Annotated in this window: 108 protein-coding genes, 4 tRNA genes and 2 pseudogenes (1 of these 114 running past the window's edge); 47 read left to right on the top strand and 67 right to left on the bottom strand. The window is 68.4% G+C overall.

The features are described from left to right. Positions 1-1,515, bottom strand: the 5' portion of a protein-coding gene (locus L942_RS14675; RefSeq protein ID WP_235079130.1) for a selenium-binding family protein. 348 nt of this gene lie to the left of the window's left edge; the window shows 1,515 of its 1,863 coding nt (coding positions 1-1,515); the start codon lies at positions 1,513-1,515; the stop codon falls past the left edge of the window. 571 nt (positions 1,516-2,086) lie between these two features. On the opposite strand from L942_RS14675, the gene L942_RS14670 reads away from it, so the two are divergent. The 5 genes from L942_RS14670 to L942_RS14650 all read left to right on the top strand — a co-directional run bounded on the left by L942_RS14670 (position 2,087) and on the right by L942_RS14650 (position 7,252). Next, entirely contained in the window at positions 2,087-3,553 is a 1,467-nt protein-coding gene (locus L942_RS14670) for a hypothetical protein (RefSeq protein ID WP_051165965.1), read from the top strand. A gap of 120 nt (positions 3,554-3,673) precedes the next feature. After that, positions 3,674-4,255 carry a YbaB/EbfC family nucleoid-associated protein gene (locus L942_RS14665; protein ID WP_037360400.1) on the top strand — a complete coding sequence of 194 codons (582 nt, stop codon included), beginning with the start codon at positions 3,674-3,676 and terminating at the stop codon, positions 4,253-4,255. Next, positions 4,252-4,572 carry a hypothetical protein gene (locus L942_RS14660; RefSeq protein ID WP_037360214.1) on the top strand — a complete coding sequence of 107 codons (321 nt, stop codon included), beginning with the start codon at positions 4,252-4,254 and terminating at the stop codon, positions 4,570-4,572. Before L942_RS14665 ends, L942_RS14660 begins: the two co-directional genes overlap by 4 nt. A 13-nt stretch (positions 4,573-4,585) precedes the next feature. After that, the gene (locus L942_RS14655; RefSeq protein ID WP_037360212.1) at positions 4,586-5,740 is read left to right on the top strand and encodes a hypothetical protein; all 1,155 of its coding nucleotides are present in this window, start codon (positions 4,586-4,588) and stop codon (positions 5,738-5,740) included. A 9-nt stretch (positions 5,741-5,749) separates the two neighbouring features. Next, on the top strand, positions 5,750-7,252 hold the full coding sequence (locus L942_RS14650) for a hypothetical protein (protein WP_051165964.1): 1,503 nt from the start codon (positions 5,750-5,752) through the stop codon (positions 7,250-7,252). Between the two features lie 4 nt (positions 7,253-7,256). Here the strand turns inward: L942_RS14650 and L942_RS14645 are convergent, their stop codons facing one another. Beyond that, entirely contained in the window at positions 7,257-7,778 is a 522-nt protein-coding gene (locus L942_RS14645; RefSeq protein ID WP_235079127.1) for a zinc ribbon domain-containing protein, read from the bottom strand. Positions 7,779-7,957: 179 nt separating this feature from the next. Here L942_RS14645 and L942_RS14640 point away from each other — a divergent pair, with 179 nt between their 5' ends. The 4 genes from L942_RS14640 to L942_RS14625 are packed head-to-tail and all read left to right on the top strand — an operon-like array spanning position 7,958 to position 10,749. Then, complete coding sequence (locus tag L942_RS14640) at positions 7,958-8,530, top strand: YbaB/EbfC family nucleoid-associated protein (protein ID WP_037360209.1); 573 nt, start codon at positions 7,958-7,960, stop codon at positions 8,528-8,530. Continuing rightward, positions 8,530-8,865 carry a hypothetical protein gene (locus tag L942_RS14635; RefSeq protein ID WP_037360207.1) on the top strand — a complete coding sequence of 112 codons (336 nt, stop codon included), beginning with the start codon at positions 8,530-8,532 and terminating at the stop codon, positions 8,863-8,865. The genes L942_RS14640 and L942_RS14635 overlap by 1 nt, the downstream gene beginning before the upstream one ends. Before the next feature lie 8 nt (positions 8,866-8,873). Next, entirely contained in the window at positions 8,874-10,247 is a 1,374-nt protein-coding gene (locus tag L942_RS14630) for a hypothetical protein (protein WP_235079125.1), read from the top strand. Next, positions 10,204-10,749, top strand: coding sequence for a hypothetical protein (locus tag L942_RS14625; protein ID WP_235079122.1), 546 nt, complete (start codon positions 10,204-10,206; stop codon positions 10,747-10,749). The genes L942_RS14630 and L942_RS14625 overlap by 44 nt, the downstream gene beginning before the upstream one ends. A 58-nt stretch (positions 10,750-10,807) precedes the next feature. Here the strand turns inward: L942_RS14625 and L942_RS14620 are convergent, their stop codons facing one another. Together L942_RS14620 and rpoB are read right to left on the bottom strand one after the other, a co-directional pair. Next, entirely contained in the window at positions 10,808-14,719 is a 3,912-nt protein-coding gene (locus L942_RS14620; protein WP_037360203.1) for a DNA-directed RNA polymerase subunit beta', read from the bottom strand. Positions 14,720-14,809: 90 nt separating this feature from the next. Next, positions 14,810-18,313: a DNA-directed RNA polymerase subunit beta gene (rpoB, locus tag L942_RS14615; protein WP_037360201.1), complete on the bottom strand. Its 3,504-nt coding sequence runs from the start codon at positions 18,311-18,313 to the stop codon at positions 14,810-14,812. 700 nt (positions 18,314-19,013) lie between these two features. On the opposite strand from rpoB, the gene aroQ reads away from it, so the two are divergent. After that, positions 19,014-19,460, top strand: a complete 447-nt coding sequence (gene aroQ / locus L942_RS14610) for a gamma subclass chorismate mutase AroQ (protein WP_051165962.1) — start codon at positions 19,014-19,016, stop codon at positions 19,458-19,460. A gap of 65 nt (positions 19,461-19,525) precedes the next feature. Here aroQ and L942_RS14605 read toward each other — a convergent pair whose 3' ends face one another. From L942_RS14605 to rplJ, 13 genes are all read right to left on the bottom strand, one after another. Further along, the gene (locus tag L942_RS14605) at positions 19,526-20,590 is read right to left on the bottom strand and encodes a hypothetical protein (protein ID WP_235079120.1); all 1,065 of its coding nucleotides are present in this window, start codon (positions 20,588-20,590) and stop codon (positions 19,526-19,528) included. 26 nt (positions 20,591-20,616) lie between these two features. Continuing rightward, positions 20,617-21,225, bottom strand: a complete 609-nt coding sequence (locus tag L942_RS14600; RefSeq protein ID WP_037360197.1) for a hypothetical protein — start codon at positions 21,223-21,225, stop codon at positions 20,617-20,619. Positions 21,226-21,261: 36 nt separating this feature from the next. Continuing rightward, on the bottom strand, positions 21,262-22,524 hold the full coding sequence (locus L942_RS14595; RefSeq protein WP_037360195.1) for an MCE family protein: 1,263 nt from the start codon (positions 22,522-22,524) through the stop codon (positions 21,262-21,264). Continuing rightward, a complete protein-coding gene (locus tag L942_RS14590) occupies positions 22,524-23,744 on the bottom strand; it encodes an MCE family protein (RefSeq protein WP_037360389.1) in 1,221 nt (406 codons plus the stop codon). The genes L942_RS14595 and L942_RS14590 overlap by 1 nt, the downstream gene beginning before the upstream one ends. Positions 23,745-23,754: 10 nt before the next feature. Then, positions 23,755-24,936, bottom strand: a complete 1,182-nt coding sequence (locus L942_RS14585; protein ID WP_037360193.1) for an MCE family protein — start codon at positions 24,934-24,936, stop codon at positions 23,755-23,757. Next, positions 24,933-25,919, bottom strand: a complete 987-nt coding sequence (locus tag L942_RS14580) for an MCE family protein (RefSeq protein ID WP_037360191.1) — start codon at positions 25,917-25,919, stop codon at positions 24,933-24,935. The genes L942_RS14585 and L942_RS14580 overlap by 4 nt, the downstream gene beginning before the upstream one ends. Next, on the bottom strand, positions 25,916-26,944 hold the full coding sequence (locus L942_RS14575; RefSeq protein WP_037360189.1) for an MCE family protein: 1,029 nt from the start codon (positions 26,942-26,944) through the stop codon (positions 25,916-25,918). Before L942_RS14575 ends, L942_RS14580 begins: the two co-directional genes overlap by 4 nt. Continuing rightward, the gene (locus L942_RS14570; RefSeq protein WP_037360188.1) at positions 26,941-28,272 is read right to left on the bottom strand and encodes an MCE family protein; all 1,332 of its coding nucleotides are present in this window, start codon (positions 28,270-28,272) and stop codon (positions 26,941-26,943) included. The genes L942_RS14575 and L942_RS14570 overlap by 4 nt, the downstream gene beginning before the upstream one ends. Continuing rightward, complete coding sequence (locus L942_RS14565; protein ID WP_037360186.1) at positions 28,269-29,105, bottom strand: MlaE family ABC transporter permease; 837 nt, start codon at positions 29,103-29,105, stop codon at positions 28,269-28,271. Before L942_RS14565 ends, L942_RS14570 begins: the two co-directional genes overlap by 4 nt. A 2-nt stretch (positions 29,106-29,107) precedes the next feature. Next, on the bottom strand, positions 29,108-29,860 hold the full coding sequence (locus tag L942_RS14560; protein ID WP_051165981.1) for an MlaE family ABC transporter permease: 753 nt from the start codon (positions 29,858-29,860) through the stop codon (positions 29,108-29,110). Between the two features lie 32 nt (positions 29,861-29,892). Next, positions 29,893-31,071: an ABC transporter ATP-binding protein gene (locus L942_RS14555; RefSeq protein WP_037360182.1), complete on the bottom strand. Its 1,179-nt coding sequence runs from the start codon at positions 31,069-31,071 to the stop codon at positions 29,893-29,895. Between the two features lie 458 nt (positions 31,072-31,529). Then, complete coding sequence (gene rplL / locus L942_RS14550; protein WP_009072216.1) at positions 31,530-31,922, bottom strand: 50S ribosomal protein L7/L12; 393 nt, start codon at positions 31,920-31,922, stop codon at positions 31,530-31,532. 49 nt (positions 31,923-31,971) lie between these two features. Beyond that, a complete protein-coding gene (rplJ, locus tag L942_RS14545; protein WP_037360180.1) occupies positions 31,972-32,526 on the bottom strand; it encodes a 50S ribosomal protein L10 in 555 nt (184 codons plus the stop codon). Between the two features lie 319 nt (positions 32,527-32,845). Between rplJ and L942_RS14540 the strand changes: the two genes are divergently transcribed. Next, entirely contained in the window at positions 32,846-33,832 is a 987-nt protein-coding gene (locus tag L942_RS14540; RefSeq protein ID WP_037360178.1) for a hypothetical protein, read from the top strand. Positions 33,833-33,836: 4 nt separating this feature from the next. Here L942_RS14540 and L942_RS14535 read toward each other — a convergent pair whose 3' ends face one another. The 6 genes from L942_RS14535 to L942_RS14510 form a co-directional block, all read right to left on the bottom strand. Beyond that, positions 33,837-34,646, bottom strand: coding sequence for an alpha/beta fold hydrolase (locus L942_RS14535; protein WP_037360175.1), 810 nt, complete (start codon positions 34,644-34,646; stop codon positions 33,837-33,839). Between the two features lie 69 nt (positions 34,647-34,715). Beyond that, positions 34,716-35,435, bottom strand: a complete 720-nt coding sequence (rplA, locus tag L942_RS14530) for a 50S ribosomal protein L1 (protein ID WP_037360173.1) — start codon at positions 35,433-35,435, stop codon at positions 34,716-34,718. A gap of 108 nt (positions 35,436-35,543) precedes the next feature. Continuing rightward, a complete protein-coding gene (gene rplK, locus L942_RS14525) occupies positions 35,544-35,975 on the bottom strand; it encodes a 50S ribosomal protein L11 (protein ID WP_037360170.1) in 432 nt (143 codons plus the stop codon). Between the two features lie 82 nt (positions 35,976-36,057). Further along, entirely contained in the window at positions 36,058-36,882 is an 825-nt protein-coding gene (gene nusG, locus L942_RS14520) for a transcription termination/antitermination protein NusG (protein WP_037360168.1), read from the bottom strand. A gap of 74 nt (positions 36,883-36,956) precedes the next feature. Continuing rightward, entirely contained in the window at positions 36,957-37,391 is a 435-nt protein-coding gene (gene secE / locus L942_RS14515) for a preprotein translocase subunit SecE (RefSeq protein WP_158684464.1), read from the bottom strand. 32 nt (positions 37,392-37,423) lie between these two features. Further along, positions 37,424-37,496: transfer RNA gene (locus L942_RS14510), tRNA-Trp, on the bottom strand. Positions 37,497-37,920: 424 nt separating this feature from the next. Between L942_RS14510 and L942_RS14505 the strand changes: the two genes are divergently transcribed. Both L942_RS14505 and L942_RS14500 read left to right on the top strand, forming a co-directional pair. Further along, positions 37,921-38,823 carry a TIGR03619 family F420-dependent LLM class oxidoreductase gene (locus tag L942_RS14505; protein WP_037360164.1) on the top strand — a complete coding sequence of 301 codons (903 nt, stop codon included), beginning with the start codon at positions 37,921-37,923 and terminating at the stop codon, positions 38,821-38,823. A gap of 50 nt (positions 38,824-38,873) precedes the next feature. After that, complete coding sequence (locus L942_RS14500; protein WP_037360162.1) at positions 38,874-39,782, top strand: SGNH/GDSL hydrolase family protein; 909 nt, start codon at positions 38,874-38,876, stop codon at positions 39,780-39,782. 134 nt (positions 39,783-39,916) lie between these two features. On the opposite strand, the gene L942_RS14495 is transcribed toward L942_RS14500, so the two are convergent. From L942_RS14495 to L942_RS14470, 6 genes and pseudogenes are all read right to left on the bottom strand, one after another. Then, positions 39,917-40,315: a MaoC family dehydratase gene (locus L942_RS14495; RefSeq protein ID WP_037360160.1), complete on the bottom strand. Its 399-nt coding sequence runs from the start codon at positions 40,313-40,315 to the stop codon at positions 39,917-39,919. Next, entirely contained in the window at positions 40,312-40,761 is a 450-nt protein-coding gene (locus L942_RS14490) for a MaoC family dehydratase N-terminal domain-containing protein (protein WP_037360158.1), read from the bottom strand. Before L942_RS14490 ends, L942_RS14495 begins: the two co-directional genes overlap by 4 nt. 124 nt (positions 40,762-40,885) lie before the next feature. Beyond that, positions 40,886-41,050, bottom strand: a complete 165-nt coding sequence (gene rpmG / locus L942_RS14485) for a 50S ribosomal protein L33 (RefSeq protein WP_005152047.1) — start codon at positions 41,048-41,050, stop codon at positions 40,886-40,888. 49 nt (positions 41,051-41,099) lie between these two features. Continuing rightward, positions 41,100-41,172: transfer RNA gene (locus L942_RS14480), tRNA-Met, on the bottom strand. A gap of 167 nt (positions 41,173-41,339) precedes the next feature. After that, positions 41,340-41,412: transfer RNA gene (locus tag L942_RS14475), tRNA-Thr, on the bottom strand. Positions 41,413-41,492: 80 nt separating this feature from the next. Next, a pseudogene (locus tag L942_RS14470) lies at positions 41,493-44,113 on the bottom strand (putative bifunctional diguanylate cyclase/phosphodiesterase). A gap of 249 nt (positions 44,114-44,362) precedes the next feature. Here L942_RS14470 and L942_RS14465 point away from each other — a divergent pair. Genes L942_RS14465 through lon form a run of 4 tightly spaced genes read left to right on the top strand, consistent with a single transcriptional unit; the run spans position 44,363 to position 49,498 of the window. Further along, positions 44,363-45,304: a GNAT family N-acetyltransferase gene (locus tag L942_RS14465; protein ID WP_037360156.1), complete on the top strand. Its 942-nt coding sequence runs from the start codon at positions 44,363-44,365 to the stop codon at positions 45,302-45,304. Positions 45,305-45,339: 35 nt separating this feature from the next. Beyond that, positions 45,340-46,188 carry an SAM-dependent methyltransferase gene (locus L942_RS14460; protein WP_037360154.1) on the top strand — a complete coding sequence of 283 codons (849 nt, stop codon included), beginning with the start codon at positions 45,340-45,342 and terminating at the stop codon, positions 46,186-46,188. After that, positions 46,185-47,063, top strand: a complete 879-nt coding sequence (locus L942_RS14455; RefSeq protein WP_051165960.1) for an SAM-dependent methyltransferase — start codon at positions 46,185-46,187, stop codon at positions 47,061-47,063. The genes L942_RS14460 and L942_RS14455 overlap by 4 nt, the downstream gene beginning before the upstream one ends. A 32-nt stretch (positions 47,064-47,095) precedes the next feature. Continuing rightward, positions 47,096-49,498 (top strand): endopeptidase La, encoded by a 2,403-nt coding sequence (gene lon, locus L942_RS14450; RefSeq protein ID WP_037360152.1) that lies wholly within the window; start codon positions 47,096-47,098, stop codon positions 49,496-49,498. Positions 49,499-49,581: 83 nt separating this feature from the next. Here the strand turns inward: lon and rfbA are convergent, their stop codons facing one another. Further along, on the bottom strand, positions 49,582-50,463 hold the full coding sequence (gene rfbA, locus L942_RS14445) for a glucose-1-phosphate thymidylyltransferase RfbA (protein WP_037360150.1): 882 nt from the start codon (positions 50,461-50,463) through the stop codon (positions 49,582-49,584). Between the two features lie 75 nt (positions 50,464-50,538). Continuing rightward, positions 50,539-51,687 carry a hypothetical protein gene (locus L942_RS14440; RefSeq protein WP_037360148.1) on the bottom strand — a complete coding sequence of 383 codons (1,149 nt, stop codon included), beginning with the start codon at positions 51,685-51,687 and terminating at the stop codon, positions 50,539-50,541. A 198-nt stretch (positions 51,688-51,885) separates the two neighbouring features. Here L942_RS14440 and L942_RS14435 point away from each other — a divergent pair, with 198 nt between their 5' ends. Beyond that, positions 51,886-52,581, top strand: a complete 696-nt coding sequence (locus L942_RS14435; protein WP_037360146.1) for a hypothetical protein — start codon at positions 51,886-51,888, stop codon at positions 52,579-52,581. 37 nt (positions 52,582-52,618) lie between these two features. Here the strand turns inward: L942_RS14435 and L942_RS14430 are convergent, their stop codons facing one another. Further along, positions 52,619-53,110: a YajQ family cyclic di-GMP-binding protein gene (locus tag L942_RS14430; RefSeq protein WP_037360144.1), complete on the bottom strand. Its 492-nt coding sequence runs from the start codon at positions 53,108-53,110 to the stop codon at positions 52,619-52,621. 118 nt (positions 53,111-53,228) lie between these two features. Between L942_RS14430 and L942_RS14425 the strand changes: the two genes are divergently transcribed. Next, positions 53,229-53,310: transfer RNA gene (locus tag L942_RS14425), tRNA-Tyr, on the top strand. Between the two features lie 133 nt (positions 53,311-53,443). Here L942_RS14425 and L942_RS14420 read toward each other — a convergent pair. The 15 genes from L942_RS14420 to L942_RS14360 all read right to left on the bottom strand — a co-directional run bounded on the left by L942_RS14420 (position 53,444) and on the right by L942_RS14360 (position 64,077). Then, on the bottom strand, positions 53,444-54,790 hold the full coding sequence (locus tag L942_RS14420) for a site-specific integrase (RefSeq protein WP_051165959.1): 1,347 nt from the start codon (positions 54,788-54,790) through the stop codon (positions 53,444-53,446). Next, positions 54,790-54,981 carry a helix-turn-helix transcriptional regulator gene (locus L942_RS42910; RefSeq protein WP_081655068.1) on the bottom strand — a complete coding sequence of 64 codons (192 nt, stop codon included), beginning with the start codon at positions 54,979-54,981 and terminating at the stop codon, positions 54,790-54,792. Before L942_RS42910 ends, L942_RS14420 begins: the two co-directional genes overlap by 1 nt. Before the next feature lie 391 nt (positions 54,982-55,372). Further along, the gene (locus L942_RS14415; protein ID WP_037360142.1) at positions 55,373-56,755 is read right to left on the bottom strand and encodes a DUF3631 domain-containing protein; all 1,383 of its coding nucleotides are present in this window, start codon (positions 56,753-56,755) and stop codon (positions 55,373-55,375) included. Continuing rightward, on the bottom strand, positions 56,755-57,627 hold the full coding sequence (locus L942_RS14410; RefSeq protein ID WP_037360140.1) for a bifunctional DNA primase/polymerase: 873 nt from the start codon (positions 57,625-57,627) through the stop codon (positions 56,755-56,757). The genes L942_RS14415 and L942_RS14410 overlap by 1 nt, the downstream gene beginning before the upstream one ends. Next, on the bottom strand, positions 57,624-58,058 hold the full coding sequence (locus L942_RS14405) for a hypothetical protein (RefSeq protein ID WP_037360138.1): 435 nt from the start codon (positions 58,056-58,058) through the stop codon (positions 57,624-57,626). The genes L942_RS14410 and L942_RS14405 overlap by 4 nt, the downstream gene beginning before the upstream one ends. Positions 58,059-58,060: 2 nt before the next feature. Further along, complete coding sequence (locus tag L942_RS44900; protein ID WP_200862813.1) at positions 58,061-58,237, bottom strand: hypothetical protein; 177 nt, start codon at positions 58,235-58,237, stop codon at positions 58,061-58,063. Positions 58,238-58,470: 233 nt separating this feature from the next. Further along, on the bottom strand, positions 58,471-60,654 hold the full coding sequence (locus L942_RS14400) for a hypothetical protein (RefSeq protein ID WP_081655075.1): 2,184 nt from the start codon (positions 60,652-60,654) through the stop codon (positions 58,471-58,473). 17 nt (positions 60,655-60,671) lie between these two features. Continuing rightward, positions 60,672-61,808 (bottom strand): hypothetical protein, encoded by a 1,137-nt coding sequence (locus L942_RS14395; protein WP_037360136.1) that lies wholly within the window; start codon positions 61,806-61,808, stop codon positions 60,672-60,674. After that, entirely contained in the window at positions 61,808-62,095 is a 288-nt protein-coding gene (locus L942_RS14390; RefSeq protein WP_051165957.1) for a hypothetical protein, read from the bottom strand. The genes L942_RS14395 and L942_RS14390 overlap by 1 nt, the downstream gene beginning before the upstream one ends. A 15-nt stretch (positions 62,096-62,110) precedes the next feature. Next, entirely contained in the window at positions 62,111-62,371 is a 261-nt protein-coding gene (locus tag L942_RS14385) for a hypothetical protein (RefSeq protein WP_158684463.1), read from the bottom strand. Continuing rightward, positions 62,364-62,606 (bottom strand): hypothetical protein, encoded by a 243-nt coding sequence (locus L942_RS14380; protein ID WP_037360132.1) that lies wholly within the window; start codon positions 62,604-62,606, stop codon positions 62,364-62,366. The genes L942_RS14385 and L942_RS14380 overlap by 8 nt, the downstream gene beginning before the upstream one ends. Then, positions 62,603-62,860 carry a hypothetical protein gene (locus L942_RS14375; protein ID WP_037360130.1) on the bottom strand — a complete coding sequence of 86 codons (258 nt, stop codon included), beginning with the start codon at positions 62,858-62,860 and terminating at the stop codon, positions 62,603-62,605. Before L942_RS14375 ends, L942_RS14380 begins: the two co-directional genes overlap by 4 nt. Before the next feature lie 94 nt (positions 62,861-62,954). Further along, positions 62,955-63,383 (bottom strand): RRQRL motif-containing zinc-binding protein, encoded by a 429-nt coding sequence (locus L942_RS14370; protein WP_037360128.1) that lies wholly within the window; start codon positions 63,381-63,383, stop codon positions 62,955-62,957. Then, positions 63,380-63,670 carry a hypothetical protein gene (locus tag L942_RS14365; protein WP_235079118.1) on the bottom strand — a complete coding sequence of 97 codons (291 nt, stop codon included), beginning with the start codon at positions 63,668-63,670 and terminating at the stop codon, positions 63,380-63,382. The genes L942_RS14370 and L942_RS14365 overlap by 4 nt, the downstream gene beginning before the upstream one ends. Positions 63,671-63,780: 110 nt before the next feature. After that, positions 63,781-64,077, bottom strand: coding sequence for a hypothetical protein (locus L942_RS14360; protein ID WP_037360124.1), 297 nt, complete (start codon positions 64,075-64,077; stop codon positions 63,781-63,783). A gap of 152 nt (positions 64,078-64,229) precedes the next feature. Here L942_RS14360 and L942_RS14355 point away from each other — a divergent pair, with 152 nt between their 5' ends. Continuing rightward, positions 64,230-64,547, top strand: a complete 318-nt coding sequence (locus L942_RS14355) for a helix-turn-helix domain-containing protein (protein WP_037360122.1) — start codon at positions 64,230-64,232, stop codon at positions 64,545-64,547. Here the strand turns inward: L942_RS14355 and L942_RS14350 are convergent. Then, entirely contained in the window at positions 64,544-64,750 is a 207-nt protein-coding gene (locus tag L942_RS14350; RefSeq protein WP_037360120.1) for a hypothetical protein, read from the bottom strand. The two genes, L942_RS14355 and L942_RS14350, sit on opposite strands and share 4 nt — an antisense overlap. A gap of 158 nt (positions 64,751-64,908) precedes the next feature. Here L942_RS14350 and L942_RS14345 point away from each other — a divergent pair, with 158 nt between their 5' ends. Next, positions 64,909-66,051 (top strand): hypothetical protein, encoded by a 1,143-nt coding sequence (locus L942_RS14345; protein WP_235079116.1) that lies wholly within the window; start codon positions 64,909-64,911, stop codon positions 66,049-66,051. Here the strand turns inward: L942_RS14345 and L942_RS14340 are convergent. Next, positions 66,037-66,627, bottom strand: a complete 591-nt coding sequence (locus tag L942_RS14340; RefSeq protein WP_235079114.1) for an NUDIX hydrolase — start codon at positions 66,625-66,627, stop codon at positions 66,037-66,039. The genes L942_RS14345 and L942_RS14340 overlap by 15 nt on opposite strands. Before the next feature lie 466 nt (positions 66,628-67,093). On the opposite strand from L942_RS14340, the gene L942_RS14335 reads away from it, so the two are divergent. From L942_RS14335 to L942_RS14310, 6 genes are read left to right on the top strand one after another with little or no spacing between them, the layout of a single operon-like run. Further along, positions 67,094-67,555 (top strand): hypothetical protein, encoded by a 462-nt coding sequence (locus L942_RS14335; RefSeq protein WP_051165956.1) that lies wholly within the window; start codon positions 67,094-67,096, stop codon positions 67,553-67,555. Continuing rightward, the gene (locus L942_RS14330) at positions 67,555-68,187 is read left to right on the top strand and encodes a DUF3558 domain-containing protein (RefSeq protein WP_037360367.1); all 633 of its coding nucleotides are present in this window, start codon (positions 67,555-67,557) and stop codon (positions 68,185-68,187) included. The genes L942_RS14335 and L942_RS14330 overlap by 1 nt, the downstream gene beginning before the upstream one ends. After that, entirely contained in the window at positions 68,187-69,596 is a 1,410-nt protein-coding gene (locus L942_RS14325) for a PPE domain-containing protein (RefSeq protein ID WP_037360118.1), read from the top strand. The genes L942_RS14330 and L942_RS14325 overlap by 1 nt, the downstream gene beginning before the upstream one ends. A gap of 9 nt (positions 69,597-69,605) precedes the next feature. Further along, positions 69,606-70,358, top strand: coding sequence for an ESX secretion-associated protein EspG (locus L942_RS14320; protein WP_037360116.1), 753 nt, complete (start codon positions 69,606-69,608; stop codon positions 70,356-70,358). A gap of 57 nt (positions 70,359-70,415) precedes the next feature. Then, complete coding sequence (locus L942_RS14315; protein ID WP_037360114.1) at positions 70,416-70,904, top strand: glycosyl transferase; 489 nt, start codon at positions 70,416-70,418, stop codon at positions 70,902-70,904. A 17-nt stretch (positions 70,905-70,921) separates the two neighbouring features. After that, positions 70,922-71,716: a MerR family transcriptional regulator gene (locus L942_RS14310; protein ID WP_106964903.1), complete on the top strand. Its 795-nt coding sequence runs from the start codon at positions 70,922-70,924 to the stop codon at positions 71,714-71,716. A 6-nt stretch (positions 71,717-71,722) separates the two neighbouring features. Here L942_RS14310 and htpX read toward each other — a convergent pair whose 3' ends face one another. Next, entirely contained in the window at positions 71,723-72,571 is an 849-nt protein-coding gene (htpX, locus tag L942_RS14305; RefSeq protein ID WP_037360110.1) for a zinc metalloprotease HtpX, read from the bottom strand. Between the two features lie 147 nt (positions 72,572-72,718). Here htpX and L942_RS14300 point away from each other — a divergent pair, with 147 nt between their 5' ends. The 13 genes from L942_RS14300 (at position 72,719) to L942_RS14240 (ending at position 85,930) form a co-directional block, all read left to right on the top strand. Next, positions 72,719-73,681 (top strand): YncE family protein, encoded by a 963-nt coding sequence (locus L942_RS14300; RefSeq protein ID WP_037360108.1) that lies wholly within the window; start codon positions 72,719-72,721, stop codon positions 73,679-73,681. A gap of 39 nt (positions 73,682-73,720) precedes the next feature. Then, positions 73,721-74,590 carry an LLM class F420-dependent oxidoreductase gene (locus L942_RS14295; RefSeq protein ID WP_037360106.1) on the top strand — a complete coding sequence of 290 codons (870 nt, stop codon included), beginning with the start codon at positions 73,721-73,723 and terminating at the stop codon, positions 74,588-74,590. Beyond that, positions 74,587-75,459 (top strand): LLM class F420-dependent oxidoreductase, encoded by an 873-nt coding sequence (locus L942_RS14290; protein ID WP_037360104.1) that lies wholly within the window; start codon positions 74,587-74,589, stop codon positions 75,457-75,459. The genes L942_RS14295 and L942_RS14290 overlap by 4 nt, the downstream gene beginning before the upstream one ends. Before the next feature lie 201 nt (positions 75,460-75,660). Then, complete coding sequence (locus L942_RS14285) at positions 75,661-76,893, top strand: class I SAM-dependent methyltransferase (RefSeq protein WP_037360102.1); 1,233 nt, start codon at positions 75,661-75,663, stop codon at positions 76,891-76,893. A gap of 1 nt (position 76,894) precedes the next feature. After that, the gene (locus tag L942_RS14280; protein WP_037360100.1) at positions 76,895-77,683 is read left to right on the top strand and encodes a glucose-1-phosphate cytidylyltransferase; all 789 of its coding nucleotides are present in this window, start codon (positions 76,895-76,897) and stop codon (positions 77,681-77,683) included. Then, the gene (locus tag L942_RS14275; protein ID WP_037360098.1) at positions 77,680-78,324 is read left to right on the top strand and encodes a PIG-L deacetylase family protein; all 645 of its coding nucleotides are present in this window, start codon (positions 77,680-77,682) and stop codon (positions 78,322-78,324) included. The genes L942_RS14280 and L942_RS14275 overlap by 4 nt, the downstream gene beginning before the upstream one ends. A 4-nt stretch (positions 78,325-78,328) precedes the next feature. Then, positions 78,329-79,351, top strand: coding sequence for an NAD-dependent epimerase/dehydratase family protein (locus tag L942_RS14270; protein WP_037360096.1), 1,023 nt, complete (start codon positions 78,329-78,331; stop codon positions 79,349-79,351). Further along, positions 79,351-80,616: a DUF4910 domain-containing protein gene (locus L942_RS14265; protein ID WP_037360094.1), complete on the top strand. Its 1,266-nt coding sequence runs from the start codon at positions 79,351-79,353 to the stop codon at positions 80,614-80,616. Before L942_RS14270 ends, L942_RS14265 begins: the two co-directional genes overlap by 1 nt. Before the next feature lie 40 nt (positions 80,617-80,656). Continuing rightward, a complete protein-coding gene (locus tag L942_RS14260; RefSeq protein WP_051165978.1) occupies positions 80,657-81,949 on the top strand; it encodes a hypothetical protein in 1,293 nt (430 codons plus the stop codon). After that, the gene (locus L942_RS14255) at positions 81,946-82,899 is read left to right on the top strand and encodes a glycosyltransferase family 2 protein (RefSeq protein ID WP_037360092.1); all 954 of its coding nucleotides are present in this window, start codon (positions 81,946-81,948) and stop codon (positions 82,897-82,899) included. The genes L942_RS14260 and L942_RS14255 overlap by 4 nt, the downstream gene beginning before the upstream one ends. Next, entirely contained in the window at positions 82,896-84,077 is a 1,182-nt protein-coding gene (locus tag L942_RS14250; RefSeq protein ID WP_037360090.1) for a polysaccharide pyruvyl transferase family protein, read from the top strand. Before L942_RS14255 ends, L942_RS14250 begins: the two co-directional genes overlap by 4 nt. Beyond that, positions 84,074-84,613: a dTDP-4-dehydrorhamnose 3,5-epimerase gene (gene rfbC / locus L942_RS14245; protein WP_037360087.1), complete on the top strand. Its 540-nt coding sequence runs from the start codon at positions 84,074-84,076 to the stop codon at positions 84,611-84,613. Before L942_RS14250 ends, rfbC begins: the two co-directional genes overlap by 4 nt. A gap of 6 nt (positions 84,614-84,619) precedes the next feature. Continuing rightward, the gene (locus L942_RS14240; RefSeq protein WP_037360086.1) at positions 84,620-85,930 is read left to right on the top strand and encodes a glutamate-1-semialdehyde 2,1-aminomutase; all 1,311 of its coding nucleotides are present in this window, start codon (positions 84,620-84,622) and stop codon (positions 85,928-85,930) included. Here the strand turns inward: L942_RS14240 and L942_RS14235 are convergent. From L942_RS14235 to L942_RS14170, 14 genes are all read right to left on the bottom strand, one after another. Then, on the bottom strand, positions 85,927-86,565 hold the full coding sequence (locus L942_RS14235) for a phosphatase PAP2 family protein (RefSeq protein WP_037360362.1): 639 nt from the start codon (positions 86,563-86,565) through the stop codon (positions 85,927-85,929). The two genes, L942_RS14240 and L942_RS14235, sit on opposite strands and share 4 nt — an antisense overlap. Positions 86,566-86,573: 8 nt before the next feature. Further along, positions 86,574-87,743: a glycosyltransferase family 4 protein gene (locus tag L942_RS14230; protein ID WP_037360083.1), complete on the bottom strand. Its 1,170-nt coding sequence runs from the start codon at positions 87,741-87,743 to the stop codon at positions 86,574-86,576. Continuing rightward, on the bottom strand, positions 87,740-88,939 hold the full coding sequence (locus tag L942_RS14225; RefSeq protein ID WP_200862820.1) for an O-antigen ligase family protein: 1,200 nt from the start codon (positions 88,937-88,939) through the stop codon (positions 87,740-87,742). The genes L942_RS14230 and L942_RS14225 overlap by 4 nt, the downstream gene beginning before the upstream one ends. A gap of 10 nt (positions 88,940-88,949) precedes the next feature. Next, on the bottom strand, positions 88,950-90,479 hold the full coding sequence (locus L942_RS14220) for a right-handed parallel beta-helix repeat-containing protein (RefSeq protein WP_037360355.1): 1,530 nt from the start codon (positions 90,477-90,479) through the stop codon (positions 88,950-88,952). Beyond that, positions 90,476-92,356 carry a heparinase II/III family protein gene (locus L942_RS14215; protein ID WP_037360081.1) on the bottom strand — a complete coding sequence of 627 codons (1,881 nt, stop codon included), beginning with the start codon at positions 92,354-92,356 and terminating at the stop codon, positions 90,476-90,478. Before L942_RS14215 ends, L942_RS14220 begins: the two co-directional genes overlap by 4 nt. Further along, complete coding sequence (locus tag L942_RS14210; protein ID WP_037360079.1) at positions 92,356-94,521, bottom strand: bi-domain-containing oxidoreductase; 2,166 nt, start codon at positions 94,519-94,521, stop codon at positions 92,356-92,358. The genes L942_RS14215 and L942_RS14210 overlap by 1 nt, the downstream gene beginning before the upstream one ends. Then, the gene (asnB, locus tag L942_RS14205; protein ID WP_037360076.1) at positions 94,518-96,422 is read right to left on the bottom strand and encodes an asparagine synthase (glutamine-hydrolyzing); all 1,905 of its coding nucleotides are present in this window, start codon (positions 96,420-96,422) and stop codon (positions 94,518-94,520) included. Before asnB ends, L942_RS14210 begins: the two co-directional genes overlap by 4 nt. Positions 96,423-96,436: 14 nt before the next feature. Then, entirely contained in the window at positions 96,437-98,023 is a 1,587-nt protein-coding gene (locus L942_RS14200) for a Wzz/FepE/Etk N-terminal domain-containing protein (RefSeq protein ID WP_037360074.1), read from the bottom strand. Continuing rightward, positions 98,020-99,333 (bottom strand): exopolysaccharide biosynthesis protein, encoded by a 1,314-nt coding sequence (locus L942_RS14195; protein ID WP_200862812.1) that lies wholly within the window; start codon positions 99,331-99,333, stop codon positions 98,020-98,022. Before L942_RS14195 ends, L942_RS14200 begins: the two co-directional genes overlap by 4 nt. 137 nt (positions 99,334-99,470) lie before the next feature. Beyond that, the gene (locus tag L942_RS14190; RefSeq protein ID WP_440201319.1) at positions 99,471-100,544 is read right to left on the bottom strand and encodes a glycosyltransferase family 4 protein; all 1,074 of its coding nucleotides are present in this window, start codon (positions 100,542-100,544) and stop codon (positions 99,471-99,473) included. Positions 100,545-100,674: 130 nt separating this feature from the next. Further along, positions 100,675-102,009 (bottom strand): nucleotide sugar dehydrogenase, encoded by a 1,335-nt coding sequence (locus tag L942_RS14185; RefSeq protein WP_037360349.1) that lies wholly within the window; start codon positions 102,007-102,009, stop codon positions 100,675-100,677. A 219-nt stretch (positions 102,010-102,228) separates the two neighbouring features. Further along, positions 102,229-102,915, bottom strand: coding sequence for a glycoside hydrolase family 75 protein (locus L942_RS14180; protein WP_037360070.1), 687 nt, complete (start codon positions 102,913-102,915; stop codon positions 102,229-102,231). A gap of 142 nt (positions 102,916-103,057) precedes the next feature. Continuing rightward, positions 103,058-103,687, bottom strand: a complete 630-nt coding sequence (locus L942_RS14175; protein ID WP_037360068.1) for a polysaccharide deacetylase family protein — start codon at positions 103,685-103,687, stop codon at positions 103,058-103,060. A 178-nt stretch (positions 103,688-103,865) separates the two neighbouring features. Beyond that, positions 103,866-104,327 carry a CGNR zinc finger domain-containing protein gene (locus L942_RS14170; protein ID WP_037360066.1) on the bottom strand — a complete coding sequence of 154 codons (462 nt, stop codon included), beginning with the start codon at positions 104,325-104,327 and terminating at the stop codon, positions 103,866-103,868. Positions 104,328-104,423: 96 nt separating this feature from the next. On the opposite strand from L942_RS14170, the pseudogene L942_RS14165 reads away from it, so the two are divergent. Next, positions 104,424-105,283, top strand: a pseudogene (locus tag L942_RS14165) (alpha/beta fold hydrolase). A gap of 47 nt (positions 105,284-105,330) precedes the next feature. Next, positions 105,331-106,287: a hypothetical protein gene (locus L942_RS14160; RefSeq protein ID WP_037360064.1), complete on the top strand. Its 957-nt coding sequence runs from the start codon at positions 105,331-105,333 to the stop codon at positions 106,285-106,287. A gap of 1 nt (position 106,288) precedes the next feature. On the opposite strand, the gene ddaH is transcribed toward L942_RS14160, so the two are convergent. Next, positions 106,289-107,134: a dimethylargininase gene (gene ddaH / locus L942_RS14155; protein ID WP_106964897.1), complete on the bottom strand. Its 846-nt coding sequence runs from the start codon at positions 107,132-107,134 to the stop codon at positions 106,289-106,291. A gap of 74 nt (positions 107,135-107,208) precedes the next feature. On the opposite strand from ddaH, the gene L942_RS14150 reads away from it, so the two are divergent. The 4 genes from L942_RS14150 (at position 107,209) to L942_RS14135 (ending at position 111,740) form a co-directional block, all read left to right on the top strand. After that, on the top strand, positions 107,209-107,652 hold the full coding sequence (locus L942_RS14150) for an Lrp/AsnC family transcriptional regulator (protein ID WP_037360062.1): 444 nt from the start codon (positions 107,209-107,211) through the stop codon (positions 107,650-107,652). A gap of 50 nt (positions 107,653-107,702) precedes the next feature. Continuing rightward, entirely contained in the window at positions 107,703-108,464 is a 762-nt protein-coding gene (locus L942_RS14145; protein WP_037360060.1) for an enoyl-CoA hydratase, read from the top strand. A gap of 286 nt (positions 108,465-108,750) precedes the next feature. Further along, positions 108,751-110,679 carry a 2-oxoacid:acceptor oxidoreductase subunit alpha gene (locus L942_RS14140; protein ID WP_037360058.1) on the top strand — a complete coding sequence of 643 codons (1,929 nt, stop codon included), beginning with the start codon at positions 108,751-108,753 and terminating at the stop codon, positions 110,677-110,679. After that, positions 110,676-111,740, top strand: coding sequence for a 2-oxoacid:ferredoxin oxidoreductase subunit beta (locus tag L942_RS14135; RefSeq protein ID WP_037360057.1), 1,065 nt, complete (start codon positions 110,676-110,678; stop codon positions 111,738-111,740). Before L942_RS14140 ends, L942_RS14135 begins: the two co-directional genes overlap by 4 nt. Positions 111,741-111,803: 63 nt before the next feature. Here the strand turns inward: L942_RS14135 and L942_RS14130 are convergent, their stop codons facing one another. Together L942_RS14130 and L942_RS14125 are read right to left on the bottom strand one after the other, a co-directional pair. Then, positions 111,804-113,192: a LapA family protein gene (locus L942_RS14130; protein WP_037360055.1), complete on the bottom strand. Its 1,389-nt coding sequence runs from the start codon at positions 113,190-113,192 to the stop codon at positions 111,804-111,806. Positions 113,193-113,204: 12 nt separating this feature from the next. Beyond that, positions 113,205-114,242 (bottom strand): polyprenyl synthetase family protein, encoded by a 1,038-nt coding sequence (locus L942_RS14125; protein WP_037360053.1) that lies wholly within the window; start codon positions 114,240-114,242, stop codon positions 113,205-113,207. Between the two features lie 260 nt (positions 114,243-114,502). On the opposite strand from L942_RS14125, the gene L942_RS14120 reads away from it, so the two are divergent. Next, complete coding sequence (locus L942_RS14120; RefSeq protein WP_037360051.1) at positions 114,503-115,153, top strand: hypothetical protein; 651 nt, start codon at positions 114,503-114,505, stop codon at positions 115,151-115,153. The last annotated feature ends 190 nt before the right edge of the window (positions 115,154-115,343 follow it).

Genomic DNA, 115,343 nt, shown 5'->3' with positions numbered 1-115,343 from the left:
GACGGTCGGCAGGTCTCCCCCGCCGCCCTGCTGTGCCTTCTCCTTGGTGTCGATGCGGCCCTTGATGTCCTCGACCTTGTCGCCCGCCGCGACCAGCTTCTGAATGTCGAGCACGTACACGCCGCCGGTGGTGCCGGGGTCGTCCGGGCCGAGCGCGCCCTTCTGCCTGCCCTGCACCGCGTGGTACAGGAACCGGTCGTCCGGGCTGGTCTGCAGCCAGCCGCCGTTGGAGCTGGCCCCGTTGGAGTCGTTCTGCGAGTAGATCGACTTGCCCGCGGTGCCGTCGTCGAACACCTCGATCCAGTGCGGATCCTTCGCCGTGATGTCCGGCGTGTAGAAGATCGCGCCGCCCTGCATCGTCTCGGCGAACGCGCCCTTGTGGCCGGGCAGGTTCGTCACCGTGGTCTCCATGACCGCGCGGCTTTCCGAGTGCAGCGGGTCCGCCGGGTTCGCCCGCGGGCCGTCCTGCAGGTAGGACACCGCCTTCAGCTTCGGGTGGTTGCGGTCGGAGATGTCCCAGGTGCGGATCGTCGGACGGCGCAGATACGGCGACGGCTGCTTCACCGGGTCGAGAATGATGTTGCGCGGTTCGGCGTAGTCACTGGTGACGAGGGTGTTGAGATCCTCGCGCGCCTGCACGCCGTGCGGGTTCGCGCAGGACGGTTTGCCCAACTGCGGCAGGTTGTCGCACAGCTTCGCGTTGTCGCCCTGCGGGGTCGCCGCCGGGTTCTGCGACAGCACCTGCGCGTTCTGGTCGAAGTGCACGACCTCGCCCGGGCTGCCCGCGAAACCGTTGCCGATCTGCGTGGAACCGTCCTGGTACGCGTACGGGCCGGGCACGACCGGACCGCCCATGTACGTGCCGTACGCGGTGCCGTCCTTCAGCACCCAGTACGCGTCCGGCACGGAACCACCGAGCGTCTGCGTCGGCAGGCTGATGCCCTTGAGTTTCAACTGAGGCAACGCACTGACGTCGAACGCATACGTCGCCGCGGCGAACAACGCACCGGCGTAAATCGTGTCGCCCTTGTGCCACACGTATTGCATGTGGTGCGGCTCGTTTTCGACGAGCGGCCCGACCGTCGCGGTGTTCACCACCTTTCCGTACGTCGGCGAACCCTGCGTCGCGTCGATCACCGCGAGGAAATCGGGGCCGGGCAAGGCATTCTTGACTTTGCCGAGCCCGCCGCCGAGCGAACCCGGCAGGTTTTTGACGTCCTTCACCGCGGTGTCGGCGATGTTCTCGTCGCCGGCCCAGACCAGCAACCACTTCTTCGGCGTGCCGTCCGCCGAACGCGCTTGCGCGGCGAGGTCTTTGCTCACCAGGTGGTTCTGCACCCAGTACTGCTTGCCGTCGGACGCGGTCTTGGCGTCGGTGACCACCTGGACGTCGGCGTAGGCGCTGGTGCTGGACCCGGTGTAGGTCACCGCACCGATCGCGAGCGCGGCCGCACCGGCGACGGTCAGCGCTTTCCGCCATCGGGGCGGGGCGCCCGAGGAGGAGCTGAATCGCATTGTGTCTCCCTGTTTGTGTTCCCGTGAAGCGCCCGCGAAGGCACTTCTTTCCCCGTTCCGCGGGCAGCGCGAAACGCACCCCGAAACAGAGAAAGCATTAATCCCCTCGGGTCAGCGAACCCGTTGCGGGGCAAGAAAAATCAGCCAGCCGGACGCGGCCGGGAGAAAAGGTCAGGAATCCCTACACAGCGCACTGGCCTGCTGGCGCAGATCCACGTGCAGACGCCACACCAGGGCAACCGGAAAGGACATGCGCGAAATACTCTGGCGAACCGCACGCACTGTCAATGCGGTGATCAATCGTGGGAACATCGACCGAAGGGGTGAATATCCCACGAACTGGGCCGACTTGCCCGCTCCTCGCGCCCCGTCCGGCCCAAGCGGCGGCGCTGACCTGCGATGCTCCGTTCGGCCCAAGCTATGTTCGGCACTTCGGCCTCCGGAGGGCCGCTGTTCGCCCGTTATGTTCGTTACCGTTTCGTGATCAAATCCCGGGAACTCTCGGCCCGTCGCCGCCGACCGAGCGGCGATCTGAGGACGCGAACCGGGCCGAAGCGGCATAATCCGCCCAATGGCAGACCCGTTCCCCTGGTACATCGCCGTCGGCTATCTGGCCGGATTCGCCCTGCTGTGGACAGCGGGCCGGGTCGAGGGCGGCGGCACCGCGACCTCGGCGCTCAGCAACATCGCGACCGGGCTGGTCTTCTTCGGCACGACGATGGTCTGGTTCGCGGTGAGCATGAACGTCCACGCGCCGCTGGCGGTGTGGATCGCGTTGCCGGCGGCGTTCGTGGTCCTCGTGGCCTGGCAGAGCTGGCGGCAACGAGATTCGCTTCGCCGCCTGGGCGTCACGAACGACACAACGTTCGGGGTGCTGCCGAAGCGAGGCCGCACTGTGCCGTTCGAGCAGCAGGACAGCCTGTCGCTGCGGCGAGTCCTCGAGCTCGAGCACCACGGCCACCGGCTGCTCGGCGTCGAATACCCGCTCTCAGAGCCGAATTCGGCCGCCGACCGCATCGGCGGCATCTACTCGATGATCGAACTGCGGATCCCGGCGAGCCCGGTGCTCGTGATCACCCCGCGCGTCGGAGCGTTCGAGCCGGACTACGCCACCCCGTTCGAGGACGCCCGCATCACCCGGATCCAGGTCGGCACTCCGAAGCCGCGAGCAGAGCTGGAAAAGGTCCCAGCAGATCCGGAGTTCGATCGGCGCTTCGAGGTCACCACCGAGGATCCGGAGTTCGCCGCCAAGGTGCTCACCCCAGAAGTCCGCGAACTGATCCTGAACGACCTCTGGTTCCGGGCGCACGAGGTCGTGTTTGACGGTGACGCCCTGTGGACCGCCGAAGCGGACGGTCTGAACGAAGACCGGCTGCTCGGCAACGCCCGTCACTTGGCCATTTTCGCCGCAGCCGTGGCACCGAACCTCTGGCCCAGCACTGAGTTCAGCCGTGCTGGAACCGCCTACGACCAGTGGTTCGGCGAGAAGCGTGGTTTCGTGCGGAACCGCGTGAACCGGTACCGCGAAGCGATGGACCGGCAGCCGCTCTCGCCCACGACAGTGGTGACGCGCTGCCTGCTCGCCGGGGCCATGGTGGTGCTGGGGCTGCTGCCGATCGCCAACGGCATCGCCGCGGCCGCCGGTCTAGCCAGCGAAGTCCAGCTCACGGTCCTCGATTCCACTGAGGGCGATCCCGGCCGTTCCTGCGGGCCCAACGGCACCCAGATCTGCGACAGCCAGCCACCCGCGGTCCGCGGCACCTATCAGGACGGCGACCAGACCCACGAGGTCGCCACCACCTGGCATCTCGGCCAGCTGCCCGAACGCGGCGACGTCGTCGCGGTGCGGATCGGCCCGATCTGGTGGAACACGATTTTCCAGAACGATGACGCCGTCGCGGCGACCATTCTCGTCGCGCTGATCCCGGTCGCGCTGGGTCTGTCGCTCTTCAAGATGATCTTCCGGCCGAACACCTCGCGGCGGGTCCGCATCCTGCGCCGGCTCCAGGAATCCCGCCAGGTCGACACCCGGTCCTAACCAGCCGGTTTGCTGACCTGCGGTGATCACCCAGTACGGATTCCGCGCTCTTGAAGCACGAAGCCGACAGAAGCGGCATAATCCCGCACATCAGCGAGGTGCAGGGAAGGTGTGACCGCCGTGTCCGAAGAGATGGACCGACTCGTCGCGGAGTTCGAAAAGTTCCAGACGAAGCTCAAGCAGGCCGAAGCACAGTTCGCCAAGGTCGGCGACATGCAGGAGGAACTGAACGCGCTCGAAGCGCACGTGATGTCGCCGGACCGGTCGGTCACCGTCGTCGCGGGCCCCAGCGGTTCGGTCAAGGACCTCCGGCTCTCCCCGGACGCGCTGCGCCAGCAGCCGGACCAGCTGGCGTCCACGATCCTGGCGACACTGCACCAGGCCGTCGCCGAATCCGCACGCAAGCAGGCGAACATCGTCGACGAGCACGTGGGCACGGCCTTCGGGCTCAACGTGTCCGAGCAGGTGCTCGAAGCGCAGGCCGCGGGCTTGGGAACCACCGTGGAGGAATTGGAGTCCAACCTCCCGGAGGCGCAGCCGCGACAAGCAGAACCGGTACAGGACGACGAGGACTTCGCCAACAATGACCTGCTTCGCGATGACCGCCGGGCACCTCAGGCACCTCCGCCGGCACCGCCCTCGGCGTCGGCGGGCGATCAGTTCCTGAAGAACTTGTTCAACGACGAGGAGGACCACCGGTGACCCACAGCGTCGTAACGACCGCGATCACGAAGTACTCGACCGAACTCGACCACTACAAGAGCGAAGCGGGCAAGTTCGGGAACCTCGTGAGCCAGGCTGACGTGGGCGACAAGTCGTGGGGCCTGATCGGGTTGGTCGCCAAGCAGACCTATACCAGCAAACTCGACGAGCTGAAGCAGCTGCTCGACGCGATGAAGAACGGGCTCGAAGGGCTGCAGGGCAAGCTCGACAAAGCCGCCGAGATCTACGACGGACATGAGAAAGACACCGTCATGACCTTCGGCAAGTTCAACGCCAAGATCGACGGACCGCTCTGAGCAGGGGGAACTCATGGGACAGGACAGCGTCGCCGACGGCGTGAAGATCAAGCACGAAGACGGCTTCGGGCACAACGTCCAAGAGACGATCAAGAAGACGCCGTTCGTAGGCAAGGGCTACAGCACGGTCTCGGGTGCCGTCGAGAACTTCGGTGATGCCAAGGACGTCGGGGATGTCGCAGCCGCCAGCGGGCAGCTGCTCCAGGACGGCGCGGGTTTCGTCGCCGGCGCGGCGGCGGACGCGGTGAGTTTCGCGCTCGACCCGGTCGGCTGGCTGGTCAGCAACGGCCTCAACATGCTGATCGAACTGATCCAGCCACTACAGGACGCCCTGCATTTCGTGACCGGCGACGGTCCTGCTCTCAAGGAAGCTTCGGGAAACTTCGTCGAGATCGGCAAGGGCTTCGTCACTCTGGCTGACGACTTCGTCAAGAAGGGCGACGAATCGCTCAAGGACTGGCAGGGAGAAGGTGGCGAGGCCGCGAAGAAGGCGCTGGCCCAGTTCTCCGAAGGCATCAAGGGCATTGGCTCCAGTGCCGGCGCGGTCGCCGAGACCTTGCAGATGTGGTCGATGGTGATGACCGTCATCGAAGAGGTCATCAAGGCCATCATCTCCGAACTGGTCAGCTGGCTGATCTACCTGTGGCTGCCCGCGCTCGCCGCTTCCGTCGTCAGCCTCGGCTCGTCGGTCGCCGCGGCGATGTCGGCGTCGGTGGCCAAGGTCGCCAGCGTGATCGGCAAGGTCACCAAGCATCTCGGCAAGCTCGGAAAGCTGCTCGACAAATTCATCGCGTTCCTTGGCAAGTGGACCGACGATATGATCAAGCAGGGTTCGAAGCTGACCTCGGGCGGCACGATGATCAAGCCGGGCGAGCAGAAGGCGATCGACGGCATCCTCGGCAAGTCCGAGAGCATCGGCACCAGGCTGAAGGCGACCGGCGAGGAAGCTCTCAACACGCTCAAGAACGTGCCGGGTGAGGCGTTCAAGCAGACGTTCGGGGTGAACCCGGCCGATATGAAGAAGGGCTCCGCCTACGTGGGGAAGGGCCTGTACGACATCGCGGACAAGACGATCAGCAACTCCCGCGACCTTCACAAGTCGGGCCAAGCCACGGACAAGGCAGGCCCCCATTCCGAAGAAGAGACCCGCGAAAATCTCGACATGTAAGGTCGCCGCGTGACGGACGAGATGATTGTCCCCGGCTATTTATTCGGCGGCTACGCACTGGCTTTCGTACTGCTGTGGATCGCCGCCTGGGCCGAGCGGCGCAGCTCGGTTCTGGCGGCGATCTTCCATCTCCTGTGCGGGATAACGGTTTCCCTCACGACGCTGTACTGGTTCTCCGCCAGCATGTCCGTGCCGCAGTGGGGTTGGTACGGCGTGCCGCTGGTCGTCGCCGCGCTGCTCACCTGGCGTGGCTGGCGTCAGCGGCATTGGGCCGGCCGCGTCGACTCGAGCAGCGAACCCAGCTTCGGTTTCCTTCCCCGGCACGGGCTTGCCGTCCCGCGCGACCATCCGGATCCCTGGCCGAGCCGGGTCACGGTCGAGTTCGCCCACCAGGGGCACCGGCTGCTCGGCATCGAATACTCGACCGAATCTCCGTACCGGGACGAGAACTTCCGCCGGAAGTCGAAGCTTGCCGAAGCACTCGGCTCGATCTGCTCGGTCGTGGAGCTGCGCGTCCCGAAGGTACCCGCGCTGACCATCTCCCCGAAGCTCAAAGCCTTCGCCCCGGAGCACTTCACTCCGCTGGAAGACATGCGAATCACCCGCAACCAGTTCAGCTGGCTGCGCCCGGATACCACCCTGCACGAATTCGAGATCGATCCCGAATTCGACCGCCGGTTCTCCGTCTACACCTCGGATCCGGATTTCGCTCGGGAAATGCTGACCGGCGAGGTCCGCGAACTGCTTCTGAACGACCGGTTTTTCCGCGTGCACCAGGTCGCCTTCCGCGAGGACGCGCTCTGGACCACCGACACTGGCGGGCTCACTGAAGACCGGATGTTCGACAACTCCCGCAAGCTCGCGATGCTTGCCGCCGCGGTTCCCTCGCGGATCTGGGAGAAGTGGGCGAACGACCGGCACTTCCGCGCCATCACCACCAGCGCGGACACCCGCTACGACGCGTGGATCGGCAAGCGCGGCGGCTTCCTCCGCACTCCGGTGAACCGCAGGCGCGATGCCCGCGACCGGCAGCCGGTCACCTCGATTTCGCTGACCGCACGCACACTCATCGCACTAGCCCTGCTCGCCATCGGAGTCGGACCCGCGGCCAACTCGATCGCGGTGCTGACCAGGCTCGCCCCGCAGGTGCAGGCGACGGTCACCCGGGTCAGCGAAGGCGGCACCCGGCATTGCGTGACCACATCCGGCGGCTTGTCGTGCACCACCGACCGAGCCGAGATCGACGCGACCTACGTGCAAGACGGCGGCATCCGCGAAATCACCGCCGACTGGTCCCGTTCCGAGCTTCCCGCTCGCGGCACCGTCGTGGAAGTCGCGGTCGGCCCGCTCTGGGGACACCCGGCTTACCAGGTCGGCTCGATGTACTCGGCCTTCGACCTCCTGGGCGCACTGATCTGGGTGCTTCCGGGGCTCCTCCTGCTCAAGCGCACTTACTTCCCCAGCATGCCCCGCCGGGCACGGAAGAGGCGCGAAGCTCTCGCCCGGGCCTGACCGGTCAGAGCCGGTGCCCGCAATCCGAGCAGAACACCGCCCCCGCTTTGGCTTCCTTGCCGCACTCTCCACAGTGGACAGTCGGAGCCAGTGAGCTTCCGCAGCCAGTGCAGAACTTCCCGCCCTCGGCCTTCAGCCCGCAGCCCGGGCAGGTGAGCTTCGCCCGGGTGTCCAGGTCCAGGTCCGCGGTCCAGTTCTTCTCCCGGGCCTGGTCCCAGATCTGGTCGCGCTGCGCCGCCGCCTGCGCCCGCGAGACTTCTTCCGCCGCGGTCAGGGCGCGGTCCTTTGCCGCCGAGTTCGTCGCTCGGTCGTACTTCCACTGGTCCGCGGAACTGCTCAACTGCTGCAGCGTCCCGCCGAAAAACGAGCCCACCGCGCGCAACATGCTGCGCCCGGTCTCCATCGCGTCCCGCTGGAACGCCGACCGGTATCCGTTTCCGCAGCGCTCGCAGCGGAACTCGAACTGGTAGCCCTGGGCGTTGGAGAGATCCGAGAAGTTGTCCGTGAAGGGCACGACATCAGCCACGCGCGCGAAGGTATGCCAGCCGGAAACCGCCCGCGACCGTACAAGTACCGTCTCCGGACCCGCTACGCACCGCAACCATTTCGCGGGGTTTCCGGCTGTTTGCCGGTTTCCGACGGATACCAGCCGTAAAATCCGGATTGGCAATGACGGCAGGCAACCGAGCTCAGGGGGGAGACGGCATGTCCGACGAGTTCGACCGGCTGGTCGCGGAGTTCGATCGGTTCCAATCGAGGATGCGGCGGGTGGACGAACAGTTCTCCGGCATCGCCCAAATGCAGGAGGAACTCAGCGCGCTCGAAGCGACTGCGACGTCGCCGGACCGGTCGGTCACCGTGGTCGCCGGTCCGGGCGGAGCGATCAAGGACATCCAGGTCACTGATACCGCGCTGCGCCGCGGCGGGGCCGAGTTGTCCGGGATGTTGATGGCGACCCTGCAGCAGGCGGTCGCCGAGTCCGCGCGGCAGCAGGCCGTGCTGGTGGACCAGCACACGGGCAACTCGATGCGGCTCACCGAGCAGGTGCTGGAAACCCAGGCCGAACTGCTGGGCACCGACGTGGAGGAATTGCGCGCCGCGATGGAGCGGGGCGCGCCCGCGCCGCAGCGCAGCGTCGAGGAAGAACAGCACGAGGACTATTCCGAGCGCGAGTTGCTGGCCGACCCCGCGGAGAGGACCCCGCCTCCGCCGCCGTCGACCGGATCTGCCGGGGACGACTTCCTGAAAAACCTGTTCGACGACGAGGACCACCGTTGATGGCCGGCTACCAAGTGCAGACGGCGAAGCTCTACGACTACTCCCGCCAGCTCGCGGGCAACAAGACCGCAGTCGCCGGGGTCAAGGGCAAGGTGGCGCAGGCCGACGTCGGCGACGAGTCCTGGGGCATCGTCGGCATCTTCGTCAAGAGCAAGTACACGGACATGGTCAACGACCTGAAAGACCTGCTGACCGCGATGGAAACCGGCCTGCAGTCCGCGTCCGACAAGATCAACCGCGCCGGCCAGTTCTACGACCAGACCGAAGAGGACCACTGCCGCAACTGGAAAGACGTCATGGGCAAGATCGACAACCTCGGCAGCGGACGGAAGTAGGGGGCGAGATGTCTGATCCGTCGAGCAAGATCGAGATCAAGCCGGAGGACGGCACCGGCAAGAAGATCGTCAACGCGCTGCCGGTGGTGGGCGGCGCGGTGAAGATCTACGACGCGGGCACCAGCGACGCGATCAAGGCAGGCGACACCGCGACCGGGCTGAGCGGGGTGGTTTCCGAGACGACCACCTTCGTCCAGTCGTACGCGGAAACCGCGATGAGCATCAACAGCGACCCGATCGGCTGGCTGGTCGGCCAGGGACTGAACTTCCTGCTGGCCGTCTGCGACCCGCTCCAGGACGCGATCCACTTCGTCAGCGGCGACGGCCCGGCACTGTCCAAAGCGGCCGAGAACTTCACGGCGATCGGGCGCGGGCTGGAGCAGTTCGCGCACCAGTTCAGCGAGCAGGCGAAGAGTTCGCTCTCGCAGTGGGAAGGCGGCGCGGCCGAAATCGCGGCGGAGAAGCTGGCCAAGTTCTCGACCGGGATCAGCGGCACCGCCGACCAAGCCGGAGACATCGCGACGATGCTGCAGGTGTGCAGCATGGCGATGACCGTCATCGAGGACTTCATCAAGGCGTTGCTGACCGAGCTGATCACCTGGCTGATCATGATCTGGATCCCGGCATTGGCCGCCGCGGTCCCGTCGTTCGGAGCATCCACCGCGGCGGCGGGCACGGCGACCGGGGTGCGCGCGGCGTCCACCGCGGGCAAGGCGACGAAGCAGGTCAGCAAGCTGCAGAAGCTGCTCGACCTGATCAAGGACTTGATCGCCCGGTTCAAGACGTTCTTCAAGGCGGCCAAGGACGAGGTGGCCAAGATGGCCGTCGAAGGCGGCAAGACCACCGCCAAGCGGGCCAAGGACGGTTTCGGGAAAACCGTCCGCGGGAAGCTGCTGGACGAGGCACGGTCGCAGGTCGGGCTCCGAAGCCACGACAAGAACGATCCCGACCTGCCAGTCAAGCCAGGGAAACCGTTGGGACACCTGGAGAACGCGCGCAAGGCCGTCGAGTACGCGGCGACCGGGGACGGAACTTCGAAAGACGAGACCCAAAAAAGATCTGGAGTTCTGAGCTGTGGCTCGCGCACTGCACGACACTTGGGTGTGGCTCGGACCGATCGTCGGATTCCTGGTCATGGTCGTGCTGCCGAGTTATCTCGGCTTCCGCTGGCATCTGAAGAAGAAACGAGCGAAGCGAGCCTGGCTGGCCGCGTTGCACGCGGTGCCCGAGGAACTGGGCGGATCCATGGTCGCCGATCTGAAATACGGGCGGCCCCGGTCCGCGGGGCGCCGGAAGCCTCTTGGCGAGCTGTACCGGCCGAAGACCATCTCGGAGGGCATGAGCTTCCCCAGCAGTCCGCCGACCGTCGAGTTCACGGCTGACCTGCCGCGGCGGGACCGGCAGTTCCGGGTCAGCGCGTACTGGTGCACGCTCCGGGTCGGGGCCAACAGCACCAGAAGGATCTACGAGTACACCATCGAAACCAAGGTCGGGCCCACGCCGAGCATGAAGATCGCCAAGGCGTACCCGACCGATCCGGTGCGGATGTTCGGGCGGACCATGGCGTATTTCAACTACCAGCAAAGGCTGTTCGAAGCGGAGGCGCGAACTTCGCCCTCAGCCGCCCGCTGGGAGCAATTTACGTCGCCCGAGAACGAGTTCACCGGATACGCCAGCGATCAGGACCTCTCGGCTCAGGTCACCGCCCCGGAGACCATGGACTGGCTGCGCGGCAACCATGAACTGCTTCCGGACCTCATCGGCCTCGAGCACGGGTGGTGCTACGCGGTGTACCGGGACGAGATCGACCCGGCGACCCTGGTCGCCAGAATCGACCTGATCGCCGACTTCCTCGACCGGATCGACGTGCCCGCCGCGGTCTGAGCACCCAAACGAAAACGCCCCCGGCCGAAGCCGGGGGCGTTTCGTCAAGCGGAGCGGATCAGCGGAAGTCGCGACCGAAGTCGTAGTCGTCCAGCGGAACCGCGGCGCCGGTGCCAGAACCGAACACGTCCGGGGTGTAGTAACCGTCGTCGTAGGACGGGATCGCGTACGCCGCGACCCGCGCCTCCTCGGTCGGCTGCACCTGGATGTTCCGGTACTTGTTGATGCCCGTACCGGCCGGGATGAGCTTACCGATGATGACGTTCTCCTTGAGGCCCACGAGCTTGTCGCTGCGGCCGTTGATGGCCGCGTCGGTCAGGACTCGCGTGGTCTCCTGGAACGAGGCCGCCGACAGCCACGAATCCGTGGTCAGCGACGCCTTCGTGATGCCCATCAGCACCGGGCGACCCGAAGCCGGCTCGCCGCCCTCGGCGACCGCGGCCCGGTTCGTCGCCTCGAACTTCGTCCGCTCGGGCAGTTCGCCCGGCAGGAAGTCCGTGGCACCGGAGTCGATGATCGTCACGCGGCGCAGCATCTGCCGCACGATGACCTCGATGTGCTTGTCGTGGATCGACACACCCTGCGCCCGGTACACCTTCTGAACCTCGTCCGTGAGGTGCATCTGCGCTTCGCGCGGGCCCATGACGCGCAGGACCTCGTGCGGGTCCGGGGTGCCCTCGAGCAGCTGCTGGCCGACGTGCACGTGGTCGCCGTCGCCCAGCGGGCCGTTCGGGGTGTTCGCGAGCCGCTGCCGCTTGGACAGCTTGTCGAAGACGATCTCCTCCGACCCGTCGTCCGGGATCAGGGTGATCTTCCAGAACCGCTCGCTCTCCTCGATCCGCACGCGGCCGTCGACGTCCGCGATCGGAGCCTTGCCCTTCGGCACGCGAGCCTCGAAAAGCTCGGTGACACGCGGCAGACCGGTCGTGATGTCGTCACCGGCGACACCACCCTGGTGGAACGTACGCATCGTCAGCTGCGTACCCGGCTCACCGATCGACTGGGCGGCGACGATGCCGACCGCCTCGCCGACGTCGACGAGCTGGCCCGTCGCCATCGAACGGCCGTAGCAGGTCGCGCAGACCCCGACCGCCGACTCGCAGGTCAGCACCGAGCGGACCTTGACCTTCGTGATGCCGCTGGAGAGCAGCTTCTCGATGGCCGGGTCGCCGATGTCGTCGCCGGCGTTCAGCACGACGTTGCCCTTGGGGTCGACCGCGTCGGTCGCGAGGTTCCGCGCGTACACGGAGGTCTCGACGTGCTGGTCGCGCACGATCTTGCCGTCGCCGAGGTCCTCGCCGATCGGCATCATGATGCCGCGCGTGGTGCCGCAGTCGATCTCGCGGACGATGACGTCCTGCGAAACGTCCACCAGACGACGGGTCAGGTAACCCGAGTCCGCGGTACGGAGCGCCGTGTCCGCCAGACCCTTCCGGGCACCGTGCGTGGCGATGAAGTACTCCGCCACCGACAGGCCTTCGCGGAAGTTCGCTTTGATCGGACGCGGGATGTACTCGCCCTTCGGGTTCGACACCAGACCGCGCATCCCGGCCAGCGAACGGACCTGCGTCATGTTACCGGCGGCACCCGACTTCACGATCATGGCGATCGGGTTGTCGTCCGGCAGCGCCGTCTCCATGATCTTGTGGACCTCTTCGGTCGCCTGCGTCCACACCTTGACGAGCTCGTTGTTGCGCTCGGCGTGGGACAGCTGACCGCGCTGGTACCGCTTCTCGACCTGGTCGGCCTTGCCCTCGTACTCGTCGAGAATGGCCTTCTTGCCGACCGGGGTCAGCACGTCCGAGATCGCGACCGTGACGCCCGAGCGGGTCGCCCAGTAGAAACCGGCGTCCTTGAGCTTGTCCAGCGTCTGCGCGACCTGCGTCATCGAGTACCGCTCGGCGAGGTCGTTCACGATGGCCGCCTGCCGCTTCTTCGGCATCGGCTCGTTGATGAACGGGTAGTCCGCCGGCAGCAGGTCGTTGAACAGAACGCGGCCCAGGGTCGTCTCGGCCAGCCACGGCTTGCCCGGCTCCCAGCCCTTTTCCGCGAGCGCCGCCTCGTCCGCCTTCGCCGGCTGCCGGTCGGTGATCCGGATCTTGACCGGGGCGTGCAGGCTCAGCGCCTTGCGGTCGAACGCCATGATCGCCTCGGCGGGCGAGGAGTACGCGTTGCCCGCGCCCTCGGCGTTCTCGTTCAGCCGGGTCAGGTGGAACAGGCCGGTGACCATGTCCAGCCGCGGCATGGCGAGCGGACGGCCCGACGCCGGCGACAGGATGTTGTTCGCCGACAGCATTAGGATCCGGGCCTCGGCCTGCGCCTCGGCCGACAGCGGCAGGTGCACCGCCATCTGGTCGCCGTCGAAGTCCGCGTTGAACGCTTCGCAGACCAGCGGGTGCAGCTGGATGGCCTTGCCCTCGACCAGCTGCGGCTCGAAGGCCTGGATGCCCAGCCGGTGCAGGGTCGGCGCGCGGTTCAGCATCACCGGGTGGCCGGTGATGACCTCTTCGAGCACGTCCCACACCTGCGGCCGCGACCGCTCCACCATCCGCTTGGCGGACTTGATGTTCTGCGCGTGGTTCAGGTCGACCAGCCGCTTCATGACGAACGGCTTGAACAGCTCGAGCGCCATGTCCTTCGGCAGACCGCACTGGTGCAGCTTCAGCTGCGGACCGACGATGATGACCGAACGGCCCGAGTAGTCGACGCGCTTGCCCAGCAGGTTCTGGCGGAACCGGCCCTGCTTGCCCTTCAGCAGGTCGGACAGCGACTTCAGCGGCCGGTTGCCCGGGCCGGTGACCGGACGGCCGCGGCGGCCGTTGTCGAACAGCGCGTCGACGGCCTCCTGCAGCATCCGCTTCTCGTTGTTGACGATGATCTCGGGCGCGCCGAGGTCGATCAGCCGCTTGAGCCGGTTGTTCCGGTTGATCACGCGGCGGTACAGGTCGTTCAGGTCCGACGTGGCGAAGCGGCCACCGTCGAGCTGCACCATCGGGCGCAGGTCCGGCGGGATGACCGGGACGGCGTCGAGCACCATGCCGCGCGGGTCGTTGCCGGTCGCCTGGAACGCGGCGACGACCTTGAGCCGCTTCAGCGCGCGGAGCTTCTTCTGCCCCTTGCCGTTGCGGATGGTGTCGCGCAGGCTGTCGGCCTCGGCGGCGACGTCGAACTCGGTCGCCAGCTTCTGGATCGCCTCCGCGCCCATGCCGCCGGTGAAGTACTCGCCGTACCGGTCGACCAGCTCGCGGTAGAGCAGCTCGTCGGCGATCAGCTGACGCGGCTCGAGCTTCGTGAAGGTCGTCCAGACCTCCTCGAGACGGTCCAGCTCGCGACCGGCGCGGTCGCGGATCTGGCGCATCTCGCGCTCGCCGCCCTCCTTGACCTTGCGGCGCACGTCGGACTTCGCGCCCTCCGCCTCCAGCTCGGCCAGGTCGGCTTCCAGCTTCTGCGCGCGGGCCTCGATGTCGGCGTCGCGCTTCGTCTCGAGGTTCTTGCGCTCGACGCCGATCTCGTTCTCCAGCGTCGGCAGGTCGTTGTGCCGCAGCTCGGTGTTCACGCCGGTGATCACGTAGGCCGCGAAGTAGATGATCTTCTCGAGGTCCTTGGGCGCCAGGTCCAGCAGGTAGCCAAGGCGCGACGGAACGCCCTTGAAGTACCAGATGTGGGTGACCGGCGCGGCCAGCTCGATGTGTCCCATCCGCTCCCGGCGCACCTTGGCGCGAGTGACCTCGACGCCGCAGCGCTCGCAGATGATGCCCTTGAACCGGACGCGCTTGTACTTGCCGCAGTAGCACTCCCAGTCCCGGGTCGGACCGAAGATCTTCTCGCAGAAGAGCCCGTCCTTCTCCGGCTTGAGGGTCCGGTAGTTGATGGTCTCCGGCTTCTTGACCTCGCCGAAGGACCACTGACGGATGTCGTCAGCAGTGGCCAGGCCAATGCGGAGCTCATCGAAGAAGTTGACGTCCAGCACGTCTAGATCCCCTTGGGGTTGTTTCGGCTAGAGGAGGGGTCGGCGGTGGAGCCGGGATCCGCGGGAGGCAGATCCCGGCTCGACACCGAATCAGTGCACGACGTCGTCCACCGAGGGCGACTCGTTGCGGGACAGGTTGATGCCGAGGTTCGCCGCTGCGCGCTCGAGGTCCTCGTCGTCGGAGTCGCGCATCTCGATCGCCGCGCCGTCGCTGGAGAGCACCTCGACGTTGAGGCACAGCGACTGGAGCTCCTTGAGGAGCACCTTGAACGACTCCGGGATGCCCGGCTCGGGGATGTTCTCCCCCTTCACGATCGCCTCGTACACCTTGACGCGGCCGACCACGTCGTCCGACTTGATCGTGAGCAGTTCCTGCAGCGTGTACGCCGCGCCGTAGGCCTGCATCGCCCAGCACTCCATCTCGCCGAAGCGCTGGCCGCCGAACTGCGCCTTACCGCCCAGCGGCTGCTGGGTGATCATCGAGTACGGGCCGGTGGAACGGGCGTGGATCTTGTCGTCGACCAGGTGGTGCAGCTTCAGGATGTACATGTAGCCGACCGACACCGGGTACGGGTACGGCTCGCCGGAGCGGCCGTCGAACAGCGTGGCCTTGCCGTTCTCCTTGACCATGCGCTCGCCGTCGCGGTTCGGCTTGGTCGCCCCGAGGAGGCCGGTGAGCTCCTCTTCCTTCGCGCCGTCGAACACCGGGGTCGCGGTGTTCGTGCCGGGCGCGACGTCGTAGAGCTCCGGCGACAGGTTCTTCGCCCAGTCCGGGTTGCCCTCGATCGTCCAGCCTTGGGAGGCCAGCCAGCCGAGGTGCAGTTCGAGGATCTGGCCGATGTTCATCCGTCGCGGCACACCGTGGGTGTTCAGGATGATGTCGACCGGGGTGCCGTCCTCCATGAACGGCATGTCCTCGACCGGCAGGATCTTGCCGATGACACCCTTGTTGCCGTGCCGGCCGGCGAGCTTGTCGCCCGGCTGGATCTTGCGCTTCTGGGCCACGTAGACGCGGACCAGCTCGTTGACGCCCGGGGGCAGCTCGTCGTCGTCCTCGCGGGAGAACACCCGGATGCCGATGACCTTGCCGGTCTCGCCGTGCGGCACCTTCAGCGAGGTGTCGCGGACCTCGCGCGCCTTCTCGCCGAAGATCGCGCGGAGCAGGCGCTCCTCCGGGGTCAGCTCGGTCTCGCCCTTCGGCGTGACCTTGCCGACCAGGATGTCGCCGTCGCGGACCTCGGCGCCGATCCGGATGATGCCGCGCTCGTCGAGGTCGGCCAGCACCTCCTCGGAGACGTTCGGGATGTCCCGGGTGATCTCCTCGGCGCCCAGCTTGGTGTCGCGGGCGTCGATCTCGTGCTCCTCGATGTGGATCGACGTCAGCACGTCGTCCTGCACCAGGCGCTCGGAGAGGATGATCGCGTCCTCGTAGTTGTGGCCCTCCCACGGCATGACCGCGACGAGGAGGTTCTTGCCGAGCGCCATCTCACCGTTCTCGGTGGACGGGCCGTCGGCGATGACCTGGCCCTTTTCGACCCGGTCCCCCTCGTTGACGATCGGCCGGTGGTTGAAGCACGTGCCGTGGTTGGAGCGGCGGAACTTGTACAGTCCGTAGCTCTTCCGCGTGCCGTCGTCGTGCATGATCGTGATGATGTCCGCGGACAGCTCCTCGACCACGCCGGCCTGCTCGGCGACCAGGACGTCCCCGGCGTCGACCGCGGCGCGCAGCTCCACGCCGGTGCCCACGTACGGAGCCTGGTTGCGCAGCAGCGGAACAGCCTGGCGCTGCATGTTCGCGCCCATCAGCGCGCGGTTCGCGTCGTCGTGCTCCAGGAACGGGATCATCGCGGTGGCGACGGAGACCATCTGCCGCGGCGACACGTCCATGTAGTCGATCTCGAGCGGGTCGATCAGCTCGACCTCGCCGCCCTTGCGCCGGCCGAGGACCTTCTCCTCGACGAAGTGGCCGTCGTCGGTCAGCGGCGCGTTGGCCTGCGCCTTGACGTAACGGTCCTCCTCGTCCGCGGTCAGGTAGTCGACCTGGTCGGTGACCCGGCCCTCGACGACCTTGCGGTACGGCGTCTCGATGAAGCCGAACGGGTTGACCCGCGCGTACGAGCACAGCGAGCCGATCAGGCCGATGTTCGGGCCTTCCGGCGTCTCGATCGGGCACATCCGGCCGTAGTGCGACGGGTGGACGTCGCGGACCTCCATGCCGGCGCGCTCACGGGACAGACCGCCCGGGCCGAGCGCCGACAGACGCCGCTTGTGGGTCAGCCCCGACAGCGGGTTGTTCTGGTCCATGAACTGCGACAGCTGCGAGGTGCCGAAGAACTCCTTGATCGCCGCGCCGATCGGGCGGATGTTGATCAGGGTCTGCGGCGTGATCGCCTCGACGTCCTGCGTGGTCATGCGCTCGCGCACGACGCGCTCGGTGCGGGAGAGGCCGACCCGGATCTGGTTCTGGATCAGCTCGCCGACGGTGCGCAGGCGGCGGTTGCCGAAGTGGTCGATGTCGTCGGTCTCGACCGGCACCTCGACGCCGGCGGAGCTGGTCATCTTGTCCTCGCCGGCGTGCAGCCGGACCAGGTACTCGATGGCCGAGACGATGTCCTCTTCGGTCAGCGTGCCGGTCTCGTACGGGGTGTCGAGGCCCAGCTTCTTGTTGACCTTGTAGCGGCCGACCTTGGCCAGGTCGTAGCGCTTCGGCTTGAAGAACAGGTTCTCCAGCAGCGTCTGCGCGCTCTCCTTCGTGGGCGGCTCGCCCGGGCGCAGCTTGCGGTAGATGTCGAGCAGCGCCTCGTCGGTGCCCGCGGTGTGGTCCTTCTCGAGGGTGGCCAGCAGCGTCTCGGAGAACGAGAAGCGCTCGCGGATCGCCTCGGTGGTCCAGCCCAGCGCCTTCAGCAGCACGGTGACCGGCTGGCGGCGCTTGCGGTCGATGCGGACGCCGACGGTGTCGCGCTTGTCCACGTCGAACTCGAGCCACGCGCCGCGGCTCGGGATCACGCGCACGCTGAAGACGTCCTTGTCGGTCGTCTTGTCGACACTGCTGTCGAAGTACACGCCCGGAGAACGCACCAGCTGGGACACGACGACCCGCTCGGTGCCGTTGATGATGAAGGTGCCCTTGTCGGTCATCACCGGGAAGTCGCCCAGGAAGACCGTCTGGCTCTTGATCTCGCCGGTGTTGTTGTTGACGAACTCGGCGGTGACGAACAGCGGGGCCGCGTACGTCATGTCCTTGTCCTTGCACTCCTCGATCGAGGCCTTGACCTCGTCGAAGCGCGGAGCGGAGAAGGACAGGGACATCGAGCCCGAGAAGTCCTCGATCGGCGAGATCTCGTTGAGGACCTCTTCCAGACCGCCGACCGGGTTCTCTTCGCCTTCGTTGACGCGGCGCTCGAACCACGCCTCGTCGCCGGTGAACCACTGGAACGACTGGATCTGGACGTCAAGCAGGTTCGGGGTGGAAAGTGGCTCGCGGATCTTCGCGAAGGAGACCCGCTTGGGCGCTCCGGGGATTCCCGTGGCCTGCGCGCGGGATTCAGCCGAGGTGGTCGCAGCAGTGGCCTGGTTCGCGGGAGAGACTGCCAAGATGCGTCCTTCCGGGGACAATGAGCGGTGAGCAGCCGCGATGGCAACAGCTGTCGCGGACTGTCAGGGGTGCCGTGTGCCCACTATCCTAACTACCGGCTCCGGGCAGCCTGAAAGAGGGCAGCGCAAAGAGGCAGTCTAGCCCGGATGGCGCGGTCTGTCCAGGGGGCACTCCAGACGGGGCCCAGCCTGCATCGCGTCACCTTCGGGCAGTGCGTCTCCCTGAGCCTCACTGCGTCCTTCGGCTCCCCGGTTCGCCCCGGGTTTTCGCGCCCCTCCCGCAAGGTTCGCGTTCCCCGGCCGTGACCGTTGGCAGTAAGCGTGAACCCACGCGGCTTTGGAGTCAAGATGCCGCGCGGCTCTCCCGCCGGTTGGCGCAGCGTTGAACCCGGACAGCGCAGGGTGACCGCCCCGGCGGGGCTGGCGGTTACCGCCGGGTACTCGCGGACGGCCGCGCAGGTCGGCCGGGCAGCGGTGCAGGTGGAGGGCCCGCGGGCGGTTTCGGAGGCCGTTTTCGGGTCGGCGTGGCGGGCGCGGGATGGATCACATTCCGCGAGCGGTCGCGTGCCGATTGTCAGGCCGGATTCAGGGGTCTTCGGGCAGCTCGGCCCCCGGATTCCGGGCGTGCCGGGGCGGCGGTTGGCGGCGGCCGGGTCCCGGTGATCAACTGGACGGGGCCGAACTCCCGGAGGTGTGCCCGATGCCGGAACCCGACGCGTCGCTTCCGGAACTCGTGCTGCGCAGGCTGGCGATCAGCGAGCAGGTCGCCGCCGCGAAGTTCGGGGCCGGGCGGCCGGTCGACGATCCCGTCCGAGAGCAGCGGGAGCTGGCCCGGGTCCGTGCGCTGGCCCGCGAGATCGGCCTCGACCCGGATCTCGCCGCCGGGTTTCTCAACGACCAGATCGCGGCGAGCAAGCAGGTACAGCACCGGCTCTTCGCACAGTGGACCGCGCGTCCTGGCGACCGGCCTGCCGGCGGCCCCGATCTGTCGGTGCTGCGCGCCGAATTGGACGGTCTCACGGTCGCTCTGCTGGATCGGCTGGCCGCGGCCGGGCCCGACCCCCTGGAGCCGCCGGAAATCGCGGACGAGCGGAAGCAGGAGCCGCTCCGCACCGCCTTCCGCACTCTGACCCAGCGGCGCTCGTGAGTGGCTACGCCGGTTAGAACCGGCGTAGCCACTCACGAGACACGACAACGTCGGCTCGGGACCGCTTACTTCGACGGCGGGGCCGAGGCGGGCGCGGACGGCGCGGGGGCTCCCGCGGCCGGTGCGGCGGCCTTGTAGGTGTCCATGTCGGTGATCTTCCACGTGTTGCCCTGCAGCTGGGCGTCCACGTGCATCTGCGCGGTGCCGGCGGCGGTCTGCTTGGTGTCCGCGCGCGTCGACGTCTGGTCGATGAACAGCATCACCCTGGCGAGGTCGCCGTTCAGCCGGATCACCGCACTGCGGGTGACCTTGCAGGTCACGACCACCTTCTGCTCCGGAGCCAGCTTCTTGACCTGGCCCATCAGCGCGTTGTAGCTCGTCTTGACCTGGTCGGTGGCGAGCAGCTGGTTGGCCGCGTCCTCGGTCTTCTTGATGTTGTTGAAGTCGTAGGAGAACAGCGTCTCGACGGCCTTCGAGACCTGGTCCTTGACCTGCGCGGTCTTCGCCACGTCGAGCACCGCGCGGTTGCTCGTCGAATCGGCCGCGTCCGAGCCCTTGACCTGGAAGATCACCGCCGCGGCGACCAGTGCCAGCCCGACCACCAGCAGCAGTGCGACGCGCACGGTGTTGCGGCTGACCACGGACCGCTGAGCCGGTACCTCTGCGGCGTCCTCCGCCCGGGCCTTGGTCTCGGCTTCCTCGACGTCTGAGGGCTTCTCCGAACCGGTGTCGCGCTTCTTTCGCCGCGGGCTCGGCCGGGCCGGTTTCTCGTCCTCGACGGTCTCGCCGGTGAGCGCGTCGACCTCTTCGGCCGGGGCTTCCTTGGTTACCCCGGAGACCTCGGCGGCGTCTTCCTCGACAGGGGTCTCCGCGACCTCCGTCGAAGCGGGCTCGGTCTCGGTCGAAGCGGGCTCAGGGTCGGCCGGGCGCACCAGGCCGCCGCGGGGAATCCGCAGCTCCTGGGTCACCTCGGCCGGATCCGCGTCGGGGAGCGGCCGCGGCCGGGGGCGCGGCTTGGGCGAGGCCGCCGGCGCCGCCGGGTCCGACGGCTTGCGCAGCCCGGCGACCTTCGGCTTGCGAGCCGGTGGCGTGCTGCTGCTGCGCGGTGGCTGGCGACGGGAGGGGGGCACTGCGGAACTCCGATCTGCGGGTGAAGCTACTTGCCGGCGGCGACGAGCGGCACTTGGTCGATCCCGGACAGCTTCCACTTGCCGTCGACCCGGGTCATCTGGACCTCGAGCCGCAGCGCCTTGGTGGCGTTCTTCCCGCCCGCCGAGGTGTCCGTGCTGATCGCGGCCAGGAAGCTGGCCTTGCCGTCGTGGTCGTTGAGCTCCTCGACCGCGATGTCCTGGATCGTGGTGGTGACCTTGACCTTCTGGTCGGTCAGCGCCTTCGAGTAGTTCGGCTGGGCCTGCTCGATCTGCTTGGCCATGTCGTCGCTGGAGACGTCCTTCTGCTGCTGGAAGTACGTGTCCAGGTGCTGGTAGTCGACCTGGGTGTAGGCCAGCACCGCGGCGGCGCCGTCCTTGAGCACGTCGTCGCGCGCCGAAGCCAGACCCCGGTCGCCGTCCATCTCCGCGACCAGCCACATGATCCCGAACACGATCGCCACCACCAGCGCGGCGAGAGCGAACGCCCCGGATCCGAACAGCCACACCCGCGGCGATCCGGGAAGCGTCCACTTTTCCTTCGCCGCCACCGCCGTTGCCGGTTCGGGCGTATCAGCGGTCACCTCTTCCTCGGCGACCGCGTGCTCGGCACTCATAACACTCCAGAGTAGGTAACAGTCATCAAATCCCGGTCAGCCGAGTCCCAGCAGCGAGCCCATGCTGTTCAGCGAGACTCCGGGGCTGCCGACGACGCCCGGCACCTGAGCGTCGCGCTGCTCCTGCAGCTGCTGCGCCGGCCGGTTCTGGTTCGCCGCGATGTCCTGCTGCGACGGCTGCACCGGCACGCCGTTGTACGGCGCGTTCTGGGAACCCCGGACGTTGATCGGGCTGCCCTTCGGCTCGGCACAGTAGGCCTTGTCGTCCTCGGGCCGGGGCGAGGTGTCCGAACCCGGACGGTACTGGCTGTAGGGCAGATAGCCCTTCGTGCACGACGGCGGGTTGAACAGGTTCAGCACCAGGCCGAGGTGCGCGGTCCCGTCGCCGGGGGCCACCGACGGCGCGGCGGCCGCCAGTGCCGGATAGGTCACCAGGCCCTGTTCGAGGCCGTCCAGCCGGGTCACGGTCAGGTTGGCCGTCGTCAGCAGGTTCGCGGTCAGCGCGCCGAGGCCGGGCCCGGTGTCCTTGACCACCTGGCTGATCTGGGTCGCCACCTGCGGGGTGACGCCGATCAGCTTGCGCAGGTCGCCGTCGGAGTTCTTGAGCGTCCCGCTGAGCTGGTTGAGGCTCTTGGAGAAGGACGCGAAATTCGACGCCTCGTCGTTCTGCGTGTCCAGCACCTGGCCGCCCGCCTGCAGCAGCTGCACGGTCTGCGGCAGGTACTGCTGCGCGGTGGTGGTGAAGCTGCGCGCGGTGTCGAGCAGCTGCTGCAGGTCGCCGCCGGTGCCGCGGAACGCGTCGTAGGACTCGTCGACGACCTTCCGCAGCGCGTCGGTCGGCACCGAGGCCGACAGCGAGTCGAGGTCGCCGAGCAGCCGGTCGGTGCTGACCGGGGTGCTCGTGCGGGCGGCCGGGATCACCGAACCGCTCGCGAGGTACGGACCCTGGTCGTTCTTCGGCCGCAGGTCGACGTACTGCTCGCCGACCGCGGACCGGTTGGCGATCACCGCGTCGAGGTCCGACGGCACGCGCGGGGCCGACGGGTCGATGTTCAGGTCGGCTTCGAGCCCGCTCTGGGTCAGCCGCAACTGCCCGACGCGGCCGACGTTGAAGCCGCGGTAGGTGACCTCGGCGTTGGTGAAGATCCCGCCGGATTCGTTGAGCTGCAGCTTGACCGTGTACCCGCTGCTGCCGAACACCGTGCCGAGGCCGGCGAACCGGATCAGCGCGTACACGATGGCCACGACCGAGATGATGGCGAAGGCCACCAGCTGGATTTTCGTCCTGCGCAGCAACATCAGCCAGCACCTCCGGAAAGCACCCCGAACAGGCCGGACAACCCGCTCTGCGACGGCTGCCCGCCGCCCTGGCCGCCGGTCGAGGACGGAGCCTGCTGTTGCTGCGCGGGCTGGCTGCCCGGGAACGACAGCGGCGGCGGCTGGTTCGCGGGCGAGCCTTCGACGCCGCCGGTCAGCCCGGGCGCGGGAATGAGCCCGTTCAGCCCGTTCTGCCTGCTGCGGCCGAGGTTGTCGATGACGTCCTTCAGGTTCAGGTCGACCTTGGCGAACAGGTTGAAGTAGTCGCCCTTGACGTCGTTGTAGGCCTGGTCGGTGAACGGATAGGTCAGCAGGATCTCCAGCGCCTTCGGCAGGTCGCTGCCCGCCTCGCCGAGCTTCTGCAGCGTCGGCGTGAGCGCCTTGAGGTCGGCGACCAGGTCCGCCTTGCTCTTGTTGACCGTGTCGGTCGCGACGCCGGAGAGGTTGTTGAGCGCGTTCAGCATGGTCACCAGCTGGCCGCGCTGCTGCTCCAGCACCCCGAGCCCGGGCCCGAGGTTGTCGACCGCGCCGACCAGCTTGTCCTTCTGGTCCCGCAGCGTCATGGACAGCCGGTTGAGGCCGTCGAGCGCGCGGGTGATGTTGGCCGACTGGTTGTCGAGGTTGGTGACCAGCTCGTTCGCGTTGGCCAGCAGCGCCTTGATGTCCGGCTCGCGGCCGGCGGTGGCGTTGTTGAGTTCCTTGGTGATCGTGTTGAGCTGCTCCACGCCGCCGCCGTTGAGCAGCAGGGACAGCGCGCCGAGCACCTCCTCGACCTGGACGTCGCGGCCGGTGCGCGCGAGCGGGATGGTCGCCCCGTTCGCCAGCTGCCCGGTCGCCTCGTCGCCGCCCGGCGAAGCCAGCTCGACGTACTTCTCGCCGAGCAGGCTCGACTGCTTCACGTTGGCCATCGCGTTGGCTGGCAGCTTGACGTCCCCGTTGACCTCGACGGTCACCTCGGCGTGCCAGCCGTCCGGCGTCAGCCCGATCGACTTGACCTGCCCGACCGGCACCTCGTTGACCTTCACCCCGGACTGCGGGACGAGGTCGAGCACGTCCTTGAACTGGATCTTCAGCGTGTACGGGTGGCTGCCGAGGTCGGCCCCGCCGGGCAGCGGGACGTCGTAGACGCCGTTGAACGCGCAGCCGCTCAGCACGAGCGCGGACACCGTGGCGAGCGCTCCGCCCGCGGCGAACTTCGTCAGTCGCTTCACGTCAGCTCCCCTGCGTCCCGTAGACCTGGCCCTGCAGCGGGAGCGGCAGCGGCGGCAGCTGGCCGTTCTGCATCGCCTGGATGACCTGCGCGGTGGACGGCAGCGGAACCACGCCGTCGACCACCTTGGCGATGCCGTCGCAGGCGTTGCCGAGCAGCTGCTTGGTCACCGAGGTCTGCTTGAGCAGGCTGCAGACCATCACCAGCGGCGGCTGGGTCAGCTCGTTGAGGTTCGGCCGCGTGTCGAGCGTGCCGGACGAGCCGTTGTAGACGCCGACGATGTTGGACAGCGCGACCGGCGCGACGTCGAGGATCTCGGCGAGCGAGCTGCGCTGGTCCACCAGCACCTTGGTCACGCTGGCCAGTTTGTCCACATTGGACTTCAACCGGCCGCGGTTGCGTTCGATGAAGCCCTGCACCGACTGCAGCGTGGTGCCGAGCTGCTGCACGGTCTGGGCGAGATTGTCCTTCTCCCCGGCGAGGAATCCGCTCACGTCGGCGAGCTGGCTCTCGAACTGGCGCACCTGCCCGTCGCTGTTGGCGAGCGACTGGGAGAACTTGCCGAGGTTCTGCACCGTCTGGAAGAGGTCGTCCTTGTTGTCCGCCAGCGTTCCGGACGCCTGCCCGAGCTTGGTGATCGTGTCGTGCAGCGCCTTGCCGTTGCCGTCGAGGTTGTTCGCGGCGGTGTTCAGCAGGTCCGAGAGCGAGCCGTTCTTGTTGGCCCCGTTCGGTCCGAGCGTCTCGCTGACCTTGGCGAGGCTGGCGGCGAGCTGGTCGACCTCCAGCGGAACCTCGGTGCGGTCGAGGCCGATCGTCGCGCCGTCGGAGATGCGCGGGCCGCCGGTGTAGGCCGGGGCGAGCTGGACGTAGCGGTCGCTGACCAGCGACGGCGACACGATGACCGCCTTCGCGTCGGCGGGCACCGCGACCGAGCGGTCGTATTCGAGGTCGACCCGGACCTGGTTGCCCATCGGCTGGATCTTGGTCACCGTGCCCATGTCCACGCCGAGCATCCGGACGCTGTTGCCCTCGTAAAGGCCGACGGCGCCGGAGAAGTACGCGGTCAGGTGGTTGCGGCCGGCGTCCTTCAACGTCCACCAGAGCGCGCCCGCGACCACGAGCGCGAGGACGATCGCGATCGTGAAGCCGCGGGTGAGCGACTGGCCGAAGCGGGTGTCGGTCATTTGGAGTTGCACCCCTCCGGATTGAGCGGGCCGACCGGAGGAAGCACCAGGCCGCAGATGTAGTTGTCGAACCAGTGCCCGGTGCCGATCGTGTTGTTGAAGACCCGGATGAACGGCGCGAACTTCTGGATCCCCTGCGCCAGCGAGTCCTGGTTGCGCTGCAGCATCGACGTGAGCTGGTCGAGCTGGGTGAGCACCGGGTTCAGCTGGCCGTCGTTGTCGTCGATCAGGCCCTGCAGCTGCGTCGACAGCTGCTTCGAACCGTCGAGCAGCGTCTTGATCGCCTGCTCGCGCTTGCCGATCTCGTCCAGCAGCTGGTTGCCGTCGGTGATCAGCTTCTGCACCTCGGCGTCCCGGTCGACCAGGGTCTGCGACACCTGGCGCGTGTTGGCCAGCAGGTTCGCCAGCTGCGAATCGCGCTTGGCGATCGTGTCCGACAGCTTCGACAGCCCGGACAGCGCGCCCTTCACGTCCTGCGGCGTGTTCGAGAACGTCTGGGTGATCGCCTCGAAGCTCTTCGACAGCTGGTTCGTGTCGATCGCGTCGACCGTCTGCGACAGGCCGCGGAACGCGTCGAGCACGTCGTACGGCGACATCGTCCGGTCGCGCGGGATCGGCGAACCGGGGTCGAGGTTGCCGTTGCCCTGCGGGTCGAGCGCGAGGTACTTCTGGCCGAGCAGCGTCTTGATCTTGATCGCCGCCGTGGTCTTGTCGCCCATCCAGGCGTCCTTGACCTTGAACGACACCTTGACGTTCGGGCCGTCGAGCTTGATGTCGGACACCTTGCCGACCTTCACGCCCGCGATCCGCACGTCGTTGTCCTTCTGCAGCCCGGCCGCTTCGGAGAAGTCCGCGCTGTAGGTGGTGCCGCCGCCGATCACCGGCAGGTCCTCGGAATTCATGGCGGCGACGAGGCCGAGCGCCATGACCGCGATGCCGACCAGCGCGATCGGGATCGGGTTGCGTTTCTGGAAGGACTTCATGGCTTGCACCTGTCCCGGTTCACCGGCGCGAGCGTGAAGTCCGTCGGCGGCAGCAGCCCTGGCACGCCCACCGTCCCGGTCATCTCGCAGGAGTAGAAGTTGAACCACGAGCCGTAGTCGCCGGTGCGGGTGAGCGCACTGACCTTCTTCGGCATGAACTGGATGAAGTGCTCGACGAGCGGCTCGTTCTGGTTCAGGTTCGTGGTGAGCTTGCCCAGAGCGGCGATGTCGTCCTTCAGCGGAGCCCGCGCGTCGGTCAGCAGACCGGCGGTCGTGTTGGCCAGGTTGCCCAGCCCCTCGATCGCGTCGCCGATCGGCTTGCGGTCCGCGGCGAGGCCGGACACCAGCTGCTGCAGCTTCACGATCAGGTCGTTGAGCTGCGGGGTGTGCTGGTTGACCGTGTCGAGGACCGAGTTGAGGTTGTCGATGACCTCGCCGATCACCTGGTCCTTGTTGGCGATCGTGGTGGCCAGCGAAGCGGTGTGCGACAGCAGGCTTTCCACCGTGCCGCCCTCGCCCTGCAGCACCTGGATGACCTCGTACGACAGCTTGTTGACGTCGGCCGGGTTCAGAGCGGTGAACAGCGGCTTGAAACCGTTGAACAGCTCGGTCAGGTCCAGCGCGGGCGTGGTGCGCTCGAGCGGGATGGTGTCGCCCGGCTTGAGCGTCGCGCCGCTGGTGTCGTCGCCCTCGCCGAGCGAGACGTAGCGCTGGCCGACCAGGTTGCGGAACTTGATCTGCGCGGTGACGCCTGCCGGGAGCTTGCGCCCTGAGTCGACCTCGAAGTCCACCTGCGCCTGGCGCTTGTCGACGATCTTCACGTCCTTGACCTGGCCGACGCGGACGCCGGCGATGCGCACGTCGTCGTTCGGCAGCAGGAGCGTGGCGTCGGTGAACCGCGCGGAGTAGGCGCTCGTGCTGGTGGTGTTGATGTTCGCGATGCTGATGCCGAGCACTGTCGTGAACAGCACCGTGACGACCACGAAGATCGTCAGCTTGATCAGCGGTGCGGCGAGTCCCCTCACTTGACCGTCACCTCCGTGCCCCGGTAGAGCGGGCCGACGAGCAGCGAGCCCCAGCCCGGGAACTGGTCCTGCGAAATCCCCATCTCCGGGCTGACCAGCGCGGCGAGGAAGGAGTTCTCGGCCGCGGTGTTCGCCGGGTTGCCGCCCGGGGCCCCGCCGCCGTTGACGCCGGCCGCGTCCGCCTTGAAGTTGGCCGGGTTAAGGCCTTCGCCGACGGTCTTGGGCGCCGCGCCCTGCTTGGTGCCGTCCTTGAACGGGCCGTCCGGCGGCTGCTGCGGGAACGGGTCCGGCGCGGGGTTGAGGTCGTAGCAGCGCGGACCGCGCTTGTCCTCGAACCGCGGCTCTTCGCCCGGCTTGTACGGCCCGCGGTTCACGACGACCTCGATGGTCGCGTTCAGCCCCGGCTTGCCGTTGTACTTGCCCAGCGCCGCGTCCGCGACCGGCACGACCTTCGCCATCTGCTTCAGCACGCACGGGTATTCCGGCGAGTACTTGGCGAGCAGTTCCGCGGTCGGCCGCGCGGTGCTGGCGAGGCTGATCAGGTTCTGCGAGTTCGCTTCCAGGAACGACTGCAGGTCCTGCGAAGCGGTGGTCAGGTTGCCGTAGAGGCTCGACAGGTTCGCCTGCTCGGCCACCACGGTGCGCGTGGTCGTGCTCAGGTTGTCCAGGCTCTGCACCAGATCCGGCGTCGCGTTGCTCAGGTGCCCGGAGAACTCCGCGAGCGCCTTCAGGTTGTGCTGCAGTTCCGGCTCGTGCGGGTTCAGGTCGCCGATGTACTGGCCGAGCTGCGAAAGCGTTTCGCCGAGCGGTTTGCCGCGGCCCTGCAGCGCGGTCGAGATCGCGGTGAGCGTGCTGGACAGCTTCTGCGGCTGCACCGCCTGCAGCACCGGCATCAGATGCTCCAGCGCCTGCTCCAGCTCGATCGCGCTCGACGTGCGGTCCTGGGTGATCACGTCGCCCTGGGAAAGCGTCTTGGCCGACGGGTCCTTCGGAATCTCCAGCGACACATAGCGTTCGCCGAACAACGTCTTCGGCAGGAATCGCGCGGACACGTTCTGCGGAATCAGCTTCACCGACTCCGGGTCCATCGCCAGGGTCAGTTCCGCGCCGTTCTCGGTGGCCTTGATGTCCTGCACCGAACCGACGATCAGACCGCGGACCTTCACGTCCGACTGCTTGAGCAATTGGTTGCCGATGCTGCCCGCGTCGAGCTTCACCGTGACGAACTTGCTGAACGCCTTGTCGTACATCGCGATGCTGAGCGCGATCCCGCCGACGAGCACCGCCACCAGCAGCAGGCCGAGCAACCTGCGCCGTAGTGTGGTCATCCCGCAATCCTCACCGTGACGTCGGTTCCCCAAATCGCGAAACCGATGAAGAAGTTCACGACCGAAACCGTGACGATGGAAAGCCGCACCGCGCGGCCCACGGCCACGCCCACCCCGGCCGGCCCGCCGCTGGCCCGGTACCCGAAGTAGCAGTGCGAAAGAATGATCAAAACGCTGAAGATTAGCACCTTGATGAACGAATAGAGTACGTCTTGCGGTGGTAGGAACAAGTCGAAGTAATGGTCGTAGGTACCCGCGGATTGTCCGTAGATATAGATAACGACCAGCCGGGAGGCGAGGTACGAGCTCAGCAGGCCGATCACGTACAGCGGGATCACCGCCACGAACCCGGCGATGATCCGCGTGGTCACCAGGTACGGGAGGCTCGGCACGCCCATCACCTCGAGCGCGTCGATCTCCTCGGAGATCCGCATCGCGCCGAGCTGTGCGGTGAAGCCCGCGCCGACCGTCGCCGACAGCGCCAGCCCGGCGACCAGTGGCGCGATCTCGCGGGTGTTGAAGAACGCGGTGAGGAAGCCGGTGAAGGCCGACGTGCCGATCGAGTTCAGCGCCGAGTAGCCCTGGAGGCCGACGAGGACACCAGTGAACAGCGTCAGGCCGACCATCACGCCGACCGTGCCGCCGATGACCGCGAGCGAGCCGGAACCGAAGCTCACCTCGGCCAGCAGCCGCAGCACTTCCTTGGTGTAGCGGCGCAGCGTGCGCGGCGTCCACAGCAGAGCCCTGCCGTAGAACGACATCTGGTCGCCGAGCGTGTCCAGGGTCTCCAGCGGGCGGTTGGCGATCCGCTTCGCCCCCGAGAGGAACGTCATGATCAGTCCAGCTTTCCGGGCACGAGCTGCAGGTAGATCAGCGTGATCACGAAGTTCACGACGAAGAGCAGCAGGAACGTGATGACCACCGACTGGTTCACCGCGTCGCCGACGCCCTTCGGGCCGCCGCTCGGGTGCAGGCCGCGATAAGCCGCCACGACCGCGGCGATGAAGCCGAAGATCAGCGCCTTGATCTCGCCGACCCAGAGGTCGGGAAGCTGCGCGAGCGCGGAGAAGCTGGACAGGTACGCGCCCGGGGTGCCGCCCTGGAGCACGACGTTGAAGAAGTAGCCGCCGAGCACGCCGATGACGCTGACCATGCCGTTGAGCAGGAGCGCGACGAGCATCATGGCGAGCGTGCGGGGCACGATCAGCCGCTGGACCGCGGAGACGCCCAGCACCTCCATCGCGTCGATCTCCTCGCGGATGGTCCGCGCGCCGATGTCCGCGCACACCGCGCTGCCGCCCGCACCGGCCACCAGCAGCGCGGTGACCAGCGGACTGGCCTGCTGCACGGTCGCCAGCACCGAACCGGCACCGGTGTAGGACTGCGCGCCGAGCTGGCGGGCGAGCGCGCCGAACTGCAGCGAGATGACCGCGCCGAACGGGATCGCGACCAGTGCGGTCGGCAGGATGGTCACGCTCGCGACGAACCACGCCTGCTGGATGAACTCGCGGAACTGGAACGGGCGCTGGAAGATGCCGCGGATGATGTCGAGGCCGAGCGCGAACAGGTTCCCGGTCTCCCGCAGCATTCCGTAGCCGGGGATCTTGGCCGTGCTGGTGGTCACGCGCCACCCTGCCCGTGCCGGGGCGACCGGCCGTCCGCGCCCGGAATGCGCGCGACCTGGTCGGCGGGAAGCTGTCCCTGGTGCTGGTCGGGCACCGGGCCCGGGGCGCTGACCGGCGGCAGCTGCTGGGTGTCCTCCGGACCGTGCTGGTGGTGGAAGGCGCCGGGGTTGGGCCGCACGTTGTAGTACCGCTGCTGCTCCGGCGTCAGGGATTCGATGATCCCCTCCTGCGCGCTCGGCGGGAGCGTGTGCAGGATCCGCATGACGCGGTCCATCCGGCGCTTCGCCCCGGCCCGCTCCGGCATGCCCGGGCTGACCTGCATCTGCGGCACGACGCCGCGGACGTCCTCGTTGAGCACGTCGCCGTGCCCGGCGGCGGCCTCGGCCTGCTCGCGGGCCATCTGGGCGCTGTCCTTCTCCTCGGACATCCCGATCGGGCCGAGCTTGCGGCCGTTGAGGAACTGCTCGACCACCGGCTCGTCGCTGGTCAGCAGCACCTCGCGCGGGCCGAACATGACGAGTTCCTTGCGGAACAGCATGCCGAGGTTGTCCGGCACCGTGCGGGCGAGGTTGATGTTGTGGGACACGATCAGGAACGTCGCGTCGATCTGGGCGTTGACGTCCAGGAAGAGCTGCGAGATGTAGGTCGTGCGGACCGGGTCGAGACCGGAGTCCGGCTCGTCGACCAGGATGATCTCCGGGTCGAGCACGAGCGCGCGGGCGAGGCCGGCGCGCTTGCGCATCCCGCCGGAGATCTCGCCGGGGAGCTTCTTGTCCGCGCCGGCGAGACCGGTGATCTCGAGCTTCTCGAACACGATCCGGCGGATCTCGGTCTCCGACTTCTTCGTGTGCTCCCGCAGCGGGAAGGCCACGTTGTCGAAGAGGTTCATCGAGCCGAACAGCGCGCCGTCCTGGAAGAGGACGCCGAAGAGCTTCCGGATCTCGTACAGCTTGTGCTCGGAGCAGGTGACGATGTCGACGCCGTTGATGACGCAGCGCCCGCGGTCCGGCTTGAGCAGGCCGATCATCGACTTCAGGAACACGGACTTGCCGGTTCCGGACGGGCCGAGCATCGCCGAGACCTCGCCGGGAGGCAGGGTCAGCGTCACGTCCCGCCAGATGGTCTGCTTTCCGAAGGACTTCGTCAGACCTTCGATGACCACCTCGGCACCCATCGCACCTCCAGGAGCTGTTCCGCGTCGTCGCGCACCGCCGCCCCGTCACCCGCTGGCAGCGGCGGAGCTCGCGCGGCGAACTCCGCTTCAACCAGGTGCAACGAGCTGAGCGCGAACAGGTTACTCACCAGTTTTGTTCTCTGGCCAGCCCCCGTGCACGTCTCACGCGCCGGGGATCCAGTACGGCGACCGCTGGCAGCACGGTAGTGCACGTCACGTTCCGGCGCAGAGCCAGATGGCCGACCGCGCCTCACCCTGACGGGTTAACCGGCGGAAACGCGACAAACAGGGGGTGACTCGGGACCGTCGGGTAAAGGGTTGATTCGCCTGAACGAGGGCGCCTGGGGCCGAGGTGGCGACTGTGCGTATTTTTTGTCTCGGACAGTGAAAGGGGCGGGCACCCAAGTCGGGTGTCCGCCCCTTTCGAGGTGGTGCTGCAGGCGCTTGCGCGCCCGGGATCACTTGATGGTGATCTTGGCGCCGGCGGCCTCGAGCTTCTCCTTGGCGGCGTCGGCGGCCTCCTTGTCGACCTTCTCCAGGAGCGCCTTCGGAGCGGCCTCGACCAGCTCCTTGGCCTCCTTCAGGCCCAGGCCGGAGACGACCTCGCGGACGACCTTGATGACCTGGATCTTCTTGTCGCCGGCCGAGTCGAGGATGACGTCGAACTCGTCCTGCTCGGCAGCGGCCTCGGCGCCACCGGCGGCGGCACCCGGGGCGGCGGCCACGACGGCGGCCGGGGCGGCGGCGGTGACGTCGAAGACCTCTTCGAATTCCTTCACGAACTCGGACAGCTCAAGAAGGGTCAGCTCCTTGAAGGCGTCGATCAGCTCGGCGGTGCTCAGCTTCGCCATGATGGCTTCCTCTCAGAAAAACGAACGAGACGTTCGGGGGTGGGGTGGTTCAGCTCTCGGCGGGTGCTTCGGCTGCTTCGGTACCGGTGGCGTTGCGCTGCTTCTCCTCCAGCGCGGCAGCCAGGCGGGCCACCTGGGACGCCGGCGCCTGGAACAGCGCGGCGGCCTGGGAAAGCTTCGCCTTGAACGCGCCCGCCGCCTTGGCGAGCAGCACCTCGCGGCTGTCGAGATCGGCGATCTTGGTGATCTCGTCCACGGACAGCGACTTGCCGTCCATGTAGCCGCCCTTGATGACAAGCGCGTTGTTTTCCTTCGCGAAGTCGCGAAGCGCCTTCGCGGCGTCGACTGCCTCGCCGTGCACGAAAGCGATCGCGGTCGGGCCGACGAACAGGTCCTCGATCCCCTCGAGGCCGGCGTCCTCAGCGGCACGCTTGACGAGGGTGTTCTTCGCGACCCGGTACTTGGCACTGGTGCCGAGAGCGCGGCGCAGCTGGGACAGCTGAGTCACGGAGAGGCCGGTGTACTCGGTAACGACGGTGGCCGAGCTGCTGCGGAAGCTCTCCGCGATCTCGGCGACGGCCGCCACCTTGTCGGGCTTCGCCATGGTCGCCTCCTCTCTTGGCTAGTGTCACCACTGGCTTCGACGGAGGCGCCCCCGAACGACAAAACGCCCACGCGCAGCAAGACGCGGGGCGTTGCCCAGCCGGAACGGCTAGGGTTAGGGCCTCGTTCCTCCTGCGCGGGCCGTCCGCCGTACTGCGGAACCTTCGCTCCCCGGGAATCCGGAGAGAACCAGCGGTCTTTGGTAGAACCGTCGACCAGCATACGGGAGCCCTCCCCGGCCTTCGCGGGCACCCCCTGGCTGAGCTGCGAGAACCGGGGCAGTCTCGGGAAATCGCGACGGAGCGGGCATCATTGGTGACGTGGCGGAACAGCGTGATCACGGAAAGCCGGAAGAAACCCCCTCTCCCGGTTCGGGGGCATCCTCGGCGCAACCGCCCGCCCTGCCGCAGCCCGGCGGCGGCGAGGTCGCGCCGCGAACCCCCGCCCAGCCCGCGGCGAACCCGCCCCAGCCGAACGGGACCGAGCCTCAGCTGGATCCGGAACAGCTTCGCCAGTTCCAGGAATTCCAGCGATTCCAGGAGTACCTGCGGTTCACCCAGTCCCAGCAGGGCGCCGAACCGGCCCCGGCTCCCGACGCTGGCCTGGTCCCGGCCGGAAACCGGCAACCGCTCGCGGGTGGACAGCCGCCTCCCCCGCCGAACCAGCCGGGTGCGCTGACCGAGTACCAGGAACCGCCCCGCAACCGCCGCCCGGTGCCGCGCTGGGTGAAGCGGCTCGGCGGGAAGATCCTGGGCTGGGTGATCGCCCTGGTCATCCTCGGCATCCTGGTCAACTGGGGCTACCACCAGATCTTCCCCAGCGACGACGGCAAAACCTCCGCCCAGATCGCCGCCGAGGGCGGCGGGACCTACCACACGAACCAAATCCTTACGACGGCCTCGCCGTATGAATCGGTCCGCCGCGTCTACGACGGGATCGCGCAGCACGGTCCCGGGCAGAGGAGCATGGTCGACCACGTCTGCGGTCTGTTCGACCAGGCCACGCAACTGAAGTTCGCGACCGATCTCGGTTTCTCGGACTGCGCCGCCGCGGTCCAGGGCTTGCACGACCGGCTCGACCGCGCGCCCGGTTCGGTCGACGCCTATGCCGAGTCGATCTCGAAGCGTTCCGGTTGGCCGCCGGGCGAAAACGTGGTGATCAAGTCGTGCGACTTCGCCATCACCGGCGGTCCGGCGCTCGGCGACTTCACCGTCAAGCAGGTCGACAAAGGACAGTGGCTGATCGTCGGACATCAACGCGGACCCGAGAAGTGCCCCGCGCCGACGGCGACCTCCGCCCCGGGCTGATTGCTCAGGCAGGCGAGCTGATCGGCAGCCGGGTCTCCCCCGTGTCCGAGTACGCGAAGAAGTCCACCAACGCCGCCGCGAACGCCGGGTGCGCCACCGCTTCCATGTGGTTTCCCGGCACCCGCACCAGCCTCGCGCCCGCGATTCCCGCTGCCAGGCGTTCCGGCTGCGTCGCCAGTTCGTCCGACTCTCCGGCCAGGATCAGCGTCGCCGCCGACAGGTTCGTCAGCCGCATCGGGCCGTGCGGGGTCGCGTGCATGACCGCGGCCAGTGCCTCCACGTCCGCGCCTGCGCGGCGGGCCAACCTGCGGAACGGGCGGGCCGCCGAGGGCACCTGCGACCGGTCTTCGGCCAGCAGTCCGTCCGCGATCTGGCTCCGGTTGATCACCCGGGCGTCGACCCCGCCGAAGTCCACGATTCCCGCGCCGACGCCGCCGACCGCGAGGCAGCGGACTCGCCGGTCGCGCGTGGCCACCAGCAGCGACACGATCGCGCCCATCGAGTACCCCGCCAGGCACACCTCGTCCAGGCCGAGTTCGTCGAACAGCGCGGTCAGGTCCGCGGCCATGATGTCCTCGCCGTAGGCCGCCGGGTCGTGCGGCTTCTCCGACGCGCCGTGCCCGCGCGCGTCCAGCGCGATCACCGTGAACCCGGCCTTGACCAGTGCGTCCACGATCCCGGGGTTGACCCAGTTCACCTGGGAATCGGCGGCGAAGCCGTGCTGGAGCACGACGGGCCGCCGGTGCCGTCCGTCGCCCTCCCAGACCGTGTAGCTCAGCTGGAGCCCGTCGGGGGCGAGGAACGTCGTTGGCATACGTCCATGAGACACGAAAAAAGGGTGGTCACGCACGAAGCGTGACCACCCTTTCGCGTGATGTGCGACTCAGACCGTCGCTTCCTCGCTCAGGAGGTTGCGGGTCCGCGCCGGGTCGACCGGGATGCCCGGGCCCATCGTCGTGGTGAAGGTGACCTTCTTGACGTAACGGCCCTTCGCCGACGACGGCTTGGCGCGCAGGATCTCGTCCAGCGCGGCCGCGTAGTTCTCCACCAGCTTCTCGGTGTCGAACGACGCCTTGCCGATCACGAGGTGCAGGTTCGCCTGCTTGTCGACGCGGAAGTTGATCTTGCCGCCCTTGATGTCCTTCACGGCCTTCTCGACCGCGGGGGTCACCGTGCCGGTCTTCGGGTTCGGCATGAGGCCGCGCGGGCCGAGGATGCGGGCGATGCGGCCCACCTTGGCCATCTGGTCCGGCGTCGCGATCGCGGCGTCGAAGTCGAGCCAGCCACCCTGGATGCGCTCGATCAGTTCGTCGGTGCCGACCGCGTCCGCGCCGGCGGCTTCGGCCTCAGCGGCCTTGTCGCCGACGGCGAAAACGATGACGCGGGCGGTCTTACCGGTGCCGTGCGGCAGGTTCACGGTGCCGCGGACCATCTGGTCGGCCTTGCGCGGGTCGACCCCGAGACGCATCGCGACCTCGACGGTCGCGTCCATCTTCGTCTTGGAGGTCTCCTTCGCCAGCTTCACGGCCTCGAGCGGCGCGTAGAGGCGCGCCTTGTCGATCAGCTCCGCGGCCTGGCGGTAGGCCTTGCTGTGCTTGGTCATGCTTCTGTCCTTAAGTCAGGTGGATCAGTGTGGTGTTGCAGAGCCAGCACATGGCTCTCCCACTCGAGCTAGCGCGAAATCGCGCCGCCTCAACGAAAGTCGAGGCAATTACTCCACAGTGATGCCCATGGAGCGGGCGGTGCCGGCGATGATCTTCGCGGCCTGGTCGATGTCGTGCGCGTTGAGGTCGGTCTCCTTGGTCTTCGCGATCTCGCGGACCTGGTCCCAGGTGACCTTGGCGACCTTGGTCTTGTGCGGCTCGCCGGAGCCCTTCTCCACGCCCGCGGCCTTGAGCAGCAGCTTGGCGGCCGGCGGCGTCTTCAGCTTGAAGTCGAACGACCGGTCTTCGTACACGGAGATCTCGACCGGGACGACGTCCCCGCGCTGCGACTCGGTCGCGGCGTTGTAGGCCTTGCAGAACTCCATGATGTTGACGCCGTGCTGGCCCAGCGCCGGGCCGACCGGCGGCGCGGGGTTGGCCGCACCCGCCTTGATCTGCAGCTTGATGATCGCCGCAAGCTTCTTCTTCTTGGGTGGCATTACCTTGTGTCCTTCTTAACTGACGTGAGTCCCCCGCACACCTGCCAGTACGCGGGGACTGCCGACCGGGATGGCCCGGCCGTCAGATCTTGGAGACCTGGCTGAACGAGAGCTCGACCGGGGTTTCCCGGCCGAAGATCGACACCAGGACCTTCAGCTTCTGCCCGTCGACGTTGACCTCGGAGATCGTGGCGGGCAGCGTGGCGAACGGGCCGTCCATGACGGTGACCGACTCGCCGACCTCGAAGTCGACCTCGACGGCGGGCGCACCGGACGGCGCGGCCGCGGCGGATTCGCCGCCCTTGGCCGCCTTGGCCGGGGCTTCCTTCTCGACCTGCGGGGCGAGGAACTTCAGCACCTCGTCCACGGTCAGCGGCGACGGCCGCGAGGTGGCCCCGACGAACCCGGTGACGCCCGGGGTGTTGCGGACCGCGCTCCACGACTGGTCGTTGAGGTCCATCCGGACCAGGATGTAGCCGGGCAGCACCTTGCGCTGCACCTGCTTGCGCTGGCCGTTCTTGATCTCGGTGACCTCTTCGGTCGGGACCTCGATCTGGAAGATGTAGTCCTCGACGTCCAGGGTCTGGGTACGCGTCTCGAGGTTGGTCTTGACCTTGTTCTCGTAACCGGCGTACGAGTGCACGACGTACCACTCGCCCGGCGCGGCCTTGAGCTCGGCGCGCAGCGCGGCGACCGGGTCGTCCGCCTCGGGGGCGGGTTCGGTCACGTCGGCTTCGGCGTCGTCCGCGTCGTCCTCGGCGGAGGCTTCTTCGGCGGCGACCTCGTCCTCGGCGACGGGCACCTCGACGGCGTCGGCGGACTCCTCGTCGCCGGGCGCCGCCTGCACCTGCTCGTCGGAAAGCTCGGTCAGGTCGCGACCGGCTTCGGTGCCGTTGTCGGAGGTCACGTTCCGTCCTCTCAGTTGATCGCTTGCCGGGCCGGACCGGGGCCCGGCCAGCGCGGTGGCGCGCCCGTCGGGCGTCAGCCGAAGACCAGCCCGACCAGCTCCTTGAAGCCAAGATCGAGGCCGCTCACGAGGGCCACCATGAACACCACGAACACCAGCACGACCGCGGTGTAGGTGACCATCTGCTTGCGGTTGGGCCAGATGACCTTCCGCAGTTCGGCCCAGACCTCGCGGATGAACCGCGTGAACCGGGCGAACAGCGAGGCCTTCTTGGGCTTCCGGTCCCGTTTGGGGGTGGGCGCGCCCTTGGCGTCGGCGGGCTTCGCGACCTTGTCGCCCGCCTTGCCGGACGGACGGGTCGAGCCCGGCCGTGCCTCGGACTTGCCTGCCGGCCGAGCGGAAGCGCGGCGTTCGCGCCGAGCCGCGGCGGACACCGGGCGGGATTCGACTCCGGGCTGCTTGCCCGAATCGTCCTGCTCGTGCTCGCCGCTGGCGTCGCTGTCGCTCACGACCACTCCTCCGCTCCACCAGTTCCCGTACGCAGGGGTGACAGGACTTGAACCTGCAACCTGCGGTTTTGGAGACCGCTGCTCTGCCAATTGAGCTACACCCCTGTGGAGCCGGGTCACCCTGGCTCCGGAGGACGCACTCTATCGTCCCCACCATCCGGCGGGGATGACCGTAGTGCGTTCCGAGTTCCGAAGTCTACGGCAAGCCGGATGACGCCTTGCAACCCAGCCCCCTCGACGGTGCCGCGGCGGCCCGGAGGGGGTCGCTCCGGGGCCTTCGGACCCCGCTCCGGCGTGCGCGGCGAAGACCACCCGATCGTGCGAATATAGGCGCGTGCCCCGTTATCCGATTAATCGCGAAGCCGTCAGCGGCCGCCGCCCTGCCCGGTCTCCCGACCGCTCCGGATCACCGGCACGGCAAGCGAAATCGCTTCCGCACCCGCGGATTTCCCCGCCAGGAAGCCAAGTCCGGCCCGCCGGAAGATGATCTTCGTTGACCCGCAAGCGAAACTCTGATCAAGGAGCATCGGTGACCACCTTCCGGCTTGGGCTCGCTTTGCCGCAGTACGGCAAGCTCGCCGACCCCTCCGCCATCGCCGGCTTCGCCACCGAAGCCGAGCGCATCGGCTTCGCCTCGCTGTGGGTCGGCGACCGGGTTCTGACCCCGGTCGCCCCGAAGACCTATTACCCGTCCGGCACCCCCGAACAGCCGTACCCGCCGGAGTTCGTCCGCTTCGTCGATCCGCTGCTGGCGCTCACCATCGCGGCGAACTCGACGGAGACCGCGCGGCTGGGGTCGAGCACCCTCAACGGCCCGCTCTACTCCCCGGTGCTGCTGGCGCGGTCCCTGACGTCGCTGGACCTGCTGTCCGGCGGCAGGCTCGACGTCGGCCTCGGGCTCAGCTGGCTCCGCGACGAGTACACCGCCGCCGGCGTGCCGTGGGAGCACCGCGGCGCGCGGCTGGCCGAACTGGTCGAGGTGCTGCGGACGCTCTGGACCGCGGACCCGGCCGGGCACCAGAGCGAGCGCTGGGACATCCCGGACTCGCTGATCGGCCTGCGTCCGCTGCAGCAGCCCGGTCCTCCGGTGCTGCTGGGCGGAGTGTCGGACGCGGCGCTGCGGCGCGTCGGCCGGATCGCCGACGGCTGGCTGCCCGCCGGGCTCCCGATCCCGCTGCTGCGGAAGAAGTGGACGGTGGCGGTCGAATCCGCGGAGAAGGCCGGACGGGATCCGGAGTCGCTGCGGCGGGTGCTGCGGATCAACCCGACGCCGGGTTCGGCCACCGCGACCGTCGAGGACGTCGCGGCCCAGCTGAAGGCCGCCGAAGCCGACGGCATCACCGAGGCACTGGTCGATCTGCACTACGTGGCCGAAACCGTGCCGCACGCGCTGGAACTGGCCGGCGAACTGCACACCGCTGTCTTTGCGTGATCACCCGTAAGCGGGTCGTCGGCGACGGGCCGGACCGGTAGAACGGTCGGGTGGGGGCAAACAAAAGCGGTGGATGCGGGTTGCTCGTCCTGGTCGTCGTGGGGGCGCTGCTGGCCGTCGGCTACTACAAGTCGAAGCACGACTCGTCGTCCGCACCGCCGTCCGGCGCGGACACCGGCGGCGGCACCGGCCGGTACGTCGCGCTCGGCGACTCGTACACGTCGGCACCGCGCACCGGGAAGCAAGCCGGCTCGCCGGCCGGATGCGCGCGATCGGACAACAACTATCCGCACCTGGTCTCGGCGAAGCTGAAGCCGGCGAAGTTCGTGGACGTCAGCTGCAGCGGCGCGACGACGGACGACTTGACCGACGCGCAGTCCACCCGCACCGGCTCGAACCCGCCGCAGTTCGACTCGGTCACCGCGGACACGACGCTCGTCACCCTGGGCATCGGCGGCAACGATGTGGGGTTCATCTCACTGGCGCAGACCTGCGTGACCGCCCACCAGAGCGCGTCGCCGTGCAAGGACCGGCTCACCGCGGGCGGCAAGGACGAGCTGGCCGACCGGATCAGCGCGACAGCGAAGAAGGTCGGCACCGCGCTCGACCAGATCCACCAGAAGGCCCCGAAGGCACGCGTGATGGTCGTCGGCTACCCGACGGTCCTCCCGGACGGCGACGGCTGCTGGCCGGTCCTGCCGCTCGGTTCCGGCGATGTGGCGTACCTGCGGGACGCGCTCGGCAAGCTCAACGACGCTCTGTCTGATCAGGCCAAGTCGCACGACGCCGGTTTCGCGGACACTGCCGAGCCGAGCAAGGGGCACGACGTCTGCGCGAATTCGGACGTCAAGTGGGTCGAAGGGGTGGTTCCGACGTCCTCCGCCGCCGCCCTGCACCCGAACGCGCGGGGCGAGGCAGGAATGGCTGGCGTGGTGGAGTCGGTGCTCGGGGTGCACTGAGACACCCGGGTAATGCCCACCCTTGCCGACCGGCCCGCCACGTGGTGCCGCGGTCCGTGAAGGGCTCCTTGAGGGAATCTGATTCCCTCAAGGAGCCCTTCACGGACCTTTGGCCGAGCAGAGGCCGGAGCGGGTCAGGGACGGACGAGGGCCTGCGGTTTGCCCAGGACGGTCTTGCCCTCGAACTTCACGGTCAGGTCGATCCGCGCGAGCCCGTCGTCGGTCAGGGCGCCGACCTTGCCGGTCACCTCGACCAGTGCGCCCTCGTCGTTGTCCGGGACCACGACCGGGCGGGTGAAGCGCGTGCTGAAGTCCACGAGGCGGGCCGGGTCGCCGAGCCAGTCGGTGACGATGCGGCCGGACAGCGCCATCGTGAGCATGCCGTGCGCGATCACGTCCGGGAGGCCGACCTTGGTCGCGAAGGTCTCGTTCCAGTGGATCGGGTTGAAATCGAGCGAGGCCCCGGCGTAGCGGACCAGCTGCGCGCGGGTGATGCGGACCTCCAGCGGAGGCAGTTCGTCGCCGACGTTCACGCTTCCGCCCCCCGAACCACGAGCTGCGCCCGCGTCGTGCACACGAGTTGGCCGTCCGCGTCGGTGATTTCCGCGCGGAGGTTGATGAAGTCGTTGCCCGCCCTGGCCATGATCGACTCGATCGTGGCCGAGATTTCCAGCTCGTCGCCGGCGTGCACCGGGCGTTCGTAGCGGAAGCCCTGGTCGCCGTGGACCATCCTGGAGTAGTCGAGGCCGAGCGCGGGGTCGGACACGATGCCGTTGATCTTCGGCAGGTTGAGGATGGTCAGGAAGGTGGGCGGCGCGAGCACGTCCGGGTGGCCGGCCGCGCGGGCCGCCTCCGGGTCCCGGTACATCGGGTTCGGGTCGTCGATCGCGTCGGCGAACTCGCGGATCTTCTCCCGGCTCACGTAGTACTTGCTGTCCGACGGGTACTCCCGCCCGGTGAACGACTGGTCCAAAGGCACGCGAAGAGGCTAACCGAACCCGGCGCCTGCCCCGCGCCGGTGCCTGAACCGGCCAGTAGACAGCGAAAAGCCGCCCCGGCGAGTGCCGGGGCGGCTTTTCGAAGCTGGTAAAAGACCGCCTGCGTCAGCGGGTCTCTTTGTGAGTCCGGTGCGTACCGCAGTTCGGGCAGAACTTCTTCATCTCCAGGCGATCCGGGTTGTTGCGCCGGTTCTTCTTGGTGATGTAGTTGCGGTGCTTGCACTCCTCGCACGCCAGCGTGATCTTGGGTCGCACGTCGGTGGCAGCCACAGCGTTTCCTTCTCTCTCAGATCCGGGGGCCAGCCCCGTCGTTACCGCGTAGCGGTGGCCGGACTTGAACCGGCGACACAGCGATTATGAGCCGCTTGCTCTGCCAACTGAGCTACACCGCCCCACTCAGACACCCACCCCGCGCAACCCACAAGCCAACTTAACCCCGGCCGGGGGGTCCAGGGGGGCGAAGCCCCTCCTGGCGGGGGTCTGGGGGTTCGACCCCCAGATGGACGCCGCGAAGCGAGCCAGGTCCGCGTTTTTTGCGGACATAGCTCGCCGACTCGCGAGCCCCTTTACGGAATCGAACCGTAGACCTTCTCCTTACCATGGAGACGCTCTGCCGACTGAGCTAAAGGGGCCTTGCCTCTCGCGAGGACTTGGAAAGATTAGCAACCCGCCTGGGCGACCCTTGCAACCGGGGTCGGTTAACCGCAAAACCTCAGGTCAGCAGGGTCAGCACGGTCTCCGAGTGCCGTCCCGGCGAACGCGCCGTGCGGGCCTGCAGCCACGCCTCCAGGCGGTCCTCCGGCAGCGGCCGCGAGATCAGGTAGCCCTGGGCGACGTCACATCCCATCGCCTCGAGCTGATCGCGCGCCACGTCCTCCTCGACGCCTTCCGCGACGACCGTCAGGCCGAGCGAGTGCCCGAGTTCGACGATCGACCGCACCACCGCGAGGTCGCCGAGATCGGTGCCCATGCCGAGCACGAAGCTCTTGTCGATCTTGACCTGGTCCACCGGCAGCTGGCGCAGGTACGCGAGCGACGAGTAGCCGGTGCCGAAGTCGTCCACCGCCAGCACGATGCCCAGCGAGTGCAGCTCGCGCAGGATCGGCAGGGCTTTCTGCGGGTCGGACATCACGCCGGACTCGGTCAGCTCGAACGTCAGCAGCTCCGGCGGGACGTCGAAGCGTTCCAGTTCACGCTGGACCTTCGCCGGGAAGTCGTCGTCGGACAGGTTCCGCACCGACAGGTTCACCGCGGCGGAGATCCGCAGCCCCTCGTCGAGCCACTTGCGGACGCGCTTCAGCGATTGTTCCAGCACGAACGACGTCAGCACGCCGATCAGGCCGGCCGCCTCGATCGCGGGCACGAACTCGTCCGGGCCGAGCCGGCCGAATTCCGGGTGCACCCAGCGCACGAGCGCCTCGACGCCCTGGACTTGCCGGTTCGGCAGCGTCACCTTCGGCTGGTAGTGCACGGAGACGTGGCCGTCTTCGAGCGACTGCCGGAACTGCGTGACCATCTGGAACCGGCGCAGGAAGATCTGTCCCATGCTCGGCACGTAGCCGCGTACTTCCTCGCCGCCGCGGGTGGCGCGGACGGCGACGTCAGCTCGCTGCAGCAGGCCGTCGACGTCGACTTCGCCGGCGTCGTCCGCGGAGCTGGCGTAGCCGATCATCGCGTTGGCTTCGACGGAAAGCCGGTCCACCGGATACGGCTCGGACAGCTGCACGCGAAGCCGTTCGGCGGCGCGGTGGGCGTCTTCGATCGAGCAGTCCACGAGCAACGCGGCGAAGGACGCGCCTTCGAGCCGGGCGAGCGGGACGTCCGGGCCGAGTGCGCCGCGGATGCGCGTGCCCGCGGCGATGACCATCCGGTCCGCCCACGAGTAGCCGAGCGCGTCGCTGACCGTGGAGAAGACGTCGAGGTCGATCCGCAGCACCACGACCTCCGCCGATTCGCGCAGCGGATCCCGCGAGACCTGCTGGAACCCGGGCCGGTTCAGGTGCCCGGTGAGCGGGTCGTGGTAGGCGTCGTGGCGGAGCGTGGCGAGCAGTCGGCGGTTGTCGAGCGACGTCGCGAGGTGGCTGGCCATCGTGCCGAGCAGCTGGACGTCGTACTTGCCGAAGCCGCGCCAGCGCGAGAGCCGGTCGTGCGCTTCGACGACGCCGAGCAGCTGGTGCCGCTGCGCAGCGGCACCACGAGCGCTTCCTGCGCACTGCGCTCCAGCAGCGCGGCGCGGACGTCCGGGTTGGCCTCGGTGATCCGGAAGTGCCGGACGTGCGCGCCGGGAAGGCGCAGCAGCGGGTCGTCGTGGGCCGGGTCGGCGGGCGGCAGTTCGGTGCCCGCGACCACGACGCGCATCGGGTCGTCCGCCTCGAGCCGCAGCCGGAGCACGACGCGGCCGGCGGCCAGCTGGTCCTTGATCCGCTCGGCGATCGTGGCCCATTCGCGCACGTCGACGCCGCCCACCAGCTCCTCGCCGCGGCTGGCCGGACGAGCGGCGGCCTGCTGGCCCGAGCGCGCGACCATCAGGCTGACGTCGGACAGCGCTTCCATGTCCCGCTGTTCGCGAAGCAGGTCGGAGTAGGCCCAGTACAGCGCGGTCAGGCCGAGGAACACCGCCAGCACCAGCGGCCAGGCCTGCGGGGTGCTCGCGATGACGAGGTAGCCGGTGAGGCCGACCGAAGCGTTGACGAAGCCGACCACGAGGATGCGGCCGGTCAGCCGGATCGCGGTGCTCACGCGCATCCGGCGGCGCAGCACGCGCACGGCGGCCAGCGCGAGCAGCGTGCTGACCAGCGGCGCGGTGAGCGTGCCGGCGAGCGCGGCGACCCACGGCATGGTCGGTCCGCCGCCCATGGCCAGGTGCACCACTCCGGCAACGGCGAACGCACCGGTGATTTCGAGCAGGAACGCGCCCGCGTTGTAAAGGACGCGCCCGGCGACCCGCCGGGCCAGCAGCGTGCCGATGCCGGCCACGAGATGCGCGGCGAGCACCACTTCGAACGGGGCGACGAAGAAACCGATTACCAGCGGAATCTCAGTGAACGAGATGGTCCACGAAATCCCGCTGCGGACGTCGACGTTGATGCCGAGCTGTTCGGCGAGCAGGAACGCGACCGCGAGCACCGGGCCGATCCACCAGAGCTTGACCGAGCCGTGGAACGGCAGCCAGGCGCCGACGGCGAAGGCCGCGAGCAGGCCGAGACCCAGCACGAAAAAGGTGTAAACGCGGAAGCGGCTCTCGTCCGTGCGGCCTTCGGCCGATGCGGAGCCAGCACCTCCCGAGCCCATCGCCTCCGGCGCGGTACCGGGATGGGCGTTGCTGTCCGGCATCCGACCTTCCTTCCCGGCTGCCCGGTCGCGCTCGTCCGTGACGTCAGGTGTGGGCGAGGGCGCCACCTTACCCCGTAGGGCGTACCGGCGTCCCTTTCGAGACAGTAGGAGATCACCCCAGGGTTAACAATGGGCGTTCTTCTCTGACCTGCGTGGACCAAGGAGTGAAACACGCGGTTCACCCCGGAACCCCCGCGCCGGGGAGTGTTCTGGGGGTCTTTTCCGGCCCGGTCGGCGGACAATGGCGGCATGCACAACGACGTGACAGCCACCGGCCATGCGGCGCGCATCGCCACGGTGGACGCGCTGCTCCCCGCGCCGCTCCCCTTCGAGGTCGGAGGGGATTCCACCCTGCTTTCCGCCGAGGTCGGCGACACCACCGCGGCCGGCCTGAGCACCTGCACCGGACTCGGCCCGGACAGCCCGCGCTCGATGTGGCGGGCGCTGGTCGAGCACCGGCTGGAGGTCCAGCTCGCCGGTCCCGATCCGGCCGCCGGACTCGACGCTTTGCTCACTCGATGGGATGAACACCTGCGGTCCCTCGCCCGAGTGGGGGATACGGAGTGCGCCGCCGTGCTCTCCCGGCCCAGCCGCGACACGGCCGGGGCCACCGAACTCCTCCGGCACGGCTTCGCCCCGGTCGGCGTGCTCGCCGTCCGCCCGGCACAGCGGATGGCCGCCGGACCCGACGCCACGCCCGGCGTCTGCATCCGGCACGCGACCCCGGACGACCTCTCCACCGCGGTCCGGCTGCAGCTCGAACTGCAGCGGTACGACGCGCAGTTCGGCCGGGTCACGCTTCGCCCGGGCGTCGAGGAGCTGATCATCAAGGAGCTGCTGCACCACCTCGAACGGCCGGAACCGCAGGTGTGGATCGCGGAGCTGTACGGCCAGCCGCTCGGCATGGTCGTGCTCCAGATGCCCGACGAGACCGGCTGGATCCGGCACCGGGTCGCCGCTTCCCGCGTCGGCTACCTGTCGTCGCTCGCGGTATCCGAGGCGGCTCGGTCGTCCGGCGTCGGCACCGCGCTGGCCGCGCACGCGCACCAGGTCTTCGACGAGGCCGGCGCGGATGTCGTGTTGCTGCACCACGCCGTGGCGAACCCGCGGTCGACGCCGTTCTGGTACGCCCAGGGCTACCGGCCGCTGTGGACTGGCTGGCAACGCCGGCCCGCCGTGCGTTCTCGCTAGTCTGACGGTCGCCAGGCCATCCGAGGGGAGTCCCAGTGACCGAAAAGCCCGACGCCGCACCGAAAGCGCCGGAAGGCGTCGATGTCGAGAAACCCTCGGCCGCGCGGGTTTACGACTGGTATCTGGGCGGCACGCAGAACTGGGCGGTGGACCGGGAATTCGGCCGCAAGGTCGAGAAGATGTGGTCGCTCGCCCGGCCCGGCGCGAAGCAGAACCGCGAGTTCATGAACCGCGTGGTGCGCGCCGCGCTGGACGCGGGCATCCGCCAGTTCCTCGACCTGGGCTCCGGCGTGCCGACCGCGGGCAACGTGCACGAGGTGGTCGAGGCCGCGCTCGGCGACGACGACCAGGCGACTGTGGTGTACGTCGACTACGAGCCGGTGGCCGTGGCGCACGCGACGCTGATCCTCGAGGACGAGGCGGCCACCGACTGGGCCGGGATCGTGCAGGCCGACCTGCGCGACCCGCGGGCGGTGCTGAACCACCCGCGCACCCGCGAACTGATCGATTTCAGCAAGCCGGTGTGCGTGATGCTGATGGCGGTACTGCATTTCGTCGGCCCGGACGACGATCCGGACGGCATCGTGCGCGCCTACCGCGACAAGCTCGTCTCCGGCAGCTGGCTCGCGATCTCGCAGATGAGCGAGGGCGACGGCAGCGGTCCGGCGCTGGAAGGGCTGCGCTGGTTCGTCGAGCAGTACCGCAAGACAAGCAACCCGATGTGGCTGCGCGACCGCGAGGAGATCGAGCCGTTCTTCGGCGGCTGGCCGCTGCTGGAACCGGGGATGACGCACCTGCCGGACTGGCGGCCGGAGCGCGAGCTGAACGCGGTGGAGGCGGAGGCCCGGCCGTTCGCCTGGTGCGCGGTGGCACGCAAGCCATGACCGCACCGGACGCGCCGCGGGGCGTCGACGTCGATAAGCCGTCTGCCGCCCGGATCTACGACTGGTACCTCGGCGGCACCCAGAACTGGGCGGTGGACCGGGAATTCGGCCGCCGGGCCGAGAAGGTGTGGCCGCTGATCCGGCCGATTTCGCGGGAGAACCGGGCGTTCATGAACCGGGTCGTGCGGGCCGCGCTCGACGCGGGGATCCGGCAGTTCGTCGACCTCGGGTCGGGCGTGCCGACGGCGGGCAACGTGCACGAGATCGTGCGCGACCATCTGCCCGCGAAGGTCGTGTACGTCGACTACGAACCGGTCGCGGCGGCCCATTCGCGGGTCATCCTCGAAGACGAGGGCGCGACCGAGTGGGCCGGGATCGTGGAGCGCGACATCCGCGATCCGGAAGCGATCTTCGCCGACGAGGTCACCCGGGAACTGATCGACTGGTCGCGGCCGGTGTGCCTGCTGATGATCACCGTGCTGCACTTCCTCGGCCCCGGCGACCGGCCGGACGAGCTGGTCGGCATCTACCGCGACCAGCTCGCGTCCGGTTCCTGGCTGGCCGTCACGCACGGCACCTGCCGAGACGACGCGCCGCCGGAGCGGGCCGCCGAGGTGCGCCGGTTCGTGGACGCGTACAAGGACACGTCGAACCCGGCGTACCTGCGCTCGGACGAGGAGATCCGGCCGTTCTTCGGCAGGTGGCCGCTGCTGGAGCCGGGGATGAGCGCGCTGCCGGACTGGCGGCCGGACGAGCCGGTGTCGGAGGTCGCCGCGGAGGTCCGGCCGTTCGCCTGGGGCGCCGTCGCGGTGAAGCCCTGGCTTCTCTCCCAGCGAACACTCCCTGGGAAACAAACCCACCCTTCGGAGAGTTGAGCACCTTAGACTCAACTATTCGAGGAGTGCACATGTCCGACCCCCGCCTCCTGCCCGTCCTCCCGCTCGATGACGACGTCGTGCTGCCGGGCATGGTGGTCCCGCTCGACCTCGGCGACGCAGAGACCCGGGCCGCAGTGGAGTCCGCACAAGCCAAAACCCCCGCGACCGCGTCGTTCCCCGGGATCCGCTCGGGCGCGGCGAGCAAGGCCGAGGTCCTGATCGTCCCGCGCGTGCACGGCGAGTACGCCGAACTGGGCACCGTCGCGACCGTCGAACGGATCGGCCGCGTTCCGGGCGGCAAGTCCGCCGTGCTGCTGCGCGGCACCGCGCGCGCCGTCGTCGGCCGGATCGCCGACGGACCCGGCGCGGCCCGCTGGGTGCACGCCGACGCCGTGGAGGAAACCTCCGACGACCGCACCGCGCAGCTCGCCGCGGAGTACAAGGCCGTGGTCATCTCGGTGCTGCAGCAACGCGGCGGCTGGCAGATGATCGACGCGGTCCAGCAGGTCGAGCAGCCCTCCGCGATCGCCGACCTGGCCGGCAACGCGCCGTACCTGTCCACGGACCAGAAGCTGGAGCTGCTGAGCGCGCTCGACGTGACCGTCCGGCTGGAGAAGGCCCTCGAGTGGAGCCGGGAGTACCTGGCCGAGCTGGAGGTCACGGAGACCATCCGCAAGGACGTCGCGGACGGGATGGAGAAGCAGCAGAAGGAATTCCTGCTGCGCCGCCAGCTCGAAGCGATCCGCAAGGAACTGGGCGAACTCGACGGCACCGCGGCCGACGACGACTACCGCGCCCGCGTGGAAGCCGCCGACCTGCCGGACGAGGTGCGCAAGGCCGCGCTGGCCGAGGTCGACAAGCTGGAGCGGACGTCCGAGCAGTCGCCCGAAGGCGGCTGGATCCGGACCTGGCTCGACACGGTGCTGGAGCTGCCGTGGAACGAGCGGACCGAGGACGTCTACGACATCGCCGCCGCGCGGGCCGTGCTCGACGCGGACCACGCCGGCCTGGACGACGTCAAGGAACGGATCATCGAGTACCTGGCCGTGCGCAAGCGTCGCGCGGAATCGGGCCTCGGCCCGGTCGGCGGACGGCGTTCCGGCGCCGTGCTCGCGCTCGCCGGTCCTCCCGGGGTCGGCAAGACGTCGCTGGGCGAGTCCGTCGCGAAGGCGATGGGACGGAAGTTCGTGCGCGTCGCGCTGGGCGGCATCCGGGACGAGGCCGAGATCCGCGGTCACCGGCGCACGTACGTCGGCGCGCTGCCCGGCCGGATCGTGCGGGCCATCAAGGAAGCCGGCTCGATGAACCCGGTCGTGCTGCTCGACGAAATCGACAAGGTCGGCGCCGACTACCGCGGCGACCCGACGGCCGCGCTGCTGGAAGTGCTGGACCCGGAACAGAACCACACGTTCCGCGACCACTACCTCGAGGTGGAACTGGATCTGTCCGACGTGGTCTTCCTGGCGACGGCCAACGCGCTGGAGACCATCCCCGGCCCGCTGCTGGACCGGATGGAACTGGTGACGCTGGACGGCTACACCGAGCACGAGAAGGTCACCATCGCGCGGGATCACCTGCTCCCCCGCGAACTCGAGCGGGCCGGTCTGGCCTCCGGCGACGTGGTCCTGACCGACGACGCGTTCAGCCGGATCGCCGCCGAGTACACCCGCGAGGCCGGGGTGCGCGACGCGAACCGGACGATCGCGAAGGTGCTGCGGAAGATCGCGACGAAGGTGGCGTTGGGTTCGGTCACGCTGCCGCTGACGGTGACCGCTGACGACCTGGAGACCTACCTCGGCCGCCCGCGGCACGTGCCGGAATCGTCGCTGCCGACGGCGACCCAGCGGACGTCTTTGCCCGGCGTGGCAACGGGTTTGGCGGTCACCGGCGCGGGCGGCGACGTGCTGTACATCGAGGCGTCGCTGGCCGATCCGGAGAGCGGGGCTTCCGGTCTGCAGCTGACCGGGCAGCTGGGTGACGTGATGAAGGAGTCGGTGCAGATCGCGCTGTCGTACCTGCGCTCGCACGGTGCGGAGCTGGAACTGCCGGTGGGAGACCTGCGAGAGCGGGGAATCCACGTGCACGTCCCGGCGGGCGCGGTGCCGAAGGACGGTCCGTCCGCGGGAATCACGATGACGACCGCGCTGGCATCGCTGCTGTCCGGGCGCGTGGTCCGGGCTGATGTGGCGATGACCGGTGAGGTTTCGCTCACCGGGCGGGTGCTGCCGATCGGCGGGGTCAAGCAGAAGCTGCTGGCCGCGCACCGGGCGGGAATGAAGACGGTGATCATCCCGCAGCGGAACGAACCGGACCTGGACGACGTGCCCGCGGAGGTGCTGTCGCAACTGGACGTGCACGCGGTGGCCAACGTGCGGGAGGTGCTGGAGCTGGCCCTGACGCCGGCTTCTTCGGAGGTTCCGCAGGCGGCTTGATCCGCAGGTACGTGAAGGGCTCCTTGAGGGAATCTGTTTCCTTCAAGGAGCCCTTCCCGTCAGTCCTGTTTGGACACTTGATGTCAGGCCTGCGCCCCCGCGAGGGTGGCCACGTTCATCACGTACTCGCCATACCCCGATTTGGCGAGCTTGGCGCCCAGCGCGTGGCATTCGTCCGGGCTGATGAAGCCCATCTTCAGCGCGACCTCTTCCAGGCACGCGATCCGCACCCCGGTCCGGTGTTCCAGCACCTGCACGAACTGTCCCGCCTCCAGCAGCGAATCGTGCGTGCCGGTGTCGAGCCAGGCGAAACCGCGGCTCAGTTCGATCAGCTTGGCGCGGTCGCGGCGCAGGTAGGAGAGGTTGACGTCGGTGATCTCCAGTTCGCCGCGGGCGGACGGCTTGAGGTTGCGGGAGATCTCGACGACCTCGTTGTCATAGAAATACAGGCCGGTGATCGCGTTGTTCGACCGCGGTTTCACGGGCTTTTCCTCAATGGACAGCAGATTGCCGTTCTCGTCGATCTCGCCGACGCCGTACCGCTCCGGGTCCTTGACCTGGTAGCCGAACAGCACACAACCGTCGAGGTCGGTCGCCGCGGTGCGCAGCGTCGTGGAGAAGCCTTGGCCGTAGAAGATGTTGTCGCCGAGCACGAGCGCTACCGAATCGTCGCCGACGAAGTCCGCGCCGATCACGAACGCCTCGGCGAGACCGTTCGGGCTCGGCTGCTCCGCGAAGGAGAAGGACAGCCCGAACTGGCTGCCGTCGCCGAGCAGGCGGCGGAAGTTCGGCAGGTCGGCCGGGGTCGAGATGATCAGGATCTCCCGGATCCCGGCCAGCATCAGAACCGAGATCGGGTAGTAGATCATCGGTTTGTCGTAGACCGGCAGCAGCTGCTTCGACACGGCCTGCGTGATCGGATGCAGACGGGTTCCGCTGCCCCCGGCGAGCACGATGCCCTTCACAGCCCCTCCTCGCGTGCGGTGGTGTCCGTTCACCGTACCGAGTGAGCTTCGAGCTCGTCTGGGGCTTCCCTCAACTCAGAACGCCGGGCCCTTTCCGAAGAACGCCTGGCAGCCGTTCGCGTACTCGGTGGCGATCTCCAGCACGTTCTTCCCGCCGTCGACCGGCAGCACGGTGGACGAATAGTTGGGGCAGTAGTTGTTGTAGATGCCGCTGATGTGCACCGGCGCGGGCAGTTCGTACCAGTTCCCGGCCCCGAAGTTGTCGTTGGCCAGCAGCGTCTGCCCGTTTCCGGACACCGGGGTGCCGTCGGCGGTCGTGTAGATCTGGCCCACCATCACCAGCCGCGCGCCGTTCGGGCCGCCGGGGAACAGGGTGGTGGTCTGGGCATGCTGGAAGTAGTTGCCGCTCGCGGTGTTCACCCGGGTGCCGGGATCGGCCGGATCGCCCCAGTTCGCGCCGTCGGCGGAGATTTTGTAATACGGATCGCAGTAGCGGTCGCGGTAGTTGCAGATTTCGTAGCCGAACCAGTACCGGCCGTCGGGCAGCCTGCGGATGATCGGCATGCCCGGCCGCACCCGGGACGGCCCGATGGCCATCGTGAGCTGCTTGGTGCCCCAGTTGATCCCGTCGGTCGAGGCGACGCGGTTGAGCACCTGGCCGTATTGCGGCGCCTGCGTCTCGTCGGCGTAGTGCAGCCAGAGTGTGCCGCCGGCGTCCACAGTGAACTCCGGCTCCCAGACCCCGTCGTGGTTGTGCGAAAGCGCGGCCTCGGACAGGTACCGCCAGTTGTGCCCGCCGTCGCGGCTGGCCCATACCTTGATTCCCATCCGGCGCTGCGGACCCGCGTCCTGCCGGTAGCTCGCCGCCCAGAGCAGCGTGCCGGCCCGCATCCGCCCGACCCGCTGCGGGAGTTCGTAGAGGGTTCCGCAGCATTGGCCGAACCGGGCGTCGGGATCGCGGATCACGCCGATCTGGTGGAAGCTCGCGCCCTCGTCGGTGCTCTCGAGGATCGACGCGAAGCGGCCGCCGCCGTCCGCGCTGGTCAGCGACGCGATGATGGAGCCGCGCCCGAACGGCGAGTGCTCCAGCCGGATCAGCCGCGGGTACGAGCCGAAGCCGGGTACGAGCAGCTTCTTGTCAGCGGCTTCCGCGACGGGCGCGAGCACGGTCGCCAGGACCGCCAGCGAGGTGAGGAAGGCAAGCACGGGAGTCCAGCGGCGCATCCAGAAACTCCTCTCACAACCGGACGCGCGATTACACCACGTGTTCGCCCCGACACCCCCGATTTCGCCTGGTCACCCGCGTGAGTCCACCCCATCGAGGAGGCCGCTGGGCTGTTCCGGGGTCGCCGCCGCGTAACAGCGGGGCGGAGCGTGACGAAAGATCATGCGGAGCCCCGTCGGGGCACGCTAGGGGGAAGCATGCGCCGCATTCGCCTGGCCGCCGTCTGCGCGGCGGTGGCGCTCACCGCGTCGTGCTCGGTGCAGCCGACCGGCATCGGGGCGATCCGGTATCCGATGGAAGCCGAACCGAGCCACGCCCCCGCGCCAGCGTTGCCTCCGCCGCCGCGGCCGGACAAGCCGCGTCTCGCCCAGAACCCGACGGAAACCCACCAGGGCAAGAACACCGCGACCGTGCCGTTGACTTGGCCGTCCGGCGTCACCGGATTCCTCACGTTCGACTGTCCGAAGTGCACCGGACACGTCGCCGTGACCACGGACGGAACGGAAAGCCTGCTCGTCAACGACGGTGACGCCTACCACGGGACGGCCTGGTTCAATGTCTCCCCCGGCGGCAAATCGGTGCACACGCTCACGGTCGAGGCGAACGGCTCGTGGACCGCGACGATCACCGACTACCGCGGAGTGCCGGTCGTCGAACCAGGCAAGCCGTACCACGGCCACGGCGACGCGGTGCTGGCAGTGCCCCCGGGCATGGTCACGGGGACGTTCTCCACGGGTTCGAAGGGCTCGAACGGAGTGTGGGTCCTGGCCGAGGGCTACCCGCATCTGGTGGTGAACCACATCGGCGAGACCACCGGGGAGTTCCCGCTCGCCGGACCCACGTACGTAGCGGTGGAGACGTTCGAGGCGGATTGGACGTTCACGACCTGGTGAGGCGCTGCGGACTGGTCGCGCCCGCAGCGCCGGCCGGTCACCGGTAGTTGGTGAACTGCAGAGCGATCTCGAAGTCCTTGCCCTTCAGCAGGGAGATCACCTCCTGCAGCTGGTCCTTCTTCTTGCCCGACACCCGCAGCTGGTCGCCCTGGATCTGCGCCTGCACGCCCTTCGGGCCCTCGTCGCGGATGAACTTCGCGATCTGCTTCGCCTTGTCCGACGCGATGCCCTGCAGGATCTTGCCGCTGATCTTGTAGATCTTGCCGGAAACCGCGGGCTCGCCCGCCTCGAAGGCCTTCAGCGAGATGTTCCGCTTGATCAGCTTCTCCTTGAAGACCTCCACCGCCGCGAGGGCGCGCTCCTCGGTCTCCGACTCGATCGTGATGGCTTCCTCGCCGGACCAGCTGATGCCGGTCCCGGTGCCGCGGAAGTCGAACCGCGTGCCCAGTTCCTTGCTGGCCTGGTTGAGCGCGTTGTCCACCTCCTGGCGGTCGACCTTGCTCACCACGTCGAAAGAGGGGTCCGCCACGTGTCCTCACACCTTGTCTCAGCTCGTCAGGGACCCCCAGCGTAGCGCCGGGGGATCCCGGTTGACCGGCCGTCCGGACCGTTGGGTATCCTTCTTCCCGGCCGGTTCGCCCGGCCATGGCAGGTTACCCAAGCGGCCAAAGGGATCTGACTGTAAATCAGACGGCTCAGCCTTCGGGGGTTCGAATCCCTCACCTGCCACACCAGCCAAATCACCCCCGTGACCAGCACGAACCGGTCACGGGGGTGATCTTGTGTAGTGCGGTTGTATGCGCCTGTGCACGGGCTCGCTGCGACTGGTCGCCCCCTATTCGCCCCCGAGTTTTTGTGAGGCTCAGGAGTCGCCCAACGCGTCCCCCATGCGGTCCCGGGCCGTTTGCTCGCCCCCATCGAGGCACTTCGCGTAGACGCGAAGCAGGACCGCCAAACTGTGCCCTGCCCACTTCGCGACCCGCGTCGGCTCGATGCCCGCCGCGAGCCAAGTCGATACAGCGGCGTGGCGCAGGTCATACGGCCTCTTGGCCAGCGGTCCGGCCTGCACCTCAGCGGTGAATACCGCCTTCCGGCAGGCTGCCCATGCTCGCCCGTAGACCGTGCTGCCGATCCGTCCCCCGTCGCGCTCGCCGCGGAACAGTCGCCCGTCGGGTGCCGTGCCGAAGGTGTTCAGGTGGTTGTGCAGAAGCTCAGTGAGCGCGGGGACGCATGGCACCGACCGACTGTGACCGGCAGGACGGTGCTTCAGCGGGCCCACTTCGGACGACTCGCCGCTGTCGGTCCAGACCCCGTTCACCTCGGGCCGGGCACCTTGCAGGTGGATATCACCCCAACCCGACTCAGGAATCGCCAAGTCGGTCTTCCCGAGGTTTGCCGCTTCCTCCGGCCGGAGAGCGGCGTAGTACATGAGACCGAAAAACGCCTTCAACCGCGGAGGTGCAGCGTCGATCAACATGCGACCCTGAATCGGGTTTACGACCGCCTTCGGGTCGACTTCTGCGAGCACAAACTTCTGCTTCTTCAGCTTCACCCCGTCCATCGGGTTTACCGAGATAGCCTTAAGCTCAACCCTTGCATATTCGATCAGCTCCCCCAGCGCCGTGCGCCGAATTCGGACCGTGTTGCGGGCGGCTTGCCCGCCATCCAATTTGAGGTCCAGAGCATCCAAGACGCCCCGGAAGATCTCCGGCTTTCCCAGCTCAGCGACGTCACGGCTCGCCTTCTGGGCAAAGCTGATAGCGTGTTGAATCTCCGGCGAGTGCTCACATTCCCGCGTCTTCTTGTTGTACGCGACTTTCAGCGCCTTCCGAAGCGTCGCCTCCTCCCCCTGATACTTCCCTTTCAGCATCGGAATAGTGGCGGAAACCATCGACTCCACCAACGAAGAGCGGTATTTCGGCGAAGCGTCTTTCCACTTCATGTCCACGTACGCGCACGCACATTCGAAGAATGTCATCTTCCGGCGCGCCCTCAGCATCGACAACGGCCAGCCTGTCTCGATGTCGAACGCTTCACCCTTACTCACCGCCGTCAGCAGTGCTGAGCGGAAATTGTTCGCCAGCGGCAACGTGTCAAACGTGTCATCACATCGCTTGTCTGCGACGACCCATCGAACGCGATAGGTGGTCCTCCGCTTTCCCTTGCGAGTCTCGATCGACCAGACCTTTACCTTGTATGTGGTCTCCATCAGGCCGCCGCCTCCTCGCATCCGTCAAGCCAGTTCTCTAGGTCCATCCGCCGAACGCGAAGCGATCCGTTCGGCAGTTTGATGCATTTCGGCGCACGTCCTTTAGCGCGCCATTCGTAGAAGGTTCGGCGGGAAATGCTCAGCTCGTCGCAAACAGCGTCAACGGTGAGACTTTGACGAAGGGCAGCCATTTTCTTACGACTCCTCGTGCAGCGGTGGCAGTGATCCGGGGCGCGACGAACATGGGGATCTCCTTGGCTAGGCGTAGCGGACGACCGCTACAGGGCTGGCTGGACTTGTCCGCTACATCCGCTACAAGCGCTACATGCCTGGTCAGGGGCGTAGCGGATACGTGGGGTGTAGCGCTCGTATCCGCTACACCGGTCCGGCGGGCGGCGGCTCGCCGGTAGCGGGCGTAGCGGACGACCGCTACAGGGCTGGCTGGACTTGTCCGCTACATCCGCTACAAGCGCTACATGCCTGGTCAGGGGCGTAGCGGATACGTGGGGTGTAGCGCTCGTATCCGCTACACCGGTCCGGCGGGCGGCGGCTCGCCGGTAGCGGGTGTAGCGCTCGTATCCGCTACACCGGTCCGGCGGGCGGCGGCTCGCCGGTAGCGGGTGTAGCGCTCGTATCCGCTACAGGCTCAGCGTCCGCTACGCCCGTGACCTGCGATGTAGCGCTTGTAGCGGATGTAGCGGACGTGGGCAGGTAGCGGCTCCAGGCGTCCGCGAGGCCGCCTTCGCCTTCGATCCGGTAGCCCTTCGGGACCTTGCCGCCGGGCATGCGGACGTTCTTCGACTTCACTCCGTACGGCTCAAGTTCCTTTGCCAGGCGGCGAGAGTCGAGCGTTTTGCCGTGGCCGTCGAGGTCGCCCCACGGTGCCTCTTCGATATCGCACAGAGCAGCGATGATCTCCGCAGTCGGCATCTCGGTCACGCCGCGGCTAGTGAACAGGTCTCGCAAGTCGGAGAGCAACCGGATGCGCAACCCGCCGCCCTTTCGGTCCACATTGGCAGCGGCTACGAAGTGGGAGCACGCTGCCCGGGCGGTCTCTGGCCAGTGGTCCCCGGCGGCATCCGCGATTGCGATCAGTGGTCGCCAGATCTCGGCTGACCTGTCTCGTACTCCGTCGGGCATCTCCGGTCGGCCGCGGCTGATTTTGTCGGTCACGGTGTCGATCCATGCGGCCAGCTGCTCACGAAGCGGGGTGGCTTCGACCTCTACGTCTTCCTCCCAAAATTCCTCGACTTCTTCGTCTTCGCGGCGGCGTTGCATGTGGATGGTGATGGCGCGAGTGGTGATGGTGTCGGGCATGTTCCCGGCTATGCCGGCAAGGGCAGCGGGCGCGTAGACCGGGAACCGCTGGACCTTCATCGCGCGAGCGTCGCCGACGCAGCGCGCGATGGTGGCCGACCGCTTGTACCCGGCGTTGAGCAGCCCGCGCAGATCTTCGTTGTTGCCGCCGCTCTTCGGGTTGAAGATCGTGTCAACCTCATCGAACAGGATGGTGATCGGTCCGTCGTTGACCATGCGGAACAACGCGGCCGTAGTGGCAGAGATGGTCATCTCCGGTGCCCTCACCAGGTGCTGAGCCACCTCAAGCACCCGCGTCTTTCCACTGCCGGGCTCCACACTCGACAGGATCAGCCGCGGCGTGACGTAGAAGTGGTCGACGGCGTGTGTGTGCGCGTACCAAAGCGCGAGCATCGGTGCACAGTGCTCCGACGGGAACGCGTTGAACCGCAACACGAAGTCCCGCACGTTGTTCAGAACCTCGTGCCCTGGCGCGACCGGCACGTTGGCCGCGCGCCAGGCCGCTTGGCAGTCCTCGGTGCAGAAGTCGTCCGACGGCGATCCGTCCAGCGGGCGGCCGCACTGACAGCACGTACCGCCACTGTCGGCAGCGCCGGGGGCACCGATCGCCGCTTCGATGGCGGACACGGTGCTGTCCACATTGGTCATTAGGCTGCCTTTCCTCGGCGGGCTACAGGGTTGCGGGAACCGGCGTCAAGACCGGCGTTCACGACGCGTTCGACCTCGCGGGACGTGCAGTCGCAGGGAGCGGAAACCATGTGTCCGGCGGCCGCGATCAGGTCGGCACGCGCGGTGTCGTAGTCGAGCAACTCCGCGCCGACCTTCCTGCCGATCGTGTAAGCCGCGGACGACAGCACCGCGTTGTGCTGCTCCGGAGGGGCCGTGCGGACGCGTTCGCACTCGCCCGCCAGTGCGGCCGACCCGTAGCGATTCGGGTTCGCAGCGCGGATCTCACGCGGCGCTGAGATGGCCGTGGACGAGCGTTCGGCGCACACCTGGACTAACCACCCCGGCAGTTCGACGGGGTCGGTCTCGTCAACCAGTTCCCAGCCGCCCGCGGCGGTGATCGACCCGGGCCCCACCACGTACCCGCCGTTTGCCCGCACGTCGACACGGGGAGCCAGCTGGCCTGCACTGCTGCGCAGGCGGGTCCCTGCCGGGGCGCGGTAGTACAGGTGCAGTCCTCCGGACGGCGTGGCGACGGTGTAGGTCGTCGGCACCGGACCGCCTCGCCGCTCAGCAAGCTCGGCGAGCGCGGCGGCCCCGTCCGCGCCGGACTGCCCGGGCTTCGGCTGGTCCAGGTCGATGACCACGAGCCGCGCGGGACCTGTGGCGACGGCGACGTTCCAGCTGTCCGCGCTCCAGCACCGGCGGATACGGGCGGGATCGGTGGTGGCTCGCGCTTCCCACTCCCGGACCGCTGGCCGCTTGTGGCCGGGCACGAGCGGGAACACCGGCCACCCCGCATCCGCGAGGTACAACGCCCACTCCAGAGTCAGAGCACCGTGCGGCGTGGTCATTCCGACCACCCCGCGTTGGGGTCGACGTCGGGCGCGTCGGGATCGACGTTGTAGACCTTCCACGGGTCGGGCGCGTGGTTGACGAACTCCGTGTAGGGGTCGCCGGGCGCGGCCTCGGCCGGGATGCGCCGCACCGGCAGCCGGTCGGCTCCCAACCGCTTCGCCTGCTCCGCGGCCCACGCGTCCATGGCTGCTTCGTCGTCGTCGGCGAAGTCGGGGCGGGCGGGCACAGTGCGCAGCTGGGGGTGCTGCTCGAACAGCCATGCCTTGCACTGCTGGCCGTAGGCGATCGCAGTCATCCCGGCCCCGCCCATCGGGCGGCCGACCAGGAACCCGACGATCTCCCGGTACTGCTGGGGTGTGGAGGGCAGGCCGTGCGTGACGGCGAGGATCGAGTACAGGTCGAACACGCGGACTTCGTTGGCGTCCATGGTCATTTCCCTCCGTTGGCGACGTAGACGGCGAGGCAGGCGGAGCACTTCTGCTTCGTGGCGGGGAACCACGGGCTCCGGGATCCCTTGGTGGGGAGGGTGATCCCGCAGTAGGTGGTGAAGGTTCCGTGCCACCACGAGGTTTTGGCGACCAGGTGGCAGATCTCTTTGCTGGCCATCGAATCCCCTTCTGTTGGTTACGGTGAGTGCCTGTTTTCGGCATGGCTCGGCTAGCGCGATGTCCCGGGAGGGAGGCGCGTCACGGGGTGTGCGAATGCGGGTTTCGGTGCGTGATCGGCGGGTGGCGGGGCGGGGGTCCCTCGCCTCCCTGGCGAGGGTCTTTGCTGGTCAGCCGAGGGAGGGGAGCCCAGGGAGGCAGTGAGGGAGAACTCCCCGGATTCCGCGGCCTCCCTCAGTCGGTTCCCTCGTCCTCGTCAGCGTCGGAGTCGGCCTCTCCGTCACGCTCCGCGATGGCTTCGCGGACGCGGGCGGCGCTGACCTGCATCACGCCTTGCGTCTTGTACGGCTTCGCGGACTCGGGCAGAGCCGCTTGCAGGTTGCTGAACGTCCAGCCGCCGTAGGTGTCGCGGTCGAGGTTCGCCAAGCCCTGCAAGACTTCCTGCGTGCGCATCCGGGCTTCGGTGCCGATGACCTTCGCGATGTCGGCAAGGTGGTCGACCCGTTCGGCGCGGACTTCGGCCGTCGCTGCGGTGACCGGGGCCTGTGCCTGCAATTCCATCGCGCGCGCCGTGACTCGCCCGGCTTCCTTCTCGTTGACGTAGAAGCTGCGCAGCAGGCCGGGTTGCGCGGTGAAGCCGCGGGCCATGCAGGTGCCGACGTCGCCGGGGCCTTCATCGGTCTTCGGGGTGAGCCCGACCGCGGAGATACCGGCCTTGTAGGAACCGGTGCCCAGCACAGCGTCGTTGGCCATCTGGTCGCCGATCGCGAAGCACGCCTTGTTGCTGGCCACCGACGTGATCTTGCGCGGCAGCGCGTCCTTGGACGGTTCCGGCGTCAGGAAAATCAGCGTGATGGCGTACTTGCGCGCGGTCGACATGAGCTTGGACGCGACCTCAATGGCGAGCTTGCCGTCCTTGCCCATGAACAGGTTCTGGCACTCGTCGATCACCACGACGCGCGGGCGGAGCCGAGCGTCCTTTTCGGCCACTTCGCGGTTGACCGCACGGACTCCGTGCTGCTTCAAGGCTTGCCCGCGCACGGTCAGATCGTCGTACAGCTCGCACAGCAGGTTCTGGCACTTCTCAACGGTTTCCTCGCCCGCGCCAGTGGTGAGCGAGTTGAGCCGCGGCTTCATCGGGTCGTAGTCGGCGTTTTCGGCCATGACCACGACATCGATAAGGGCGAGCGGGTCGAGCATCGCGCCGAGCACGAGGTTGATCGCCAACGTCGACTTGCCCGAGCCCATCATGCCGCCGAACACGTAGTTCGCCTCAAACAGCCTGCCGCGCACCATGTCGCCCTTGAGCGTCACCCCGACCGGAACACCGGCGAAGTAGTCGACCTGCGCGTTGTCGAGGTCTTCAAGCAGCGGCCACGGGTCGACCGGTCCGGACAGCGCGCCGGGCTTGGCCACCCAGAGGTCCAGCATGGACGGTTGCGGCTCGGTGGGCCAGACCTCGCGCGGGTAGCGGACCAGGTTGTGTGCCAATGTGGTCTTGCGCTTGACGATCTCCTCGACCGGGCAGGCCGGAGGCAACGCGACCTGCGTACGCCAGCCCTTGCCGTCCACGTGCGGCGGGGTGATGAACTTGATCCGCCAGCCGTCCTTGACCGCCTTGTTGAACCCGGGGATGTTCAGGTTCTTCAGCGCGTTGAGGATCGTGTTCTCGTCCGGCAACTCGTCCATTGCGTCGCCTTCCACCTTCGGGGCAAGCCATTGCGGGGTCTCCCCGTGCGTCCGGCCGGTCTGGTACAGGTAGCCCAGACCGAGCACGGTGCCGCCGACCAGCAAGAACACGCCGTAGCTGGTCAGGAACCAGACCGTGAACGCGATCGCGTCGAGCACCGCACCGATCGGCGCGAGCACTTCGGCGATGTCGCCGTTCTTGACTGCCAGGATCATGCCGATCCCGAGCAGCAGACCGGCCACGCCAAGCAGCCCGACCACGGCAGCCTTGATGACCTTCCCGGGCGCGGAAATCCAGTCCTGAACCCGGTCGTGGCGGCGCTGCTTCTCCGCGACGTCGGCTTCCTGCCAGTACCGCAAGGCTTCCTGATCGCCCGCGGCCTCGGCCGCGCGCATCTGCCGTTCGTACCGGTTCGCGCCGTGCGCATCCCGCCAGCGGCGGACAACGACCTTCACGCCAGCAGTCGGGTAGGCCACCACGTGGCGGAACGCGGCCTTGGTCCGGTCGTGCTTGACAACCGTCTTCGCGGTCCGCACGACCACCACCGCGTCATTGCGGTAGCCAGCCCAGCGGGCGAGCGCCTGTTCCTTCTGCGACTTGCGCCGCTCGTACTCCTCGGCCGACAGCACCTCGTCGGCTTCGAGCACCTCGCCGGTGTCGGCGCGGGTCGGCAGGCGATGCACGGTCGCCAGCTCACCGGCGGTCGGGGTGGGTTCGTTCGCGTCCATGGTGACGTCCTTCCGGCTCACTGGTGATCGGCCTTGTACTCGTCGCGCAGCTGCCGCGCTGCCTTCGGCGCGCACTTGAGCGCCTTGCGAATCGACTCCGCCGACGCGGGGTCAATCGGCACATTCGGGTCCTCGATCGCCGCGGCGAACTCGTCGCGAAGCTGGCCGATCGTGCGGGTCTTCGGCGTGGGGTGAGTGCGCTTGCGAGGGGTCGATTTCCGCTGTTCAGAGGGTCGATCGAGGGTCGACACCGGTGCGTCGGCGATCGGGGTGTCATCGGCCGATTCGGACGGCTGGTCCTGCGTCGCGAGCCACGCGCCGATCTCGTCGGCGAGCACGTCCGCGACCGGTGCGGGCGGCTCGATGACGCCGGTGAGGACACGGCCGCGGACGGTGCGGGCGAGGGTGTAGCGGCCCGGGGTGAACACCAGCCGCGCCGACCCGTCCGCATCGATCTCGGCCACCGCGTCCCGCACGGCGGCGGTGCGCACCTTCGCGACCTTGCGGGCCGCGGCCCGGTCGATCCGGGCAGCGTCGGCGGCCACCTTCGCGGCGAGGCGTTCCTCCCGCGACCGGCGCGGCGCGGCCACGGCAATCTGGTGCGCGACCACACCAGCGACCGACACGATCCCCATCACCAGCGCGGCGTCCCACCCGCGGTGCAGGCCGTGCAGGACGTTGAGCCCGAACCCGACGCCAGCGAACAGCCACACGCCGGTCTGCAACGCCCATACCGGCCGGTCCGGGTGGCGGTGGCGAGTGACCTCGACTGCAAGCGCGAACGCCCACATGCCGAGTTCCGACAATGCTGGCAAGGCCGCACCGGTCCAGTCGCCGTAGGTGTCGCGGCCGTATCCAGCCATCGCGGGGATAGCCATCACTGCGGACACCACTGCCAGCAGGTAGATCGGCAGACGCACGCGGTTCGCCGCGAACCACGCCCAGACCTGAGCCCGGGCTGCCTGCCGGGCGGCCGTGCGTGCCTGGCGGCGCTGGTCGGCCAAGTCCGCGGCCGCCGCCCGGTCCGCGCGGCGTTCAGCCGCCCGGTGGGCAGCAGCGGCCAGGGTCCTGTCCAGCTTGGCCTGTGCGTCTTTGCGGGCCTGTTCGGCGGCGGCGGCGCGGTCCGCGCGCCGGTTCTCTGCGAAGCTCCTCATCACGCGCCCTCCTTGTGCTCGCGGTGCCCGGCGGTCAGTGCCGGGACCGGAGCGGTCTCGGCAGCGGCGATCTGCTGCGGTGCGTCGGCGGTTTCCGGGCTGCGACGCCGGACCGCGATCTCATGTCCGGCCCACGCACCGCCGACGACGACGGAACCGACGGCGAACCAGCCAGAGAACAGGGCTGCGAGTACGAGCGGCGCGGCCACGGCGAGCAGTTCGGCGAAGTGCCACACCACCCACTGAATCGCCTGGTCAGTGCGGGTGCAGGTGTGTCGAGCGGTCATGACGGTCACCTCCGATCAGTCGGGCGGGTTGAGTCGGCCCAGCCGGGCCGCGGTGAGGAGACGGGACCAGTGCAGGGCGCGCCAGGCGACGACCACGCCAGCCACCCCGGCGGGCAGCACCACCCACGCGTTCGGGAACGCCACCACGAGCGTGATCAGCACGCCGACGGCCAGCGTCAGGCCGCGCAGCGCGGCACCGGCCTCGTGCGCCACGGCTTCGCAGTACGCCTCTTGCCAGGTCAGCCACATCCGCTGGTCCGTGCGTCGCTTACGCATGCCGGGCCTCCCTCGTGCTCTCGTGCGGGAAAAACTGATTGATCGGCCCGCGCGGCGGGCGGGACGCCTGAGCGGTGGCGTAGCGGTCGAGTTCGCCCATCACGCCCTCCAGCACCCGCGCCACCAGCACGAGCGGGATGCGGACCAGGTGCAAGACCAGGAACAGCAACACAGTCAGCGCGTGGCGGACCAGCGCCAACGTCCCGAACCGGGACAGAACCTCGAAGGTGCTCACGACCGGCCACCCCGCTTCCGCGGGTTGGTGATCCGGTCCCAGACCTCTCCGGCGTCGTTGCCGAGGCCGTAGCCCATCCGCGCGCCCAGCGCGGTCGCCGCGGCCAGCGCGAGGGTGGCGTGCACCTGAGCGAGGGCGGCCCGTTCCATCCGGGTCTCGTGCGACATGGCCTTCATGACGTCGCCCTCGACCTGCTGGGTGAGGAGGTCGGCCATGGCGTAGTGGTCCGGTCCGTTCATGCTCCGGTGGCTCATCGGTTCCCCTCCTGGCGGCGGCGTTCGCGGGCGATGCGCTCGTTTTCGCGGGTCACGTGGTCGTGGATGTCCCACGAGTTCTCGGGTGCCAGGTTCATGCAGCGGCCTCGATCCGGTCGGCCTGCTCGATCTCGAAGCAGGTCCAGCACTGGCGGGTGCTGGTCGGCACGCAGTAGCCCTGCACGCGGGCGCAGTCGACGCAGGTGCGGCGGGCTTCCATCGCGTGGTCCAGCTGCCCCGGCGCGGCGGTCCGCTTCGAGGCGGCCCGCTCGACGGAGAACAGCTCGGCGACGGTTTCGCGGGAATAGGGCTTGCGGTGCCGGAACACCAGCAACGCCACCGGGTCCTGCCCATTCGGCCGCAACCCGGCTTCGCGCAGCTGCGAGCGGGTCAGCAGGGTCGACGGGGCCTCGCCCCAGCCGAACACCGGCAGCCCGTCGCGGTACCCGCGGCACAGGGCGATGTGGTGGGTGCGGCCGTCGAACACCCGGGTCACTTCCTGGCGGCGGTTGCGCGGGTTCACCGGGTCACCACCCGGACGTTGGCCGTCTCGATCTCGTGCCGCGCGACCGCGCGCAGCTGCGAGGACACGTCGAGGTAGGCGCGCAGCCGGGGCCGGGCGAACGCTGCCGGGACCGCGGTGCTGGCGAACAGGAACGCGGCGTTCGCGTCGAGCGTGTCCGCCAGCTCGCGCAGGCGACCGGCGACCTCGCGCGAGAGCATCTGGTTCAGCTCGTGCGGCGTGTAGGCGTACGTAGTCTCATCGCCGTGCCGTTCGGTCTCGCGGGCGGCGGCGTGCGTCTCTACCATCGGAATCTCCCTCGTGCGGTCTTGCGGCTGAACGGCGGAACCCGGCGCGGCGTGCGCGTTCTTGGCGGAGTGGGCCGCCGCGTCGGGGTTGAAAATCAGGCGAGTGCTCATCACGCGGCCTCGCGCTCGGTCGCCGTGGCGGTGTGCTGCGCGATGGTCGGCAGCGCCCGGAGAACGGACCGGCTGGCACGCCGCTGGCGGCGGCCTGCGCCGCGCTGGTCGCGGAAGTCGTGCAGGTAGTCGTGCATCGCGGCCAGCTCGGCCGCGGACAGGAACAGCTCGGTCTCTTCGGCCACCGCGTCGAGCTGGGCGGCACTCCAGTCCTGAGCGGCCAGGACGTCGTAGTTCTCGTCCATGCCGTCGTAAGCGGCTTCGGCGGCGCGGCGGCTGATGTGTGCGGACCTCATCGGGTCTCCCTTCGTCGTAGTGAGCTATTTGTAGCGCTACTAATAGCGCTCATGCAATCGGCTGTTGTCGGTGAGGATTGCTGGCTTTGTTGGCGGTTCAGGTGGATAGCGCTACAGTTTGCGCTGGTAATCGAGCTACTAGGAGGGCTTCAGTGAGCAAGGACTGGGATGCAGTCGCCACGGCCATCAACACCCGAATGGAGGAGCGCGAGATGACTCAGGTAGAGCTGTCGAAGCGGTCCCGGGTTAGCGTCGCGACTCTTCGGCAGATTCAGCAGGCTGTGCCGAAGCGTCGTAGCCCCCGAACGCTTTCGGACATCTCCGAAGCGCTTGGGTTTGAGCCGACCTACCTCGAACGGCTTGCGGATGGAGACGCATCGCTCGGCAGTCCGACCGACCGGCTCAGTGCGCTGGAGGCCAGGGTTGCCAAGCTGGAACGTCTTGCGGGAGTCGAAACCCAGCACGGCTAGGCGAGATTCCGGATGAACGCAGCGACACCATCGATTGCCGAGGCAATGAAGTGCCCGATCCCGGTGGCCATTCGGGCAGCCTCGCTGGGGTGCTTGATCACCAAGACCAGGACTCCGAGCACAACCAAACCGCCGACGAGCTTCGGGAGCAGTCCGCCACCTTGGACCGTCGGCGGAACCATCGTTTGCTGCTTGCGGCCCATGATCTAAACCTCCGTGACATCTGTGTTGCGGCCCGTTCGCCGCTGTGACTCCAGATTCGAGGACGGCAAGGGTTAGCGGGAGATGAGTCGGTGGTGAGTCGGTGGTGATTGGCTCGACTCACCACCCATCGACCAGGCACAATGCGTCGAAGGGAGGGATGATCTTGGAAGAGCCGGAGCCCGAGACGACGCTCTTGCGACGCGCCCGCGAGGCGGCCGGTCTGACTCAGGGCGAAGTACGTCGCCGCTTGGCCAAGGCGAGGGAGCGCCGCGGCAAGATGCCGCCGAAAGACGCGAGCTTGAAGCGGATGTACACCTCGTGGGAGAAGGTCGGCGGCGTCAAGCCGACCGACTGGATCGACGAGCTGTGCGAGGTGTTCGAGCTCCCACCGAGTGCCTTGATCGAGGGTGCCAGCGGCGGCCCGTTCACTCCCATTGCCCCTGCGACTCAGCCGAGTTTGCTTGCCGTGAAGTCGCTCGATCCGGCGGTGATCCAGCTGCTAGAGCAGCAGACCGACCTATACCGGATGCAGGATCGCGTGATGGGTTCGGCGATCATTCCGCAGACCGAAGCGCACGTAGCAAACATTTCAGGGATGCTGCGGAACGCGTTGCCTGGCAAGCATGCGCAGGCGGCCGGCGTAGCCCTCGCAGAGGCAGCGGCGCTCGCCGGTTGGCAGGCGCTGGATGCCGGTAACCAGCAGAGGTCTTGGGACTTGCACGACATTGCGAAGGCTGCGGCCCGGGAAAGCGATAACCCCACCGTTTACGTCCACGTCGCTGCGCAGCAGGCGTACGCCCTGCTGGACGCACAGCGGCCGGACGACGCTGTCGCCGTGCTGAACTACGTGAATTCCCGCGAGAACACCACACACGTGCCGCCGCGGCTACGCGCGTGGCTCGCCGCGGCTCACGCCGAATTCCTCGCGGCGGCCGGGCAACGGACGCAGGCATTGCGCATGCTGGATCTCGCGACAGACATTTTGCCCACCGGCGACTCGGATCCCGAGCTGCCTTACCTGATGCTCAACCAGGCAAACCTCGCTCGGTGGCGCGGTCATTGCCTCGCCCGACTGGGAGAGGACGAAGCAATCGCCGACCTCAATTCGGCGCTTGACGGGCTCGCATCCATGACGTCCCGACGTGCAGAAACCGGACTACGAGTCGACTTAGCCTTGGCACTCCAGCGGAAGGGAGACGGGCATGCCGCTCGCATTGAGGCCCAACGCGCTGCCGAGCTAGCCGGTAGCACCGGATCGGCTCGGCAGCGCGCCAGGATTACGCGCCTACTCGCCAGTTGAGCTGGGCATTGCCAACACTCGGAGCAGGCCGATCAGCGCACCCGAGTTCGCGATCTTCCCGCCGTCAATGAGCTTGGGAATGTCCCGAAAAGGCACCCACTGAAACTTTCCCTCGTTCTTCTCAGTCGGGTCAGAGATACGCTCAGCGCCTCGCGCGAGAAAGACATGATTGGGGTTCCGCAGCATGCCTACGGCGGGCTCGAAAGTCACGAGGTGCTCGATTCGCCGCGGCCGATAGCCAGTCTCCTCTACTAGTTCACGGATTGCCGTGTCCTTCGGAGCCTCGTCAGGCTCGATGATCCCGCCCGGGATCTCCCAGTTCCAGATGTCCGGCGCGAACCGGTGCCGGTAGGACATGAGCACGTTGTCGTTGTCGTCGTCAAATAGCACGGTCATTGCCACCGGCGGGAACCACACCGTGTGGTGCTCGAACCGCTCACCCGAAGGTTGCGAGAGGTCGGCCATCCCGACTCGCACCCATTTGCTTTCGTACACAGGCCGCTCGCCGTGCACGATCCACGCTCCGGTGCGCTCCTCCACGTCGGCCTCGTGCTGCGACACGTCTTTGGCCTCCACCTAGCTGCCCACCTCCACATTGGTTCACTACTGGTGACGGTACTGCTTCCGGCCTGGTTCGGTTAGTGGCGCGAGGCGACCTCCGCCCTTCGCCGGTGCGGTGGCGAGCGCGGAACTCAGGCGCGCAACCGGCTGGTTCCGAGCACTCCCGTTCCCTATTTCATCCCAAAAGCGCCCTGAAAAACGCTCCGCCGCAGGTCAGAGGGGGTGCGGCCTCTCGTCTGTAAATCAGACGGCTCAGCCTTCGGGGGTTCGAATCCCTCACCTGCCACACCAGCCGAAACGCCTCTCCGATCTGGACTCACAGATTGAAGGGGCGTTTTTCGTATCTGCGGCCATGGGCGAGGTGCCGCACATCGGAAAGCCGCTCCGAATGCCGGGTGCCTTTCTCTGGCGAAGTGACCACCCGAGAGTGATCAGTCCGCTACGGTAGCTGTGGGACAGACGTCATCGGAGGGGTAGCGCGGTGTCTCAACCTGCACAGAAGCCAGGATGGCTCGACGGGCTTTACTTCAACATCGGCGACGCGTTCGCCGCCGGCGACGCAGCCGGCGCGGCGATGAGCGGCGGGGGTTCGCCAGGCGGCCAGGGATTCACGATGAGCCGCGACGACGCGATGGCCATGCTGAAGATCGCTAAGTCTGTCCGCGCCGACTTCCGCGACATGCGGGACGACGCGGAGAACCTCACTCAGCTCACCTCTCCAGCGGACGAGCCGAGCAGCAACGGCTACAACAAGCTCCTGGTCAACGAGGGCGAGCCAAAGGGCGTGTTCGTCACGGGCAAGGAACAGGTCCACCGGGAGTATGCCTACGCCGACGAGCTCGTAAAGCGCCTGGAGAAGGCATTGGGGATCACCGAGTTGTCGGACGAGCAGGCCGCCACCGATGTGAAGAACACGGGCAAACAAAGTGAGGGGTTCGCGTGATGACGCGTCGCACACTCGCGACAGTCCTGGGTGCGGTTGCGGTCGCATCAGTCGCTGCCGGGTGCTCCGGCGGCTCGGCGGCCCCTCCGAGTACCAGCACGCCTGCGTCAGCGTCTACCGCTGCGGCACTGCCGCACAGCGGAGCGCCGAAAGTCGAAAAGCCCCTGCCCGCGTCGGTGCTCTCCGGGCAGCCCTGCCAGGAAGCGCTCACCCCCGACCAGCTCAACCAGATCTTCGGCACGGCACCACAGGGAAAACCTGACAACCTCGCCGGACTCGGTCCCAACTGCAAATGGAACAACATCGACTCTGGGGCGGGGCTAACGGTCAGCTATACAACACAGACCCACCAGGGGCTCAGCGCGCTCTACCAGAATACTAAGCCGCAGGCCAAGGTGTGGCGGGAACTACCGCCTATCCAAGGATTCCCCGCCGTCGCGCATTCGACATATAGCTCCGGCACCCAGGATGGTTTCTGCGCCGTGAGCGTGGGCATCGCGGACGACCTGTCGTTCGACGCGTCACTTACTCCTAGCGATGCCAAGAGAGCGAGCGGGGCTGATCCGTGTGAGTTGTCGGCGCGGGTGGCGGACATGGTGGTCACGAACCTGAAGCGCAAGGCGGGTGCGTGATGGGCTTCTTCGAGGTGCTTGGCGACGCGGCAAAGGCTGTGGGCGGGGCGATCGAGGACGCCGCGGAGTGGGTCGGGGATCGGGCCAATGACGTGGGGAACTGGTTCGACGATCTGTACCACGGAAACCTCGGCGACCAGGCCGTCCCGGCACCGGACCTGGTGGCGAAGATCCTGGCCAGCCCGGGTGCGCAGAGTTGGCATCAGGGGGCCGGGCAGGCGGACAAGCTCGCCGGTCGGCACGACGAGACCGGTTCTCGGGTGCAGCAGTTGAGCGCCGGTCTGGAGTCGGCGTGGACCGGGGGCGGTGCTGATGCCGCTCAGGCGCGGATCAAGCCGTTCATGGACGCGACTGCCACTGCCGCGGCGACTTACACCGGTAACGGGCAGAACCTGACCGATCTCGCGCACGGGTTCGACTCGCTGAAGCAGAGCCTCCAGCCCATTCCGGGTGCTCCCCCGCACAAGAATCTCTGGGACGAGGTCACCTGGTGGAACACCGACACCGAGGACCAGATCAACCAGTACAACAAGGTGGTCCAGGAAAACCTCGACCGATATCAGGGCTACAGCAAGCACGCCAAGGCCAGCGGGCAAGGGCTCAAGACCGACTACGGACAGCTGAGCGCGTTCGACGGTGACGTGACCGTTTCCCAGCCCGGCACGGTCAGGCCCCGCGAGCAGCACAGTCACGACAGCGGCTCCCGGCACTCCGTTGGGCCAGCGAGCACCAGCGGGCCGGGGAGCACCGGCGGGCCGTCGAGTGCGTTCGCGCCCGGATACACCGGGAGTGCTGCTCAGGCTCCCGGTTCGAGTGGGCACCTGCCGAGTTACCAGCCAGCTAGTTACCAGCCAGGGGCCGCGGGCGGGTCAGGAGCCGGGGTCGGGTCAGGAGCCGCGGCGGGTGACGGCACGACGGCTTCAGGGTGGACGCCGCCGGACTACGGGCGCACCAGCGGGCCGGGTTCGGGCTGGGTTCCCTCGCCCTCGTACCAAGGCGGGAACGGCGGCGGGAACTCGTGGTCGCCCGGGCTGGTCGGTGGATTCGGGCCCAACGGCGGGTTCGGCCCGACCGGCGGGTTCGGCAGCGGCGGCGCAGCACAGTCTGGCGGCGCCGCCGCAGGACGGCTGGGTTCCGGCGCGGGTACCGGGACTGAAGAGAACGCGCCGGGACGCACGGCCTCCGCGGCTGGTGCCGGGGCGCGGGGTGCGGCGGGAGCGCGCGGCGGCTCGGGCATGGGCGGCATGGGTGCGGCCGGCGGCAAGGGCAAGGGCGAGGAGGACAAGGAGCACCAGCGCAAGTACGGGCTGGAGGACGACTCCGCGTTCGACGTCACCGACGACGAGGACGGCCGGCTCCGCGACCCGCGCACCGGGCTTCCGCCCACGCCCCCGACGATCGGCGGCTGAGGCGCGCGGATGACGATCCTCGACCGGCCGGTCCGCATTCCGCGACCGGCGTTCTTCGTCGCGTGGAACTACGCCGGAGGGGGCCAGCTGCCCGCCGTCGTCGACCCGGACGACACCTACACGACCGCGGACTTCTCCCGCGAGCTGGAACGGCGCACGATGTCCCGGTTCGAGGGGTTGCGGCTGGCGACGTCCGACGGGCGGCTGACCCAGGAGTTCCGAGCCACGCTGGAACTGCTCGCGGCCCCCGAGCGGGAGCTGTACTCCTGGACCGCGTTCCCCGCGCGCCCCGAGGACAACGGGGCGGTGTTCGTCGCCTCGGCTGGGCGGGATGCGGTCCGGTTGATCACTGATCATCGGTCGATCCAGCTGGACCCGATCCCGCCCCGGGAATTGGCGGCGAGCCTGATCGGCACGTTGCCGGACTACGCGCCCGCCCGGATCAGCCGGCTGCGGGTGCCGACGGCGTACCTCGACGGCCGCGACGCCGATCCGCTCTCGGAAACGTCGGGACACGCCGATCAGATGCGCTACCTGTCCCGCGCCGAACGCGCTGCGGTGCACAAGCTCTACGCCGCCGTGCGGCACGACGGCAACCGCGTCCGCAGCACGCCCCTCACCGTGTACGACCTCGCCCGGACCGGCCGCGTCCTGGCCTTCACCAGCACCGCGGACAACGGCGACCAGGAAGCCACCATGTGGCCCGGCGACCGCACCAACCTCGTCGACGCGCTCAATCTCACGCTCAACGGGCTCGCCTGACCGTGCTTCCGGTTAGGGCTTGACCCTCCTGCGACAGGAGGCTGCACGCTCGTCGGCATGAACGAATTTCGCGGCCCGGTTCCGACTCCCGCCTACGACGCGGTTTCCCCGGGCAACTACCTCGGCTTCTACGGGATGCCGATGTTCCCCATCGTGCCCACCGCCGACCTCGACGCCTCCACGGACTTCTGGCTTCGCGGGCTCGGCTTCGACAACCTCTTCACCCTCCCCGGCCAGGTCGTGCACCTGCGCCGGTGGGCGTTTCAGGACGTGCTGCTCCGGCCGGGCACTCCGGCCGGACCCAGCGAGGTCCGGATCAGTTTCGCCTGCGTGCTCAGCGAACTCGACGAGATCGCCCAACGCTGTGAGGAGATCACGCCGGGCTGCACCAGCGGACCGGAGCTGATGCCGTGGAACTCCCGGGAGCTGACGGTCGTCACGCCGGAAGGGACGAACGTCGTGCTGACCGCGGCGGTGCCGATCGATCCGGACGGGCCCGTCGCGGAGCGGATGCGCGCCGTGGGGATCGCCGTCCCCCGGCCGTGACCTGCGACACTGAGGTCGTGCCCGAGCAAGACGGCCTCACAGTCGGACGCACGGCGACGCTGGTCGGCGTGAGCGTCAAAACCCTGCACCACTGGGACGCGGTCGGCCTGGTGCGCCCGAGCGGGCGCACCAGGTCCGGCTACCGGGTGTACTCCGCGGAAGACATCTCGCGGCTGCACCGGGTGCTGGTTTACCGCGAGCTCGGCTTCCCCCTGTCGGAGATCGGCCGCCTGCTGGACGACCCCTCGGTGGACGCGCACACCCACCTGACCCGGCAGCGGCGCGAACTGCGCGACCGGATCGCGCGGCTGGAACACATGGTGTCCGCAGTGGACCGGATGGCGGCGGCCACCCGCGGCGGAATGCAGCTGACCGCTGAGGAACAGGTCGCGATCTTCGGGTCCGACTGGAATCCGGAGTGGGTCGACGAGGCCGCGGAGCGCTGGGGCGACACGAAACAGTGGGCGGAGTACCGCGAGCGGACCACCGACCTGACCCCGCAAGACTGGCAAGAGGCGGCAGCCGAACAAGAGACCCTCCACGCCGACCTGGCCGCCGCGCGAAAGGCAGGCGTCGAACCGGGTTCCGCCGAGGCGAACACCCTCGCCGAGCGCCATCGCGCGACGTTGTCGCGGTACTTCGACTGCACGCACTCGATGCAGGTGTGCCTCGCCCGGAAATTCGTGGAAGAGACCGGGTACACCGAGTACTACGACGCGCTGGCCCCCGGCCTGGCCGCCTGGCTGCGAGACGTGATCTTCGCCAACGCCGTCGCGCACGGCGTGAACCCGGACACCGCGGTGTGGGAGTAACGCCGGTCAGCGACCCCGCGCCATCTCCTCGAGCCGCCGGATCCGATCCTCGATCGGCGGGTGCGTCGAGAACATCCGGCTCAACCCCGCACCCGGCCGGAACGGGTTCGCGATCATCAGGTGCGACTGCGACACCACCGCGGGCTCGGGCGCGAGCGGAGCGGCCCGGGTCCCCATCTCCAGCTTCCGCAACGCCGACGCCAGCGCCAGCGGATCCCCGGTCAGCTCGGCCCCGGAGGCGTCCGCCTGGTACTCGCGCGACCGGCTCACCGCCATCTTCACCACGCCAGCCGCGATCGGGCCGAGCAAGACCAGCAGCAGCGACATGAACGGGTTGCCCTCGCGGTCGTTCCCGCCGAAGAAGAACGCGATGTTCGCCAGCACGCTGACCACGCTCGCCAGCGCCCCGGCAACGCACGAGATCAGGATGTCCCGGTTGTACACGTGGGACAGCTCGTGCCCGAGCACCGCGCGCAGCTCACGTTCGTCGAGCAGTTCCAGGATTCCGGTGGTGCAGCACACCGCCGCGTGCTGCGGATTGCGCCCGGTCGCGAAGGCGTTGGGCGCGGCGGTCGGGCTCACGTACAGCGACGGCATCGGCTGCCGCGCGGACGTCGCCAGCTCGCGCACGATCCGGTACATCGCGGGCTGCTCGACCTCCGAGACCGGCCGCGCGTGCATCGCGCGCAGGGCCATTTTCTCGGAGTTGAAGTAGGCGTAGGCGTTCATGCCGAGCGCGATGACCAGGCCGATCAGCAGCGCCCCGCGGCCGAACAACCCGCTGATCCCGATGATGATCGCCGAGAGCAGACCGAGCAGCAACGCCGTCTTCAGCCCGTTGTGGTGCTTGTGCACGCGCGCTCGCCTCCGTCCGCTCTGGCTGGTGCCGCAAGGTGGGTTACTCACTGGAAACAACGCGATCGGGGGATCTGAAGTTCCTTCCCCCGATCCTTGTCCGAGTTAGGGTCGGCGAGCAACCCAAGCGACCGGGGCAGGTGAGCGATGCGCGGTTCCCAGTTCTCCCGGCGAGGGCTGTTCGGCCTGGTCAGCGCGGGTGCGGCGGCCCTGCTCGGCGGTCGCGCCGCCGCGGCCGAGCGGGTGACCAGCGTGCAGGTCGGCGGGACTCTTTCGGCGCTGGCCGTGAGTCCGGTCACTGGGCTCGTCTACGCCGCCGACCAGGCGTCCGGCCTGGTTCTCGTCGTCGATCCGGACGCTGGGCGGGCGGTGTCCGCGCTCGCGGTGGGCGGGGAACCGAGCGATGTGGCGGTGGACACCGAACGGATTTACGTCGCCAATCCGCCCAGCGGCACGGTGCTCGCCTTCGACAGCCAGACCCACCGGTTGCTGAGCGTCGTCAGCGCGGGGGCGGGCGCGTCGGCGCTCGCGATCGACCCGCAGGCCAACCTCGTGTACGCGGTCAGCGGCAAGACCGGCACGTTCGCGGTGCTCGACAGCATCAGCCTCACCCAGCAGGACCTGCTGCCCGCGCCGAAGCCGAGCCTCGCCGGCATCGCGCTCGACCGCGGGCGGCGGCGCGCCTACTGCACCAGCCCGACCACGAACTCGGTCGAGATCTGCGACCTCGACGCGGGGGCGTTCACCGCGAGTGTTCCGGTGGGGGCTTCGCCCACCGGGATCGGCGTCCACGAGCCGAGCGGCGCGGTGTTCGTGGCGAATTCGGCGATCCACCATTTGTCCATTGTGGACGGAGCGGCTCGGGCGCAGGTCAAGACGGTGCTGCTGCGGAGCGAGGCATCGTCGCTCGCGGTGCATCAGGGCAGCGATGTCGTGTACACCAATGGCGGACAAAATGGACTGTCTCGTGTGGACGGACGGACCGCCACCCTGACCGGCGAGCTGAGCCTGGGGGTGAACCCGGGCGACGTCGCGGTCGATCAGCGCACCCGCACGGTGTACGTGACCGATCCGCTGCACGGCACGGTCAACATCGTGCGCGATTTCTGACCGCTCGCATGAAGTTACTCCAGGTATACGGTGTCGGATATGGACGTTGGTCTCCAAGTCCCCGACTTCACGGTGCCAGGAGGAACCGCCGCACTCGGGGCGCGACTGGCCGAGGTGGCACGCGCGGCGGACGACGCCGGGTTCGCCTACCTCGCGGTAATGGACCATTTCTTCCAGATTCCCAGCGTCGGCCCGAGCGACCGCGCGATGCTCGAGGCGTATACGACGCTCGGCTACTTCGCCGCGCACACCCGGCGCACGAAACTGCTCACCTACGTCACTGGCGCGATTTACCGGCACCCCGGCCTGCTCGCGAAGGCAGTCACCACCCTCGACGTCCTGTCCGGCGGGAGAGCCGTGCTCGGCATCGGGGCCGGGTGGAACGAGGAAGAAGCCCGCGGGCTCGGGTTCCCGTTTCCGTCCGTCTCGGAACGGTTCGAGCTGCTCGAGGAGAACCTGCGGTACGTCCGGCAGATGTGGGACGAGGACGACAAGCCGTTCTCCAGCAAGCATTTCACCGCCGAACGGCTGCTCAACAGCCCGCAGCCGACGCACCGGCCGCCGATCATGGTAGGCGGGGGCGGAGAGAAGAAAACCCTCCGGCTCGTCGCGAAGTACGGCGATTGCTGCAACCTCGGCAACGGCCCGGATCTCGAACGCAAGCTCGACGTGCTCAAGCGGCATTGCGCAACCGAGGGCCGCGACTACGCCGAGATCGCCAAGACCGTTTACCACTATCTGGACATCGGCCCGTCCGGGGAGAAAACCGGCGAATTCATCGCCGAGGCGCGGAGGCTGCATCGGCTCGGCGTCCAGGCGATCATCGGTCCGCTGCCCGGGGGCGCGGACCGCACCAGGATCGAAATTTTCGCGAAAGACATCATTCCGGCGGTTAAGGAGTTGGCATGAAACTCGGGTTGCACCTGGCTCAGCAGACCTGGCCGAACGGCCCGGCGGCGCTCGGCGCGGACCTGGCGCGGGTAGCCCGGAGCGCGGACCAGGCCGGGTTCGAATACCTGTCGGTGATGGACCATTTCTTCCAGATCTCCGCCTACGGCCCGCCGGAGCACGAGATGCTGGAAGGCTGGACCACCCTCGGCTTCCTGGCCGCGCACACCGAACGCGTCAAACTGCTCACGCTCGTGTCCGGCGTCATTTACCGGCACCCGGGGCTGCTCGCGAAGACCGCGACGACGCTCGACGTGCTGTCCGGAGGACGGGCGATCCTCGGCATCGGCGCGGGCTGGAACGAGGAGGAATCCCGCGCGCTCGGGTTCCGGTTCCCGCCGATGAAGGAGCGGTTCGAGCAACTCGAGGACGCGCTCCGGTACGTCCGCCAGATGTGGGCAGAGGGCGACGAACCCTTCACCGGCACGCACGTCAGCGCCGAGCGGCTGCTCAACAGCCCGCAGCCGATCCAGCGTCCGCACCCGCCGATCCTGATCGGCGGCAGCGGCGAAAAGAAGACCCTGCGGTTCGTCGCGCAATACGGCGACATCTGCAATCTGCTGCCCAACGCGGACCTTCCACGCAAACTGGAAGTCCTGAAGCAGCACTGCGAGGACGTCGGCCGCGACTACTCGGAGATCACGAAAACCGCGTCGCTGCGACTCGACACCGGTGAAAAGGGCGAGAAAACCGGGCAATTGCTGGATGAACTGGGCCGGCTGTCGGAGCTCGGTTTCAGCGTCGCGACCGGCTGGGCGGAAGGCGTGCCGGACCCGGCGGTGCTCGAACGCTTCGCCACCGAGGTGATCCCGGCGGCGGAAAAGCTGTGATCCGCTGACGAACGGGTGGCGGCTGCGCCATGCGGTGCCGGCCCGCCACCCGTTCGTCGCAGCACCGCGCGGCATTCCGCCGCGGTCATGGTCTCGGTTCCGAATCGACTCCGGTGAGCTTCCCGGCGCGCTGTAACGACGGCCGGGCGCGGATCGACCTGCCCTACGCAGATCGCGTTCGCGACCGGAGGAGCCTGGTACATGACCACATGTCGACTCTGTGGTTCGGAAAGAACCGCCAGCGTGGTCGACCTCGGCGCGACCCCGCCGTGCGAGCGGTTCCTGACCGCCGCGCAGCTGGCCGAACCCGAACCGACGTTCCCGCTGCATCTCGAAGTGTGCACGGAATGCTGGCTTGCGCAGCTCCCGCCGTTGCTCGATCCGGCCGACACTTTCACCGATTACGCGTATTTCTCGTCTTTTTCCACCTCGTGGGTCGAACACGCGAAACGATTCACCGACGGCGCGGTCGAGTGGCTCGGACTGACCGATCAGTCCTTCGTCGTCGAGGTCGCCAGCAACGACGGATATCTCCTGAAGCACGTCGTGGAACGCGGAATCCGTTGTCTCGGCGTGGAACCTTCGGTGAACGTCGGGCAAGCCGCGCGCGAAGCCGGAGTACCGACGCACACCGCGTTCCTTTCCGAGGAAACCGGCCGGGAAGTGCGCGCCGAACACGGCCCGGCCGACCTGGTCGTGGCGAACAACGTCTACGCCCACATCCCGGACATCCGCGGGTTCACCCACGGGCTGCGCGCGCTCGTCGCGGACGACGGCTGGGTGTCGATCGAGGTGCAGCACCTGCTGACCCTGATCGAAAAGAACCAGTACGACACGATCTATCACGAACATTTCCAGTACTACACCGTCGAATCCGCGCGGCGGGCGCTGGCGAGCGGCGGGCTGACCGTCGTCGACGTCGAACTCCTGCCCACCCACGGCGGCTCGATCCGGCTCTGGGCGCGACCCAATGAGGCGGCCGGGGAGCCGAGCGCGCGGATGATCGACGTGCTGGCCCGGGAAAAGGCCGCCGGGCTGCACGAGCTGTCCGGATACACCGAATTCGCCGACCGGGTCACCCGCGTCCGGCTGGAATTGCTCGAATTCCTCCTCACCGCCCGGAAAGCCGGGAAAACGACCGTTGGGTACGGCGCTCCCGGCAAGGGCAACACCCTGCTCAACCACTGCGGCATCCGGCCGGACCTGCTGCCCTACACGGTGGACCGCAATCCGTACAAGCATGGCCGGTTCACGCCGGGCACCCGGATCCCGGTCGTGGAGCCGGACCGGATCGCGGCCGACCGGCCGGACTACGTGCTCGTCCTGCCCTGGAACCTGCGGGACGAACTGACCGAGCAACTGTCCTACGTCGGCGCGTGGGGCGGCAAGCTCGTCTTCCCGATTCCGCGCCTGGAAATCGTCGAGGTGACGTGAAGTGAAAGTGGTCCTGTTCTGCGGCGGTTACGGCATGCGGATGCGCAGCAGCGAGGCGTCCGACGTGCCCAAGCCGATGGCGATGGTCGGGCCGCGCCCGCTGATCTGGCACGTGATGCGCTACTACGCGCATTTCGGGCACACCGAGTTCGTGCTGTGCCTCGGTTACGGCGCACACCACATCAAGGACTTCTTCCTGCACTACGAGGAAACGACGTCGAACGACTTCGTTCTGCGCGGCGGGAAGCCGGAACTGCTGTCGACCGACATCGCCGACTGGACGATTTCCTTCGTGCAGACCGGCATCGAGTCGCCGATCGGCGAACGGCTGCGCCGGGTGCGCGACCACCTCGACGGCGACGAGATGTTCCTCGCCAACTACGCCGATGTCCTCACCGACGCACCGCTGGACAACATCGTCGAGCGCTTCGCGGCCAGCGATGCCGGCGCGTCGATGCTCGTCGTGCCGCCGCAGTCGTCGTTCCACTGCGTCGAGATGGACGAGGGCGGCCGGATCGGCGCGATCACCCCGGTCAGCGAACTCCCGCTGTGGGAGAACGGCGGCTATTTCGTGCTGCGCCAAGAGATTTTCGACCACATTCCGGAGAACGGCGACCTGGTCGCCGACGGCTGCGGCGAACTCGCCAAGCGCGGCCGGCTGCTCGCCTATCCCTACCGCGGGTTCTGGAAGCCGACCGACACGGTCAAAGAACGCTACGCACTCGACGCCGCCTACGCGCACGGCGACCGGCCGTGGGCGTTGTGGGAACGCGAGAAGGTGCACGCATGATCCGCCTCGGTGCCGAGGTGAAGAGCATTGTCGTGCTCGGCGCGCATTGCGACGACATCGCCATCGGCGCCGGCGGCACACTCCTCGAAATCTGCGGAAAGAGGCCCGGGCTGCAAGTCGACGCGCTGGTGTTGTCCGGCGGCGGCACTGACCGAGAGACCGAGGAACGCGCCGCGTTGGCCGCGTTCTGCCCGGGTGCGGAGCTGAACGTCACGGTCCTGAAGCTGCCGGACGGCCGCCTCCCCTCTCATTGGGAGGAAGCCAAGAACGCGTTGGAGGACCTGCGCCGCCGCACCGATCCGGACGTCGTGTTCGCGCCTCGCACCATCGACGCCCACCAGGACCACCGCGGGCTCGCCCAGCTCGTGCCCACGGTGTTCCGCGGCCATCTGACGCTGGGCTACGAAATCGTCAAATGGGACGGGGACCTCGGCCGGCTGCCCGCGTACGCACCGATGTCGGACGAGGTCATGCAGCGCAAGATCGAACTGCTGCACCAGCACTACGGCTCGCAGCAACACCGGCCGTGGTACGACCGCGAGGCGTTCCTCGGCCTCGCGCGGATTCGCGGAATCGAATGCCAAGAACGCTATGCCGAGGCGTTCGAGGCGAACAAACTCGTCATCGATCTAAGGGGCTGAAGGCATGCGCGTGCTGCTCACGGGGCACACGGGATATCTGGGCACGGTGATGGCTCCGGTGCTCGCCGCGGCGGGACACGAGGTCGTCGGCCTCGACTCGGGCTTGTTCGCCGCTTGCGTGCTAGGCCCGGCCCCGCGCGATCCGGTCGGGCTGGCCGTCGACCTGCGGGACGTGAAAGCCGAACACCTGCAGGGCTTCGACGCGGTGATCCACCTCGCCGCGCTGTCGAACGATCCGCTCGGCTCGCTCGCCCCCGAACTGACCTACGACATCAACCACCTCGCGTCGGTCAAGCTCGCGAGACTCGCGAAGGACGCTGGGGTTTCGCGGTTCCTGTACGCCTCGACCTGCTCTGTCTACGGCGCTTCCGGCGGCAGCGGCCTGGTCGACGAGGACGCACCGCTGCGGCCGGTCACTCCGTACGCCGAGTCGAAGGTTCGAGTGGAAGCCGAGGTTTCCGAACTCGCCGACGATGACTTCACCCCGGTGTACCTGCGCAACGCCACCGCGTTCGGGTTCTCGCCGCGGCTGCGCGCCGACATCGTGCTGAACAACCTCGTCGGCCACGCCTACCTGTCCGGCGAGGTCCTGGTGCTCTCCGACGGCACACCGTGGCGACCGCTGGTGCACGCCGACGACATCGCGCACGCCTTCACCGCGGCACTCGAAGCTCCGCGCGAGGCCGTGCACAACAAGGCATTCAACATCGGCACCGAGCGCAACAACGTGACGGTCGCTGAGATCGCCGAAGAAGTCGTCGCGGCGGTGCCTGGCGCCAAGCTGCGGATCACCGGTGAAGCCGGTGCCGACCCGCGGTCCTACCGCGTCGATTTCTCCCGGTTCCGCGACGCGGTCCCGGCCTTCGACTGCAAGTGGGGCGTGAAAGACGGGGCGCTGCAACTGTTCGACGCCTACCGCCGCAACAGCCTCACCCGAGACCAGTTCCAGCGCCGCTTCACCCGGCTGAACTGGCTGAGCGACCGGCAGGCCGCCGGCGCGGTCGACGCCACCCTGCGGCACGCCTGATGCGCACCGGGCCCGAGATGCACGCTCTGGTGGAACGGTTGTACCCGTTGTGCCGGAGCATCACCGGCGACGGCGTCCGGCAGACGCTGGCCGTCCTCGGCGAGCACCTCCCGCTCGACCGGTACGAGGTGCCCAGCGGCACCGAAGTGCTGGATTGGACCGTGCCGCCGGAGTGGAACATCCGGGACGCCTTTGTCGCGGATTCCTCCGGGCGGCGGGTCATTGACTTCCGGAAGTCGAACCTGCACGTGGTCGGCTACAGCGTCCCGGTCGACCGGGTCGTCAGCTTGAACGAGTTGCGCAGGCACCTGCACACCCTGCCGGAGCAGCCGTCGCTGATCCCCTATCGCACCAGTTACTACTCCCCCACCTGGGGTTTTTGCCTTGCCCAGGACGTTCTCGACACGCTGCCGGACGGCGACTACCACGTCAAAATCGACTCGACGCTCGCCGACGGGCACCTGACTTACGCCGAACACGTCGTGCCCGGCGAAGTGTCGGACGAGGTGCTCGTCTCGTGCCATCTCTGCCATCCGTCGCTGGCGAACGACAACCTCGCCGGCATCGCGGTCGCCGTCGCGCTCGCGCAGGCGCTGGCCGAGGAAAAGCCCTACTACACGTACCGGTTCCTGTTCATGCCCGGCACGATCGGCGCGATCACCTGGCTGGCGCGCAATTCCGAGCGCATCGAGCAGGTCAAGCACGGTGTCGTGCTGGCCTGTGCCGGGGACCGGGGCTCGCTGACGTACAAGCGCAGCCGGCGCGGCGACGCCGACATCGACCGCGTCTTCGCGTACGTCCTCAAGGACAAACCCCACGAGATCCGCGATTTCTCTCCCTATGGCTACGACGAGCGCCAGTTCTGCTCTCCCGGATTCAACCTCGGCGTCGGCTCGCTCACGCGCACCCCGTACGCGGGCTACCCGGAGTACCACACCTCGGCGGACAACCCGTCCTTCGTCGACCCGGACTCGATGGCCGACACGCTCGACACCCTGCGCACGGCGTTTTCCGTGCTGGACCGCAACCGGCGCTACGTGAACCTCAGCCCGTACGGCGAACCGCAGCTCGGCAAGCGCGGACTCTACGACTCGCTCGGCGGGCGCAGCGACGCCAAGGAAGCCCAGATGGCCATGCTGTGGGTGCTCAGTCTCTCCGACGGCGACCACAGCCTCCTCGACATCGCCGAACGGGCGGACCTGCCGTTCGGCGCCGTAGCCGCGGCGGCCGAAGCCCTTCGGGCCGCCGGACTGCTGAAGGAGTGAGGCCGTGCCGTCGATCCTGCGTTCGCGAGCCGTCCGCGCGATGGCGGGACGGCTCAGCTGGGGCCTCGGGGACCAAGCAGTCTCCAGCCTGACCAACTTCGTAGTGGGCCTTTACGTCGCTCGCTCGCTCGGCGCAACGGCGTTCGGCCTGTTCAGCATCGCGTGGGTGACCTACGGCGTCATTCTCAACATCTCGCGCGGCCTCGCCACCGATCCGCTGATGGTGCGTTTCTCCGGCGTCGCCCGGGCGAGCTGGCGGACCGCGGTGGGCCAGGCCGTCGGGACCGCGTTCGTGGTCGGCGTCGCGTCCGGGCTGCTCAGTGTCCTTTTCGGACTCATGGTGGGCGGGGCGCTCGGCGGCACGTTCGTCGCGCTCGGGGTGGTGCTGCCGTTCCTGCTCGTCCAGGACGCCTGGCGGTTCGGGTTCTTCGCGCAGGGCACCGGGCACAAGGCGTTCGTCAACGACGGGATCCAGGCCGTCGCGTTGTTCCCCGCGCTGGTTTTGGCCGCGCGCTACGACACGGTGGTCGCGTTCCTGCTGGCCTGGGGGTGCTCGGCCGGGGTCGCGGCCGCCTTCGGCTGGGTGCAGACGAGCGTGCTGCCGCGGCTCGGCGGGGTGCGCGGATGGCTGCGGGATCATCGCGACCTCGGCGTGCGCTACCTCTTGGAGAACGTCAGCAACAGCGGTTCGTCGCAGCTGCGGGCGTACGGGCTGGGCGCGATTTCCGGGCTGGCCGCGGTCGGCACGGTGCGCGGAGCGGAACAGCTGCTCGGACCGTTTCTCGCGCTGCTCATGGGACTTTCCCTCGTCACTGTCGCCGAGGGGGCGCGGGTGCTCCGGCAGTCGCCGCATCGGCTGTGGCACTTCTGCGTGGTGCTCGGTGCGGCACAGGCGGCGGCCGCGCTGATCTGGGGACTCGGACTGTGGCTCTTCGTTCCCGAAGACGCCGGCCGGTTCGTGCTCGGCTCGCTGTGGGACAGCTCGTCGCTGCTGGTCCCGGCGGTCACCATGGCGGTGGTCGGCGCGAGCTTCACCACCGGCGCGACGGCCGGCTTGCGCGCGCTCGGGATGGCGCGCCGGAGCTTGCGGTCGCAGCTGATCGCGTCCGCGTGCTACGTCGTGTTCGGCCTGATCGGGGCCGCGCTCGGCGGCGCGGCCGGATCTGAGTGGGGCGTCGCGGCCGCCACGCTCACCGGCTCGGCCGTGTGGTGGTGGCAGCTGCGCAGCGCGCTGCGCGACCACTTCGCGGCGGAAGCCGAATTCCCCGCCAGCTCAGGTTCCTTCAGCCAAGCAGAACTCCATTCGGCTTCCGAGGAGATGAAACCGGCATGAGCACGGTGCCCCGGCTGACCATCGGTCTGCCCGTCTACAACGGAGAGGAATTCCTCAGCGAAGCACTCGACGCGCTGCTCGGGCAGACTTACGAGGACTTCGAACTGATCATCTCCGACAACGCGTCGCAAGACGGCACGGAAGAGATCGCCCGGAAGTACGCGCAGGAGGACTCGCGGATCCGGTATCTGCGCCAGCCCCGCAACATCGGCGCGACCGCGAACCACAACCTCTTGCTCGACCAGGCACGCGGCGAGCTGTTCAAATGGGCCTCGCACGATGATCTCTACGGCCGGGAGCTGCTCGCGAAGTGCGTCGAAGCGCTCGACGCGCGGCCGGAGATGATCCTCGCGCATTCGCACCAGGCGATCATCGACGGGAACGGCGCGGTCACCGTGCCGCTGGACTACCGGCACCAGACAGACTCGCCGCGACCGTCGGTGCGGTTCAAGAGTCTGCTGTTCGAGCCCGGCGGCGACGATTTCTACGGCGTGCTCCGCACCGAAGTGTTGCGGCGAGTCACCCCGATGAACAGCTACCACCACGCCGATCGCACCTACGTGGCCGAATTGGCGCTGCACGGGCCGTTCTACCAGGTGCCTGAGCTGCTGTACTTCCGCCGCGATCATCCGGACCGGGCGGAGCGGGCGAACCCGAGCAAGCGTTCCCGGTGCGCGAACCTCGACCCGAAGCGCGGCAACGCTCTCACGAACCCGACCGTCCGGCTGCTCGCCGAGTACGTCTGGGGTTTCGTGCACGGAATCCGCTCCGCACCGCTGTCGTCGGGCGAACGTCGCGCCTGCTACCTCGCGCTGGCCGAGTGGTTCGCCAGCCGCGCCCGGCCCGGCGGCGGTGGAGAACGCGTCGAAGACCGGGCCCCGGTGCACGCGGCGGAACTCAACCTCACGGTCGACCGCGTGGTCGCCGGGCGCGAACGGCGGGTGCCGTGACTGTTCGCGTTGGAGTCTTCGGACTGCTCGGTTCAGGCAACCTCGGCAATGACGGCTCGCTGGAGGCGGTGCTCGGCTTCCTGCGCGCCGAACATCCGTCCGCGAAGGTGTCCGCGTTCTGCGGCGGGGCGGACACCATCCGGGCGCGGTACGGGATTCCGGCGGTGCGGCTGAACTGGTACCGCGGCGAATACCGGCACGCTTCCGGGCTGCGGTCGATCGCGGCGAAGGGCCTCGGCAAGATCATCGACGTCTTCCGGACGGCGTGGTGGGTCCGGCGGCAGCACGTGGTGATCGTTCCCGGCATGGGCGTACTGGAGGCGACGCTTCCGCTGCGGCCGTGGGGATTTCCGTATTCGCTGTTTCTGCTCTCGCTGTGCGGGCGGCTCGGACGGACGAAGATCGCGCTGGTCAGCGTCGGCGCGGACCGGATTCGGGTGCCCGCCACGCGGTTCCTCGTGCGGTCCGCGTCCCAGCTCGCGACGTACCGGTCCTTCCGCGACGAACTCTCGCGTTCGGCGATGGCCGACATGGGGGTGCGGGTGACGAACGATCGCGTGTATCCCGATCTGGCCTTCGCCCTGCCGACGCCCGCCGCGGTGGAGGATCCGCGTGCCGTGGGCGTCGGGGTGATGGCTTACTACGGCGGCAATGACGACCGTGCCCGAGGGGAGGAGATCTACCGGGCGTATGTGGACGCGATGACGGAGTTCGTGCGGTATCTCGTCAGCCAAGAACGGCCGGTCCGGCTCTTCATCGGAGACCGCATCGATCACCAGGTCGTGGACGAGATCGTCGAGGCAGTTGGCTCTCCGCTGCTCTCCGCGGCGGTACCGGGCACGCTCGACGAGCTGATGCGTTCGATGGCCGAGGTCGGCACGGTCGTGGCCACTCGGTACCACAATGTGTTGTGCGCGTTGAAGGTCGGAAGGCCGACGCTCGCGATCGGATACGCGAAGAAGAACGATGTGCTGATGGCCGAAATGGGACTCGGCGAGTTCTGCCAAGAGGCCCGTGCGGTCGACCTGCCGCGGTTGATCGAGCAGTTCGAGGAATTGCAGCGGCGGGCTCCGGACCTGAGCGCGGAACTCGCCGCGCGCAATGAAGCCTGCGGTCAGCAGTTGAAGGCCCAGTTCGCCCTGTTGTCGAGGACGCTCATTCCCGCGGAGGTGTCGTGAAAGCCGTTCCCGTGCCGTCGATTTCCGGGGTGTGGCTTTTTCAGCCGACCCCGCACCGCGACGATCGCGGCTTCTTCTCGCGGACCTTCGACGCCGGCGTCGCCCGCTCAGCCGGCATCGATCCGGACTCGTTCGTGCAGGACAGCGTGTCCCGGTCGGTGCGCGGCGTGGTGCGCGGGATGCACCTGCGGTCCGGGGCCGGCGAGGCGAAACTGGTGCGGTGCTCGTTCGGAGAGGTGTTCGACGTCGTGGTCGACCTGCGGCCGGATTCGCCGACTTTCCGGGTGATGGAAACATTTCGCCTCTCCGGCGACACTCAGGAGAGCATCTATATTCCGGCTGGATGCGCACACGGTTTCCAGGCGTTGAGCGACGTCGCCGACGTGTCGTACCGGATCGACCGCGCGCACGACCCGTCCGAGGACGTCGCCATCGCACACGACGACCCCGAGCTCGCCATACCGTGGCCGCTGCCCGCGGCATTGCTGTCCGAACGCGACGCGTCGGCTCCTTCGCTTGCCGACGCCTTGAGGTGACCTGTCATGGACCTGCCACTCTCACGGATCGCGAACGAACGCCTGCACCGCGCCATCCCCGGCGGCGCGCACACCTACGCCAAAGGCGAGGACCAATACCCGGAACATCTCGCCCCGGTCATCTCGCACGGCCGCGGCGCGCACGTCTGGGACGTCGACGGCAACCGGTACCTCGAATACGGCTCCGGCCTGCGCGCGGTCAGCCTCGGGCACGTGCATCCGCGCGTCACGTCGGCCGTCCGCGACGTGCTGGAACGGGGGAACAACTTCGTCCGTCCCTCCATTGTGGAGCTTGAAGCGGCGGAGCAGTTCCTTGAGACGGTGCCGACCGCGGACATGGTGAAGTTCGCGAAGAACGGCTCCGACGCGACGACCGCCGCCGTCCGGCTCGCCCGCGCGGCCACTGGTCGGCCGCTGGTCGCCCACTGCGCGGACCACGCGTTCTTCTCCACCGACGACTGGTTCATCGGCACCACCCCGATGTCGGCCGGAATCCCCGCCGCGACGATGGCGATGACCGTGCCGTTCCCGTATGGCGACCTCCCGGCGACCGAGCAGATGCTGCGCCGGTTCCCGGGACAGGTGGCGTGCCTGATCCTGGAGCCGACCAAGGACGTCGACCCGCCGGACGGCTACCTCGCCGGACTGCTCGAACTCGCGCATCGGCACGGAGCGCTGGTGATCTTCGACGAGATGATCACCGGGTTCCGCTACTCCGAGCACGGCGCGCAGGGGCTGTACGGCGTGCCGCCGGATCTCTCGACGTTCGGCAAAGCCCTCGGCAACGGATTCGCGATCGCTGCGTTGGCCGGCCGCCGGGACCTGATGGAACTGGGCGGTCTGCGGGATTCGCGGGATCGGGTGTTCCTGCTGTCCTCGACGCACGGCGCGGAGACTCCCGCGCTGGCCGCGACGATGGCGGTCATCGAGGTCTACGCGGCCGAAGACGTGACGGCTCGCCTGCACGCTCTCGGGGCTCGGCTGGCTGCTGGGGTGACCGAGGTGGCGGCTGCGCACGGGGTCGGCGAGCGGGTCTTCGTGCGCGGGCGGCACAGCAATCTGGTGTTCGCGACCCTCGACGCGGATGGCCGGCCTTCGCAGGAGTACCGCACGTTGTTCCTGCGGTGTCTGCTGGAGAACGGGGTGCTCGCTCCGTCCTTTGTGGTCAGTGCGGCGATGACGGAGGAGGACATCGACCGGACCGTGGAGGCGGTCGCGTCGGCTTGCGTGGTGTACCGGAAGGCGCTGGAGGCCGGGGATCCGGCGCCGTGGCTGGGCGGGAAGCCGGTCAAGCCGGTGTTCCGCCGGAAGGCTTAACGGTCCGCGATCCGGTCGATCCAGTACGCCGTGACCGGCATGACGGCCAGCGCCGCCGCGAAGCCCCCGATCGTGTCGGTCGGGTAATGCGCGCCCAGCCCGACCTCGGCCCACGCCATCACGAACCCCAACACCAAGGCAAGCCCGAGCAACCACGCCACCGCGGCACCGCGGCTCGACCGGCCGGCTAGCGCGTAGGCCCCGAGCAACGCCAAAGCGGTCGCGAAAGCGGTGTGGCCGCTGGGGAACGACAGGTAACTTCCGTGAATCGTCCGGCCGGTCAGCGGTTTCAGCACCGAAGTCACCGCGACGGTCAGTCCGCAGCCGACCACCGCCAGCACCGCCGTCCGCAGCCGGTGGGTCAGCAGGCAGCCGCTGACCACCAGAACCAGGATCAGCACCGCGCCCAGCGGTTCGCCGCAGAAGTCGATCGCGGTCGCGAAGTACCACCACGGGTCCGGCACGAGGTCCGGACCGGGCAGGAGCGGGGCGTCGAACGCGCTCGGCGCCGAATGCCCGGCGAACCGCAGGCCCAGCGCGATCAGTGCCAGCAAACCGAGCACGGCCAGGACCAGCGACGGCGTGCGCACCACGATCGGAAGCGCTCGCGGCGAGGTCTTCAATCGGTCGCGCACGGCTTCCTTCATACCGTGGAGATCGCTTCCTCGTAGCCTTCGAGCAGCCGTTTCAGCCCGACTTCCGGAGTGAAGTCCGCCTCGTACCGCTGGCGTGCGGCCTCGCCCATCTTCTGGTTCAGCTCGACGTCAGCGACCTCGAGGAGCGCGCCCGCGAGCGCCGCCGCGTCGCCCGGGGGGTGCAGCAAGCCGGTGCCGCCGTCGGTGACCAGTTCCTCGAACGCTCCGTGCGCGGGCGCGACCGTCGGCACCCCGGCGGCCATCGCTTCCACCACCACAAGCCCGAAAGCTTCCAGCCACGTCGAGGGCACGACGACCGCCACCGCTCGCGCGATCAGTTCCTGGCACGAAGCCCGATCCCGCAGGCCGAGGTACGACACGTTGTCCCGCCCCGCGGCCCAGGCCGCGACGTCGTCGGACAACGGACCGGTCCCGGCGATCACCAACGGCAGCTTGCCGGAGTACTGCTCCCACGCCGCTTTGAGCAGCGGGATGCCTTTCTCCTCGGTGAGCCGGCCCAGGAACAGCAAATGCTCGCCGTCACCGGTCCGCCGACGTCCCTGGTCCGGGACGAAGTTGTGCTTCACCGTCATCCGCGCGGCCGGCAAGCCCGCGTCGACGAGGAGGCGGCGCTGAGCGGCGGAGATGCAGAAGAACCGGGTCACGCCGGTCCGCCAGCGATCCCGGTTGACCATCAGGTTGACCGCCATCGGCACCGTCGCCGCGGCTGAGCCGCGGTAACAACCGTGCCGGACCGCGGGGACCGGCAGGCCGCCGACGCAGTCAGTGCAGATCCGGCCGTTCCGGTAGAGCGTGCCAGGCGGGCAGACGAGGCCGTAGTTGTGCAGGGTCGCGACCACCGGCACGCGCGCCTCGGCGCACGCGGCCAGCACCGACGGCGACAGCAGCGGGAAGGTGTTGTGCACATGCACGACATCCGGCCGCTCCCGGCGCAACTGCGCCCGCAACGCCATCCGTGACGCGCGGTTCCACGGCACCCGCAACGGCACCAAGGCCTTGCGTGCCAACGGCAGCGACGCGATGTCGTCACTGTGCCGCTCGAACCGACGCACGTCGACCCCGGCCGAGGCGAGCAGCGAGACCTCGGCGTCGACCACGTTGTTCTCGCCGCTCGGCTGCTCCGACCGGTAGCGGTTGTGCACCACCAGAACCTTCACGCCAGCTTCTCCCTCGCCGGGGCCTTGCCGGTGGCCAACAGCGACGCGGCAACGGCCAGATGCAGCAGATACGGCGACGCGTCGCCAAGCCCGGCTTCGGTGTAGGACGCGGAAACGCAGTACGCGATCAGGAAAATCGCGCACGCCCTGGCCAGGGACGGCGGCCGCAGCACCGCGATCGCGATCAGCACCAGCAGGACCGCGGCGACGATCGCGATCCCGACGAAACCCTGCTCGTGGTAGATCGCCAGCCAGCTGTTGTCGATCGGCAGGCCGTCGTAGGACTTGTCGGTGAGGCCGACGCCGAAGAGGTACTCGAATCCGGTCCGCGGCGCGGACAGCAGCGCGTCCCACACCTTGGCGCGACCGGTCAGGCTGGAGAAATCGTCGGTGCTCTGGCCACGCAGGAACCACGTCTGCAGCAATCCGCCCAGCACCACCGCGGAGAAGCCGGCGACCAGCACGATCCCGGCGAACACCTTCCGCGCCCGCGCGCTGACCAGCCCCAGCGACAGCAACGCGACGATCAGCCCGGCGACGAGCCCGAGCGTCGCGGTGCGGGTGTGCGTCAGCAGCAACACCCCGAGCGACGGCACGACGACGATCAACGCGCTCTTGGCGTCCGTCCGCTTGCCGAGCCACATCAGCACCGCGAGGCCCGCGATGACCGCCGAGTACTGGCCGATCTGCGGCGGCGTCAGCGGCCATACCGCGCCGGAAAGCCGGCCGCCGTAGATGTCCGGCATCGCCTTGCCCGGCGCGATCACCAACCCGGCCACGACCGAAATCAGCACCGCGCCGAACATCCGGATGTGCGCCCGCACGAACGTGAACGATCCGTCCCACCAGCCGCTGAGCAGCCAGAGCGTCGCGACGAACACGGCGAACCGGAAGCACCGGAACAACGCGCCGAAGCCGGATTCCAGGTGCACGCTGGCGACGATGCTGGTGAGCAGCAAGAAGGACAGGAGCATCAGGTACGCGCTCGGCCGGATCCGGATCCGGAGGTTGACCACGAGGGCGAGCAGGAACGCGGTCATCAGCGCGCCCATGGTGACCAACTGGATCACCGTGCGAGGCAACGGAATCACCGTCTGCGCGCCGGCCGAGCCGAGCGTGTTGAGGATGAGCAACGCCCAGGCCGCGCTTACCGCTTTCGGCGCCGCTTTCGTTTCCGCGGGCAGCGTGGCGGTCAATTCGGCCACGTCAGCCACCCCCGTTCGGCCGGTAGCTCGAATTCGCGTCCTGGTGATACGGCGCGCTCTGCCATTCGCCGATCCCGATGATGTTGCTCATTTCCCGGGCGACGAACGTCCACGGCCCGGTATAAGCGTTGTCGTGCCAGGAATTGCCCTGCTGGAAGGTGATCGCCTGCTGGATCACCGCGCCCTGGTACGGCGACCAGTCCGGGTAACTGCCGAAATTCGACAGCACGCCCATCCGGCCGCACACTTCCTCGCAGCCGAGCGCCTTCGAGTTGATCGTGAACTGGTTGTGCTGCACCACGACTCGCTGGGTCTTCCACCGGCAGTCGTCGTACAGCGGTTTCTTCGAGATCGCCGGAGCGGAGCAGGTCGAGACGTTCGGCACGAGCTTCGTGCACGAGCCGCTGGAGGTGTTGGCCGGACTGTTGCAGAACCGGTCGGCATTTTCCCACAGGATGACGCCGTTCCAGTTGTCCTGCAGGAGGTTTCCGGATATTTCGAGATTGTTCGTCCGGGCCTTCAACCGCGGTTCGCCGCCGGATTCGGAAATGTACACCGTGGCGGACGGGAACGGGTCGCCGCGGTCGGCGTGCGCGCGGCCGTCGAGCAGGTTGTTGCGGCGGAACGTGTTGTTGCGGATGATCGCGTTGTAGCTGGTCTCGTAAATGATCGCGGCGCTGTCGTTGTTCTCGATCAGGTTGCCCTCGATCAGGAAATCGTTGTTGTTCGTGTCGGCCCACAGCCCGGTGCCGCGGTTGTCGTGCACCCAGTTGCCGATGACGTCCGCGCCGTCCACCGCCCAGAACTTCATGCCGCCGGTGCATCCGCATTCCGGGACCTTGGCTTCCCAGTTCGCGGTGTTGTTGCCGGTGACCTCGGTGCCGCGCAGCACCAACCCGGTCACCGCCGCGGTGCCGGAGTAGGCGTTCAGGCCGTACTGGCCGTTGCGTCGCAGGCAGCTGTCGAGGATCTGCTGCTTCGGCCCGGCCATCACCCCGGCCCCGTCGTTGTCCTGCACGGTCAGGTGCTGGATCACCCAGCCAGGAGCCGAATCGTGGTTGACCACGCCCTCGTCGCGCGGCGCGGTGAAGCCCTGCACGGTGAACGATTCGAGCCGGACGTCCTTGCCCGGACCGGCGAAGGCGTACCGGTTCTTCTTCCGCCCGTCGAACACCGCGCCGGGAGCCCCGAGATAGACGTCCCCGTCTTTGGGCTGGACCTGCGCGTACTCGTCCTCGCTGAGCCGGTGCGTGCCCGGAGCGAGCCAGAACGTGGTGCCCGGCGGGGAGCTCTTCGTCTTCGCCGACAGGTCGTCCACCACCGCCGGATTCACCTGGACGGCCCCGGCCGGCGCGGTCGCCGGACCGGGCGGCACGTGGTCGCAGACCGCGGCGACCGGGCCCTGCGGCGACGTCGATCCGGCGGCCGGCGCGGGCGCGGCCCCGGACGAACTGCACGAAGCCAGCGCGAGCGGGAGCAGAGCGCCCAGCAGCAGCAACGTCCTTCGCACGGTGGATCCTCTCGACATCAGGGCAGGCGGAGCACAGTGGTCAGCGGCCCGGTGACGGGACCGGAGCCGATGAGCGTGGTGGCGGGTTCCCGGCGGCCGAAGCCGGGCGAGTACCAGCCCAGCGGCGGATTCGTCTCGCCCCGATGCGCGGTCCAGGCGAGCTGCGGAGGAAGATCCAGCGTCGCGGTGCGGCCGGGCCAGCTGAGCTGGGCGGTGTTGCCCTCCAGGTCGACCGCCAGCAGCGGGCCGAGATGGAAGGCGAGTGTGGCCGCGCCCCCGCCGGTCACCTCGTCGACCACGGTCAGCGTCCGGCCGGACAGCTCGACGGTGCGGCGGTGCAACGCCGGGGCGTACCCGTCGTGTTCGGCCTGCCACCGGGTGGGCGTCGAGGCGAGGGTGCGCGAGTTGGCATGCCGAGTCCACAGGAACGGGCCGCCGGAACTCGATTGGTCGACTCCGCCGACCTGCAGCGTGTTGTGGCCGAGCGTGGAGCGGAAGTACGCGCGCCACTCGGGTTCGCCGTGGTAGCAGTAGGTTCCGGGGTCGGCGAGCAGGTCGACGCCGTCGTGCCTCACCTCAATAGACAACGCGTCGGCGTGCGCGTGCGCGGCGATGGCGAGGAAACCGTGCGGACCGCTGTCGCATCGGCACCAGATCTCCGGCCCGTATTCGCTGCGCAGGATGGTCATGCCGGCGTCCGAGAAAACCGGGCGCTGACGGGCGTTGTCGAGTCGCGGCACCCGGGAGCGCAGCACGGCGAACAACGCGGTGCGCACGTCGTCGACAGGCATCTTCGGCCACCACTCGGCCCGGCCGAACAGCGCGTCGCCGGTGGCCAGCAGCGAATGCCAGCGGTCCGTCTCCGGCCCGTCCACGATCAGGCCGTAGCCGTCGTCGGCGTCGCCTTGCCGCGGCGGGCGCCCGGCACAGTCCACCATTGCCGCGAGCGCGTCGCACATCGCGCGCAGTTCCAGCCAGGTCGAACGAGGCAGCCACGGTCCGGCTTCCAGCGCGGCGGCAAGGCCCAGCTCCAGCACCAGCCCGTGGTACTCGGTGGCCAGTTCGCGGTTCAGCCCGGACGCGAAGGTGTTGGCGCGCAAGTGAAAGTCCAGCGAGCGGATCGCATCGGACCGCCAGCGAGCGGACTCCGGGTACCAGTCAAAAGCGCACGCCGCCGCGAGCTGTCCGGCGGACTCGGCCAGCACGTGGTTGTTCGCCGACGTCCCCCGGCTCGGGAACGCCGCCAGCCACCGCTGGTGGTGCCAGATCTGCCGCAGCGCGTCGGGATTGTCCTCGAACAGTCCGGGGGCGCCGGACCAGCCGTCCAGCAGCCGGCGCACCCACACCCACGACAGCAGCCGGATCCCCAATTCGATCCCGCTCAGCCAGTGCACGCCGCGCATCGGCGGGTTGGCCGACCACCACGACTTCAGGTGGTCGGCCACGCGATGCGCGTACCGGTCGTCGCCGGTCACCCGGTACGCCGCGGCCAGCACCGTCAGATGCTGGTGCCGCGAGGGTTCCCAGATCTGCTTGATGTCGCCGATCGCGTTCTCGTCCCGGTACGGGATCTCGAACGAATACCGGTCCCCCGGCGCGCGGCGGCCGGTCTTCGGGTCGAACATCCAATCCGGTGCGACGAGGTCGTCCCGCGCGACGCCGAAGTACTCGGCGTGCCCGTCCATCAGCCGGTCCGCCGCCGCGAGCAGGCGGGCCCGCCCGGCCGCGGGCACCTCCGGCTCGGCGGGCCAGGACGGGAACCGCCGGGTCGCCGACCAGGTCGGCTGCCGTTGAGGTTCCCCGCGCCACCGCCGCTTGCGCACCACGTCGCCGACCCGGCCGACGATCTCCGCCGGCCCCATCGCGGACAGCCGGCGCAGGTACCAGGACGGGTCCATCACTGCTCCAGCCGCACCGGCGCGCCGGTTTCGAGGCTGCGGTGCACGGCCAGCGTCGCCAGCGTCGTGGACACGAGCGAATCGAGGCTGATCGGCATCGCGACGCCGGTCTTCAACGCGGTGATGAACGCGTCGAGTTCTGCCTGTTGGCCCTTGTCCCGGGCCTTCGGCAGCCGCGAACTGGTCCAGCGCTTGCGTCCATACACCGAGGCACGGACGAAATCGTCGAATTTCAGCACCTTGCCGTCGGCGAGCACCTCGAGCGTTTCCTTGGGGAAGGAGGTGCTACCGCTGGTGAGGTAGCTGATCGTCGCCGTCGAACCATCGGCGTAGCGCAGCAGCACCTGCAGATCGTGGTTGCCGGGAGTGCCGGTGGCGTAGACCGACACCGGGTCGCTGCCGAGGAACCAGCTGATCGTGTCGATGAAGTGCCCGCCCTCGCCGACGAACCGGCTGCCCTCGGAATCGGCCTGGTTGTACCAGCTGTTCGCGTCCAGCCGCCCCGCGTTGACCAGGTACCGCACCGAAGCCGGGCCGACCCGCGGGCCGAACTGGTTCTTCGCCTCGACCAGCAGCGGCGCGAACCGGCGGTTGAACCCGACCTGCAGCCGGTTGTTGCCCGATTCCGCCACCGCGTCCACAACACTGCGCAGTTCCTTCTCCGACAACGCGAGCGGCTTCTCCACGAAGACCGCCTTGCCCGCCAAGAGCGCGCGCCGCGTCAGCTCCGCGTGCGAGCTGTGCCGGGTCACCACGAAGACCGTGCTGACCTGGTCGTCCTCCAGCAACGCATCGACATCGGTGCTCGCCGTGCCGAAGCCGAACTTGCGTTTTGCGTTCGCCCCGGACAGCGCCGACGTCGTGACGACGTCGGTGAGCAGCACCCGCTCGTCCCCGGCCAGGTGCGGCAGGATCATCGACGACGCGTAATTGCCCGCGCCGATGAACCCGATCCGCAGGTCACGCAACGGCTCCGCCCGTTTGTCGACGACCGGAGCCGCCGGAACCGCGGACACGACGCTCTCGTCCTCCGCGGGCGGCGCGTCCGGGTAGCGGAAGAGCACCGCCACCGCTTTCAACGAACCCTCGTTGAGCGCCCGGTAGGTCTCGACCGCGTTCGCGAAGTCCGCGGTGTGGCTGATCAGCGGTGTCACGTCGAGCTTCCCCCGCGCGGCCAGGTCGAGGAAGCACTCCAGGTTGCGCCGTTCCGTCCAGCGCACGTAGCCGATCGGGTAGTCGCGGCCCTCCAGTTCGTACGCCGGGTCGTAACGGCCCGGTCCGTAGGAGCGGGAGAACCGGACGTCGAGTTCCTTTTCGTAGTAGGCGTTCCACGGCAGGTTCAGCGAGATCTTGCCGATGTCCACCACCCGGCCGCGGTCGCGCGCGAGCCGCGCGGCCAGCTCCACCGGATCGTTCGACGCCCCGCCCGCCGCGAGATACACCTGGTCCACACCGTGTCCACCGGACAGCTCGGCCACCGCCTGGTCGACCTCGCCGGACGCCGGGTGCCCGCACACCAGCGCGCCCAGTTCCCGCGCGAGTTCGCAGCGCTGCGCATCGGGGTCCACGCCGACCACGCGCACCCCGCTCGCGACCAGCAACTGCACCACCAGCTGCCCGATCAGGCCGAGCCCGATGACCAGCGTGAGGTCGCCGAGCTGCGGTTCCCCGCGCCGGACGCCCTGCATCGCGATCGCGCCGACCGTCGCGAACGCCGCCTGCCGCGGCGAAAGCCCGGCCGGCACCTTCGCGTACAGGTTCTTCGGTACCCAGTTCAGCTCACTGTGCAGCGCGTGCTCGTTCCCGGCGCACGCCACGAGGTCGCCGACCACCACGTCGTCGATGCCCTCGCCGACCTGCTCGACCACGCCGCACAGCGAATAACCCAGCGGCGTGTAGGAATCGAGCTTCCCGGACACCTTGCGATACGTCGCCGCGAGCCCGTTCGTCGCGACGCTCTGCATGACCTTCGCGACCTGGTCCGGACGCGACCGGGCCTTGCCCAGCAGCGACATCCCCGCCTCGGACACCTTCATCATCTCGGTGCCGGTCGAGATCAGCGAGTACTGGCTGTGCACCAGCACGCCGCCTGGTTTGCACGCCGGCACCGGGACGTCGAGCAGGGCCAGCTCGCCGCTCTTGTAGTTCTGCACTACCTGTTTCACTGGACTCCTAGCCGCTCGCCGCGGAGGGCCCCGCGGTACCAGTACTCGAGGGTCAGCACGTGCCAAAGATGTTTCGCGCGGTCTTCGCGCCCGGCGGCGTCCTCGGCCACCAGCTTGCGCAGGGCGTCGCGGCGCAGGAAGCCCGACTCGACCAGGACACCGTCCTCGATGACCTCCCGCACCAGCGGCGCGAGGTCCCGGCTCATCCACGCCCGCAGCGGAGCGCTGAACAGACCCTTCGGCCGGTACACGATTTCGTCCGGCAGGATCGCCGTGGCCGCCTTCTTCAACGCCACCTTGCCTTGGCGGCCGGCGATCTTCTCCCGGCCCGGCACCCGGAACGCCGCCCGGACCACTTCGACGTCCACAAAGGGCGTCCGCACCTCGGTGGAAGCGGCCATGGTGGACCGATCGGTGTAGGCGAGATTCAAGCCGGGCAGGAACATCCGCGCGTCGGCGAGGCACATCCGGTTGACCCGGTCGGTCAGTTTCGTGTCGTAGTAGAGGTCGGCATGCTCGGCGAGCACGTCGTCCACTTCGGACTGGAGGTCCGGCGAGACCAGGTCGAGCAGCTCGGCCCGGTCGTACATGGTGTAGCTGCGCCGGAACGCCGTTTCCTCCGGAAGGTCCGCGAAGGACAGAAACCGCTTCGCGAACCGCACCGACCGGTAACCGCGGGTGGCGGACGCGACCGGCAGCCGGTCGACCGCCGCCCCGATCGCCCGGCGGGCCACCCCGGGCACCCGCCGGTACCGCAACGCCAGCAGGTTCGCCACATGCTTGCGGTACCCGGCGAAGAGCTCGTCCGCGCCCATCCCGGACAGCAGCACCTTGACCCCGGCCTCGCGGGCCGCTGAGCAGATCAAATACGAGTTGATCGCCGCCGGGTCGCCGATCGGTTCGTCCAGGTGGTGCGTCATCCGCGGCAGCAGCTCCTGCACGTCCGGCGCGATCTCGATCTCGTGCAGGTCCACGCCGAACTGCCGGGCGACGATCCGTGCGTACCGCAGGTCGTCCGGCATCGCCTCGAATTTCGCGTCCTCGGGACGGAAACCGATCGTGTAAGCCGAAATCCCCGGCTGCTCGCGGGCGGCCAGCGCGGTGAGGTAGCTGGAGTCGAGTCCCCCGGAAAGGAACGTCGCCACCGGGACGTCGGACAGCAAATGCTTGCGGGTGGAATCCTCGACCACCGCGTGCAGGTCGACTTCGCCGCGATACGCCGCGCCTTCCTCGGCTACCTCGCGGAGCGACCAGTAAGTCCCGGTGTCCGTACTGCCGTCCGGCCGGAACCGCAGCCAGGTACCCGGCGGCAGTTTCTCCGCCTCGCGGTAAGCGCATCGGCTGTCCGGGACCCAGTAGTACAGCAGGGACGCGATCATCGCCGCCTGGTCCACGTTCAGGGTGTCTCCGAGTTCGCGAGCCAGCGCTTTCAGCTCCGACGCGAACACGACCCCGCCTCCGCGGCGCACGAAGAACAGCGGCTTGATGCCCAACTGGTCCCGCACGAGCACCAGCTCGCCGGTGCGTTCGTCGTACACCGCGAAGGCGAACATCCCGCGCAGTCGCGGCAGGCAGTCCGTCCCCCACTCCCGCCAGGCCCGCAGCAGCACCTCGGTGTCGGAGGTGCCGCGGAACCGGATCCCGGCGGCTTCGAGTTCGGCTCGCAGCTCCGGCGCGTTGTACAGCTCGCCGTTGTAGGTCAGGGCAAGGCCCTCGGCCGTCATCGGCTGCGCGCCCGTTTCCGACAGGTCCACGATGGACAGCCGCCGATGTCCTAAGTGGACACTCCGGTGGTCGTAGCGGCCGTCGCCGTCCGGGCCTCGGTGCGCGAGGCACTGGGTCAGCCGGTCGGTGAGCGGGCCGCCGTCCGGCCAGCTGTACGCGCCCGCGATGCCGCACATGCGCTTGGTTCCCCCTAGCTTTCCTGGACGGGCTTGAGCCGCCTCGTCGGCGCGTCCGGATCCGCCGGCGGACGTCCCCGGTCGAGCGGACGGAGCCGGCGCTCGGTGTCGCGCTTGCCGGGCCACTCGATCGGCTTGGTTTCGTCGCGCAGTTCCCGCTCGACTGCCTCGTCCTGTTTCTTCGCGACTACCGCCGCCCGCCCGCGCAACGCCGTGTGCAGTCCGTCCCAGAGCGTGCCGTCAGTGCGGTCCTTCGGATCCGGATCGACCAGCACCACGCCGAGGATCGGCACGCCGCAGTCGGCGAGTTGCCGCGCGACGGTGTGCAGCCACTGAGTGTTCGCGAACCCGGCGCGCACCACCAGCACGGTCTCGGCGCCCAGCGACGACAGGTCGGTCCACGCCGTGCCCGGGCCGGCCGTGCCGACCCCGACCCGGCGCACCGCGCGCGCCACCGCCGGGTCGCCCGCCTCGACGACTTGGACGTTCCCGTCCACCGGCAGCTTCGACACGTTCTTGCCCGGCAGGTCGTCCACGAGCACCACCGGACCGTCCTCGGCCAGCGACCGGCCGAGTTCCACCGCCAGCTCCGCCGTGGGCGCAGCCGCGCCGATCTCCAGCAGCGACAGCGAAGCGCGGTCTTCTCGAGCCGCGCGCGCGAGCGTGAGCGCGACCCGGCGGGTGTCGGTCACCGCCTTCGAACGCCGCCGCAACTTCGCCGGCCCGATCGGCTTCACACCGATCTGCGCGATGACCGAGGCACCGAGGTGCTGCGAAATTTCGCGGCGCAAAACCGGCCGGTCCCGGACCAACGCGGTCACCGCGGCGAACGCGAGCCCGAGTGCGAGACCCAGCGCCAGGCCGACGCCGGCGGGCGTGCCATAGGTCTTCAGCTTCGACACCGGCTGGATCGCCGGGCTGTCCACGATCTGGGTCCCGGCGATGACCTCCGGCGACCCGATCCCGGCCTGCTGCGCCTGGTTCTGCAGATCGGCGATCTTCGACACCAGGTTCGCGCGCTGGGTGTACAGCTGCTCCAGCGCACCCGCGTTGGAGTTGCGTCCCTTCGCGACCTCGGTCGCCGCCTGGTTGTCGATGTCCGCGAGCTGCGCCTGCGCCTGATCCCGCTGCTGCAGCAATGCCTTCGAGCGACCGATCGCGGCGGCTTGCGTGCGCTGCGTGTGGTCGGCGATGAACGCTTCCGCGAGCGCCTTCGCCTTCGCGACCGCGTCGTCCTTGGTCTTCGCCTTGACCGTCACCTGCATGACGTTGTTGGTAAGGCCGAGCCCGGCGTAGTCCTTCAGGAAATCCGACGGCGATTCGGTGCTGTTGATCCGTTTCAGCGCGGCCGCCGCCATGTTCGCCGTCGAAAGCACGGCGACGTCGGTCCGCATCAGCGTGCCGCTGTCGGTCGGCGAATCGTCCGGGTGGATCACCATGATCTTCGTGACCGCGGTGGGCGGGGCGGGCAGCAGGACCGCCACCGCGCAGCCGAGAATCAGCCCGGCCAGCGCGGTCGTCAGCCAGAACCGGCGCTTGCGCCGCAGCGCGACCACCAGCTGCTGGAGATCGACCAGCGGCTGGACCTGTTCGGCGCTCACCGCGCACCCGCCAGCTCGCCGGTGCGCTGCTTCGCGACCGGTTTCTGCTTCGGTCCGCCAGCCAGACGGACTTCGCGGGCCAGCACGGCACCGAGAATGTCGTGCCCGGCGTCCGAGCACGCCTCCGAAATCGAAACCAACTCCCACGCGTTGCGCGAGCCGAGCGACACCACCACGAGCACCCCCGCCGTTCCGTCCGGCACGATCGGTTGCGCCCCGGGCACCACCTCGATTTCCGCCACGGCCACCTCGTCACGGAGACGGTCGCCACGCGCGGTCTCCGCGAACTGTTCCGCGACCTTCCGCGCCGAGGCGTCCCCGCGCGGGACGAGAATGAGCAGTCGCAGCACTCCGTCGCGATCCGCGCCCAGCCGCGCCAGCACACGGCGGTACCGGACCTCGCGCGCCGCGTCGCCCGCGGAGGCCGGCACCTCGGGCAGATTCCACGGCCGGTCGTTCCCGACCGCCTTCCGCCACCACTTCGCCGGCGCGTCCGAGGCCGCCGGGACGTCGATGCTCGCGAGCACCGGCGCACCCAGTGCGGCACCGATTTCGCCCTCGCTGCGCGGCCTGCGGTCAGTCCGCGCGCCGAAGAGGTAGGCCAGGATTCCGAGCACGAAGAACAGCGCCGCGCCGCCGGCCGTCAACTGCAGGAAGGTCGGTGCGGACGGCGAGGACGGCCGTTCGGACGGGCCGAGCACGACCATGTTGCCCGCGCCGGTCGCCGCGTCGGCCGCGTTGAGGTTGTTGACCGCCTGTTCCAGGGCCGTCCGCAAGCCCTGCAACGTCGTGCGGGCCTGGACGCCCTCGACGGAGTCTCCGTTCTCCACGGCCTTCGACAGGTCGAGGATCCGCTGGTTGGTCTGGGTGATCTGCTGCCGCAGCGCTTCCTTCTGCTGTTGCGCGAGCTGCGCGGCCTGATCGGCGGAATTTCCGAGCAATTGCGTCGAATACTTCACGAACTCGCCCGCAACCTGGTCGGCCAGTTGCTGCGAGCGCTCCGGACTGGAGCCTTTCGCGGTAATCGTCACGACATTGCCCTGCGCGACCGACGCGGCGACCGATTTCTGCAAATCCGTCCCGCGAATTCCGAGTCCCAGCGCCGCGGACGCCCGGTCGAGCACGACCGAACTCGTCGCCACCTGCGCCTCGGTCAGCAGTTCGTCCGGCTGCCGCGGCCCCTGCAGCAGCACGCTGGCCTGCGCCTCGTAGCCCGGGGAAAGCACGGTGGAAGCCCCGGCCCCGACACCCGCGCCGACCACGGCGAGCAACAGCAACGCTCGCCAGCGCCGGCGCACCACCTTTCCCACGACGGAGAGGCGTATTGTTTCGTCACTCAAAACAGGGTCTCCCCTCACGGGCCGACGCACGGGTCATTGACCCCGTCGCGACACCGCACCGGTTGGTTACACCATCCGGCCGAACCTTGTTCGAACCGCGACCCGCCTCAACCCAGCGCACGCTCGTACGCCTTGATCAACGCCGCCTGCGAATTGCCCCAGGCGAGCGGTCCGCGCACGCGTTCCCGGCCGAGCTTGCCCATCCGTTCCCGCTGCTCCGGGTCGTCCAGGAGCACCGCGACGAGCTTCGCGAACTCCGCGACGTCGTTGGCCGGCGCGTAAAGCGCCGCCTCGCCCGCCGAAACCCGCGCTTCGCGCAGCTCGAACGACACCATCGGTTTGCCCATGGCCATGTACTCCATGACCTTGTTCATCGTCGACACGTCGTTGAGCGGGTTGAGCGGATCCGGCGAAAGGCACACGTCGGCCGCGGACAAATACCGCAGCAGATCCTCGTCGGACACCCGGCCGGTGAATTCCACCTGCCCGGACAAACCGAGCCGATGCGACAACGCGACCATCTCGTCGAACGTGTCACCGGCCCCGACGAACACCGCGTGCCAGTCGTCACGGCCCACCTCGTCGCGCAGGGAAGCAAGCGCGCGCAGGGCGTAATCCACGCCGTCCTGCGGACCCATCACGCCGAGGTAGCACAGCAGATTCGGTTTGCCCCGCTTGAGTTCCGGCTCCACCGGCACCTCGTGGAACCGCTCCACGACAGGCGCGCTGCGGACCACGAACACGTCGTCCGGCCGCTTGCCGCCGCGGATCCGCGCGACCTGGCGGTAGCTCTCGTTGGTCGCGATCACGACATCGGCCGCGCGGTAGGTGGCGCGTTCCAACGCACAAACCCCGCGGTAAAGGAAATCCTGCCCGCGGTCGAACCGAGACAGATACAGTTCCGGCACCAGGTCGTGTTGATCGAAAATGAACTTCGCACCCCGTCTTCGCAACATCCGGGCGACCAGGAACAGCAGATCCGGCGGGTTGCAGGCGTGCACGACGTCGACCGGGCCGATCTTGCGCGCGAGCCGGAACGTGTGCCACAGCGCGGATCCGTATTCGCGCGCGTACCCGGCCGGTCCGCCGGTCGCCGCTCGCAGGGGGTACCGGTGGAGGTGCACGCCGTCGAGAACGACCTCGGCCTCGGTGTCCCGTTTCGTGCCTTGGGGGCAGATCACGTGCACCGTCATCCCGGCGTCGCGCAGCGTCTGGCATTCCTGCCACACGCGCCGGTCGAACGGCACGGACAGATTCTCCACGAGAATCAGCGCGACCCGGTTCCGCAGGATTTCGCTTTCGGAAAAGCCCTCACCAGGCAAGGCCGACGTACCCCTCTTCCGCCCGGCGCGCGGCGGCGTCCGGGACGCGGACCAGATCGACCAGCACCGGCCCGCTGCCGTGCGGCAGAGCGGCCAGCACCTCCGGGTCCGAGGTGCCGATCAAGCACACTTCGGCGTGGTCGAGCACCTCCCGCACCGACCCGGCGAGCAGCTGCCCGAGATGCGGCAGCCGGCTTTCGATGTACTCGCGGTTGGCCCCCATCAGCCGCGACAGGCTGACGTTGGCGTCGTAGATCTTGAGCTCGTATCCCTTGCCCAGCAAGCGTTCCGCGAGTTCGACCAGCGGGCTCTCGCGCAGGTCGTCGGTGCCCGGTTTGAACGAAAGCCCGAACAGCCCGACCTTGCGTTTCCCGGTCCGCGCGACCAGTTCGAACGCCCGGTGGAGATGTTCGGTGTTCGACGGCAGCACGTGAGCCAGCAACGGCACCGAGACGTCCGCCTGCCGCGCGGCGTAGACCAGCCCGCGCAGATCCTTCGGCAGGCACGAACCGCCGAAGGCGAACCCGGGCCGCAGGTACGCCGGGCTGATGTTGAGCTTGCGGTCGGCCAGGAAGACGTCCATCACCTGATGCGAATCGAGCCCGAGCGCACGGCAGATCGCGCCGAGTTCGTTCGCGAAACCGATCTTCACGCCGTGGAAAGCGTTGTCCGCGTACTTCGTCATCTCCGCGACCGGGATCGGCACGCGGAACACGTCACCGGGAAGGCGGTCGTACAGCTTCGCCACGACGTCCCCGCTGGCCGCGTCGAACTCGCCGATCACCGTTTTCGGCGGCTGGAAGAAGTCTCGGACGCTGGTGCCCTCGCGGAGGAATTCCGGGTTCACCGCGACGCCGAAGTCGACCCCCGCGGTACCGCCGCTGTGTTTTTCCAGGATCGGCACGAGCAGTCCGAGACAGGTGCCCGGCAGCATCGTGCTCCGGAACACCACGGTGTGCCGAACCTCGTTGTTTCCCAGAGCTTTTCGTTCTTTTAACGCCTCGCCGATCTCCTCGGCGACGCGCTGCAGATATTCGGTGGAAAGACTCCCGTTGGGCGCGGACGGCGTGCCTACGCACACCAGGGAAACGTCCGTCGAGAGGATCGCCTCGGCCACCTCGGTCGTGGCGCGCAGGGCACCGGAAGCGACCACCTCCGCGGTCAGTTCCCCGATCCGTTCTTCGACCACCGGAGCCTTGCCGGCGGTCACGAGAGCCACCTTCGCCGGATTGACGTCCACTCCGACGACCTCGTGTCCTTCTCCCGCGAGGCAAGCCGCGGACACACACCCGACGTACCCCAGCCCGAAGACGCTGATCTTCACCACGGAACCTCCGCCCGACCGCTCGCTGCTCATTGGTCGGAGCGCGGACGGGCTTCGTTACCGGTTCCGCATAACAAGGCGGGAATCCGCGTCACCGCACGGATTCCCGCCCTGGACCGCCATCGGACCGCTGGTTACCCCATCCGGCCGCATCGGCAGGGGAATTTGCCCACGGTTGTCCGGAAAAGGCAGTGAATGCCTTCCGAGGCTTCGGAAAATTCAGTTTCCGCCCACGAATGCCGACGCCAGCTTCTGCCCGGTGCTCGTCGCCGCGGCGTGGTCCTCGATCGGGTTCACCGCCGAGTTCTTGAAGCACACGTACGTCACGCCGGAGTCGACCCCGCCGTTCTTCGGGTCTGGGTTGATGCCCAGGTCCTTCGCCGTCGCGTAGGACGCTTCGCCGATGATCTTGTTCGGGCCGGTGTCTCCGATGACCGCGTACTCGACCTTGCCGTTGTAGATCACCGCGCAGGATCCGCCGCCGCGGAGGCCGGACTTTTCGTAGTTCCAGATGCTGCTCGAACTCGGGACGACGATGTACGGGAGTTTGGCGGCGTTGAGCGGCTTGCCGTCGGATTGCGGGAACGCGGTGTCGGGGTAGAAGCAGCAGTCGGTGTTCTCGTTGCACTGCGTCGTGCGCTGGCCGTCGCAGTCGATGTCCATGTCGGCTTTCCAGAAGACCGCCTTGCCCGCGTCGCACACCGGGACGGTCGCGCTGCCGGCGTCTTCGTCGGTTTTGTATTTGCCGTTGGAGATCTGCTTGCAGGAGGCCACCTTGGCGAGGATCTGATCCGCGGTCGGGCCCGCCTGGACCGCTTCGGCGGTGGTGGTCGCCGCGGAGGCGAGCGCGGTGGGCAGGACGGCGGCGGCGATCGCCAGAATCGCGAGCAGGACGAGTTTCCGCATCGACGCTCCCTGTTTATTAGGAAACTTTCCTTACGGCGGCGCGCGCTCAGGATGCCGCCGAACGGATGCGGTCACAACCCGCCGAAAGAGGGGGTTTTTCCCGTCGGACCGCACAGTCCGGTGAACGGAACCCCCGAAGGAATCAACGTCCGGGGCGGGAAGCCCAGCGGGCGGGGAATCGACGCGGGCGGCTCATCGCCTCGGCCCAGCGCGGGTTCAGGTCCGACCGGATCTCCGTCCGGGGACGCACCAGCGCCGCACCGCGCACCCCGCCGACATTCGCGTACACCCGGGTCGCCCCGGCCTCGCGCAGATGTGTCAGCACTCGCCGGTCGAACCGGCCCTCCGGCAGCGAAAACCGCCGCACCGGCGTCCCGCTCAGTTGCTCCAGCAGCCGCGGCGCTTCGTCCAGCTCGCGGCGCACCGCGAAGGACCCGTCGAGCCGCCGCCAGTCCAGCCGGTCCCAGCCGTGCGACCCGACGTGCATGCCGGCGTCCACCAGCTGCCGCAGCCCGGCGCGGTCCACGTAGCCGCGCTCGCCGACCCGGCCGGCCAACGGGAAGAACTCGGCATAAAGCCCGCGCTCGACCAGCCGCGGCAACGCGATCTCGACGTCCGAGGAGTTGCCGTCGTCGAAGGTGAGCTGCGCACCGGTCACGGAGACGACGTCCAGGAGCGCGTCGAACTGCTCCACGGTGATCCACCGCTCGTCCTCACCCGGATCGAGAGCCCGCTGGGGCTTTCCAATGCCGTGCACCGCAAAGGTGATCATCGCGCCTCCCGTCCGAACTACCGTACCCGATTAATCGGATTCGCAAACGGAGTAGTTACCGGTGCCGATCCCATGGTCAACAGCGCACTTCCTGCGCAGCGAAAACACTCGCGCAGGAAAATCGGAGGACGTCCACACTTGTAGACAGCCCACCATCTTCACACCTTTGGGTGAAGATTCAATGATTCCGTTGATAGTGCCGCCGCACCTTCTCCCGGTTGCCGCAGGCGGCCATCGAGCACCATCGCGCGCGGTTCGCCCGGCTGCGATCGAGCAGGAACAGCTGGCATTCGTCGTTGGCACAAGCCCGCAACCGCCCGGGAAGATCCTTTTCGATCGCCGCCCAATCCAGCACCGCTTCGACGGCCAGCCGAGCATGCGGCGGCGTCTCGACCGACCAGCGAAGACCGTCCGCGGAAACCTCCGGCACCTGCCGCACGCCCTCGAGCAGCGGCCGCAGGGCCACCGGCGAGGCGTCGCCCCGCACGACGTCGCGCAGGAGATCCCGCGCCTGCCGCAGCAGCTCCAGCTCCGCGCCACTGCCGTCCCCGCCGTGCTCAACCGCCCATTGCCGGCCGAGCGCGTCCTGCTCCGCGCCATTCACCAGCGGCCTGCTGTTGAGCAGGGCGAGCACATCCATCGAAGCTCCTAACCAGATCAAACCCTTTGACAGGTTAGCTCGACCGTGGTTCGCCGGCGAGCACCTAACCAGATTGAAACTGCAAAGGGGTTAGTCATGATCCGGCACCGGACGGCCACCGTCGACGGCCAGCAGCTCTTCTACCGCGAGGCCGGCCCCGCCGGCGCGCCCGCGATCGTCCTGCTGCACGGGTATCCGACCAGCTCCTTCATGTTCCGGAACTCATCCCGCTGCTGGCCGATCGCTACCGCGTCATCGCGCCCGACCACCTCGGCTTCGGCCACTCCGCCGCCCCCGGCGCGGACGAGTTCGACTACACCTTCGCCGCCCTCGCCGACCTCACCTCCGGCCTGCTCGACCAGCTCCGCCTGGACCGCTACGCGGTTTACGTCCAGGACTACGGCGCCCCGATCGCCTGGCGGCTCGCGCTCAAGCACCCGGACCGGATTTCCGCGATCGTCACGCAGAACGGCAACGGGTACGAGGAAGGCTTCGTCGACTCGTTCTGGGCCGGGCTCTGGGCCTACGGCGCGAACCCCGGCCCGGACACCGAACCGGCCGTCCGCACCGCGCTGAGCTACGCCGCCATCCGCTGGCAGTACCTGCACGGCGTCCCCGACCCGAGCCTGGTCAGCCCGGATACCTGGGAGCACGATTACGCCCGGGTCTCCCGCCCGGGCAACGACGAAATCCAGCTGGCGCTGTTCCGCGACTACCAGCACAACCGGCCGCTTTACCCGCGGCTGCACGAATTCCTGCGCACCCATGACGTCCCGGTGCTCGCCGTGTGGGGCCGCAATGACGAGATCTTCGGCCCGGCCGGAGCGGAAGCCTTCGCCCGCGACGCCAAAGACGCCGAGGTGCACCTGATCGACGGAGGCCACTTCCTGCTCGAAAGCCACCTCGACGTGGTCGCGGGCTACCTGCGCGGCTTCCTCGGCCGGGTGCTGAGGTAGGCGGAAATACCGACCCGGATCCGCCGCACAGCCCGGAAAATCGACGGGTGCTCGACCTTCTGAAAACTCGCCCGCGCTTGGTCGCCGCGATCATCGTCGCCGTCGTCTTCGGCACCGGCGCGGTGCTGTCCCTGACGAACCGCTCGGACGACGAGACCGCCGCCAGCAGCGCACCGGCCAGCAGCCCCGCGGCCACGACCAGCTCCCTGGCCAGCGTCAGCCCGCCGAGCAGCACCGCCAACCCGGCTCCGCTCGACCCGGCGGGCTACCAGAAGCTCCTCACCGACCTCGGCGCGTCGATCACCGCGGCCGCCCAGCGGCTCGGGCAGACGACCACCGCCGCCGCGCTCAAGGACGCGGGCACGGCTCTCGACGATGCGATCACTCAGGCAGTCCGCCAGCTCGACGCCGCCACACCCCCGGACGCCGTTCGCGCGGCCAACCGAGACTTGATCACCGATCTCAACGCGGTCGACGCCAGCGCTCTCCCCGAGGTCATCAACCCGACGTTCGACAACAAGCTGTGCGGCGGCCTTTCCGCTACGTCGGTGCTGAGCCGCAACCAAGCCGTCGCCGGGCTGCGCGACAGCCTCGCGAAACTGGCCACCGCCGACCCCGCTCACCCCTACCGCCTCGGCCCGCTGTTCCCGGACCCCCAGCCGGAACCGAACCGCAGCCTGGCGAACGAAACGGTCATCACCGGAGCGGGCGGCGGCAAGAACGCCATCTTCGTCAAGAACGTCTCCGGCACCGACCAGGCCGTGACACTGGCGGACGGCGACTACACCGTCTACAGCACCGGCGGCTTCGACTGGGACGCCGCGACCGGCCGCTTCACCCGCGACTGCTCATTCTCGAAGTTCAGCGTAGCCGCCTCAATGAAGGACAACGGGTACCCGCATACCAACCTCGAGCTCACCGTGCGCAAGATCGATCCGGCCGCGCTCCCCTCCGGGCTGTTCCCGGAACAAAGCGCGATCGACCCGACGGAGTACCCGCACTGACCTACTTGCGGATCTCCAGCGTGCAGCACTTCGGCCCGCCGCCGGCCTTCCGCAGCTCCGAGATGTCCACGTACACCGGCTCATACCCGCGCTCGGCCAGCCGTGCGCCCAGGTCCGTCGCTTCGACCGGCAGCACGACATTGCGGCCGTCGGACACCCCGTTCAGCCCGAAGCACTCCGCATCGGCCGCGGTGGCGAGGACGGCGTCGGGGAACATCCGGCGCAGCACGCGCTGCGATCCCGGCGAGAACGCGTCCGGGTAGTAGACGATCTGCGCGGCCGTCGTGTCGGTCGCCTCGGCCAGCACGAACAGCGCGGTGTCGAGGTGGTAGTAGCGCGGGTCGATCAGCCGCAGCGACACGACCGGGACCCCGAGCACCTCCTGCGCCTCGGCGTGCGCGGCCGGGTCGGTGCGGAAGCCGGTGCCGGCCAGCAGCAGCCGTCCGGTCCAGGCGAAATCGCCCTCGGCCTCGTTGATCTTCTCCGGCATGGTCAGGTCGCGGTAGCCGTGTTCGAGGAACCAGCGGCGGAAGTGCTCCGCCTCGGCGGCGCGCTGCGGGGCGCGGAACCGGGAGCCGAGCACGCGCCCGTCCACGACGGTGCCCGAGTTGGCCGCGAACACCATGTCCGGCAGGCCGGGTTGCGGGTCGATTTCCTCGACGGTGTGGCCGAGGCGGCGGTAGGTGTCGCGCAGCTCGGTCCACTGCGCGACGGCGACGTCCGCGCTGACCGGCTTCGAGGGGTCCATCCAGGGGTTGATCGCGTAGTCGACGGCGAAATAACGGGGCGGGCACATCAGGTAACGGCGGGGCGTCGGCACCCGCGGCGGCACAACCTCTCCCTGCATGCAACCAGGCTAAGGTCGACCTAATCTCGCAATCAATCGCTGTTCACTGCGCACCTGCGTGCTAAACATTGCGTGTGAACACCATCGACCAGCGAATCGTTTCCTGCCTGGTGGCCAACGCCCGTTCCAGCTACGCGGAGATCGGCAAGGTGGTCGGGCTGTCCGCCCCGGCGGTGAAACGACGCGTGGACCGGCTGCTGGAAACAGGCGTGCTGCGCGGCTTCACCGCGGTCGTCGACCCGGAGGCGCTCGGCTGGGGCACCGAAGCCTTCGTCGAGGTCCACTGCCAGGGCAACGTCACGCCCGGCCGGATCCGCGCCCGGCTCGAACCGCTGACCGAGGTCGTCGCCGCGTACACGGTGTCCGGCGCGGCGGACGCGATCGTGCACCTGCGCGCCTCCGACATCCACCACCTGGAGACCGCGCTGGAACGGCTGCGCGGGCTGGAAATCATCGACCGCACGGTGTCCACGGTCGTGCTCTCCCGGCTGTTGGAACGCCCGCCGACGCCCTCGTAAGTGACGGTGCTAACCAGCGGCGGCGTACCCGGGCCTGAGATGCTCGGGCCATGACCGACCGCATCCACAGCGAGCACGACCAAGGCGTCGCGCTGCTCACCGTCGACGCCCCGAAAAGCCGCAACGCGCTCACCCTCGACCTCTCCGCCGAGCTGGCCGCGGCGGTCGCGCGCGCCGAAGCCGACGAGAGCGTGCACGCCGTGATCGTTACTGGCGCCCCGCCGGCCTTCTGCGCGGGCGCGGACCTCACCGCACTCGGGAAGGCCGACGCCGAAGGACTGCGTTCGGTGTACGCGGGCTTCCTAGCGGTCGCGGGCTGCCGCCTGCCGACGATCGCCGCGGTCGGCGGGGCCGCCGTCGGCGCTGGTCTGAACCTTGCGCTGGCCGCCGACGTCCGGCTCGTGGGACCGCACGCCAAGTTCATCCCGCGGTTCCTCGAACTCGGCCTGCACCCCGGCGGCGGCATGACCTGGATGTCGCAACGGATCCTCGGTCCGCAGCAGGCCTCCGCGATGGCGCTGTTCGGCGAAACCCTTACCGCGGAAGCCGCAGTACAGGCGGGGTTCGCCCTGCGTTTGGTGGACGGCGGCCACGACGCACTGGTCCAGGCCGCGCGCGACCTCGCCGCCCCGACGGTCGCCGCTCCGCGCGAGGTCGTGCTGTCCACCAAGCGGACCATGCGGCAGACGAGCGCGCTGACCGAACACGCCGCGGCGGTCGACGCCGAACTCACCCCGCAGCTGGAATCGCTGGCCGCACCGGCATTCGCCGAGCGGCTGGCGGCGATGAAGGCGCGCATCAGCGGCCGCTGAACCGGACCGCGCACAAATTCCCACATTCCGGGAACCCTCAACCTGGAGCAAACTGCTGGTCAGTGCCGCGCGGGCGGCAAGAGACGCGCGTCACTCCGGACCGCGGCCGGATTCGCCCTACGATCGAGGGCACCCCGGCGGGCATTCGGTCTGCGTACCCCACACTTGACCGCACTCGGGCCGCGGCCAGGGGCGCGGCGAGTAACCTCGGAAGCAGGCCTCGGCGGGCTCCCCGGGGAGCCGACCCTGGCCCGCAGCACGCCGGGAGAGAGGGATTCCCTGACCCATGAGCACCAGTGCGAACGGCAGCGCGGCCGGCAACGGGCAAGGCGCGCTGACCGCTTCCCGCTCCACCGAGGTGAACAAGCTGGACCGGGTGGTCATCCGGTTTGCCGGCGACTCGGGCGACGGGATGCAGCTGACCGGCGACCGGTTCACCTCGGAGGCCGCGGCGTTCGGGAACGACCTGTCGACGATGCCCAACTTCCCCGCCGAGATCCGGGCGCCCCAGGGCACGATCCCCGGCGTCTCGTCCTTCCAGGTGCATTTCGCCGACTACGACATCCTCACCCCGGGCGACCGGCCGGACGTGCTCGTCGCGATGAACCCCGCCGCGCTCAAGGCGAACCTGCGCGACGTCCCCCAGGGCGGGACGATCATCCTCAACACCGACGAGTTCACCAAGCGGAACCTGGTGAAGGTCGGCTACGAGACCGACCCGCTCGACGACGATTCGCTGTCGGCGTTCCAGGTGCACCGGGTCGCCATGTCGAGCCTGACCCAGGGCGCGCTGGCCGACACCGGCCTCGGCAAGAAGGACGCCGAACGCTGCAAGAACATGTTCGCGCTCGGCCTGCTGTCGTGGATGTACCACCGGCCGACCGAGGGCACCGAGCGGTTCCTGCGCGAGAAGTTCGCGAAGAAGCCCGACATCGCCGAGGCCAACATCCTGGCCTTCCGGGCGGGCTGGAACTACGGCGAGACCACCGAATCGTTCGCGACCACCTTCGAGGTCGCGCCCGCGAAGCTGGACAAGGGCACCTACCGGCAGATCACCGGCAACACCGCGCTGGCGTACGGGATCATCGCCGCCGGACAGCAGTCCGGGCTGCAGATCCTGCTCGGCACCTACCCGATCACCCCGGCCTCGGACGTGCTGCACGAACTGTCCAAGCACAAGAACTTCGGCATCGTCACCTTCCAGGCCGAGGACGAGATCGCCGGCATCGGCGCCGCGCTCGGCGCCTCCTACGGCGGGGCGCTGGGCATCACCTCCACCTCCGGCCCGGGCGTCGCGCTCAAGTCCGAGACCATCGGCCTCGGCGTGATGACCGAACTGCCGCTGGTGATCGTCGACGTGCAGCGCGGCGGCCCGTCCACCGGCCTGCCGACCAAGACCGAACAGGCCGACCTGCTGCAGGCGATGTTCGGCCGCAACGGCGAATCGCCGGTCCCGATCGTCGCGCCGCTCTCGCCCGCCGACTGCTTCGACGCCGCGATCGAGGCCACCCGGATCGCGCTCAAGTACCGCACGCCGGTGCTGCTGCTGTCCGACGGCGCGATCGCCAACGGCTCCGAACCGTGGCTGATCCCGAACGTCGAGGACCTGCCGGACCTGCGCGTGGAATTCGCGTCCGAACCCAACTCCGGCAACGGATCCGGCGAGTTCTGGCCGTATGTGCGCGACCCGGAGACCCTCGCCCGGGCGTGGGCCATCCCCGGCACTCCCGGACTGCAGCACCGCATCGGCGGGCTGGAGAAGGCCGACGGCACCGGCCACATCTCCTACGACCCGGACAACCACGACAAGATGGTGCGGCTGCGCCAGGCCAAGATCGACGGCATCGACGTGCCGGACCTGCAGGTCGACGACCCCTCCTGCGAAGCCCGCGTGCTCGCGCTGGGCTGGGGCTCGTCCTACGGCCCGATCGGCGCGGCCTGCCGCCGCGTCCGCAAGCTCGGCATGCCGATCGCGCAAGCGCACCTGCGCCACCTCAACCCGCTGCCGCGCAACCTCGGCGACGTGCTGGCCCGCTACGACCGGGTCGTGGTCCCCGAGATGAACCTGGGCCAGCTCGCGCTGCTGCTGCGGGCGAAGTACCTGGTCGACGTGCACTCCCACACCAAGGTCGCCGGCCTGCCGTTCAAGGCCGAGGAACTGCAGAACGTGTTCGCCGACATCATCGCCAACCTCGTTCCGGAGGGCGTCAAGTGACCGCCATCGATCTCGGGCTGCCGCAGCTCGGCGGCATCGACCTGGTGCCGACCACCGACGAACCGCAGAAGGCCAAGGACTACAAGTCCGACCAGGAAGTCCGCTGGTGCCCCGGCTGCGGCGACTACGTCGTGCTCAACGCCGTGCAGTCCTTCCTGCCGACCCTCGGGCTCAAACGCGAGAACATCGTCTTCATCTCCGGCATCGGCTGCTCCTCGCGGTTCCCGTACTACCTCAACACCTACGGCATGCACTCGATCCACGGCCGCGCGCCGTCGATCGCGACCGGGCTCGCCACCACCCGCCCGGACCTGTCGGTATGGGTCGTCACCGGCGACGGCGACGCCCTGTCCATCGGCGGCAACCACCTGATCCACGCCTTGCGGCGCAACGTGAACATCAAAATCCTGCTGTTCAACAACCGGATCTACGGGCTCACCAAGGGCCAGTACTCGCCCACCTCCGACCAGGGCATGGTCACCAAATCCACCCCGATGGGCTCGCTGGACACCCCGTTCAACCCGCTGTCGCTGGCCATCGGCGCGGAAGCCTCGTTCGTCGGCCGCGCGCTCGACTCCGACCGCAAAGGCCTCACCGAAGTCCTCGAAGCCGCCGCGAAACACCGCGGCTCCGCACTGGTCGAGATCTACCAGAACTGCCCCATCTTCAACGACGGCGCCTTCGACGTCCTCAAAGACAAAGACGAAGCCGCCTCCCGGCTCATCCCGCTCCGCGCCGGCGAACCGATCCGCTTCGGCCCCGAAGGCGAATACGGCGTCCGCCGCGGCGACTGGGGCGGCCTCGACGTCGGCAAGGTCGCCGAAATCGGCGAAGACAACCTCGTCGTCCACGACCCCACCATCGCCGACACGTCGTACGCCTTCGCGCTGTCCCGCCTCGGCGACCAGAACCTCAACCACGTCCCCACCGGCATCCTCCGCCAAGTCGAACGCCCCACCTACGACGACGCGGCGCGCGCTCAGGTCGAGCAAGCGCGTGAGGCGCGGAAACCGGACCTGCAGGGACTGTTGCGCGGCAAGGACACCTGGACCGTCGTTTAGTCCACTTACGACAAAGGCCGCCACCCCCGAACCCGGGGATGGCGGCCTTTGTCGTAAGTGGACTCAGTGCAGGGGCCGGAAGCCGACCCGCTCAGCGTCGGCGGCGCTGCGGAACCACACCTCAGCCACCATCTTCGGGAACTGCGGCGAATCCTCCGTGCAATACCGCAACGCCGTCACGCTCGCCTTGACCGAGAAGCCCTCCGCCGGTCGGCCGCCACCCGGCCGCGGCATCGCCGACCCCGGACCGAACGGCCCCGGCGGTACCGCGTCGTCCGCGGTCTGCCGCGCCGGCGGCGGTTCCGGAGCGGCCATCGCGGCCTGATTCGGCTGCACGGACGGCTCGAACAGCGAACCGCTGTGGCCCCCGGCGAGGTCCGGTTCGCGGCGCTCGACCGGGCGCATCGACGGCTGGATCGGCCGCGGCGGGTCGAACCCGCCGCGCGGGGCTTCGCGACGCTGCCGCTTCGGCAGGCCCTGGCTGCTTTCCGGGACGTCCTCTGTGGACGGAGCGGCGGCGGGCTCGGGGCTCGGGATCAGGTGATCGGTCGTCGACTCCTCTTCGAGGTGCCCGACGGACGATTCGGCCGGCTCGGCGGGTTCCTCGAACGGCGACCGCTGCGCGGTGCCCGGCTGACTGAACCAATCCGGCTCGGGTTCGGTCGCGCGGCCGGGGCCTGGACGGAACAGCGAGACCGGCTCGGACTTCGAAGCGGCGCTGTCGAGCGGAGCCGGGTCGAGCCGTCGCTCCAAAGAGGACAGGCCGTCGGCGGGCTCGGCCACGTGCCGTCCCGGCTCCTCCTCGGCGGGGCGGACCGGTTCGGCGCGGTCCGCCTCGGGAACGTCGGCCGGCTCCGGACGGCGGTGGTACCCGCTGTCGTGCTCGTCCGCTGGTTCGGCGACGCGGTGGTAGCCGCTGTCGTGGTCCTCGGCCGGCTCGGCGATGCGGTGCGAACCGGTGTCGGCCGGCTGCAGGTACTCGGTGGCCGCGGTGCGGTAGGCCGAGCCGGATTCCTCCGGGGCGCTCTCGGCGGGCGCGCTGTCGAAAAGACCGTTCGCTGCTTGGTGTTCGCGGGCCTCGGCCTGCGCGAACGCTTCGTCGACGTCGTCGTCCGACGGCTTCGAAGAGTCCGCTGCGGCCGCCGGTTCCGGAGCCGTGCGGTACTCCGCGTCGTACTCGGCCTCCGGCTCGAACGCGCTCGTCGCCTGGATGACTTCGGTCGGCGCGTGCTCGCGGCGGTCTCTGGTCCAGTCCTCCGCGGGCGGCAGCACCGCGGTGCGCGCGGGCGTGCTGGCCGCGGCGCGGGCCGTGTCGGCGTGCGCGCTCGCCAGTTCCGTTTCCAGTTCACTTACCCGCTTGCGCGCCGGACGCGCCAGCACCAGCCAGGCGAGGACCGCGCCGACAACGAAGGCCAGCAGGCTCCAGAGCCACACCTGCCCGAAAATGGACATCTTCCGCCCCTTTTAGAACGTTCGCGCGACCAGGTAGTCGGCGACCGACTCGCAAGCGTCGCGCGCAGGGGAAGCGGGCAGCGAGGCGAGCTCGGCACGTGCTCGGGAAGCGTAGTCGGAAAGAGTTTCGCGCGCGCGTTCGAGGCCGCTGGAACGGCGCAGCAGCTCGAGCGCCTCGGCCACCAGCGCGTCGTCGGTGATCGGGCCGGCGAGCAGCTCGACGAGCCGCGGGTCGGTGTCCGGATCGGCCAGCGCGTACAGCATGGGCAGCGTACGGACGCCTTCCCGCAGGTCAGTGCCCTGCGCCTTGCCCAGCTCGACCGAGGGCGACGCGATGTCGATGACGTCGTCGGAGATCTGGAAGGCCGCGCCGATGATCTCGCCGAAGCGGCGCAGCGCCTGGATGTGCTCCTCGGCCGCGCCGGACATCATGCCGCCGAAGCGCCCGGACGTCGCGATCAGCGACCCGGTCTTCTGCGCGATGACGGTGAGGTAGTGCTCGACCGGATCGTCGCCGGGGCCCGGGCCCACGGTCTCCCGCATCTGGCCGCTGACCAGCTCGCCGAACGTCTCGGCGATGATCCGCGCGGCGTCCGTGCCGAGGTCGGCGACGAGCCGGGAGGCGTGCGCGAAGAGGTAGTCGCCGGTGAGGATGGCGACGGTGTTGTCCCAGCGCGAGTTGACGCTCTCCGCGCCGCGCCGCATGGTCGCCTCGTCCATCACGTCGTCGTGGTACAGCGTCGCCAGGTGGACCAGCTCGACCGCCGCGGCCGCGATCAGCACCTGCTCGCCCTGCTTGGGGCCGAACTGCGCGGACAGCAGCGTGAACAGCGGACGAAAACGTTTGCCCCCCGCCTCGACCAGGTGCAACGCCGCGTCGTGCACCGCGGGCACGTCACTCTTCACGACGTCCCGCAGCATCGTCTCGACGTCCGCCAGCCCGCCCGCGATGGCGCGCAACAGCGGCTCGTCCTGGATCTGCAGTCCGACGGTCGCGCGCAGGTCCTCGACAGCGCCATCCCGGGCCGCCCCCGGAGGTGGTGAAGACACAGACACGTCGGCTCCGCTCTCTCGTGGCGCTCTTCGCCAGTCGGTTACCCCCTTCAGGGTAGTGGTTGCCCCGCGGCCCGCGTTTACCCGCTGTCCTGCGGAAACGGTGACGAACGCGACACTGCTGCCCCCGGCCCCCGCCAGCCCACGAACGGGTTGATCCGCGATCCCGGACGGGTGATCGCCGCCCGAGGACGCAACGGGCGATTCGGACCTGCGGATAGTCCTGTGGAGGCAGCTACCGCAGCGAGGAGACGAACATGATCATCAAGCGCGCCGCACTGGCCACCGCGGCACTGGCCGCCACCGGTTTGCTCTCCGCTGCCGGGACCGCCGCCGCGGACACCCCGGCCGGAGTCGCCGACCTCGGCAACGCGACGTTCACGAAGGCCGGGTCCGCGATCTCCATCCCGACGCAGGCCCCCTGCGCCGTGGAGGGCCCGACCAGCGCCTCCGCGACACCCGTGTCCCGCCTCGGCGTCACCTTCGGCGGCGGCACGTCCTCGTGCACCACGGAGGTCACCGACCCGGCGAACGACGTCACCACCACGACGTCGACCGCCGCCGGAAACAACTTCGAACTCTCGGCCCTGGTGAGCGCAGGCGGAAAACGAATCCGCATCTCGTCGTACACGGTGACCTGCAAGGCAACCCAAGCCGGCACCAACGCGAACTGGACCCTCAGCGGCCTCACCGGAATCAGCGGCCTGCCGTCCCCGATCCCCGCGAACTACACCAAGCCGCTGACGAAATCGGACGGAACGCTACTGGCGAACGCGGTCTTCAACATCCAAACCATGCCCGGCGACGGAAGCATGACCCTGACCATGCTCCGCATCGACTTCGCCCCCGCCTCAGGCGCAACCGGCTCCGTCACCGTAGGCCACACCGCCTGCTCCCCGACTCCGTAAAAGCCGTGAAGGGCTCCTTGAAGGAATCTAATTCCCTCAAGGAGCCCTTCACGCCCCCACCGCAGCCACTGCACCCCACTAGAGCCAGGCGCCCACCCCTCCCCCGCAGCCGATGCACCCACCAAACCCAGGCACCCACCCCTCCCCCGCCCCCGATACGAAGCCAAAAACACGGCGCGGGGGTGCTTGT

The organism is Amycolatopsis orientalis DSM 43388, assembly GCF_000411975.1.
GTDB lineage: Bacteria > Actinomycetota > Actinomycetes > Mycobacteriales > Pseudonocardiaceae > Amycolatopsis > Amycolatopsis orientalis_D.
This window is presented reverse-complemented; position numbering and strand designations above follow the sequence as displayed.

Bases quoted from the DNA above. Each gene is read 5' to 3' on its own strand.
- L942_RS14670 (WP_051165965.1), top strand. From the start codon at position 2,087: ATGGCAGACCCGTTCCCCTGGTACATCGCCGTCGGCTATCTGGCCGGA.
- L942_RS14655 (WP_037360212.1), top strand. From the start codon at position 4,586: ATGGGACAGGACAGCGTCGCCGACGGCGTGAAGATCAAGCACGAAGAC.
- L942_RS14640 (WP_037360209.1), top strand. From the start codon at position 7,958: ATGTCCGACGAGTTCGACCGGCTGGTCGCGGAGTTCGATCGGTTCCAA.
- L942_RS14635 (WP_037360207.1), top strand. From the start codon at position 8,530: ATGGCCGGCTACCAAGTGCAGACGGCGAAGCTCTACGACTACTCCCGC.
- L942_RS14630 (WP_235079125.1), top strand. From the start codon at position 8,874: ATGTCTGATCCGTCGAGCAAGATCGAGATCAAGCCGGAGGACGGCACC.
- L942_RS14625 (WP_235079122.1), top strand. From the start codon at position 10,204: ATGAGCTTCCCCAGCAGTCCGCCGACCGTCGAGTTCACGGCTGACCTG.
- aroQ (WP_051165962.1), top strand. From the start codon at position 19,014: ATGCCGGAACCCGACGCGTCGCTTCCGGAACTCGTGCTGCGCAGGCTG.
- L942_RS14600 (WP_037360197.1), bottom strand. From the start codon at position 21,225: ATGAGTGCCGAGCACGCGGTCGCCGAGGAAGAGGTGACCGCTGATACG.
- L942_RS14595 (WP_037360195.1), bottom strand. From the start codon at position 22,524: ATGTTGCTGCGCAGGACGAAAATCCAGCTGGTGGCCTTCGCCATCATC.
- L942_RS14585 (WP_037360193.1), bottom strand. From the start codon at position 24,936: ATGACCGACACCCGCTTCGGCCAGTCGCTCACCCGCGGCTTCACGATC.
- L942_RS14580 (WP_037360191.1), bottom strand. From the start codon at position 25,919: ATGAAGTCCTTCCAGAAACGCAACCCGATCCCGATCGCGCTGGTCGGC.
- L942_RS14570 (WP_037360188.1), bottom strand. From the start codon at position 28,272: ATGACCACACTACGGCGCAGGTTGCTCGGCCTGCTGCTGGTGGCGGTG.
- L942_RS14565 (WP_037360186.1), bottom strand. From the start codon at position 29,105: ATGACGTTCCTCTCGGGGGCGAAGCGGATCGCCAACCGCCCGCTGGAG.
- L942_RS14560 (WP_051165981.1), bottom strand. From the start codon at position 29,860: ATGCTGCGGGAGACCGGGAACCTGTTCGCGCTCGGCCTCGACATCATC.
- L942_RS14555 (WP_037360182.1), bottom strand. From the start codon at position 31,071: ATGGGTGCCGAGGTGGTCATCGAAGGTCTGACGAAGTCCTTCGGAAAG.
- rplL (WP_009072216.1), bottom strand. From the start codon at position 31,922: ATGGCGAAGCTGAGCACCGCCGAGCTGATCGACGCCTTCAAGGAGCTG.
- rplJ (WP_037360180.1), bottom strand. From the start codon at position 32,526: ATGGCGAAGCCCGACAAGGTGGCGGCCGTCGCCGAGATCGCGGAGAGC.
- L942_RS14535 (WP_037360175.1), bottom strand. From the start codon at position 34,646: ATGCCAACGACGTTCCTCGCCCCCGACGGGCTCCAGCTGAGCTACACG.
- rplA (WP_037360173.1), bottom strand. From the start codon at position 35,435: ATGACCAAGCACAGCAAGGCCTACCGCCAGGCCGCGGAGCTGATCGAC.
- rplK (WP_037360170.1), bottom strand. From the start codon at position 35,975: ATGCCACCCAAGAAGAAGAAGCTTGCGGCGATCATCAAGCTGCAGATC.
- L942_RS14465 (WP_037360156.1), top strand. From the start codon at position 44,363: ATGCACAACGACGTGACAGCCACCGGCCATGCGGCGCGCATCGCCACG.
- L942_RS14455 (WP_051165960.1), top strand. From the start codon at position 46,185: ATGACCGCACCGGACGCGCCGCGGGGCGTCGACGTCGATAAGCCGTCT.
- lon (WP_037360152.1), top strand. From the start codon at position 47,096: ATGTCCGACCCCCGCCTCCTGCCCGTCCTCCCGCTCGATGACGACGTC.
- L942_RS14440 (WP_037360148.1), bottom strand. From the start codon at position 51,687: ATGCGCCGCTGGACTCCCGTGCTTGCCTTCCTCACCTCGCTGGCGGTC.
- L942_RS14435 (WP_037360146.1), top strand. From the start codon at position 51,886: ATGCGCCGCATTCGCCTGGCCGCCGTCTGCGCGGCGGTGGCGCTCACC.
- L942_RS14420 (WP_051165959.1), bottom strand. From the start codon at position 54,790: ATGGAGACCACATACAAGGTAAAGGTCTGGTCGATCGAGACTCGCAAG.
- L942_RS42910 (WP_081655068.1), bottom strand. From the start codon at position 54,981: ATGGCTGCCCTTCGTCAAAGTCTCACCGTTGACGCTGTTTGCGACGAG.
- L942_RS14415 (WP_037360142.1), bottom strand. From the start codon at position 56,755: ATGACCAATGTGGACAGCACCGTGTCCGCCATCGAAGCGGCGATCGGT.
- L942_RS14410 (WP_037360140.1), bottom strand. From the start codon at position 57,627: ATGACCACGCCGCACGGTGCTCTGACTCTGGAGTGGGCGTTGTACCTC.
- L942_RS14405 (WP_037360138.1), bottom strand. From the start codon at position 58,058: ATGGACGCCAACGAAGTCCGCGTGTTCGACCTGTACTCGATCCTCGCC.
- L942_RS44900 (WP_200862813.1), bottom strand. From the start codon at position 58,237: ATGGCCAGCAAAGAGATCTGCCACCTGGTCGCCAAAACCTCGTGGTGG.
- L942_RS14400 (WP_081655075.1), bottom strand. From the start codon at position 60,654: ATGGACGCGAACGAACCCACCCCGACCGCCGGTGAGCTGGCGACCGTG.
- L942_RS14395 (WP_037360136.1), bottom strand. From the start codon at position 61,808: ATGAGGAGCTTCGCAGAGAACCGGCGCGCGGACCGCGCCGCCGCCGCC.
- L942_RS14390 (WP_051165957.1), bottom strand. From the start codon at position 62,095: ATGACCGCTCGACACACCTGCACCCGCACTGACCAGGCGATTCAGTGG.
- L942_RS14385 (WP_158684463.1), bottom strand. From the start codon at position 62,371: ATGCGTAAGCGACGCACGGACCAGCGGATGTGGCTGACCTGGCAAGAG.
- L942_RS14375 (WP_037360130.1), bottom strand. From the start codon at position 62,860: ATGAGCCACCGGAGCATGAACGGACCGGACCACTACGCCATGGCCGAC.
- L942_RS14365 (WP_235079118.1), bottom strand. From the start codon at position 63,670: ATGGTAGAGACGCACGCCGCCGCCCGCGAGACCGAACGGCACGGCGAT.
- L942_RS14360 (WP_037360124.1), bottom strand. From the start codon at position 64,077: ATGAGGTCCGCACACATCAGCCGCCGCGCCGCCGAAGCCGCTTACGAC.
- L942_RS14350 (WP_037360120.1), bottom strand. From the start codon at position 64,750: ATGGGCCGCAAGCAGCAAACGATGGTTCCGCCGACGGTCCAAGGTGGC.
- L942_RS14345 (WP_235079116.1), top strand. From the start codon at position 64,909: ATGATCTTGGAAGAGCCGGAGCCCGAGACGACGCTCTTGCGACGCGCC.
- L942_RS14330 (WP_037360367.1), top strand. From the start codon at position 67,555: ATGACGCGTCGCACACTCGCGACAGTCCTGGGTGCGGTTGCGGTCGCA.
- L942_RS14325 (WP_037360118.1), top strand. From the start codon at position 68,187: ATGGGCTTCTTCGAGGTGCTTGGCGACGCGGCAAAGGCTGTGGGCGGG.
- L942_RS14320 (WP_037360116.1), top strand. From the start codon at position 69,606: ATGACGATCCTCGACCGGCCGGTCCGCATTCCGCGACCGGCGTTCTTC.
- L942_RS14315 (WP_037360114.1), top strand. From the start codon at position 70,416: ATGAACGAATTTCGCGGCCCGGTTCCGACTCCCGCCTACGACGCGGTT.
- L942_RS14300 (WP_037360108.1), top strand. From the start codon at position 72,719: ATGCGCGGTTCCCAGTTCTCCCGGCGAGGGCTGTTCGGCCTGGTCAGC.
- L942_RS14295 (WP_037360106.1), top strand. From the start codon at position 73,721: ATGGACGTTGGTCTCCAAGTCCCCGACTTCACGGTGCCAGGAGGAACC.
- L942_RS14290 (WP_037360104.1), top strand. From the start codon at position 74,587: ATGAAACTCGGGTTGCACCTGGCTCAGCAGACCTGGCCGAACGGCCCG.
- L942_RS14285 (WP_037360102.1), top strand. From the start codon at position 75,661: ATGACCACATGTCGACTCTGTGGTTCGGAAAGAACCGCCAGCGTGGTC.
- L942_RS14275 (WP_037360098.1), top strand. From the start codon at position 77,680: ATGATCCGCCTCGGTGCCGAGGTGAAGAGCATTGTCGTGCTCGGCGCG.
- L942_RS14270 (WP_037360096.1), top strand. From the start codon at position 78,329: ATGCGCGTGCTGCTCACGGGGCACACGGGATATCTGGGCACGGTGATG.
- L942_RS14265 (WP_037360094.1), top strand. From the start codon at position 79,351: ATGCGCACCGGGCCCGAGATGCACGCTCTGGTGGAACGGTTGTACCCG.
- L942_RS14260 (WP_051165978.1), top strand. From the start codon at position 80,657: ATGGCGGGACGGCTCAGCTGGGGCCTCGGGGACCAAGCAGTCTCCAGC.
- L942_RS14255 (WP_037360092.1), top strand. From the start codon at position 81,946: ATGAGCACGGTGCCCCGGCTGACCATCGGTCTGCCCGTCTACAACGGA.
- L942_RS14240 (WP_037360086.1), top strand. From the start codon at position 84,620: ATGGACCTGCCACTCTCACGGATCGCGAACGAACGCCTGCACCGCGCC.
- L942_RS14215 (WP_037360081.1), bottom strand. From the start codon at position 92,356: ATGGACCCGTCCTGGTACCTGCGCCGGCTGTCCGCGATGGGGCCGGCG.
- asnB (WP_037360076.1), bottom strand. From the start codon at position 96,422: ATGTGCGGCATCGCGGGCGCGTACAGCTGGCCGGACGGCGGCCCGCTC.
- L942_RS14180 (WP_037360070.1), bottom strand. From the start codon at position 102,915: ATGCGGAAACTCGTCCTGCTCGCGATTCTGGCGATCGCCGCCGCCGTC.
- L942_RS14175 (WP_037360068.1), bottom strand. From the start codon at position 103,687: ATGATCACCTTTGCGGTGCACGGCATTGGAAAGCCCCAGCGGGCTCTC.
- L942_RS14170 (WP_037360066.1), bottom strand. From the start codon at position 104,327: ATGGATGTGCTCGCCCTGCTCAACAGCAGGCCGCTGGTGAATGGCGCG.
- ddaH (WP_106964897.1), bottom strand. From the start codon at position 107,134: ATGCAGGGAGAGGTTGTGCCGCCGCGGGTGCCGACGCCCCGCCGTTAC.
- L942_RS14145 (WP_037360060.1), top strand. From the start codon at position 107,703: ATGACCGACCGCATCCACAGCGAGCACGACCAAGGCGTCGCGCTGCTC.
- L942_RS14140 (WP_037360058.1), top strand. From the start codon at position 108,751: ATGAGCACCAGTGCGAACGGCAGCGCGGCCGGCAACGGGCAAGGCGCG.
- L942_RS14130 (WP_037360055.1), bottom strand. From the start codon at position 113,192: ATGTCCATTTTCGGGCAGGTGTGGCTCTGGAGCCTGCTGGCCTTCGTT.
- L942_RS14120 (WP_037360051.1), top strand. From the start codon at position 114,503: ATGATCATCAAGCGCGCCGCACTGGCCACCGCGGCACTGGCCGCCACC.